Annotated in this window: 117 protein-coding genes, 2 rRNA genes and 1 pseudogene (1 of these 120 running past the window's edge); 61 read left to right on the top strand and 59 right to left on the bottom strand. The window is 53.0% G+C overall.

Going from position 1 to position 112,421, the window contains the following annotated elements; translation table 11 throughout:
- Positions 1-220 precede the first annotated feature (220 nt).
- Positions 221-1,525 (top strand): DUF3422 family protein, encoded by a 1,305-nt coding sequence (locus METLU_RS0119440; protein WP_027159687.1) that lies wholly within the window; start codon positions 221-223, stop codon positions 1,523-1,525.
- On the opposite strand, the gene METLU_RS0119435 is transcribed toward METLU_RS0119440, so the two are convergent.
- Positions 1,522-1,959 (bottom strand): FxsA family protein, encoded by a 438-nt coding sequence (locus tag METLU_RS0119435; protein ID WP_027159686.1) that lies wholly within the window; start codon positions 1,957-1,959, stop codon positions 1,522-1,524. The two genes, METLU_RS0119440 and METLU_RS0119435, sit on opposite strands and share 4 nt — an antisense overlap.
- A gap of 284 nt (positions 1,960-2,243) precedes the next feature.
- On the opposite strand from METLU_RS0119435, the gene cutA reads away from it, so the two are divergent.
- The 15 genes and pseudogenes from cutA to purD all read left to right on the top strand — a co-directional run bounded on the left by cutA (position 2,244) and on the right by purD (position 15,796).
- Positions 2,244-2,570, top strand: coding sequence for a divalent-cation tolerance protein CutA (gene cutA, locus METLU_RS0119425; protein ID WP_027159685.1), 327 nt, complete (start codon positions 2,244-2,246; stop codon positions 2,568-2,570).
- Positions 2,552-4,795 (top strand): protein-disulfide reductase DsbD, encoded by a 2,244-nt coding sequence (gene dsbD, locus METLU_RS0119420; RefSeq protein ID WP_027159684.1) that lies wholly within the window; start codon positions 2,552-2,554, stop codon positions 4,793-4,795. The genes cutA and dsbD overlap by 19 nt, the downstream gene beginning before the upstream one ends.
- Positions 4,795-5,319 (top strand): TlpA family protein disulfide reductase, encoded by a 525-nt coding sequence (locus tag METLU_RS0119415; RefSeq protein WP_027159683.1) that lies wholly within the window; start codon positions 4,795-4,797, stop codon positions 5,317-5,319. Before dsbD ends, METLU_RS0119415 begins: the two co-directional genes overlap by 1 nt.
- A 190-nt stretch (positions 5,320-5,509) precedes the next feature.
- Positions 5,510-5,956 (top strand): type II 3-dehydroquinate dehydratase, encoded by a 447-nt coding sequence (aroQ, locus tag METLU_RS0119410; protein WP_027159682.1) that lies wholly within the window; start codon positions 5,510-5,512, stop codon positions 5,954-5,956.
- Between the two features lie 4 nt (positions 5,957-5,960).
- Positions 5,961-6,402, top strand: a pseudogene (gene accB, locus METLU_RS25860) (acetyl-CoA carboxylase biotin carboxyl carrier protein).
- 19 nt (positions 6,403-6,421) lie between these two features.
- Positions 6,422-7,765: an acetyl-CoA carboxylase biotin carboxylase subunit gene (accC, locus tag METLU_RS0119400; RefSeq protein WP_027159681.1), complete on the top strand. Its 1,344-nt coding sequence runs from the start codon at positions 6,422-6,424 to the stop codon at positions 7,763-7,765.
- Positions 7,766-7,833: 68 nt separating this feature from the next.
- Positions 7,834-8,712 carry a 50S ribosomal protein L11 methyltransferase gene (prmA, locus tag METLU_RS0119395; RefSeq protein WP_027159680.1) on the top strand — a complete coding sequence of 293 codons (879 nt, stop codon included), beginning with the start codon at positions 7,834-7,836 and terminating at the stop codon, positions 8,710-8,712.
- A 5-nt stretch (positions 8,713-8,717) separates the two neighbouring features.
- Positions 8,718-9,374 carry a zinc-ribbon and DUF3426 domain-containing protein gene (locus METLU_RS0119390; protein WP_196806566.1) on the top strand — a complete coding sequence of 219 codons (657 nt, stop codon included), beginning with the start codon at positions 8,718-8,720 and terminating at the stop codon, positions 9,372-9,374.
- A gap of 3 nt (positions 9,375-9,377) precedes the next feature.
- Positions 9,378-10,571, top strand: coding sequence for a class I SAM-dependent rRNA methyltransferase (locus tag METLU_RS0119385; RefSeq protein ID WP_027159678.1), 1,194 nt, complete (start codon positions 9,378-9,380; stop codon positions 10,569-10,571).
- Between the two features lie 16 nt (positions 10,572-10,587).
- On the top strand, positions 10,588-10,788 hold the full coding sequence (locus tag METLU_RS0119380; protein ID WP_027159677.1) for a hypothetical protein: 201 nt from the start codon (positions 10,588-10,590) through the stop codon (positions 10,786-10,788).
- The gene (locus tag METLU_RS0119375) at positions 10,785-11,384 is read left to right on the top strand and encodes a hypothetical protein (RefSeq protein WP_027159676.1); all 600 of its coding nucleotides are present in this window, start codon (positions 10,785-10,787) and stop codon (positions 11,382-11,384) included. Before METLU_RS0119380 ends, METLU_RS0119375 begins: the two co-directional genes overlap by 4 nt.
- A gap of 162 nt (positions 11,385-11,546) precedes the next feature.
- Positions 11,547-12,530: a tRNA dihydrouridine synthase DusB gene (gene dusB / locus METLU_RS0119370; protein ID WP_027159675.1), complete on the top strand. Its 984-nt coding sequence runs from the start codon at positions 11,547-11,549 to the stop codon at positions 12,528-12,530.
- 1 nt (position 12,531) lies between these two features.
- On the top strand, positions 12,532-12,816 hold the full coding sequence (locus METLU_RS0119365) for a helix-turn-helix domain-containing protein (protein ID WP_027159674.1): 285 nt from the start codon (positions 12,532-12,534) through the stop codon (positions 12,814-12,816).
- A 58-nt stretch (positions 12,817-12,874) separates the two neighbouring features.
- Complete coding sequence (gene purH, locus METLU_RS0119360) at positions 12,875-14,434, top strand: bifunctional phosphoribosylaminoimidazolecarboxamide formyltransferase/IMP cyclohydrolase (RefSeq protein ID WP_027159673.1); 1,560 nt, start codon at positions 12,875-12,877, stop codon at positions 14,432-14,434.
- An 87-nt stretch (positions 14,435-14,521) separates the two neighbouring features.
- A complete protein-coding gene (gene purD, locus METLU_RS0119355; RefSeq protein ID WP_027159672.1) occupies positions 14,522-15,796 on the top strand; it encodes a phosphoribosylamine--glycine ligase in 1,275 nt (424 codons plus the stop codon).
- A gap of 93 nt (positions 15,797-15,889) precedes the next feature.
- Here the strand turns inward: purD and METLU_RS0119350 are convergent, their stop codons facing one another.
- Genes METLU_RS0119350 through METLU_RS0119335 form a run of 4 tightly spaced genes read right to left on the bottom strand, consistent with a single transcriptional unit; the run spans position 15,890 to position 18,726 of the window.
- Positions 15,890-16,519, bottom strand: a complete 630-nt coding sequence (locus METLU_RS0119350; protein WP_027159671.1) for an alpha-ketoglutarate-dependent dioxygenase AlkB family protein — start codon at positions 16,517-16,519, stop codon at positions 15,890-15,892.
- Between the two features lie 5 nt (positions 16,520-16,524).
- Positions 16,525-17,823, bottom strand: a complete 1,299-nt coding sequence (locus METLU_RS0119345) for a M18 family aminopeptidase (RefSeq protein WP_027159670.1) — start codon at positions 17,821-17,823, stop codon at positions 16,525-16,527.
- Positions 17,820-18,215 carry a peptide-methionine (R)-S-oxide reductase MsrB gene (gene msrB, locus METLU_RS0119340; RefSeq protein WP_027159669.1) on the bottom strand — a complete coding sequence of 132 codons (396 nt, stop codon included), beginning with the start codon at positions 18,213-18,215 and terminating at the stop codon, positions 17,820-17,822. The genes METLU_RS0119345 and msrB overlap by 4 nt, the downstream gene beginning before the upstream one ends.
- The gene (locus tag METLU_RS0119335; RefSeq protein ID WP_027159668.1) at positions 18,205-18,726 is read right to left on the bottom strand and encodes an O-acetyl-ADP-ribose deacetylase; all 522 of its coding nucleotides are present in this window, start codon (positions 18,724-18,726) and stop codon (positions 18,205-18,207) included. Before METLU_RS0119335 ends, msrB begins: the two co-directional genes overlap by 11 nt.
- Positions 18,727-18,899: 173 nt before the next feature.
- Between METLU_RS0119335 and oadA the strand changes: the two genes are divergently transcribed.
- Together oadA and METLU_RS0119325 are read left to right on the top strand one after the other, a co-directional pair.
- Positions 18,900-20,681, top strand: coding sequence for a sodium-extruding oxaloacetate decarboxylase subunit alpha (gene oadA, locus METLU_RS0119330; protein ID WP_027159667.1), 1,782 nt, complete (start codon positions 18,900-18,902; stop codon positions 20,679-20,681).
- Between the two features lie 56 nt (positions 20,682-20,737).
- The gene (locus tag METLU_RS0119325) at positions 20,738-21,865 is read left to right on the top strand and encodes a sodium ion-translocating decarboxylase subunit beta (protein ID WP_027156793.1); all 1,128 of its coding nucleotides are present in this window, start codon (positions 20,738-20,740) and stop codon (positions 21,863-21,865) included.
- An 85-nt stretch (positions 21,866-21,950) separates the two neighbouring features.
- On the opposite strand, the gene METLU_RS0119320 is transcribed toward METLU_RS0119325, so the two are convergent.
- The 9 genes from METLU_RS0119320 to METLU_RS0119280 form a co-directional block, all read right to left on the bottom strand.
- Positions 21,951-22,763 (bottom strand): hypothetical protein, encoded by an 813-nt coding sequence (locus METLU_RS0119320; protein ID WP_027159666.1) that lies wholly within the window; start codon positions 22,761-22,763, stop codon positions 21,951-21,953.
- Positions 22,764-22,938: 175 nt separating this feature from the next.
- Entirely contained in the window at positions 22,939-23,142 is a 204-nt protein-coding gene (locus METLU_RS28100; RefSeq protein ID WP_155920639.1) for a hypothetical protein, read from the bottom strand.
- Positions 23,126-24,550: an alanine/glycine:cation symporter family protein gene (locus tag METLU_RS0119310; protein WP_027159665.1), complete on the bottom strand. Its 1,425-nt coding sequence runs from the start codon at positions 24,548-24,550 to the stop codon at positions 23,126-23,128. The genes METLU_RS28100 and METLU_RS0119310 overlap by 17 nt, the downstream gene beginning before the upstream one ends.
- Positions 24,550-25,140 carry a DUF502 domain-containing protein gene (locus METLU_RS0119305; protein ID WP_027159664.1) on the bottom strand — a complete coding sequence of 197 codons (591 nt, stop codon included), beginning with the start codon at positions 25,138-25,140 and terminating at the stop codon, positions 24,550-24,552. The genes METLU_RS0119310 and METLU_RS0119305 overlap by 1 nt, the downstream gene beginning before the upstream one ends.
- Positions 25,141-25,153: 13 nt before the next feature.
- Positions 25,154-25,876 carry a TSUP family transporter gene (locus METLU_RS0119300; RefSeq protein WP_027159663.1) on the bottom strand — a complete coding sequence of 241 codons (723 nt, stop codon included), beginning with the start codon at positions 25,874-25,876 and terminating at the stop codon, positions 25,154-25,156.
- Between the two features lie 165 nt (positions 25,877-26,041).
- Positions 26,042-27,319: a phosphate regulon sensor histidine kinase PhoR gene (phoR, locus tag METLU_RS0119295; protein WP_027159662.1), complete on the bottom strand. Its 1,278-nt coding sequence runs from the start codon at positions 27,317-27,319 to the stop codon at positions 26,042-26,044.
- Positions 27,320-27,322: 3 nt separating this feature from the next.
- Positions 27,323-28,015 (bottom strand): phosphate regulon transcriptional regulator PhoB, encoded by a 693-nt coding sequence (gene phoB, locus METLU_RS0119290; protein WP_027159661.1) that lies wholly within the window; start codon positions 28,013-28,015, stop codon positions 27,323-27,325.
- Between the two features lie 79 nt (positions 28,016-28,094).
- Positions 28,095-28,559, bottom strand: a complete 465-nt coding sequence (locus tag METLU_RS25855) for a nucleoside deaminase (protein WP_036243298.1) — start codon at positions 28,557-28,559, stop codon at positions 28,095-28,097.
- Positions 28,560-28,654: 95 nt separating this feature from the next.
- Entirely contained in the window at positions 28,655-29,323 is a 669-nt protein-coding gene (locus METLU_RS0119280; RefSeq protein WP_027159660.1) for a glycine-rich domain-containing protein, read from the bottom strand.
- A 157-nt stretch (positions 29,324-29,480) separates the two neighbouring features.
- Between METLU_RS0119280 and METLU_RS0119275 the strand changes: the two genes are divergently transcribed.
- Entirely contained in the window at positions 29,481-30,845 is a 1,365-nt protein-coding gene (locus METLU_RS0119275) for an urease accessory protein UreH domain-containing protein (RefSeq protein WP_027159659.1), read from the top strand.
- Between the two features lie 104 nt (positions 30,846-30,949).
- Here the strand turns inward: METLU_RS0119275 and METLU_RS0119270 are convergent, their stop codons facing one another.
- From METLU_RS0119270 to METLU_RS0119245, 6 genes are all read right to left on the bottom strand, one after another.
- A complete protein-coding gene (locus METLU_RS0119270; RefSeq protein WP_027159658.1) occupies positions 30,950-31,822 on the bottom strand; it encodes a metallophosphoesterase in 873 nt (290 codons plus the stop codon).
- A gap of 72 nt (positions 31,823-31,894) precedes the next feature.
- The gene (locus METLU_RS0119265; RefSeq protein WP_027159657.1) at positions 31,895-32,701 is read right to left on the bottom strand and encodes a cyclase family protein; all 807 of its coding nucleotides are present in this window, start codon (positions 32,699-32,701) and stop codon (positions 31,895-31,897) included.
- Positions 32,702-32,913: 212 nt separating this feature from the next.
- Entirely contained in the window at positions 32,914-33,075 is a 162-nt protein-coding gene (locus METLU_RS28095) for a hypothetical protein (RefSeq protein ID WP_155920637.1), read from the bottom strand.
- 384 nt (positions 33,076-33,459) lie between these two features.
- Entirely contained in the window at positions 33,460-34,113 is a 654-nt protein-coding gene (locus tag METLU_RS0119255) for a hypothetical protein (RefSeq protein ID WP_027159656.1), read from the bottom strand.
- A 141-nt stretch (positions 34,114-34,254) separates the two neighbouring features.
- Positions 34,255-34,680 carry a secondary thiamine-phosphate synthase enzyme YjbQ gene (locus METLU_RS0119250; protein WP_027159655.1) on the bottom strand — a complete coding sequence of 142 codons (426 nt, stop codon included), beginning with the start codon at positions 34,678-34,680 and terminating at the stop codon, positions 34,255-34,257.
- A gap of 34 nt (positions 34,681-34,714) precedes the next feature.
- Positions 34,715-35,194: a nuclear transport factor 2 family protein gene (locus METLU_RS0119245; RefSeq protein WP_027159654.1), complete on the bottom strand. Its 480-nt coding sequence runs from the start codon at positions 35,192-35,194 to the stop codon at positions 34,715-34,717.
- A gap of 152 nt (positions 35,195-35,346) precedes the next feature.
- Between METLU_RS0119245 and mscL the strand changes: the two genes are divergently transcribed.
- Positions 35,347-35,745, top strand: coding sequence for a large-conductance mechanosensitive channel protein MscL (gene mscL / locus METLU_RS0119240; RefSeq protein ID WP_027159653.1), 399 nt, complete (start codon positions 35,347-35,349; stop codon positions 35,743-35,745).
- Between the two features lie 43 nt (positions 35,746-35,788).
- Here the strand turns inward: mscL and clpB are convergent, their stop codons facing one another.
- Complete coding sequence (clpB, locus tag METLU_RS0119235) at positions 35,789-38,365, bottom strand: ATP-dependent chaperone ClpB (protein ID WP_027159652.1); 2,577 nt, start codon at positions 38,363-38,365, stop codon at positions 35,789-35,791.
- A 182-nt stretch (positions 38,366-38,547) separates the two neighbouring features.
- Here clpB and METLU_RS0119230 point away from each other — a divergent pair, with 182 nt between their 5' ends.
- The 5 genes from METLU_RS0119230 to METLU_RS0119210 all read left to right on the top strand — a co-directional run bounded on the left by METLU_RS0119230 (position 38,548) and on the right by METLU_RS0119210 (position 41,173).
- Positions 38,548-39,282, top strand: coding sequence for a DUF1538 domain-containing protein (locus METLU_RS0119230; protein WP_036243295.1), 735 nt, complete (start codon positions 38,548-38,550; stop codon positions 39,280-39,282).
- The gene (locus METLU_RS0119225; protein WP_027159650.1) at positions 39,279-40,058 is read left to right on the top strand and encodes a DUF1538 domain-containing protein; all 780 of its coding nucleotides are present in this window, start codon (positions 39,279-39,281) and stop codon (positions 40,056-40,058) included. Before METLU_RS0119230 ends, METLU_RS0119225 begins: the two co-directional genes overlap by 4 nt.
- Positions 40,059-40,066: 8 nt before the next feature.
- The gene (locus METLU_RS0119220) at positions 40,067-40,417 is read left to right on the top strand and encodes a P-II family nitrogen regulator (RefSeq protein ID WP_027159649.1); all 351 of its coding nucleotides are present in this window, start codon (positions 40,067-40,069) and stop codon (positions 40,415-40,417) included.
- On the top strand, positions 40,414-40,824 hold the full coding sequence (locus tag METLU_RS0119215; protein ID WP_027159648.1) for a CBS domain-containing protein: 411 nt from the start codon (positions 40,414-40,416) through the stop codon (positions 40,822-40,824). The genes METLU_RS0119220 and METLU_RS0119215 overlap by 4 nt, the downstream gene beginning before the upstream one ends.
- A 145-nt stretch (positions 40,825-40,969) precedes the next feature.
- Positions 40,970-41,173, top strand: coding sequence for a cold-shock protein (locus METLU_RS0119210; RefSeq protein ID WP_020159073.1), 204 nt, complete (start codon positions 40,970-40,972; stop codon positions 41,171-41,173).
- A 70-nt stretch (positions 41,174-41,243) separates the two neighbouring features.
- On the opposite strand, the gene METLU_RS0119205 is transcribed toward METLU_RS0119210, so the two are convergent.
- The 6 genes from METLU_RS0119205 to METLU_RS0119180 all read right to left on the bottom strand — a co-directional run bounded on the left by METLU_RS0119205 (position 41,244) and on the right by METLU_RS0119180 (position 46,813).
- Entirely contained in the window at positions 41,244-41,657 is a 414-nt protein-coding gene (locus tag METLU_RS0119205; RefSeq protein ID WP_027159647.1) for a TM2 domain-containing protein, read from the bottom strand.
- Between the two features lie 67 nt (positions 41,658-41,724).
- On the bottom strand, positions 41,725-42,168 hold the full coding sequence (locus tag METLU_RS0119200; RefSeq protein WP_027159646.1) for a universal stress protein: 444 nt from the start codon (positions 42,166-42,168) through the stop codon (positions 41,725-41,727).
- A gap of 8 nt (positions 42,169-42,176) precedes the next feature.
- A complete protein-coding gene (locus METLU_RS0119195; protein WP_027159645.1) occupies positions 42,177-42,689 on the bottom strand; it encodes a hypothetical protein in 513 nt (170 codons plus the stop codon).
- Between the two features lie 243 nt (positions 42,690-42,932).
- Positions 42,933-44,819 (bottom strand): ATP-binding cassette domain-containing protein, encoded by a 1,887-nt coding sequence (locus METLU_RS0119190; protein ID WP_027159644.1) that lies wholly within the window; start codon positions 44,817-44,819, stop codon positions 42,933-42,935.
- A 126-nt stretch (positions 44,820-44,945) separates the two neighbouring features.
- The gene (locus METLU_RS0119185; protein ID WP_027159643.1) at positions 44,946-45,476 is read right to left on the bottom strand and encodes a YcxB family protein; all 531 of its coding nucleotides are present in this window, start codon (positions 45,474-45,476) and stop codon (positions 44,946-44,948) included.
- Between the two features lie 35 nt (positions 45,477-45,511).
- Positions 45,512-46,813 (bottom strand): NAD(P)/FAD-dependent oxidoreductase, encoded by a 1,302-nt coding sequence (locus METLU_RS0119180; RefSeq protein ID WP_027159642.1) that lies wholly within the window; start codon positions 46,811-46,813, stop codon positions 45,512-45,514.
- 223 nt (positions 46,814-47,036) lie between these two features.
- On the opposite strand from METLU_RS0119180, the gene METLU_RS0119175 reads away from it, so the two are divergent.
- Both METLU_RS0119175 and METLU_RS0119170 read left to right on the top strand, forming a co-directional pair.
- A complete protein-coding gene (locus METLU_RS0119175) occupies positions 47,037-47,372 on the top strand; it encodes a DUF2782 domain-containing protein (RefSeq protein WP_027159641.1) in 336 nt (111 codons plus the stop codon).
- 11 nt (positions 47,373-47,383) lie between these two features.
- Positions 47,384-48,424, top strand: coding sequence for a homoserine kinase (locus METLU_RS0119170; protein ID WP_027159640.1), 1,041 nt, complete (start codon positions 47,384-47,386; stop codon positions 48,422-48,424).
- On the opposite strand, the gene METLU_RS26910 is transcribed toward METLU_RS0119170, so the two are convergent.
- On the bottom strand, positions 48,309-49,190 hold the full coding sequence (locus METLU_RS26910) for a fructosamine kinase family protein (protein WP_027159639.1): 882 nt from the start codon (positions 49,188-49,190) through the stop codon (positions 48,309-48,311). The genes METLU_RS0119170 and METLU_RS26910 overlap by 116 nt on opposite strands.
- A gap of 30 nt (positions 49,191-49,220) precedes the next feature.
- A complete protein-coding gene (locus METLU_RS28090) occupies positions 49,221-49,361 on the bottom strand; it encodes a hypothetical protein (RefSeq protein ID WP_155920635.1) in 141 nt (46 codons plus the stop codon).
- Between the two features lie 564 nt (positions 49,362-49,925).
- On the opposite strand from METLU_RS28090, the gene lptM reads away from it, so the two are divergent.
- The 8 genes from lptM (at position 49,926) to dinB (ending at position 56,373) form a co-directional block, all read left to right on the top strand.
- On the top strand, positions 49,926-50,084 hold the full coding sequence (gene lptM, locus METLU_RS29220; protein ID WP_407939097.1) for an LPS translocon maturation chaperone LptM: 159 nt from the start codon (positions 49,926-49,928) through the stop codon (positions 50,082-50,084).
- 1 nt (position 50,085) lies between these two features.
- Positions 50,086-51,333: a diaminopimelate decarboxylase gene (gene lysA, locus METLU_RS0119150; RefSeq protein WP_027159638.1), complete on the top strand. Its 1,248-nt coding sequence runs from the start codon at positions 50,086-50,088 to the stop codon at positions 51,331-51,333.
- A 55-nt stretch (positions 51,334-51,388) separates the two neighbouring features.
- Complete coding sequence (gene dapF / locus METLU_RS0119145; RefSeq protein ID WP_027159637.1) at positions 51,389-52,216, top strand: diaminopimelate epimerase; 828 nt, start codon at positions 51,389-51,391, stop codon at positions 52,214-52,216.
- Positions 52,213-52,896: a DUF484 family protein gene (locus METLU_RS0119140; protein WP_027159636.1), complete on the top strand. Its 684-nt coding sequence runs from the start codon at positions 52,213-52,215 to the stop codon at positions 52,894-52,896. Before dapF ends, METLU_RS0119140 begins: the two co-directional genes overlap by 4 nt.
- 5 nt (positions 52,897-52,901) lie before the next feature.
- Positions 52,902-53,810: a tyrosine recombinase XerC gene (gene xerC / locus METLU_RS0119135; protein WP_027159635.1), complete on the top strand. Its 909-nt coding sequence runs from the start codon at positions 52,902-52,904 to the stop codon at positions 53,808-53,810.
- A gap of 113 nt (positions 53,811-53,923) precedes the next feature.
- The gene (locus METLU_RS0119130; protein WP_027159634.1) at positions 53,924-54,961 is read left to right on the top strand and encodes a DUF2333 family protein; all 1,038 of its coding nucleotides are present in this window, start codon (positions 53,924-53,926) and stop codon (positions 54,959-54,961) included.
- An 11-nt stretch (positions 54,962-54,972) separates the two neighbouring features.
- Positions 54,973-55,287 (top strand): DUF4389 domain-containing protein, encoded by a 315-nt coding sequence (locus METLU_RS0119125; protein WP_027159633.1) that lies wholly within the window; start codon positions 54,973-54,975, stop codon positions 55,285-55,287.
- Between the two features lie 6 nt (positions 55,288-55,293).
- Positions 55,294-56,373, top strand: a complete 1,080-nt coding sequence (dinB, locus tag METLU_RS0119120; RefSeq protein WP_027159632.1) for a DNA polymerase IV — start codon at positions 55,294-55,296, stop codon at positions 56,371-56,373.
- A gap of 4 nt (positions 56,374-56,377) precedes the next feature.
- Here the strand turns inward: dinB and yjgA are convergent, their stop codons facing one another.
- Genes yjgA through METLU_RS0119105 form a run of 3 tightly spaced genes read right to left on the bottom strand, consistent with a single transcriptional unit; the run spans position 56,378 to position 57,701 of the window.
- Positions 56,378-56,965, bottom strand: coding sequence for a ribosome biogenesis factor YjgA (gene yjgA, locus METLU_RS0119115; protein ID WP_027159631.1), 588 nt, complete (start codon positions 56,963-56,965; stop codon positions 56,378-56,380).
- A 5-nt stretch (positions 56,966-56,970) separates the two neighbouring features.
- Positions 56,971-57,159 (bottom strand): hypothetical protein, encoded by a 189-nt coding sequence (locus tag METLU_RS0119110; RefSeq protein WP_027159630.1) that lies wholly within the window; start codon positions 57,157-57,159, stop codon positions 56,971-56,973.
- A 26-nt stretch (positions 57,160-57,185) separates the two neighbouring features.
- Entirely contained in the window at positions 57,186-57,701 is a 516-nt protein-coding gene (locus tag METLU_RS0119105) for a DNA-deoxyinosine glycosylase (protein ID WP_027159629.1), read from the bottom strand.
- Between the two features lie 82 nt (positions 57,702-57,783).
- Between METLU_RS0119105 and rdgC the strand changes: the two genes are divergently transcribed.
- Both rdgC and METLU_RS0119095 read left to right on the top strand, forming a co-directional pair.
- Complete coding sequence (rdgC, locus tag METLU_RS0119100) at positions 57,784-58,692, top strand: recombination-associated protein RdgC (RefSeq protein WP_027159628.1); 909 nt, start codon at positions 57,784-57,786, stop codon at positions 58,690-58,692.
- A gap of 38 nt (positions 58,693-58,730) precedes the next feature.
- Positions 58,731-59,747: a L,D-transpeptidase family protein gene (locus tag METLU_RS0119095; RefSeq protein ID WP_036243292.1), complete on the top strand. Its 1,017-nt coding sequence runs from the start codon at positions 58,731-58,733 to the stop codon at positions 59,745-59,747.
- 58 nt (positions 59,748-59,805) lie between these two features.
- Here the strand turns inward: METLU_RS0119095 and METLU_RS0119090 are convergent, their stop codons facing one another.
- Entirely contained in the window at positions 59,806-60,084 is a 279-nt protein-coding gene (locus tag METLU_RS0119090) for an Lpp/OprI family alanine-zipper lipoprotein (RefSeq protein ID WP_027159626.1), read from the bottom strand.
- A 123-nt stretch (positions 60,085-60,207) separates the two neighbouring features.
- Positions 60,208-60,708: a L,D-transpeptidase family protein gene (locus METLU_RS0119085; RefSeq protein ID WP_407939096.1), complete on the bottom strand. Its 501-nt coding sequence runs from the start codon at positions 60,706-60,708 to the stop codon at positions 60,208-60,210.
- Between the two features lie 115 nt (positions 60,709-60,823).
- On the opposite strand from METLU_RS0119085, the gene METLU_RS0119080 reads away from it, so the two are divergent.
- Positions 60,824-62,458 carry an alpha-D-glucose phosphate-specific phosphoglucomutase gene (locus METLU_RS0119080; protein WP_027159624.1) on the top strand — a complete coding sequence of 545 codons (1,635 nt, stop codon included), beginning with the start codon at positions 60,824-60,826 and terminating at the stop codon, positions 62,456-62,458.
- 35 nt (positions 62,459-62,493) lie between these two features.
- Here METLU_RS0119080 and METLU_RS0119075 read toward each other — a convergent pair whose 3' ends face one another.
- From METLU_RS0119075 to rluD, 3 genes are read right to left on the bottom strand one after another with little or no spacing between them, the layout of a single operon-like run.
- Entirely contained in the window at positions 62,494-63,315 is an 822-nt protein-coding gene (locus tag METLU_RS0119075; protein WP_027159623.1) for a ZIP family metal transporter, read from the bottom strand.
- Between the two features lie 4 nt (positions 63,316-63,319).
- Complete coding sequence (gene pgeF, locus METLU_RS0119070; RefSeq protein WP_027159622.1) at positions 63,320-64,054, bottom strand: peptidoglycan editing factor PgeF; 735 nt, start codon at positions 64,052-64,054, stop codon at positions 63,320-63,322.
- Entirely contained in the window at positions 64,041-64,985 is a 945-nt protein-coding gene (gene rluD, locus METLU_RS0119065; protein WP_027159621.1) for a 23S rRNA pseudouridine(1911/1915/1917) synthase RluD, read from the bottom strand. The genes pgeF and rluD overlap by 14 nt, the downstream gene beginning before the upstream one ends.
- A gap of 118 nt (positions 64,986-65,103) precedes the next feature.
- Between rluD and METLU_RS0119060 the strand changes: the two genes are divergently transcribed.
- Positions 65,104-65,943: an outer membrane protein assembly factor BamD gene (locus METLU_RS0119060; protein WP_027159620.1), complete on the top strand. Its 840-nt coding sequence runs from the start codon at positions 65,104-65,106 to the stop codon at positions 65,941-65,943.
- A gap of 80 nt (positions 65,944-66,023) precedes the next feature.
- On the opposite strand, the gene phoU is transcribed toward METLU_RS0119060, so the two are convergent.
- From phoU to METLU_RS0119030, 6 genes are all read right to left on the bottom strand, one after another.
- Positions 66,024-66,740: a phosphate signaling complex protein PhoU gene (phoU, locus tag METLU_RS0119055; protein WP_027159619.1), complete on the bottom strand. Its 717-nt coding sequence runs from the start codon at positions 66,738-66,740 to the stop codon at positions 66,024-66,026.
- 14 nt (positions 66,741-66,754) lie between these two features.
- Positions 66,755-67,588 carry a phosphate ABC transporter ATP-binding protein PstB gene (gene pstB / locus METLU_RS0119050; RefSeq protein ID WP_027159618.1) on the bottom strand — a complete coding sequence of 278 codons (834 nt, stop codon included), beginning with the start codon at positions 67,586-67,588 and terminating at the stop codon, positions 66,755-66,757.
- 6 nt (positions 67,589-67,594) lie between these two features.
- Entirely contained in the window at positions 67,595-69,250 is a 1,656-nt protein-coding gene (pstA, locus tag METLU_RS0119045) for a phosphate ABC transporter permease PstA (protein ID WP_027159617.1), read from the bottom strand.
- On the bottom strand, positions 69,247-71,517 hold the full coding sequence (locus METLU_RS0119040) for an ABC transporter permease subunit (protein WP_036243920.1): 2,271 nt from the start codon (positions 71,515-71,517) through the stop codon (positions 69,247-69,249). The genes pstA and METLU_RS0119040 overlap by 4 nt, the downstream gene beginning before the upstream one ends.
- 271 nt (positions 71,518-71,788) lie before the next feature.
- Complete coding sequence (locus tag METLU_RS0119035) at positions 71,789-72,775, bottom strand: PstS family phosphate ABC transporter substrate-binding protein (protein ID WP_027159615.1); 987 nt, start codon at positions 72,773-72,775, stop codon at positions 71,789-71,791.
- A 95-nt stretch (positions 72,776-72,870) separates the two neighbouring features.
- Positions 72,871-73,386, bottom strand: a complete 516-nt coding sequence (locus METLU_RS0119030; RefSeq protein ID WP_027159614.1) for a SixA phosphatase family protein — start codon at positions 73,384-73,386, stop codon at positions 72,871-72,873.
- Between the two features lie 114 nt (positions 73,387-73,500).
- On the opposite strand from METLU_RS0119030, the gene METLU_RS0119025 reads away from it, so the two are divergent.
- A complete protein-coding gene (locus METLU_RS0119025; protein WP_027159613.1) occupies positions 73,501-75,036 on the top strand; it encodes a CHAD domain-containing protein in 1,536 nt (511 codons plus the stop codon).
- A 30-nt stretch (positions 75,037-75,066) separates the two neighbouring features.
- Here METLU_RS0119025 and METLU_RS0119020 read toward each other — a convergent pair whose 3' ends face one another.
- The 4 genes from METLU_RS0119020 to METLU_RS0119005 all read right to left on the bottom strand — a co-directional run bounded on the left by METLU_RS0119020 (position 75,067) and on the right by METLU_RS0119005 (position 79,312).
- A complete protein-coding gene (locus METLU_RS0119020) occupies positions 75,067-76,953 on the bottom strand; it encodes a cytochrome c peroxidase (RefSeq protein ID WP_027159612.1) in 1,887 nt (628 codons plus the stop codon).
- 62 nt (positions 76,954-77,015) lie between these two features.
- Complete coding sequence (gene mtoX / locus METLU_RS0119015; RefSeq protein WP_027159611.1) at positions 77,016-78,365, bottom strand: methanethiol oxidase; 1,350 nt, start codon at positions 78,363-78,365, stop codon at positions 77,016-77,018.
- An 8-nt stretch (positions 78,366-78,373) separates the two neighbouring features.
- The gene (locus METLU_RS0119010) at positions 78,374-78,652 is read right to left on the bottom strand and encodes a DUF4242 domain-containing protein (RefSeq protein ID WP_027159610.1); all 279 of its coding nucleotides are present in this window, start codon (positions 78,650-78,652) and stop codon (positions 78,374-78,376) included.
- A gap of 63 nt (positions 78,653-78,715) precedes the next feature.
- Entirely contained in the window at positions 78,716-79,312 is a 597-nt protein-coding gene (locus METLU_RS0119005; protein WP_027159609.1) for a TetR/AcrR family transcriptional regulator, read from the bottom strand.
- Between the two features lie 48 nt (positions 79,313-79,360).
- Here METLU_RS0119005 and METLU_RS0119000 point away from each other — a divergent pair, with 48 nt between their 5' ends.
- Together METLU_RS0119000 and METLU_RS0118995 are read left to right on the top strand one after the other, a co-directional pair.
- The gene (locus tag METLU_RS0119000) at positions 79,361-79,567 is read left to right on the top strand and encodes a hypothetical protein (RefSeq protein WP_027159608.1); all 207 of its coding nucleotides are present in this window, start codon (positions 79,361-79,363) and stop codon (positions 79,565-79,567) included.
- 107 nt (positions 79,568-79,674) lie between these two features.
- Complete coding sequence (locus METLU_RS0118995; RefSeq protein ID WP_027159607.1) at positions 79,675-80,337, top strand: hypothetical protein; 663 nt, start codon at positions 79,675-79,677, stop codon at positions 80,335-80,337.
- A gap of 17 nt (positions 80,338-80,354) precedes the next feature.
- Here the strand turns inward: METLU_RS0118995 and METLU_RS0118990 are convergent, their stop codons facing one another.
- Complete coding sequence (locus tag METLU_RS0118990) at positions 80,355-81,032, bottom strand: YggS family pyridoxal phosphate-dependent enzyme (RefSeq protein WP_027159606.1); 678 nt, start codon at positions 81,030-81,032, stop codon at positions 80,355-80,357.
- A gap of 114 nt (positions 81,033-81,146) precedes the next feature.
- Here METLU_RS0118990 and METLU_RS0118985 point away from each other — a divergent pair, with 114 nt between their 5' ends.
- Positions 81,147-82,184 carry a type IV pilus twitching motility protein PilT gene (locus tag METLU_RS0118985; RefSeq protein ID WP_027159605.1) on the top strand — a complete coding sequence of 346 codons (1,038 nt, stop codon included), beginning with the start codon at positions 81,147-81,149 and terminating at the stop codon, positions 82,182-82,184.
- Between the two features lie 9 nt (positions 82,185-82,193).
- A complete protein-coding gene (locus tag METLU_RS0118980) occupies positions 82,194-83,327 on the top strand; it encodes a PilT/PilU family type 4a pilus ATPase (protein WP_027159604.1) in 1,134 nt (377 codons plus the stop codon).
- A 51-nt stretch (positions 83,328-83,378) separates the two neighbouring features.
- Here METLU_RS0118980 and djlA read toward each other — a convergent pair whose 3' ends face one another.
- A complete protein-coding gene (gene djlA, locus METLU_RS0118975) occupies positions 83,379-84,185 on the bottom strand; it encodes a co-chaperone DjlA (protein WP_027159603.1) in 807 nt (268 codons plus the stop codon).
- 73 nt (positions 84,186-84,258) lie between these two features.
- On the opposite strand from djlA, the gene METLU_RS0118970 reads away from it, so the two are divergent.
- Entirely contained in the window at positions 84,259-85,152 is an 894-nt protein-coding gene (locus tag METLU_RS0118970) for a phosphoribosylaminoimidazolesuccinocarboxamide synthase (RefSeq protein ID WP_027159602.1), read from the top strand.
- A gap of 3 nt (positions 85,153-85,155) precedes the next feature.
- Here the strand turns inward: METLU_RS0118970 and radC are convergent, their stop codons facing one another.
- The gene (gene radC / locus METLU_RS0118965) at positions 85,156-85,830 is read right to left on the bottom strand and encodes a RadC family protein (protein WP_027159601.1); all 675 of its coding nucleotides are present in this window, start codon (positions 85,828-85,830) and stop codon (positions 85,156-85,158) included.
- Positions 85,831-85,923: 93 nt separating this feature from the next.
- Here radC and coaBC point away from each other — a divergent pair, with 93 nt between their 5' ends.
- Genes coaBC through argB form a run of 4 tightly spaced genes read left to right on the top strand, consistent with a single transcriptional unit; the run spans position 85,924 to position 90,980 of the window.
- Positions 85,924-87,120 (top strand): bifunctional phosphopantothenoylcysteine decarboxylase/phosphopantothenate--cysteine ligase CoaBC, encoded by a 1,197-nt coding sequence (gene coaBC / locus METLU_RS0118960; RefSeq protein WP_027159600.1) that lies wholly within the window; start codon positions 85,924-85,926, stop codon positions 87,118-87,120.
- A complete protein-coding gene (gene dut / locus METLU_RS0118955; protein ID WP_027159599.1) occupies positions 87,101-87,556 on the top strand; it encodes a dUTP diphosphatase in 456 nt (151 codons plus the stop codon). The genes coaBC and dut overlap by 20 nt, the downstream gene beginning before the upstream one ends.
- Positions 87,557-87,577: 21 nt before the next feature.
- Positions 87,578-90,070, top strand: coding sequence for a phosphomannomutase/phosphoglucomutase (locus tag METLU_RS28805; protein WP_027159598.1), 2,493 nt, complete (start codon positions 87,578-87,580; stop codon positions 90,068-90,070).
- A gap of 19 nt (positions 90,071-90,089) precedes the next feature.
- Positions 90,090-90,980 (top strand): acetylglutamate kinase, encoded by an 891-nt coding sequence (gene argB / locus METLU_RS0118945; RefSeq protein WP_027159597.1) that lies wholly within the window; start codon positions 90,090-90,092, stop codon positions 90,978-90,980.
- On the opposite strand, the gene METLU_RS0118940 is transcribed toward argB, so the two are convergent.
- The 4 genes from METLU_RS0118940 to proC form a co-directional block, all read right to left on the bottom strand.
- Positions 90,970-91,959 carry a DUF4124 domain-containing protein gene (locus METLU_RS0118940; RefSeq protein WP_155920746.1) on the bottom strand — a complete coding sequence of 330 codons (990 nt, stop codon included), beginning with the start codon at positions 91,957-91,959 and terminating at the stop codon, positions 90,970-90,972. The genes argB and METLU_RS0118940 overlap by 11 nt on opposite strands.
- Before the next feature lie 87 nt (positions 91,960-92,046).
- Complete coding sequence (locus METLU_RS0118935) at positions 92,047-92,349, bottom strand: DUF167 family protein (protein WP_027159595.1); 303 nt, start codon at positions 92,347-92,349, stop codon at positions 92,047-92,049.
- A complete protein-coding gene (locus tag METLU_RS0118930; protein ID WP_027159594.1) occupies positions 92,346-92,921 on the bottom strand; it encodes a YggT family protein in 576 nt (191 codons plus the stop codon). Before METLU_RS0118930 ends, METLU_RS0118935 begins: the two co-directional genes overlap by 4 nt.
- A gap of 3 nt (positions 92,922-92,924) precedes the next feature.
- Entirely contained in the window at positions 92,925-93,749 is an 825-nt protein-coding gene (gene proC, locus METLU_RS0118925; protein WP_027159593.1) for a pyrroline-5-carboxylate reductase, read from the bottom strand.
- A 126-nt stretch (positions 93,750-93,875) separates the two neighbouring features.
- Here proC and METLU_RS0118920 point away from each other — a divergent pair, with 126 nt between their 5' ends.
- From METLU_RS0118920 to METLU_RS0118880, 8 genes are all read left to right on the top strand, one after another.
- The gene (locus tag METLU_RS0118920) at positions 93,876-94,868 is read left to right on the top strand and encodes an SPL family radical SAM protein (RefSeq protein WP_027159592.1); all 993 of its coding nucleotides are present in this window, start codon (positions 93,876-93,878) and stop codon (positions 94,866-94,868) included.
- Complete coding sequence (locus METLU_RS0118915; RefSeq protein WP_027159591.1) at positions 94,856-95,569, top strand: SDR family oxidoreductase; 714 nt, start codon at positions 94,856-94,858, stop codon at positions 95,567-95,569. The genes METLU_RS0118920 and METLU_RS0118915 overlap by 13 nt, the downstream gene beginning before the upstream one ends.
- 70 nt (positions 95,570-95,639) lie before the next feature.
- On the top strand, positions 95,640-95,834 hold the full coding sequence (locus tag METLU_RS0118910) for a hypothetical protein (protein ID WP_027159590.1): 195 nt from the start codon (positions 95,640-95,642) through the stop codon (positions 95,832-95,834).
- The gene (locus METLU_RS0118905; RefSeq protein ID WP_027159589.1) at positions 95,822-96,328 is read left to right on the top strand and encodes a disulfide bond formation protein B; all 507 of its coding nucleotides are present in this window, start codon (positions 95,822-95,824) and stop codon (positions 96,326-96,328) included. Before METLU_RS0118910 ends, METLU_RS0118905 begins: the two co-directional genes overlap by 13 nt.
- A 142-nt stretch (positions 96,329-96,470) precedes the next feature.
- Positions 96,471-97,277, top strand: coding sequence for a class I SAM-dependent methyltransferase (locus METLU_RS0118900; RefSeq protein ID WP_027159588.1), 807 nt, complete (start codon positions 96,471-96,473; stop codon positions 97,275-97,277).
- Between the two features lie 473 nt (positions 97,278-97,750).
- Positions 97,751-99,976, top strand: a complete 2,226-nt coding sequence (locus METLU_RS0118890; RefSeq protein ID WP_027159587.1) for a primosomal protein N' — start codon at positions 97,751-97,753, stop codon at positions 99,974-99,976.
- Positions 99,977-100,052: 76 nt separating this feature from the next.
- Complete coding sequence (gene argS, locus METLU_RS0118885; RefSeq protein WP_027159586.1) at positions 100,053-101,813, top strand: arginine--tRNA ligase; 1,761 nt, start codon at positions 100,053-100,055, stop codon at positions 101,811-101,813.
- 3 nt (positions 101,814-101,816) lie between these two features.
- On the top strand, positions 101,817-102,476 hold the full coding sequence (locus METLU_RS0118880; protein WP_027159585.1) for an SPOR domain-containing protein: 660 nt from the start codon (positions 101,817-101,819) through the stop codon (positions 102,474-102,476).
- 43 nt (positions 102,477-102,519) lie between these two features.
- Here the strand turns inward: METLU_RS0118880 and METLU_RS0118875 are convergent, their stop codons facing one another.
- Positions 102,520-104,910, bottom strand: a complete 2,391-nt coding sequence (locus METLU_RS0118875) for a Lon protease family protein (protein ID WP_027159584.1) — start codon at positions 104,908-104,910, stop codon at positions 102,520-102,522.
- Positions 104,911-105,165: 255 nt separating this feature from the next.
- Here METLU_RS0118875 and lnt point away from each other — a divergent pair, with 255 nt between their 5' ends.
- From lnt to METLU_RS28085, 3 genes are all read left to right on the top strand, one after another.
- Positions 105,166-106,734: an apolipoprotein N-acyltransferase gene (lnt, locus tag METLU_RS0118870; protein WP_027159583.1), complete on the top strand. Its 1,569-nt coding sequence runs from the start codon at positions 105,166-105,168 to the stop codon at positions 106,732-106,734.
- Between the two features lie 331 nt (positions 106,735-107,065).
- Positions 107,066-108,166 (top strand): triose-phosphate isomerase family protein, encoded by a 1,101-nt coding sequence (locus METLU_RS29015; RefSeq protein ID WP_027159582.1) that lies wholly within the window; start codon positions 107,066-107,068, stop codon positions 108,164-108,166.
- Positions 108,167-108,348: 182 nt separating this feature from the next.
- Positions 108,349-108,519: a hypothetical protein gene (locus METLU_RS28085; RefSeq protein WP_155920633.1), complete on the top strand. Its 171-nt coding sequence runs from the start codon at positions 108,349-108,351 to the stop codon at positions 108,517-108,519.
- Positions 108,520-108,694: 175 nt separating this feature from the next.
- On the opposite strand, the gene METLU_RS25850 is transcribed toward METLU_RS28085, so the two are convergent.
- Positions 108,695-108,955: a transposase gene (locus tag METLU_RS25850; protein WP_196806564.1), complete on the bottom strand. Its 261-nt coding sequence runs from the start codon at positions 108,953-108,955 to the stop codon at positions 108,695-108,697.
- Between the two features lie 560 nt (positions 108,956-109,515).
- Complete coding sequence (locus METLU_RS28080; RefSeq protein ID WP_155920631.1) at positions 109,516-109,644, bottom strand: helix-turn-helix domain-containing protein; 129 nt, start codon at positions 109,642-109,644, stop codon at positions 109,516-109,518.
- Positions 109,645-109,892: 248 nt separating this feature from the next.
- On the opposite strand from METLU_RS28080, the gene METLU_RS0118840 reads away from it, so the two are divergent.
- On the top strand, positions 109,893-110,804 hold the full coding sequence (locus METLU_RS0118840; protein ID WP_027159580.1) for an SDR family oxidoreductase: 912 nt from the start codon (positions 109,893-109,895) through the stop codon (positions 110,802-110,804).
- 52 nt (positions 110,805-110,856) lie between these two features.
- On the opposite strand, the gene rrf is transcribed toward METLU_RS0118840, so the two are convergent.
- Both rrf and METLU_RS0118830 read right to left on the bottom strand, forming a co-directional pair.
- A 5S ribosomal RNA gene (gene rrf / locus METLU_RS0118835) occupies positions 110,857-110,972 on the bottom strand.
- Between the two features lie 97 nt (positions 110,973-111,069).
- A 23S ribosomal RNA gene (locus METLU_RS0118830) occupies positions 111,070-112,421 on the bottom strand (it continues 1,542 nt past the right edge of the window).

The following is a 112,421-nucleotide window of genomic DNA, read 5'->3' as shown; positions in this document are numbered from 1 at the left end:
GATGCTCTGATCGCCTGTCATCAGCCATAGTTCAAAAACAAACGCAATAATCACGCCATTATGACCGCCAAATCTATCGCGGTCCATAGGGTTATTCAGTTATTTTCGTATCGGCAAGCCCTAAGGCGGCCGGAGACGTCTCTAAAAATCATCAAAAAACCAATGCCCGCTCCATGTGTTGTTATCGTATGACCGGCACCTGATAAGAGAGTATAGACAAGTGGCTACCTTATTCCCTATTCCTGAAAATCATCCGCAACGCTTCGTCCTGCATAACGAAGTCCACGCCCGGGCCTCCCTGGTTCTGGATCTGCCGGTCAGGGCCAGTCATCTGGCGCTGCTGTTATCCACTGCCGAGAAAATACAGGAACGCAAACACTTGGCTACGCTGTGCGAGCGCTTTGGCGTCACGCCGCCGAAACAGGACGCCGACCATTTCAGTGCGGCGTTCGACACGTTCCAGATTCGCTGGGAGCAACACGGTGAATTCAGCACCTATACGTTTTATGTGCAGGACAGCCCCGAGGATCCGTTTTCAGAACCGGCCTTGACGAAAGTGCCGGTAGATTGGCTGGCCCTGCTGCCCGGCAAAGTCATGGTGGCGGCGCATGCGGCCATCATAGCCAAACCAAACGAAGAGGCCTATCTGGAACCCGATCTGCATACTGTGGCTTCATACTTTGACGGCAACCCTGTAGTCGGCTCCGAAGTCACGGGAGGTGCCGCTTTTGCGTTTACCGATTTTCGCATTCATGTGGACGGCTTCAGCCGTTTCCTGATCATCGATAACTACCTCAGAACCGAACAGGCCGGCCGCCTGCTGCAACGGTTGTTTGAAATTGAAGTGTATCGCGTGATGGCCTTATTGGCGTTTCCGATAGCGCGCAGACTGGCGCCGGAGCTGAAGAAAGCCGACCGGCAACTGTACACGATCACAAACGCCATGGCGCAGCCGGACAGCAATGACGCGGAACTGCTGGATGAATTGACGCGCTTGGCGGCCGAAGTCGAAAACCACATATCGAGCAGCCACTTCCGGTTCGGCGCGGCCAATGCCTATTATCAGCTTGTGGAACAGCGCCTCGATGATTTGCGCGAAATCAGAATCCAGGGCATCCAGACCCTGGGCGAGTTCATAAGACGGCGCATGGAGCCGGCCATCAAGACCTGCCAGTCGACCGCGAACCGCTTTACGTCAATATCGGAAAGGGTCAGCAATGCCGGGCAATTACTGCGCACGCGCGTGGACATCATAATTGAGCGACAGAACCAGGATTTGCTGGCTTCGATGGATCTGCGCGCAAAAATGCAATTGCGTATGCAGGAGACAGTCGAGGGCATTTCCGTCGTCGCCATTACCTATTACAGCGCCGGTCTGGTCGGCATGATCGCCAAAGCAATTTACGCCGCGGGCTGGCCGGTCAATCCCGAGCTTATTGTCGGCTTGTCCCTGCCGTTCATCATGGTCGCCGTTATCTTAGCCATCAGGCGCATCCATAGAATGATCAAGACCACGCCCCCTTAGTCTTCCTTGTGATATTCACCCTCCAGCGCGTCTTTCTCGGCAGGTCTGGCCCGCTGAAAAGGCCCGCCGGCCTGGATCAGGTGATGTTCAATCACATATTGGGCTATTTTCCGGCGCAGCTGCGGAATCAGGCAGGCAAAGCCCATGATGTCGGTAATAAAGCCCGGTGTCAGCAATAAGGCGCCGCCGACCAGCAGTATCGGGCCTTCGACCATTTCATAGGCCGGAAGCGTGCCTTGCGCCAGGCTGGCCTGAAACCGTTGCAGTGTCGCCAAGCCCTGCTGCTTTAGCAACCAGGCCCCCAATACGGCCGTCAGCACCACAAGAAAAATGGTTGGGACAGCGCCGATGATGCCGCCCACCTGCAACAGCAAATAAATTTCTACAAAAGGGACGACCAATAAAAACAGCAATGCAATTTGGAAAACTTTCATCTAAACACTCTTGAAATACTATCATTGACCTTACAATATAAGGGCAATGCCGCTTAATTTCTAGAATAATCTCGACACTTCAGCAACCAATGCCGCGCTTGGTGACCGGCGGAAACGGCGGCACAAAAGCGTCCGTTCCGCTGATTATTCAGATTAATAAGGACATGACCGATTTTATACCAACAAAATCCTCAGGATAGGTTTTCAGGATGAACTATGTATACAATACAAATACATTTCAGCTTTCAGACAATTTCCGGACTTAAGTAGAGTAACTCGCCAATATGTCGACTTGCCATCAAATCATTCTCTGCACGTGCCCTGATCAAGACACGGCCGAGAAAATCGCCCATCTGCTGGTAACAGGCCAACTCGCCGCTTGCGTGAACATTTTGCCCGGCCTTTTGTCTGTTTATATCTGGCAGGGACAGGTTGAGTCAGCACAGGAACATCTGCTGCTGATTAAATCGCGTAAAGACCGCTATCAGGCGCTTGAAGCGATGATACGCGACAACCACCCCTATGAAATCCCCGAAATCATAGCCGTTCCTGTCGAAGCCGGCTTACCTGAATACCTGAATTGGATTGACTCATGCTTATCTCCAAATTAATTTTTTTCTGCCTTTTATCGCTGATCAACCTGCCCGTTCTGGCGCTGGAGAGCGACGAGCTTTTGCCGCCCGAGCAGGCTTTCAAGATATCCGGCAAGGCAATCTCTGCCAGTCAGGTTGAAGTTTCGTGGCAGATCGCCGAAGGCTATTACCTGTATCGCGACAAGATGCGTTTCGAGTCCAGGACCGAAGCCATCCAGGCAACGCCGCCCGCTTTGCCGGACGGCGAAACCAAGCATGACGAATTTTTCGGCGAGATGGTTATTTACCGGCACGCCGTGAATATCCCGGTACCCTTGACAGTAGCCGACGGCGTCTCAAACCTTCAGCTACAGGTGCAGTATCAGGGCTGCGCTGATCAAGGCGTTTGCTATCCGCCGCAAAAAACCACGCTGGACATCGCGCTGCCTGCTGCAGCGCCCTCAACTTCGGCCAATCCGATAGAACAGCTGGTCAAAAGCAACCCCAACATCACACGAAATCTGTTTCAGGACGAGTTGCTGCCGCCGGAGCAGGCTTTCCAGTTTCTGGCCTCGGTAAAAGACGCCCAGACACTGCGTGTCGATTGGCGGATCGCGGACGGCTATTATCTTTACCGCGAAAAAATCCGGCTTGAGCTGATCGACGCAGCCGGCGCCCGACTGGGCACTTATGACATACCCAGGGGCACGCCTGAATACGATGAAGCTTTCGGCCAGGTGGAAACGTTCCATAGCGAACTCGGCTTTGACCTGCCCCTGATCCGCTCAAACCCGTCGGCGCACGGCATCACTCTGCAGGCGAAATTCCAGGGCTGCGCGGACCGCGGCGTTTGCTATCCGCCCATGAACCAGGAAATCAGCCTTGACCTGCCCGCGGCGCTGCAGAATGCCGAGCTCGTACAGAGCGCCCCGCCTGCCGATTACGCCGTAGCGCCCTCGGTGCTATCCGAACAGGACCGCATTGTCCAATCGCTGCGTCAGGATACCTTGTCGATGACGCTGCTGAGCTTTTTCGGCTTCGGCCTGCTGCTGGCGTTCACGCCTTGTGTGTTCCCGATGATACCGATACTGTCAGGCATCATCGTGGGTCACGGCAACCGCATCACGACCGGCCGGGCATTCCTGCTGTCGCTCAGTTACGTCGTTGCCTCGGCCGCGACGTATACAGTATTCGGCATCCTGGCGGCGCTGTTCGGCAGCAATCTGCAAACAACTTTTCAGCAGCCCTGGATCATCGCTTTGTTCAGCGCCGTGTTCGTGCTGCTGTCATTGTCGATGTTCGACTTTTACCACCTGGAACTGCCGAAGTCCCTACAGGTCAAGCTGCACAACTCCAGCGAGCGGCATCGAGACGGCTCACTCTGGGGAGCGGCCATCATGGGCTCGCTGTCATCGCTGGTTGTAGGCCCCTGCGTGGCCGCACCGCTGGCCGGCGCTTTAATCTATATCGGCCAGACCGGCGACGCCGTGCTGGGCGGCAGCGCCTTGTTCACCATGGGCCTGGGTATGGGCGTGCCGCTATTGCTGCTGGGCGCCTCGGCCGGCAAGCTGTTGCCGAAAGCCGGCAACTGGCTGAATTCCACGAAAGCCGTGTTCGGCGTCATCATGCTGGCGGTCGCGGTCTGGATGCTGGAGCGTATTTTGCCGGCGCCGGTCACCATGTTGCTCTGGGCCATGCTCCTGATCATCCCGGCCATTTATCTGAGCGCGATCGATCCGCTGCCCGAACAGGCGAGCGGCTGGCGCAAGCTGTGGAAAGGCGTCGGCCTGATCATGCTATCCTATGGCGTGCTAGTGCTGATAGGCTTCAGCATCGGCAATACCAATCCATTACAACCGCTGCACGGCCTGGGCATGAACACCTTGCAAGCCTCGAACCAGGGCATTGCCTTTGAGCGAGTGTCCTCGGTTACGGAACTGGAAACCAGAATCCGGCAGGCCCAGGCCCGCCACCAACCGGTCATGCTGGATTTTTACGCCGACTGGTGCACTTCGTGCAAGGAAATGGAGGCCTACACCTTCACCGATTCGAAAGTCAAACAGGCGCTGGCCGATTTTGTTCTGCTACAGGCCGATGTCACGAAAAATTCGGACGACGACAAGGCGCTGCTGGCGAAATTCAACCTGATCGGGCCGCCCGGCGTGCTGTTTTTCAGCGCTGACGGCCAGGAAGACCCATCCTTGCGCGTCATCGGTTATCAGGATGCAGACACTTTTCTTAAGACACTGGTACGGGTTAAATAATGAGACCAACCTTTATAATTATTATCGCCGCCGTTATCGCATTGGGTGGCGGCATCATCGCCCGGCATTTTCTGCTGTCGCCCGTCGTCCAGACCAGCCAGGCCACATCGCCTTCGCCTGATTTCAGTTTTCCCGATCCATCCGGCAAGGCGCGCCATAGCGCCGAATGGCAGGGCAAGATTCGGATCATCAATTTTTGGGCGACCTGGTGCCCGCCCTGCATCAAGGAAATCCCGGAATTCATCAATATGCAGCAGCAATATGGCGAGAAAGGCGTGCAGTTTGTAGGCATTGCCATAGAAGAGCGCGAACCGGTTGCCGAATACCTCAAATCGATCGCGATCAATTACCCGATATTGATTGGCGGCGATGATGCCGTCGCCCTTTCCCAGCAAATGGGCAACAGCATCAATGCGGTTCCGTTCACGGTAGTCGTCAACCGGGAAGGCCAGATTGTACACCGTCAGCCTGGCGCTTTCTCCGACGAACAGATGCTGAAAATTATTACACCGCTGTTGAATTAAATCAGACAACCCGCATTAATTTCCTTACCTGTTTTCGAGATGAAAATAGCCGATCATGAAAGTAACAGCGGCAAAATCTGCGTTTTTTGTCGCTAATTGTTCCGAAAAACAGAATGCCTAGACAAACCCCTGCAAATTGGGCAAAATTAGCGGTCTTAATGCCCCTTTAACCTGACTGAAAAATACCTTAATGGCGAACATCACCGTATTAAATGGCCCTAATTTGAACTTATTGGGCGTACGAGAACCCGGCCATTACGGAAACAAAACGCTCGCCGACATCCAGCATTCGCTTGAAGAAGCGGCAGCCGGCCTGGGGCATCAGCTCAATTTTCACCAGAGCAATGCCGAACACGAAATCGTGGAATTGATTCATCAAGCGTATGCTGACCATGTCGATTTCATCATTATCAATCCGGCAGCCTTCACGCATACCAGCGTCGCCATTCGCGATGCGCTGCTGGCGACCAAGATCCCGTTTATAGAAGTGCATCTATCCAACGTTCACGCACGGGAACCTTTTAGAAAACATTCCTATTTCTCAGACATAGCCAGGGGCGTGATCTGCGGACTGGGAGCAACAGGGTACGAATTGGCCTTAACGGCCGCTCATCAAATATTAGCCGAGAGACTATAAAGTAATGGATATTAGAAAAATAAAAAAACTTATCGAAATCATTGAAGAATCAGGAATCGCCGAACTGGAAATCAAAGAGGGCGAAGAATTTGTCCGTATCAGCCGTTATTCCGCAGCTCCCGCGCCGGTAGCTTACGCAACTCACGCCGTTGCGGCAGCGCCGGCTGCAGCTGCGGCTCCCCGCCGCAACGCCTGCTGAAGAAAAAATCACCGGCCATGCGGTCAAATCACCTATGGTCGGCACTTTCTATCGCTCGGCCTCGCCCGGCTCAAAACCCTTTACCGACGTCGGCCAATCCGTACAGGTTGGCGATACGCTCTGCATTATCGAGGCGATGAAAATCCTGAACCAGATCGAAGCCGATAAAAGCGGCATCGTCACTAAAGTCCTGGTTGAAAACGCCCAGCCTGTCGAATATGGCCAACCTTTATTCATCATTGAATAACACAAAAAGCGGGAAACTCATGTTCGATAAAATAGTGATCGCCAATCGCGGCGAAATTGCACTGCGCATTCTGCGCGCATGCAGAGAATTAGGCGTTAAGGTGGTGGCCGTCCATTCCGAGGCGGATCGCAACCTGAAACACGTGCGTCTGGCCGACGAATCCGTCTGCATCGGCCCCGCCGCTTCCGTGGACAGCTACCTGAATATCCCGGCAATCATCAGCGCCGCCGAAGTAACCGATGCTGAAGCTATCCATCCGGGCTATGGTTTTCTAGCCGAAAATGCCGATTTTTCTGAAAAAGTAAAGCAAAGCGGCTTTGTTTTCATCGGCCCTAACGCCGATACCATCCGCATGATGGGCGACAAGATTTCCGCCAAAAAAGCCATGCTGCAAGCCGGCATTCCATGCGTGCCCGGCAATGGCGAACCGTTGACCGATGACCCTAAAAAGAACCTGAAGCTGGCTCATGAAGTCGGTTATCCGGTCATTATCAAGGCGGCCGGCGGCGGCGGCGGTCGCGGCATGCGCACCGTACATACCGAAGCAGCCCTGTTGAACGCGATTGCCATGACCAAGGCCGAAGCCGCAACCGCCTTCGGCAACGCGACCGTGTACATGGAAAAATTCCTCGAGGATCCGCGTCACATCGAGTTTCAGGTCATGGCCGACTCGCATGGCAACGCCATTCACCTGGGCGAGCGCGACTGCTCCATGCAGCGCCGTCACCAGAAAGTCGTCGAAGAAGCGCCGGCGCCCGGCATTACCGAGGAACAGCGCAAGTTCATAGGCGAGCGTTGCGCGAAAGCCTGCGTCGATATCGGCTATCTGGGCGCCGGCACCTTCGAGTTCCTGTATGAGAAAGGCGAATTTTATTTCATCGAAATGAACACGCGCGTGCAGGTCGAGCATCCGGTCACTGAAATGGTCACGGGCTTCGACATCGTCAAGGAGCAACTGCGCATCGCCGCCGGCGAACCATTGTCGATCACGCAGGATCAGGTCAAGATCCAGGGTCACGCGATCGAATGCCGGCTGAATGCCGAAGATCCGAAAACCTTCATGCCCAGCCCCGGCACGATCGAGCAGTTCCACATGCCGGGCGGCCCCGGTATCCGCTGTGAAACGCATATTTACAATGGCTATAAAGTGCCGCCGTATTATGATTCCATGATCGGCAAGCTGATCGCGCACGGCGAAGACCGCAAAAGCGCGATCGCGCGCATGAATACGGCGTTAAGCGAGATCATTATTGAAGGCATCAAGACCAATATTCCGCTGCAGCACGATATCATGACTGACAGCGCTTTCGCGGCCGGCGGCCAGAACATCCATTATCTGGAAAAGAAACTGGGTATCTATTAAGCCCGGCTGAATGACAGGGCGGCTAGCTGCCCTGTGTTTTTTCTCGTTACATCAAGTCCGATTTTTTTATGGCCTGGCATCAAATCTCCGTTATCACGAACGAAAACACCGCACCCCGGCTCGCCGATTTCTTCAGCGATCTCGGCGCGGTTTCTGTCACTTACATGGATGCCGAAGACGAGCCGGTTTACGAACCAGGGATCGGTGAAACGAAAATATGGAGCCATACCCAGGTCATCGCGCTCTATGAACTCGATGCCGAGCCGGCGTTGATCAAAGACCAGGTCTGCAAGCAATTTCCGCCCGAACAACTCCATAACTGGCTTGTTGAAGAGATTGCCGACCAGGCATGGGAGCGTGCCTGGATGGAATATTACCATCCGATGAAATTTGCCGACAGACTCTGGGTTTGCCCGACCGGCCAGGAACAGCACGAGCCCGGCACGGTCTGCCTGACACTGGACCCGGGCCTGGCCTTCGGCACCGGCACGCACCCGACCACGGCGCTGTGCCTGGAATGGCTGGCCAGCCATGATTTGACCGGCAAAACCATTATCGATTACGGCTGCGGCTCGGGCATCCTGGCCGTTGCCGCAATCCTGCTGGGCGCCAGTGAGGCCCATGCCGTCGACATCGATCCGCAGGCCATCACGGCGACCCAGGACAACGCCTTGAAAAACAAGGTTCAGAATAAAGTCCACTGTTACCTGCCCGAACAGTTCGCGCCTTTTCAGGCCGATGTCGTTCTGGCGAATATCCTGGCCAAACCGCTCATCGACATGGCCGGCCAGATAGCCAGCCTGGTCAGGCCGGGCGGGCAACTAGTCCTGTCGGGCATCCTGCATGAGCAGGCCGAGTCGGTCATGCAGGCATACCAGCCCTATATCGACTTCGATCCCCCCCTGCAACAGGAGGACTGGATCCGGCTGCAAGGCGTCAAGCGTTGAAAACCATGTTTACCGTATGCCCCGATTGCCAAACAACCCATGCGCTGACGCTGGAGCAATTGCGCAGCGACCGGGGCGTGATGCGCTGCAACAATTGCTCGTCCCTGTTTGATGTGCTGGAATTTATCAGCGAATCGAAGCCGGTTGCTGTCAGCAAGGAAGAGAAGCCGCCGCAGCGCCTGCCCTGGGAACCGGTAAAAGCAGCCGGCCGCGCCTACTGGCAGGCTGGCCTGATCCTCGGCCTGTTCCTGCTGATCGCGCAAATCGTGTATTTTGAAGGCTATGCCCTCAGCCAGAACCCGGCCTTCCGCCCCTATCTGGAAAAAATCTGCGAGCGCCTGAGCTGCCCGCTGCCCGTTTATAAAAACCTCGACGACTTCAACGTGCTACAGGGCTCGTTTGTGCTGCTGCCGGATCGCAATTACGCCTTCCGCGCCGTCATTACCAATCAGGCCGATTTTGCGCAGGCCTATCCGACCATCAAGCTGACGCTTCTGGACTATAATGAAAAACCTTTCGCGCATAGGGTTTTTTATCCTCGGGACTATTTGCCCGAAACGAATGGCGCAACAGTAATGATCCCTGATAAGACGACGGAAATCAGCCTTACCATCGCCGCCCCCGCAACCAAAGTCGGCGGTTATACGTTCAAACTCATTTAAGCTATGTCTCACCCAGAAATTTATTTAAAGAAAAACGAAGACAAACGCCTACGCAAAGGGCATTTATGGGTTTTCAGCAACGAAGTCGACACGAAACGCTCGCCGCTCGAGCAGTTCGCGCCGGGTGATCTGGTACAGGTCAAAAGCGAGGACGGCAAAGCGCTGGGCACGGCCTATATCAATCCGCAAGCGCTGATCTGCGCGCGCCTGCTGTCCAGAAAATCCATCAAATGCGGTGCCAATTTCTTCAAGGAACGCTTGACTACGGCACTGGCCCTGCGCGAGAAGCTCTTCGACAAACCCTATTACCGGCTGGTGTTCGGCGAAAGCGACGGTCTGCCCGGCCTGGTGATCGACCGCTTCGGCGAGGTTCTGTCGGTCCAGATAACCACGGCCGGCATCGACCGGCGCAAAGAGTTTTTGTTTTCGGCGCTGATTGAACTGCTGAACCCTGAAGCGATTGTCCTGAAGAACGACAACAGCCAGCGGCAACTGGAAGGCTTGGACCTGGAATCGGAAATCGCCTACGGCAAGCTGCCTGAACGGCTGATCATCGAGGAAAACGGCGCGCAGTTTAAAGTCGATATTCTGGACGGCCAGAAAACCGGCTGGTTCTATGACCACCGCTGCAGTCGCGCCCTGTTGGCCGGCATGGCGAAAAGCCGGCGCGTGCTGGATCTGTTTTCCTATACCGGCGCCTGGGGCATTCCGGCCGCCGTGGCCGGCGCCAATGAGGTCACCTGCGTTGACGCCTCGGAAGGCGCGCTGACACTGGCCCAGGAAAATGCCCGGCTCAATCAGGTCGCCGAACGCATGCAATTCGTTCGCAGCGATGTGTTTGAATTCCTGAAGCAGGCCCGCCAGGACAACCAGCTTTACGACATCGTCGTGCTGGACCCACCGGCCCTGATCAAGCGCAAAAAAGACTTCAAGCAAGGCTACGAAGCCTACCGCCGACTGAACCATCTGGCCCTGCAGGTATTGAGCAAAAACGGCATCCTGATCTCGGCCTCCTGCTCGCATCATCTGAGCCGCGACAACCTGCAGGAGATCCTGCGCTCATCGGGCCGCCATATCGATCGCCACCTGGTCTTTATTGCCGGCGGCGGCCAGGGGCCTGATCATCCGATCGATCCGGCCGCACCTGAAACAGAGTATTTAAAAACATTCTTTTGTTCGGTATCCTCTAGTTTGTAATGACTGAGGCCTTTGTATGAGCCATCCAGAAGCTAAAGAGTACTGTCCCCTTTGCGGTCAACCGGTGGAAATTCCGGGTTACACAATCAATACGATAACAGGCAGGCTGCGCTTTTGTTGCGCGGGCTGCCTGAGCATTTACCAACTGGTCAATAAAGAAAAACTAAAGACCAACCCCACCACTAAACTTAATAATAATGAGGAGATAAAGAAATGAAAGCGTGCGAATCCTGTGCCGGCCGTGTTGAAATCGGCAAAAACCATAGAAAAATCCCCGTGCTACAGCGCGGCATCGGCATGATTTTAATCTACCTGCCTATTTTGACTTTTCCATTCGTCTTTATCAGTGCCTATCTGACTTACTATCATTTGCGCATGGTCGGTGGAAAAAACATCAAAACCTATTCCGACTTCATTCCCGACCGCGCCAGCCACCGTTACGACCTGAAAAGCCAGATCACGATGAAGCCCACTTTCAAGGTCAGCATGGCGCAATCCAAACTGTTCTGGATCCTGAACTGCACCTGGTATTGTCCTTACAGCGTGGCACTGTTCGAATGGCATGCCTATATGGTCAAGATCGTCGAAAACTGGTGGTGTCCGTTCACGCACGAGAAAAAAGAAAGCTATAAAAATGCCATGATCGATAAATCATTCTGGCATTTATATCCGGAAGACCTTGCCAATCTGGAAAAAGAAGACCGCGACAACCCGATCTGGAATGATGGGACCGATGCATCTCCCGAAGATCTGTCCCAGTCGGAAGATGAAGGCCTCGACAGCCCGATTGCGGCCAATTCCGCCATTAAGTAATTTGTTTACCCGAAGAGCACGAAGTATGGGATTTTCTTCGTGCTCTTCCTGTAAAACCAACTTTCCGACCATAGAATTTATTAAAAAAACTCATTGTCATACTCACCTGACCGGCTTTTTAGGTTATGATAGGCGCCCTTTTTTTGTACATGTGACACCCCCATGCAAATCGGCCCTTATCAACTTGCCAACAAACTGATACTTGCGCCCATGGCCGGCATCACTGATCGCCCGTTCAGGGAATTATGCCGCCGGCATGGCGCCGCGCTGACCGTATCGGAAATGGTCGCATCAAACCCGGCGTTAAGGTTGCACAAAAGAACCTTGCTGAAAACCGATCATAACGGCGATACGGGTATACGCTCGGTACAGATTTTGGGCACCGATCCCAAGCAAATGGCCGAGGCCGCGAAAATCAACGTCGAGCGCGGCGCCCAGATCATCGACATCAACATGGGCTGCCCGGCCAAAAAAGTCTGCTCAGTTGCCGCAGGTTCGGCGCTGCTGCGCGATGAGGCGCTGGTAAAAAGGATTCTGGACGCGGTGGTCAACGCGGTCGATGTACCGGTGACGCTAAAAATCCGTACAGGTTGGGATTTATTCAGCCGCAATGCGGTCGAAGTCGGAAAAATAGCGGAAAACGCCGGTGTTTCAGCTTTAACCGTTCACGGACGGACCCGGGCCTGTAAATTTAACGGACAGGCCGAATATGAAACCATCAAAAAAGTCAAGCAATCGGTCGGCATCCCGGTCATCGCCAACGGCGATATCGATACGCCCGAAAAAGCCGCCTGGGTGCTGCGCTCAACCGGCGCCGATGCCCTGATGATAGGCCGAGCCGCTCAAGGTAATCCATGGCTGTTCAACCAGATCAATTATTTTCTCGATCATGGTAAAAACCTTGAAAATCCGACGGTTACCGACGTACAAAACACATTGTTGAGCCATCTGGAACAACTGTACGACTTCTACGGAAATGTAAGCGGTGTTAGAATAGCGCGGAAACACATCGGTTGGTACTTCAAGCAGCTCGGAACGGTGCGCCCGTCCATACAAGACAAGATCAATCAAGCTCAAGTACCATCGCAACAATTAGCGCTGATTAATTCGGCTTTTAATCTTTTAACAATCGATCATGCTGCATAATATGAAAGCATCTCAAAAAAGCGCTGAAATCATTGATTTGGATAGCTCAAAAAATACCTCTATCCCTTTGTCCGCCTACGTCAAAAAAACAGTAGAGGTGTATTTATCGCAATTGAACGGTCATGACGCCGTCGGTCTGCACGCGATGGTCATCAGCGAAGTCGAAAGGCCTCTGCTGGAAGCGGCTCTCGAACATGCCGGCTACAACCAGACCAAAGCCGCCAAAGCATTGGGCTTGAGCCGCAGCACCCTGCGCAAAAAACTGGACCAGTACGGACTATCCTAAGGCCGCGCTCCTCGGCTAATCCTCATTTATCTAATTTACCCTTGCATCAGAGGTCTGCATGAACAAAAAAATCACCCGCGCTTTAATCAGTGTTTCGGATAAATCCGGCATCGTCGATTTTTGCCGGGAACTGAGCCAGCTGGGCATAGAAATCCTGTCCACCGGCGGCACGGCCAAAACCCTTGCCGACAACCAGATTCCCGTCACGGAAGTTTCTGATTACACGGGCTTTCCGGAAATGATGGACGGCCGCGTCAAAACCCTGCACCCGAAAGTGCACGGCGGCATTCTGGGCCGTCGCGGCGTGGACGATGCAATCATGGCCGAGAACGGCATCAAGCCGATCGATATGGTGGTCGTCAACCTGTACCCGTTCGAGCAGACCATCGCCAGACCGGACTGCGATTTTGAAACCGCGATCGAAAACATCGATATCGGCGGCCCGACCATGATCCGCGCGGCCGCCAAAAATCATGCCGACGTCGCGGTCGTCGTCAACCCGGCCGATTATGCCGACATCATTGCCGAACTGAAAAACAGCGACAGCAGCCTGTCCGCCAAGACCCGCTTCAATCTGGCCCTGAAAAGTTTCGAGCACACGGCTCGTTATGACACGGCCATTTCAGCCTATCTGGGCAATCTGGCCGGCACGCGTTTTCCAGAAACACTGAGCCTGCAGTTTTATAAAAGCCAGAGCATGCGTTACGGCGAAAATCCGCACCAGCAGGCCGCTTTCTACCGTGAAAAAGCGCCGGCCTCGGGCACGATCGCCGCAGCGAAGCAACTGCAGGGCAAGGAACTGTCCTATAACAACATTGCTGATGCCGATGCGGCGCTCGAATGCGTCAAGTCATTCACCGACAAGCCAGCCTGCGTGATCGTCAAGCATGCCAACCCCTGCGGCGTTGCCGAAGCCGACACGCTGCTGGCCGCTTATAAATTGGCCTACGCCACTGACCCAACCTCGGCCTTTGGCGGCATCATTGCGTTTAACCGCGAGCTCGATAAACAGACCGCGGCCGAAATCGTCGGTCGCCAGTTCGTCGAAGTCATTATCGCGCCATCCATCAGCGCCGATGCGAAGGCCGTGCTGGCTGCGAAACAAAACGTGCGCGCCATGGAATGCGGCACTTGGACCGACACAGACGAGACCGCACTGGATTTCAAACGCGTGGCCGGCGGCCTGCTGGTTCAGGACAAGGATTTCGGCAAAATCACTGCCGCCGATCTGAAAGTCGTGAGCAAGCGCGCACCGACGGAACAGGAACTGGCCGATCTGCTGTTCGCCTGGAAAGTCGCCAAATTCGTCAAATCCAATGCCATCGTCTACTGCAAGAACGGCCGCACGATCGGCGTTGGCGCAGGGCAAATGAGCCGCGTCTATTCGGCCCGAATCGCCGGCATCAAAGCCGCCGATGAAGGACTGGTCGTGCCCGGTTCGGTCATGGCCTCCGATGCCTACTTCCCGTTCCGGGACGGTATCGATGCGGCCGCCGAAGCCGGCATTACAGCCATCATCCACCCCGGCGGCTCGATTCGCGACGGGGAAGTCATCCAGGCGGCCGATGAAAACAACATCGCCATGGTCTTCACCGGCATGCGCCATTTCAGGCATTAATTAAGAGACATACTGTGGGGGCGGCTTCAGCCGCCCTTTAAAACACTGGCGACTGAAGTCGCCCCCACAAAACATACGAGAATCACCATGAAGATACTGATTGTCGGCAGCGGCGGCCGTGAACACGCGCTGGCCTGGAAAGCCAAACAGTCGACCAAAGTCGAAAAAGTTTTTGTCGCACCGGGCAACGCCGGCACGGCACTGGAACCGGGCATTGAAAACGTGGCGATTGCCGCCGACAATATTGACGCTCTGCTTGATTTCGCCCAAAAAGAAGCGATCGGACTGACCATTATCGGCCCTGAAGTGCCGCTCGTGGCCGGCATCGTCGACCGTTTTCAGGAAGCCGGCCTGAAATGCTTCGGCCCTAGCGCCAAAGCCGCGCAACTGGAAGGCTCCAAGTCTTTCTGCAAGGATTTCATGGCCCGCCATCACATCCCGACGGCCGAGTACCAGACCTTTACCGATAAATCACAGGCGCTGGTCTATATTCAGCAAAAAGGCGCGCCCATTGTCGTCAAGGCCGACGGTCTGGCCGCCGGCAAGGGCGTCATCGTCGCCCAGACGGTACAGGAAGCGAACGCGGCCGTTGAAGACATGCTGTCCGGCAATGTCTTCGGCGAAGCCGGCCACCGCGTTGTCATAGAAGAGTTTCTGGCCGGCGAGGAAGCCAGCTTCATCGTGATCGCCGACGGCCAACACGCGTTGCCAATGGCAACCTCACAGGACCACAAGGCCCGCGACAACGGCGACAAAGGCCCCAATACCGGCGGCATGGGCGCTTATTCGCCAGCCCCGGTCGTGACGCCCGAAATTCACGCGCGCGTCATGCGCGAAGTCATCGAGCCCACTCTAAAAGGCATGGCTGCGGACGGACATGCCTATACCGGCTTCCTGTATGCCGGCCTCATGATTGCCAATGACGGTTCCACTAAAGTGCTGGAATACAACTGCCGCTTCGGCGATCCTGAAACACAGCCGATCATGATGCGCCTGAAAAGCGACCTGGTGGAACTGTGCGAAGTCGCTCTGGCCGGTGAACTGGACAAAATGGATACGGACTGGGATGAGCGTGCGGCCCTTGGCGTCGTGCTGGCGGCCGGCGGTTATCCCGATGACTACCGCAAAGGCGATGTGATCTCGGGCCTGCCAGATCAGGAAAGCGAAGATCGCAAGGTATTTCATGCAGGCACGCAGCAGGCCGGCGACAAGATTGTCACGGCCGGCGGCCGCGTATTATGCGCCTGCGCCCTGGGCCGAGATATTCAGGAAGCGCAGAGCAAGGCCTATGAGTTAACGCGCGCCATCCATTGGGATGATGTCTACTACCGCACCGATATCGGTTTCAAGGCGATAAAATAGTTATCTCGAAGTGCTGTAGGGTACGCACTGCGTACCTTTGTGGCTGGTTCATCAAAGGAATTTGAAAATGGTACGCGATGCGTACCCTACCGCTTAACTTGGAAGAATCCTTCGGAACGTCAGATTGATTCTAGGCTTTTTCAATTGCTTCGTTTTCGGTAGCGCATGCAGCCAGTGATGCTGCATCGTACCCGCCATCAGCAGCAGATCACCATGGCCCAGCACAATATCCAGCGATGCCTTCTTGCGCTTTTTATGATGCAGCCTGAACAGGCGCTCATCGCCGAAGCTTAACGAGGCAATGACCGGATTAGGGCCCAGCTCCTTTTCATTGTCGGCATGACAGCCCATCGAATCACGGCCGTCGCGGTACAGATTGGCCAGCACGCTGTTGAAGCGGTACCGGCACTGCCGTTCCACCTTGTCCCTGATCGCCTGCAACTCGGCCGTCCAGGGCAACGGCGCATGGTCGACGCCCGAATAGCTATAATGCGCATCGGCATCGCCGTACCAGCACATCAGCCGCGGCACTTTGACCCAGCGGCCGAAAATGAAGATGTCCTCCTCTCGCCAGTCCAGTTCGGCCGTCAATATGGCCAATAACCGGTCGGACTCGGGCGGTCGGTAAAACTGCCGGACCAGATACAGCTCGCCATCGAACGGCAGCCGATTGTCACCGAAACCGGCGATATCATCGCGTAACGCATCGGCTTCGGTGTCCATCGGCCTCAGCTATCGAGGAAAAAGCGTTTCATGACGCGGATCATAGCGTCATGATCGAACACGCCGGCACTCTCCCTGATGCTGTGCATGGCCCACATCGGATTGCCGACATCGACCGTGCGAATGCCCAGCCGTGCTGACGTCATGGGGCCTATCGTGCTGCCGCAGGGCAGATCGGTCCGGTGCGAATATTTCTGATACGAAACGCCGACCTGCTCGCACCAGCCCGCAAACATCGCTTCCGAAACGCTCTCGGTGCTGTAGCGATGGTTGGCGTTGACCTTGATGACCGGCCCTTTGTTGACGATGACCTTATGGTCGGGATCGTAGGCATTGGGGAAATTGGGCTGATAGGCGTGCGCCATGTCGGCGCTGATCATGAAGCTGCGCGCCAGGGCCCGCTGATAATCGTCACGGTCCACGGCCGAGGCGATGCGCTGCAGCACATCCGGCAGGAAACTGCCGTCGGCGCCTTTGTGGCTTTCGCTGCCGATTTCCTCGTGATCGAAGAAAGCGCAGACCAGCGTGCTGTCGGCCTGCAACACGGCATCATCAAGCAGGGCCGATAAACCGGCATGGCATGAGGCCAGATTGTCGAGCTGACTGTCGGCGTAAAACTCCTGTTGCGCGCCCCAGAACACGCCTTTCTGCGTATCGTAGACATTCAGATCCCAGGACAGGATGCGCCCGACTTCTATGCCCGAGGCCTGCGCCAATATCGACAGGAAATACGGCTGCGGCAACTGCTCTTGCGCGATGGCGGACATGATGAGAGGCAATTCCAGCTGCTTGTGCAGTTTCAGACCTTCTTCGTTGACGCCGCGGTTCATATGAATCGCCAGATTAGGCAGGCGCAGCAATGCCTGATCGAACCGGACCAGCCGGCTCGCGATCCTGCCCTGCTCATCCTTATAACCGATGCGGCCGGCCAGGCTCAGGTCCCGGTCGGTGAAGGTCGCCAGTATCGGCCCGCCGTACACTTCGACGCCCAGTCTTAACAGACCATCGACATAGCCGGCCGCATTGGGCTTGATCCGCAGGCCCGGCGAATCGGTATGGGCGCCGATGATTTTAAACCCCGTTTCAACCAGCGGCTTCTGACCGTGCACAAACACGATAATGGACGAATCGCCGCGCACGACGTAATAGCGCCCGCCGGGCTTTAGCATCCATTTTTCGGTTTCATCGAGTTTCGAGAAGCCGGCCGCATCCAGTCTGCTGACCATGCTGTTGACGGCATGCCAGGGGCTGGGGCTGGCATCGATAAAAGCCAGTAAGTCTTGAACCTGTTGCTGCGCACTCATGATCGTTCTTTCAGGTCCAGGGCCGCGGAATTGATGCAGTAGCGCAAGCCGGTCGGCGGCGGGCCGTCTTCAAACACATGACCTAAGTGCGCGTCGCAGGCTTTGCAGGTTATTTCAACTCGGCTCATGCCGTGGCTGAAATCGGTATGGCGGGCCACGCTGTCATCGGAAATGACATCCCAGAAACTCGGCCAGCCCGAGCCTGAATTGTATTTGGTTTCGGAATCGAACAAAGGATTGCCGCAGCACACGCAATGATAAATGCCGTCTTTCTTGCAGTCGGTATATTTTCCGGTAAAAGGGGCTTCGGTGGCTTTATGGCGGCAAATATTGAATTGTTCGGGCGATAATTTTTCGCGCCATTGTTCGTCATTCATAATGTTATCCGTCATGCATCAATTGGTAAAATTGCTCATTGTACGCTTTCAAAACAGCATCGCCAAAGCAGACTAAATAGACTTTTTGCAAATAAGGATTGTCTTGTAGGCACTCGCTGATGGTCCTGATCGCGATTTGCGCCGCCAGCGTTACCGGAAAACCGTAAACGCCGCAGGAAATGGCCGGAAAGGCAATCGATTGCATTTTATAGGCCTTAGCCAGCGCCATGCATTCCCGGTAACAGGAAGCCAGCAGGGCCGGCTCGTCGTGCTCGCCATCGGACCAGATTGGCCCTACCGTATGGATTACATGGTGCGCGGGCAGATTATAGCCCTTGGTCATTTTGGCCTGCCCTGTCTCGCAGCCGCCCAGGGTTCTGCATTCGGCCAGCAATTCAGGGCCTGCCGCCCTGTGGATCGCGCCATCGACGCCGCCTCCGCCCAACAATGAGGGATTGGCGGCATTGACGATCGCATCGACCGCGAGCGCCGTGATATCAGACTCAATAATCTCAATTTTCGCCATAATCATGCCTTTTAACGTAGTTAGAACGCGATTAGTACCAATTAGGCCTATGATACAATGCCGAGTTTCAAAAATTTTAAAGTAGAGAGACGGAACTGGCATGCGCCCCGATTTCCATACAACCGCAAACCGACCCATAAGGTCCGCGAACTCCAACCCAAAAAGGTTATAGCATGGCTCAACATAACAACAAGCCCTTGGGCATCACCGAAGTCGTCCTGCGCGATGCCCATCAATCCCTGCTGGCCACGCGCCTGCGCATCGATGACATGCTGCCGATCTGCGACAAGCTCGACCGGATCGGCTACTGGTCGCTGGAGACCTGGGGTGGCGCCACCTTCGATGCCTGCATCCGCTACCTGGGCGAGGACCCCTGGCAGCGCCTGCGCCAGCTCAAGGCAGCCATGCCTCGTACCCGCCAGCAGATGCTGTTGCGCGGCCAGAACCTGCTCGGCTACCGCCATTACGCCGACGACGTGGTCGACACCTTCGTCGAGCGCTGCGCCGTCAACGGCATCGACGTGTTCCGCATCTTCGACGCCATGAACGACATGCGCAACATCCAGCGCGCCGTCCAGGCCGTGCTGCAGACCGACGCGCACGCGCAGGGCACGATCTCCTACACGACCAGCCCCGTGCACGCCCTGGACCTGTGGGTCGACCTGGGCAAGCAGATCGAGGACCTGGGCGCGCACTCGATCTGCATCAAGGACATGGCCGGCCTGCTCAAACCCTATGACGCCTTCGAGCTGGTCACGCGCCTGAAAGCCAGCGTCGCTATCCCGATCCACATGCAGTGCCACGCCACGACCGGGCTCAGCACCGGCGCGGTGCTGAAGGCCGCCGAGGCCGGCATCGACAACGTCGACACCGCCATCTCCTCCATGAGCATGACCTACGGCCATACGCCGACCGAAACCATCGTGGCCAGCCTCGCGGGCACCGACCGCGACACCGGCCTGGACCTGGCCAAACTGGAAGAGATCGCGGCCTATTTCCGCGACGTGCGCAAGAAATACGCGGCCTTCGAAGGCAGCCTGAAAGGCGTCGACGGCCGCATCCTGGTCTCGCAGGTGCCGGGCGGCATGCTCACCAACATGGAAAGCCAGCTCAAGGAGCAGGGCGCCGAGGACAAGTTCGACGCCGTGCTGGCCGAGATCCCGCGCGTGCGCGAGGACCTGGGCTTCATCCCCTTGGTCACGCCCACCTCGCAGATCGTCGGCACCCAGGCCGTCCTGAACGTCATCGCCGGCGAGCGCTACAAGACCATCACCAAGGAAACGGCCGGCGTGCTGAAGGGCGAATACGGCGCCACGCCGGCGCCGGTCAATGCCGAGCTGCAGGCGCGCGTGCTGGCCGGCGCCGAGCCGATCACGGGCCGGCCGGCCGACCTCTTGGCGCCGGAAATGGCCAGACTGATCGCCGAGGTGCAGGACAAGGCCCGCGCCGAGGGCGTCAAACTCAGCGAGCATGTCGAGGAGGACGCGCTGATCAACGGCCTGTTCGCGCAGGTCGGCTGGAAATTCCTGGCCAACCGCGGCAATCCGGCCGCCTTCGAGCCGGTGCCGGGCAGCGTGCCGGCCCCGGCCGTGTCGCCCGCGCCCACCCCGGCGCCGGCGGCCCAGGCCGTGGAAACCTACAGCGTCAACGTCGACGGCCGCCATTTCAACGTCGCGGTCGGCCCTGGCGGCAATGCCGTCAGCATCCAGCCGGTGGCCATCACGGCCCCGGCCGTAGCCGGCGACGGCGTCTCGGTCGAGGCGCCGATGGCCGGCACGATCCTGAAAGTGCTGGTGCAGGTCGGCAGCGCCGTAGCCGAGGGCGATGTGGTGGTGATCATGGAAGCCATGAAGATGGAAACGGAAGTGCGCTCGCGGGCCAGCGGCATCGTCAGCGCCGTGCATACCAAGGAAGGGGCCGCGGTCACGGTCGGCGACACCCTGATCAGCCTGTAATAGCACCGCCCCGCCCGAGGCGGGGCCTTCCCTGATTATCAGACGAGACTCATCCGATGGACAATCTGCTTTCACTCTGGCACAGCACCGGCCTGTACAATATGACCGGCGGCCAGGCGCTCATGATGCTGGTCGGCTTCCTGCTGCTGTTCCTGGCCATCAAGAAAGGCTTCGAGCCGCTCCTGCTGCTGCCGATCGGCTTCGGCGCGATCCTCAGCAACATCCCGGTCGCCGGCATCGCCGACGAGGGCGGCCTGCTCTATTACCTGTATTTCGGCATCAAGAGCGGGCTGTTTCCGCTGCTGATCTTCATGGGCGTCGGCGCCATGACCGATTTCGGGCCGCTGCTGGCCAACCCGAAGACCTTATTGCTCGGGGCGGCCGCGCAGTTCGGCATCTTCGCCTCCCTGCTCGGCGCCCTGGCGCTGAACATCGTGCCGGGCCTGGAATTCAGCCTGAAGGATGCGGCGGCCATCGCCATCATCGGCGGCGCCGACGGCCCGACCGCGATATACGTGGCCTCGCGCCTGGCGCCGGACCTGCTCGGCGCGATCGCGGTCGCGGCCTATTCGTACATGGCCCTGGTGCCCTTGATCCAGCCGCCGATCATGCGCGCTTTGACCACGGAAGCCGAGCGCCGCATCGAGATGCAGCAGATGCGCACGGTCGGCCGCACCGAGAAGATCGTCTTCCCGCTGCTCTTGATCGCCCTGACCGCGCTGCTGCTGCCGTCGGCCGCGCCGCTGGTCGGCATGTTCGCGCTGGGCAACCTGATGAACGCCTGCGGCGTGGTCGACCGGCTCAGCCAGACCGCCCAGAACGAGCTGATCAACATCGTGACCATCTTTTTGGGGCTGTCGGTCGGCTCCAAGCTCAGCGCCGAGGCGTTTTTGCAGATGGAGACCTTGGGGATTCTGGCCCTGGGCGCGGCGGCGTTCGCGATCGGCACGGCGGCCGGCGTGCTGATGGCCAAGCTGATGAACAAATTCAGCAAGACGCTGATCAACCCGCTGATCGGCGCGGCCGGCGTGTCGGCCGTGCCGATGGCGGCGCGCGTCGCCAACAAGCTGGGCCTGGAGAGCAATCCGCACAACTTCCTGCTCATGCACGCCATGGGCCCGAACGTGGCCGGCGTGATCGGCTCGGCGGTCGCCGCCGGTATTTTGCTGAGCCTGGTGAAATAACCGGCGATATCTTCGCCTAAACAAAAGCCCCGCCGGGATATCCCTGACAGGGCTTTTTATTTGCTTGCCAAACCAACTCCCCTGTTTAAGCCGCTTCTATTGGCTGGTTTCCATTCCAGAACGATGAGTTTCTAATGGCTTTTCCTATAGATTCAACTACGTGATCGATCAACGCTCTTAGTCGATCAATCGACTTCTTCAGCCATGCCAGGGCATTGGCATAAAATTTCTCGCCCAAAGCCGGCAACTCGGCCATTTGCTCTCTGGCCGGGTCAATCAGCCACACCTGAAGAATAATACGGCTTTGCGAAGGCAGCGCCAGGACGGCGACGACTGTTTCCTCATACAGGACTTTGCAGGGATAGAGGACTTTTTGCTCGACCAGATCCCGGATGGCTTTCAAATAGCTGTAGGCTAATGCTGTCCTCTCATGGATCAATAAGTTGACTGGCTCGACAAAACCTTGTTCAAAATACAGCCTGGCCTGTTCGGGCCACTGTTTGACCAGCGCGGAATGACTATGGATATTCTCGTGAATAACGGCTACTTTTTTGTTGATGAAATCCCTGGTTTCGTAGACCAATCGCTGCATGACCTCGATGCGCTGGCGAATTTTCGCTAACGCCGGGTTAATGATTTTTTCGTCCACACCATTTTTGATTTGATCCCTGCAACGGTCGATCCAGTTTACCGTTGTTTTCAATTGCGCGTTTTGCGCCGCAGTCAGTTTTGCTTCCAATTCATAAATTTGTGAATCGCGCTCGGTTAGCGTCAACTTTAATAGACTAATGGCGTCCTTACTTGATTCCAGTTCCCTGGAAAGCGTTGATACCTGTTCTTCCAGTTGGTTTAATTTAGTTAGCAAGCCGCCGGTAACGACAAGATTATCAGATTCCATAATGACCCTCCCCTCATGTAATTGTTTGTGTTTATTATATTTTTGTTACATTTTTGCTAGTACGCAGACTCATTCATAACAAGCCAAACGTTCAAAGTCAATCAAAAAATAAGAATCTACAAGCAGATTAAATGAGGGTCACAAGTCGGCCCTCATTCTGTATGAGGGCGCCGCTTTATTGCGCGCTTTGTTCGATTTGCTCCCGCTGTCTCGCGGCCGCATCCAGAACCGTTTGCTCGACTGCCCTGGCCTTTTCCAGTGCGTCTGTCTGGGTTTTAAAAACTTCACTGTCAACCGCCTTGGCCGGTTTGTCGTCGCCATTGCAACCGGCAATTGCCATTAATGACATCATGATCGTTATTCTAATTATTGATTTCATCTATCCTTACTCGCTCTGTTAATAATTCTGGTTGGGTGTCAAATAGCTCTGGTTGGCTATCGCTTTCCGCCGGTTTCACATACTCTCTCGTCAATTTAAAAAGAACCGGGCTTAGCAAACCTAAAGCCAGCAGATTCGGAATCGCCATAAGCCCGTTCATGACGTCGGCCAGCGTCCAGATGACGGTCAGTTTGCCCATCGCACCCAAAGGAATAGCGCCTATCCATAAAAGGCGGTAAGGCGTTATGATCCTGACGCCGAACAGGAACTCGGCGCAGCGCTCGCCGTAGTAGCTCCAGCCCAGAATCGTCGTGTACGCAAAAATGACCAGGCCAAACACAACGATATAGCCGCCCCAACCGGGCAACCCGGTATTGAACGCCAGTGTGGAGAGCGCCGCGCCATTTTCGCCGCTGCTCCAGGCGCCGGTCATAACGATGACCAAGGCGGTCATCGTGCAGACGACCAGCGTATCGATAAAAGTGCCCAGCATCGAAATCATGCCCTGCTGGACCGGATTCGTGGTTTTTGCCGCCGCCTGCGCAATCGGCGCGCTGCCCAGTCCCGCCTCATTCGAGAAGGCGCCGCGCGCCACGCCGTACCGGATCGCGGCCCAGACCACCGCGCCGGCAAAGCCGCCCGCCGCGGCCGTGCCGTTAAACGCACTGTCAATGATCAGTCCCAGAGCTGACGGCACTTTTTCGATGTCGGCGATGATAATGATCGATGCCCCGACAATATAGGAGATGGCCATGAACGGCACCAGCTTTGCCGCGACGTCGGCTATGCGGTTAATGCCGCCCAGAATGACAAAAGCGGTGAACACGGTCATGACCGCGCCGCTGATCCAGTCCGGGATGTGAAACATGGACTCGACCGCATCGGCAACCGAATGCGCCTGCACCATATTGCCGATACCGAACGAAGCCAGAGTGCCGAAGAGGGCGAATGCCGCAGCCAGCCATCGCCATTTCGCGCCCAGGCCGTTCTTGATGTAATACATCGGGCCGCCGACGTATTTGCCCAGTTCGTCAACTTCGCGGTATTGAACGGCCAACACCGCCTCGGCATATTTGGTCGCCATGCCGAATAATGCCGTCATCCACATCCAGAACACGGCGCCCGGACCGCCCAGAAAAATAGCTGTCGCGACACCGGCTATGTTGCCCGTGCCGATGGTGGCCGATAGTGCCGTCATCAAGGCTGCAAACGCGGTGATATCGCCTTCCTCCTCCGGCCCGGACTTGCGGCCGCGCCAGAGCAGCACAAAGGCGTGCGGCGTCTTGCGCCATGGCAAGGCCTTCAACCCTATCGTCAGATAAACGCCAACGCCCAGCAACAAGGCCAGCATCGCCGGCCCCCAAATCAGGCCGCTGGCCTGGCTTAACCAATCTTCGATGATGTTCATTAAGGTAATTGACTCACTTCTGTGCCTTTATTGAAATCGACGCCGACGCTGACGATAAAACTGGTGGCTTCCTCAATGTTCATGTTGGATTTTATGATTTTTGTCTTATCGACGATGATGGTAAATCCCGATGTCGGATTCGGCGAGGTAGGCACAAAAAGCACGTACTTGTCATCAAACCGGTTCGTGACATAAGCAGGCACCCAAATCCCGTCTTTCGGGTATTCCACGTAGACGACCTCCTTGGCGATGGCCTTGTCATGCGACGAGAACATGTTCACGACCTTCTTGACAACCCTGTAGACGGTATTTAAAAAAGGAATTCTGTCGATAACATGCTCAAAAGCGGCAATAAACCAGGGACGGCCCTGTTTGGCGATTTGGCGGCCTATGGATACGAGAATAATGAAGCTGACGGCAAAAATCAGCAGCGTATAAAGGTAGCTGACCGAATAACCGTAAACCAGCTGAAACAAATCGGCAACCCGGTCTTTTACGAACATGATGATCTGTAAAACCAGAACGATGGGAATAACCGCCAAAATCCCTATCAAAAGATAATTCAATAACTTCTTAATCAACGCACTCATTTTTTCTCCGCTACTATAGGGATTTAACCAATAGCAAGATGCCCGACGCCAACAAAAACCCGGCGAATAACATATTGTATTTTTTATTATCAATTTTGCTATATAGCATTTCCTCGGCCAACAGGAACGTCACAACCCCCACTTGAAGAAAGCCGATATTGTCCGCATAAGACACATCAAACCCGTGGCTGATAAAAAACAGCGTAGCCAATTGAAACAGGGCAAAGGTTGCGTAACAGCTTGCCACGGTCGCGCGTATTTGATCCTTCTGATACGGCTTGCCGTAAACGATGGCGGTTAATAATGAGCCGCCCAGGTTAGTCATGCCATGAATAACTCCCATCATCGCCAGATAGGTTCTTTCATAATTGAACAAGGGCCGCAGTGCCTTATCCACGGCCGGTGAAATAGCCTTTAACGCTACCAATATAAGCAATCCACCGACCAATGCGCTGATATTGATCTTGACGGAGGTAATGATCCATAGGAACAACACGACAAAAGGAATGCTGTAAATCAATACGTTTTTGTAGAATCCGATGTCGACATAGCGGTAATGTTTTAACAGCTGCAGGGAATTTATCGCGATGGAAATAGGCAGCAGGACGAGCAACGCATCGACAAAGTCGTGCCCCAACAGAAGCAGCACAGGCGTGCCGAACAGCAATACGCCCACGCCGAAAACGGATTGGATGAGAGTGGTCAGAATAACCGTAAGCAGAATGTCGACCGGCATTGAGTTCCCCCTTTATTATTTTTATTGGCCCGTCTCATTATAAGCGAATTTACGATCGCTGCCCGCCGAATTGAAATGTGACGGGCAGTTGACAAGGCTTTGAAGGAGGCTAACGGGAGGCGAGTTGCCGGCAGTGGTCGAGGCCGGCATAAATAAAAAGCGGTATCAGTTGCAAACCCGTGTCACAGGAAAACAGCAACGGAAGCGACTGCCCTTGCCCAACTCGCTAACGATGTTCAACTTGGCATCATGGCGCATCAGCACGTGCTTGACGATAGCCAGGCCCAGCCCGGTGCCGTTGACCTTTTTGCTGCGCTTGACTTCAACCCGGTAAAAACGTTCGGTAATGCGCGGGATTTCGGGCGCGGCAATGCCTTCGCCCTGGTCTTCGACATCCAGCATGATGGCGTTTTCGGACCGATGCCAGCGAATTGTTACTTTTGAATCGTCAGGTGAATACTTCAATGCATTGCCTAGCAGGTTGGTAAAAGCGCTGCGCAATTCCTGTTCTTCGCCGGTGATATGCGTATCGGTTTCGAGCAATAATTCGATGCGCCCGGCCGCCGTTTCCAGCGCGTCGCCTTCCTTGCAGATCTGGCTCAGCAAAGCCGGGATATCGACGCACTGTACTTTCTTTTGTTGCGTTTCCAGTCGCGTCAGCAGTAACAGGTCATCGACCAGATGCTGCATGCGCTCGGTCTGCCCCTGCATTTGCTGAACCGAATGCGTCAGTAACGGCGAATTGCCGTCATCCATATCCTGCATGGTTTCCAGATAGCCTTTCAACACCGTCAGCGGGGTTCTGAGCTCATGCGATACATTGGCGACAAAGTCCTTGCGCATTCTCTCCATTTTTTTCAGCTGCGTAACATCCTGAGCCAGCAGCAGCCGCAGCCCGGCGCCATATTTAACGATCCGCATGGCCAGTGTTATGCGGTGGTCCACCGGTGCGGGCAGGATGACTGCTTCATTGTAATTGCCGGATTTAAGGTAGCGGATAAACTCGGGAAAACGGACCAGATTGGGAATGCGCTGGCCTTTATCGGTCTGCTGGAGCCCCAGAACTTCTCTGGCCGCTTTATTGGCCCACTCTATTTCGTCATTCGGACCCAGAACGACGGCCGCATCAGGCAAGGCTTCCGTTGACTTGCGAAACTGATTCACCATTTTGCTCAGTTTCTTCTTGCGCTTTTTCTCGTTTTTTTTGATGCGGTAGACATGGTAATAAATATCTTCCCAGATGCCGGTCGCCTTAGGGTATTTGCCGCGCCCGCCCATGCTCAGCCATCTTTCAAAACGGCTGATCTGGAATAACTGACGGATCCAGAGCCCCAGCGTCAGCAGGAACACAAACAGCAGGACATGACCGGTCAGACTGCCGGCAATCAACGCAACCAGAAACAGCAGCAGCGCAATGCCGATCTCTTTTTGCCAGACGCTCATAAACTAATTCGTCAACGAGAATCTGTAGCCGAAGCCGCGCACAGTCTGAACCAGATCTTCTCTGCCGTATTCACCGAGGATTTTCCTGAGCCGACGGATATGCACGTCGACCGTGCGCTCTTCGATATAAACGCTACGCCCCCAGACCTGATCCAGCAATTGCGAGCGGTTATACACCTTGTCGGGGTGCGTCATGAAAAACAGCATCAAACGAAATTCGGTCGGGCTCACGTCCAGCTGCTTGTCGCCGATACTGAGACGGTGCTGTTCGGTATCGAGTACCAGATCACCCAGTTCTATTTGCGCCGAACCCTGGATTTTTCCGCTCCTGCGCAACACGGCGCGGACGCGCGCTACTAATTCCTTCGGTGAAAAAGGCTTGGTCATGTAATCGTCGGCGCCGATTTCCAGCCCTCTGACCTTGTCCTCCTCCTCGCCGCGCGCCGTCAACAGGATAATGGGCAACTCCCGATTCGTCTGATCTTTCTTCAGGCGCCTGGCCCATTCAACGCCGCTGATACCCGGCAGCATCCAGTCCAATAGAATCAAATCCGGCAAATTTTCATCGAGCATTTTCTGAGCTTCTTCAGCATCAGCGGCCGCAATCGACATAAAACCGGCCTGCTCCAATACCATCATTAACATGCCTCTGATAGCATCTTCATCTTCAACAACGAGAATCTTAAATCTGGACATAATTAATATAGAGATCAATAAATCTTTGTATTGTAGGAAGCCTATATTACGTTTTTATGACAAGAGGCCGTCAATTGCCCTATGTAACTTTATGAAACAGGCCTCTGGGCGCCTTATCGAACAGTTCATTGCATTCGGCTTCCAGTAATCCGCCGATGATGCGGCTGTTCCGGAACGGCGTTCTGGCAACGATTTCCTCGGCGCGAATATCTATTTGCCACCAGTTCCGGTTTTGTAGGTAAGGAATGGACGTGCCGTAATAAACCGTAGTGATACCCGCCCATTCGATCGCACTTTGACACATCGGGCACGGTTCCGCCGTCGTATACAGATCGAATTCGCTCCAGTCCGCCGAGGGGTGCGACTGCGCGCAATGGTTGATCGCGACCATCTCGCCGTGCCAGATCGGATTCAGCGCCGACTGATTAAAGCCCTCGGCGACGATCTCGCCGGTCGCCCGCCGCACGATGACCGCGCCGAACGGAAACTCGGGAACTTGCAAAGCCAGTTCGATGGCCCTGCGCATGTAATCTTCTTTATTCATCTGTTCAACCTGCCTGCTGGATGGTTGCCGGAATTTTTAACGTTCCGACTCATTATACTTAAACGCCACGCATTGAGAGATCCGGCGTTAACGTCTTAGTCACCGCCACCGCAGCCCCCGCCGCAACCGCCGTCGCCGCTGCAGCCGGGACTGTCGGAAGCATCCCCCGAATCCCCCGCGCAACCCGATGAGCAGCCTATATGGCTGGCGCAGTAAACGCCACTGCCAATACCGCTTGCATCCCGATCACAGTGCAATCGATAAGTAAAACCGCCGGGAATGTTCAACAGGCCGTCGATGGCAAAAATAAGAGGCAATTTGGCTGGTGTTTTCGGATTGATCTTTTCATGGATGCAGGCCAGGCGCCAGGCCCTTTTTATCCCTTCTTTAGCCTGGGTCGGCGTTGCCATCGCCTCGGCGGGCGTATGATGCAGAAAGCACCCGAATGCGCGCCGGCAAAAGTCGCCGTAGATTCGCGTCGATAGAATGAATTCATGCCAGGCATCGTCGACTACCTGGGATGGCATGGAAACCAGCCTCCGTTTGGCGCGCAAGCACATCAGGAAATAATCCCTCAAAGTTTGCATGACCAGCTCAATCTCTTGCTCTTTCAATTGGGGATGCTTTTGTGCTAGTTTGCCGACGATGCCCTTGTGGAAATAATAGCCGGCTATGTATTTTTCACGCCTGGCAAAAGCGGCCTGTCTGGCTGCAAAAAACACGGTTATTGTCACGACCGTTAAAATGATAAGGAATAAAGTCATAGGTATTAATTGTTTGAAATCCGTTACAGTGTATTCGAGCTTTCCCGTTTGTAAATATATTGCATGGCCTGTGCATTGAACCGTGACACCCGGACGCATTGGCAAACCAGATCCGGGCCTATACAATTCATTAAACCCTGATATTCTTAATCGCAATATGAAACCCAAGCATTACGACCTGCCTGTCACCGGCATGCAATGCGCAGAGTGCGAAAACCGTATTGTCGAGGCTGTTGCCGGACTCCCCGGCATTATCAATGCGCAGGCCAGCTTTACCGATGAAACACTGACGCTGGATCTGGACGACGACATCATATCGCTCAAAACGGTTTGCGCGGCAGTCAAATCGACTGGCTACGAATGCTCGAACCGCGCCCGGCATAAACCGACGGGCTTGGGCAGACGTCTTTTCCTGGTTGTCATTGCCATTACGGGCATTATTCTGCTGCTGCAGCTGAACAAATTTGTTCAGCTCGATTTGTCCCTCGAAGATGTCGGGAAAACAACCAATTACGGCCTGGTGTTTCTGGTCGGCGTTTTGACCAGCTTCCATTGCATCGGCATGTGCGGCGCGTTTGTCATCAGCTATACGGTAGCCGGCGCGAAATCGGGCAGACCCGGCTATTTCAGCCACCTGCTTTACGGCCTTGGAAAAACGCTGTCCTATTCCGGTTTCGGCGCGCTGTTCGGGCTGATCGGCGGTGCCATTACCTTCACGCTGGGCATGCGCAGCATGGTATCGGCCCTAGCGGGCGTGTTTCTGATCCTTTACGGATTGAGCATGCTGGATGCATTCAGCGGCTTAAGGCGTCTGCACATACGCCTGCCCTTCTTCGTTAACCGTTTATTGGTCAGGCGGCGCCAGCGCGCATCCAGTCCCTTCATGATCGGCTTGCTGAACGGCCTGATGATCGCCTGCGGCCCCTTGCAGGCCATGTACATCATGGCCGCAGGCACGGGCAGCGCCGTAGCGGGCGCAACCCTGCTGGCCGCCTTTGCGCTGGGCACGCTGCCTGTCATGCTGGCCTTCGGCTATTTTGCCGGCATGATTTCCAGCGGCGCCACGCGGCGGTTTATGAAAATATCCGCCATCATCATCCTGCTGCTCGGAGCGGCCATGCTCAATCGCAGCCTTCTGATTTCAGGCTCCGGCTATGATGTCAATTCGTTGCTGTCAAGGGCGTCGCAGGCATTGCAGGCGCGCTTCATGACCTGGCAGCATGACCATGCCGACGCAGGCTCCCATCTGCAGGACGGCTATCAGGTCATTTACATGGAAGCCGAGGCAATCGCCTACAAGCCGGACGAATTCACGCTGCGCTACGGCATTCCGGTTAAATGGGTCATTAACGTCAAGGAACTGTCCAGCTGCAACAAAAGAATCATTATTCCTTCGCTGGATATGACCATCGATCTGAAACCCGGCTTGCAAGTCGTCGAATTCACGCCGCAACAAATGGGCGCCATCAGTTGGAGCTGCTACATGGGCATGATACCGGGGACGTTTATTGTGAAGAAATGACGGAGACCGCCAAACGAGATCATTAATGAGCATGTGCAGGCTGGATTGTAGCCTTAGCGGAAACCCGGCCTGGCGGCTTCGAATGCCGGGTTTCCCAACTCAGCCTACACCCCTAAAACTTCACTCCACAGGACATCATCCCATTTATAGGACGCCGAAACCCAACGCGATTCCTGCACGTCAAACAATGTCAGACTGGAACTGTCGCCCTCTTCACCATAGGCATAAGGCCACCAGGACACAAAAGCGCCGGTATCCAGGCAAAGATGGGATAATACCTGGCGCGGTTTAGCTGCGTAGGTATGCCCGCAAAAGGTCAGAGAAAGACCGGGTTGCGTCCTGGCGAATTCCTGACTGGCCAACTGGCTCAACATCAGTGTTCGCCCCCAGTACAAGCGATTTTCAATTTCGGGTGGTATAAATTGTTGCTCAAGCCACTGGTCGACATCGCTATTCAGCCAGACGGCATGATCGGCGGTTTTATAATCCGGCCTGACCAGTTCTGCGTGAATGACATGAAAGCGATTGCCGTTTTCTCCCACTACCCATAGCAGCGGCATTTGTAACGCCAAAATCAGTCCATGATTAAACTCCTGCGTCATGCAGTTCCGGTCAGAGTCGAAATATTCGCTCACCCAGTCGCCGCCATATTCCAGAAATCCATTATCTTTAATGTCCTCGAATGGATCGAGTTTTCCGCTGGTCAGGTAGGATGAAAAGAAATCGAGCATCATCAGTTCGTGATTGCCCCGTACTGCGTAAAACCAGGGTTCCGCAAGTAATTGCAGGCAACGCAGGGAGTTTGGCCCTCGATCGATCAGATCGCCGACCGCAAACAGCCGGTCACGGGTTTTGTCGAAATCCACCTCATTCAACAATTGCTCCAGCAAATCATAGCAGCCGTGCAAGTCGCCCACGACATAGTCCTTGCCTAATGTATTAGCGGGGAGCTTTCGGATGGGAGCATTGCTTTTCATGGCAGGACCTATAGAGATGTTGATCGGATGTTAGCCATCCATACCGGGTTTCCGCTAAAGCGCCAACCCAGCTTACCGCGCCTCATCCGGTATGAAAGCTATTGCCCGTAGCGGGCTTCCGCTGCCTCCTTTGATCTTCATCGGAAGAGCGATAACCTGTGCTCCCGTAGTTGGCACTTTGTCCAGATTTGCAATATTCTCAAATACAGGCGTGCTCTTCCCCATCAGCATTACATGACTGCCAAATGCCTGCGATTGCCCGTAGTCAATGCTGGCTGTATCTATCCCTATTGCGTTAATTCTTCGGCTACTGACCAGCCACTTGGCCGCTTCAGGGTGCAAACCGGGGAAATGCAGCTCAGCTACGCCTTCAGCCCCGCGCTTATCAGTGCCCAAATACTTCACCCGGTCAGGCCAATAGCGCCCATACCCTGTTTGCAGCAACACTATGCTGCCATCCGGTATCTTCCCGTGCAAAGATTCCCAAGTATTGAAATCCTCTACATTGATCTGGTAATCACGATTTGCCATTGCTTTCTGTGAAACATCGATTTTGACTGCCGGAGCAATAAGCTGTGTCAGCGGGATCTGATCGACCGTTTTCCCACCGTATGAAAAATGGATTGGCGCATCAATATGGGTGCCGCCGTGTTCCGCGGCACAAAATTCATAGGCTGAGTAGTAATACCCTTTCTCCGTCATACCGGCAGAGACGGTATCCAGCTTGAACGGTTCGGCTGTCGGCCAATAGATGGTTTCCGAGGAATAATCATACGACAAGTCTATCCACTGTCCCGAAGGAAAACTGCCGTATTGAGTAGCGCAACCAGCAGTAAGGCAACACAGTGCGGCAAGCGAGACTATCTGGGTTAGCGACATTCCAATCTCCTGTGACTAATCATTCTGCTGTAGGGTTAACGACCGTGGACGAACACTTCAAGCCTGCTCTATCGGACACTACTCAAGGCGGCGAACTCAGCGTAATTCGCGTAGCGGCACAGCCAGGTTCGTAGGCGGGGTTGATAACCCCGGCATGGGCGACTACGAATTGCCGGGTTTATCAACCTAGCCTGCAGATAACGGATTCTGTCCTACGCACTGCCGCTATCTTTATTGTCATCATCGCCATTCTCGCTGCCGGGCAAGGTTTTATCGGCCTCATTTTCTTTTGCGGTTACCTTCATCACCATCACCATCCCGAGTACGACCGCTATCACCATTGCTATTTCCAGCACCATCCTCATCATTGTCATCACCCTTGGTTATGAAGTTGAGAGAGGCGGCGGAGCGCCATCATCGACCGCCATCCTGAAAACTTCTTCAGCTAACTTGTAGACTTCGCCCACGAACCTGTCAAACGTTTTTGCCACTCTGCGGGCATAAGGCCATAGGATGCGCCAACGACAGGAGATGCATCGTTCGCAATTGATGTGCTTCATACCTGGCGCATCCAACGAACCAGTCTCGACCATTAATGGTTCGGAAACTCGACATTGATGCTGCACGTGTAGGCTGGGTTGAAGCTTTAGCGGAAACCCGGCATTGGCGGCTTCGAGTGCTGGGTTTATCAACCCAGCCTAGCGATTGCTATTGTGATAGTAATGCAAAATTTTCTACTCATACACATAACAACTTTGTTATGCATTGGTGAAGCTGAAATTACCTGGTGCTTGTGCAAGGGCATAGGTAGGTTTTTCTCCATTATCACAAAGTGCGAATAAGACAGCGGTAGACTCTTTTTCATCCCAATGATTTACCAACACGATATGATTAAGAAACGTATTATTTAATTTTTCAATGATTGAGGGTAATTCATGATGGAAAGAGTCGATTTTATTTGATTCTTTCCAAGGATTAGCTACATGAAGAACACCACCGCATCTATCATACAATTTCGCCATACGCTTTAGTGTATAGCATTCTTTCTCAGGTTTTAGCTGAATTTGTTTTGTGCCATCATCTAAAATTAAGGGTTGCTTTTCTGATGCCCGAAAAAACATATCAGGATTTATCTTCAGAAGGTTTGTGATGATATCTCTACCATTCCAGTCCTTTGTATAATCTTGACCGACCTTTTTTCTAAACCCTTTATATTTGGTTTGATGAATAGCCATGAGAGAAAATGCCAGCAACTCAATCAGCTTTCTTATCTGCAATGCATGAGTTTCAATTACAAATCTATCTCGCTCTGGATTCGAGTAATTTGAGATAAATTCAAGCCTAGCTTTTACCTCTTCCATCTGCTCTAGATAGATCTTAAGATTTTTACTATTTCTAATATCTTCAATCATTCAAGCCATGATTGCATAACAAGTTAATATTTATGTCGGCATATCTTATACACCAACCCCAACTGTAGAAACAAAGATATATCGGAATTTTGTATTTCTAAGACACAACATCCACTTTATATCTAAAAAAGACAGGATTCATTATCTACTCTCCCCTTGAATAGTCACCACCAAACTGCGGCTGCCGCCATGGTTCCGGTGCTCGCACAGATAAATGCCCTGCCAGGTACCCAGATTCAGCCTGCCGTTGGTGATGGGAATGGTTAGCGTGGCGCCCAGGATGCTGCTTTTTAAATGCGCGGGCAGATCGTCGCTGCCTTCGTAATTGTGCAGATAGTAGTACTCGTTTTCCGGCACCGCTTTGTTGAAAAAATTTTCGAAGTCCTGGCGCACGGTTATGTCGGCGTTTTCATTCAGCGTCAGCGAGGCCGATGTATGCTTCAGCAGCACATGCAGCAGCCCGCATCGGATGGTTTCCAGCTCCGGTATGGCTTTCAGCACTTCATCGGTAACGAGATGAAATCCGCGAGGCCGCGCTTTCAGTTTAAATTCTTTCTGAATCCACATGGTAAAACCTTAAATAGGGCACTTTGAAAAGTGACTACAAACCGAGTTCACTGAGTTCCGGATGATTATCAGGCCGGCGTCCCTGGGGCCAGTGGAATTTGCGTTCCGATTCCTTGATGGGCATATCGTTGATGCTGACAAATCGTTTTTGCATCAAGCCGTTCGTATCGAATTCCCAGTTTTCGTTGCCGTAGGAGCGGAACCAGTTGCCGATGTAATCGTGCCATTCAGAGGCGAACCGGACTGCGATGCGATTGTTTTCATAGGCCCAGAGTTCCTTGATCATCCGGAATTCCTGTTCACGAACCCATTTGCGCGTCAAAAGCCGGATGATTTCCTCTCGGTCTTTCGGAAACTCGACCCGGCTGCGCCACTGGCTGTCGATCGTATAATCCGGAACGACCCGCTGCGGATCGCAGTTGTTCCATGCGTCTTCGGCCATGCGGACTTTCTGTATGGCCGTCTCTCGAGTGAAAGGCGGCACTGGGGGTCTGAACTCATCATTAGCATTCATGGTCATTCTCCTATAGATGGGCTGATCAAGGTTGCCGGTTCAAAAGAATCTCTATGGACAAGCTCATTCTATTTTAAGTCCAGATGCGTTCGCTGCTTTAAAAAAAGCCTGATGGCGCATATTTAAAACAATACCCATGAGGGGAGCCGATTATGAGCATATTACGTGAATTTAAGGAATTCGCCATCAAAGGCAACGCCATCGATATGGCCATCGGCATCATTATCGGAGCCGCCTTCGGCAAAATCATTTCATCGCTGGTGGACGATATCATCATGCCCCCGATTGGCGTACTGGTCGGAGGCGTCGACTTCACCAAACTTGCAGTAACGCTTAAGGAAGCCACTGCGGACGCACCTGCCGTAACGCTTAATTACGGCAATTTCATTCAGACTTTGGTTGATTTTACGATTATTGCCTTCGCCATTTTCATGCTGGTCAAGCTTATCAATCGTCTTAGGAGGAAACAGGAAGCGGCGCCGGAATCCATCCCTACCAAAGAAACGCTGTTGCTGGCTGAAATCCGCGATTTGCTTAAAGAAAGAAAATGAGGTGATCAGGGTGGGCAGCCTGGCGCTGCCCACCCGATATCGCTTAGCCTTTCAAAAATTTCAGCTCGTCATTTTGCACGTCTACTTTTATGACATCGCCCGCTTCAAACCTACCGGCCAGGATTTCCTGGGCCAGCGGGTTTTCCAGTTGATGCTGGATGGCCCGTTTCAGCGGCCGGGCGCCATAAACCGGATCGAAGCCCGCTTCGCCCAGTTTGTCGAGCGCGGCCTGGCTGATCTCGAAGCCGATCTCACGATCCTGCAGACGTCTGCGCAGATAGTCGATCTGGATTTTGGAAATGGCCCGGATATGGTCGCGTCCCAGTGGGTGAAAAACGACCGTTTCATCGACCCGGTTGATAAACTCGGGCCTGAAGTGCAGGCCGACGATCTCCATGACCGCCGCTTTCATCTCATTGTAATGCGCTTCGCCGGCCAGTTCCTGAATGCGGTCCGAGCCCAGGTTCGAGGTCATGACGATAACGGTGTTTCTGAAATCCACGGTCCGGCCCTGCCCATCGGTCAGGCGGCCGTCGTCCAGCACTTGCAGCAGCACGTTGAAAACATCCGGATGGGCTTTTTCGATTTCGTCCATCAGAATGACCGAGTACGGTTTGCGCCGGACCGCTTCAGTCAGATACCCGCCTTCCTCATAGCCGACATAGCCCGGAGGCGCGCCGATCAGTCGCGCGACGGAATGCTTTTCCATGAATTCGGACATGTCGATGCGCACCATTGCATCCGACGTATCGAACAGGAATTCGGCCAGCGCCTTGCACAGTTCGGTCTTGCCGACGCCGGTAGGCCCCAGGAACAGAAACGAGCCGTTCGGCCGGTTCGGATCCGACAAGCCGGCCCGTGACCTGCGGATGGCGTTGCTGACCGCTTTCAGCGCTTCTTCCTGGCCGACCACGCGCTTGCTAAGCGCGTCTTCCATGTGCAGCAGTTTTTCGCGTTCGCCTTCCATCATTTTGGAAACCGGTATGCCGGTCCATTTCGACACGACTTCGGCGATTTCCTCTTCGGTGACTTTGTTGCGCAGCAAGGTCATTTTATGGGGCTCTGTCGATGATGCCGTATTGAGCTGTTTTTCCAGCGCCGGAATAATGCCGTACTGCAATTCCGACATGCGCGCCAGATCGCCGGCGCGGCTCGCCGCTTCCAGTTCGATCCGGGACTGGTCCAGCTTTTCCTTGATCGATGCCGTGCCTTGCAGCGAAGCCTTTTCGGCTTTCCAGACTTCTTCCAGGTCGGAGTATTCCTTTTCCAGTTCGGCAATGTCTTCCTCAAGGATTTCCAGGCGTTTTTTGGAGGCCGGATCGGCTTCTTTCTTCAGCGCTTCGCGTTCTATTTTTAATTGAATCAGCCGCCGGTCCAGTCTGTCCATGGCTTCCGGCTTGGAATCGATTTCCATGCGGATGCGGCTGGCCGCCTCGTCGACCAAATCGATAGCCTTGTCGGGCAATTGCCGGTCCGAGATATAGCGGTAAGACAGGCTCGCGGCAGCCACGATGGCCGGGTCGGTGATGTCGACGCCGTGATGAACCTCGTATTTCTCTTTCAGTCCGCGCAGAATCGCGATCGTGTCCTCGACGGACGGTTCGTCGACCAGCACTTTCTGGAACCGGCGCTCCAGGGCCGCGTCTTTTTCGACGTATTTGCGGTACTCGTCGAGCGTGGTCGCGCCGACGCAGTGCAGTTCGCCGCGCGCCAGGGCCGGCTTCAGCATGTTGCCGGCATCCATGGCGCCCTCGGCCTTGCCGGCGCCGACCATGGTGTGCAGTTCGTCGATGAACAGAATGACCTGACCTTCCTGTTTGGCCAGATCGTTCAGGACGGCTTTCAGGCGTTCTTCAAACTCGCCGCGAAACTTGGCGCCGGCGATCAGGGCCGCCATGTCCAGCGCCAGCACTCGCTTGCCCTTGATGCCTTCCGGCACCTCGCCGTTGACGATACGCTGCGCCAGGCCTTCGACGATCGCGGTCTTGCCGACGCCGGGCTCGCCAATCAGGACCGGGTTGTTCTTGGTGCGGCGCTGCAGGACCTGAATCGTGCGGCGGATTTCATCGTCGCGGCCGATCACCGGATCCAGCTTGCCGGCTTCGGCGCGCTCGGTGATATCGATCGTATACTTTTTCAGGGCCTGTCGCTGATCCTCGGCATTCGGGTCATTGACCGCCTGACCGCCGCGCATGGCGTCGATGGCTTTTTCGACCGCTTCTCTGGTCATGCCGGCTTTTTTAAGCAGGTTCTGCAAGGTACCCCTTTCTTCCAGGGCGGCCAAGACGAACAGTTCGCTGGAGATAAAGGCGTCGTTGCGTTTCTGCGCCAGTTTATCGGTCAGGTTCAGCAACCGGTTCAATTCATTGGAAATCTGCACATCGCCGCCCGAACCGCTAACCGTGGCGATACGGTCAATCTCTTTGTTCAGCTCGACTCGCAGCGTATTGGTATTGACGCCAATCTGGGCCAATAGCGGCTTGACACTGCCGCCTTCCTGATCCAGCAAGGCAAGCATGACGTGCGCCGGCTCGATGAATTGATGGTCTCTTCCCAGAGCCAGACTTTGGGCATCGGCCAGCGCCATTTGAAACTTGCTGGTTAATTTATCCATGCGCATTTTGTTACCTCTAAAGATAATTTTTAAGTTACCGCTAAGATGGGGGGTAATCCGGCAGTTTTCAAGACAGGGTCGCTAACTTTGATGACAGGATTTATTCCACCCTCAAACCCGACTTGATTTTTAATGGGATTGTTGCTTAACTGAAAAAGACTAATGATGAAAATAAATTTATATTAAACATGCCCTTATTGAACAATCCTTTTATCAGGCAGCTATTCAGCAGCTTTCTGGATCTGGCGCCGATTCTTGCTGTCGTGATCATCTTTCAGGTTTTCGTTATCCAACAGCCTATTCCCGATGTGGCCGAATTAATCATCGGCACTTTTTTGGTCGTGCTCGGCCTCACCTTGTTCGTTCAGGGACTGGAACAAAGCCTGTTCCCGCTGGGTGAATCCATGGCCTACGCGTTCGCCCGTAAAGGCAGCCTGCTCTGGCTGTTGGCTTTTGCTTTCTGTCTGGGCTTTGGCGCGGCGATTGCCGAACCGGCGCTCATAGCCGTTGCCGACAAAGCCGCCAACATAGCCGCTACAGGGGGGCTTATTGAACAATCTGGCGTAGCCAAGGATAGTTACGCCTTGGGACTGCGCGTTACCGTTGCCCTGTCCATCGGCTTTGCAATTCTAGTCGGCGTATTCAGGATTATCCGGGGCTGGCCGGTCCATTACCCGGTTTTCGCAGGTTTTGGCTGCGTTGCCGTCATGACTCCCTTCGCGCCTGATGAGATCATTGGCATCGCTTATGATTCAGGTGCCATCGCCACATCGACCATTACTGTGCCGCTGGTGACCGCGCTCGGCGTCGGCCTGGCCACGGCCATCAAAGGCCGCAATCCGATGACGGACGGCTTTGGGCTCATCGTCTTCGCGGTATTGATGCCGATGATCTTCGTCATGGCCTATGGAATGATCATATGATTGAATGGTCAATACATTTATTAATGGAATTGTTGCAAACCTGCCGGGATATTCTGCCTATTGCGATAACTATCATTGGTTTTCAGTTATTGGTAATCCGCAGGCCCTTGGCCCATCCCAAGAGAACACTGATAGGTTTTTTCTATGTCCTGCTTGGCATTGTTGTCTTTCTGGAAGGACTGGATATGGCGTTGTTCCCGCTTGGGAGCTTGATGGCGTCCCAGTTGACCGCGCCTGAATTCCTGGGCATTAATCCTGTCAACCAGCCTGTATCCTGGTTCACCTATTCCTGGGTCTATGTTTTTGCTGCCAGCATCGGCTTCGCCACGGCTTTGGCCGAACCCGCCCTGCTGGCTGTCGCCATTAAGGTCGAGCAAATCTCGGGCGGAACTATTCCTGCCTGGGGACTGCGAATCTCGGTTGCCATAGGGGTCGCTTTGGGTCTGGCCTTGGGTACGTTCCGAATAGTCACAGGACTGGATCTCTCTTTTTTCATTATCGCGGGCTATGTCATCGTCACTATACAGACATATTTTGCCCCCAAAATGATTATCGGCCTGGCCTATGATTCAGGCGGGGTGACTACATCGATGGTTACCGTACCGCTGGTCACCGCATTGGGACTGGGACTGGCCGAGGCCATACCCGGCCGCAACCCGCTTTTGGATGGTTTTGGCCTGATCGCCTTTGCCAGCTTGTTTCCCATCATTGCCGTATTGGGTTATGCGCAAATTGCGCAATGGCTCAGCAGAAACAAAACTTCATCTAACCCCTGAGGAAAACTATGCATTTCAAATTAATTATCGTACTTGTCGAAGATGATAAAACCGATCTGGTGCTTGAAACGGCGCGTAAAAACGGCGCCAAGGGCGCAACCGTTGTCAATAATGCCCGAGGCGAAGGTCTTAAACGCTCAAAAACCTTTTTTGGCCTGACGCTTGAGACGCAACGCGATGTCCTGCTGTTACTGGTGGAAGAGCATCTGAGCCGGCATATTCTCGAAACCGTAGCCCAGGCAGCCCAGTTCGACAGCAGGCCCGGCACCGGCATCGCTTTCCAGATCGATGTCGAGGATGCCATTGGCGTCACGCATCAGGTTGAAGAATTAACCCATGAAATCGAGGATAAAATATGACAGGCAAGCTTCCAATAACCCGCGTCAGGGATATCATGAAAACCGAGGTCGGCAGCATCGACGGCATTGCGACCGTAGCCGACGCCCTGAAAAAAATGAAATCGCTTAAGACGTCCGTGCTGATCGTCAACAAACGCCATGATGACGATGAGTTCGGCATGATCACATCCGGCGACATCGCGCGCCATGTGCTGGCGAAAGACCGCGCGCCGGAACGCGTCAACGTCTATGAAATCATGATGAAACCGGTTATCAGCGTCGACCCGGACATGGACATCCGTTACTGTTCGAGGCTGTTTGCCCAATATGATCTGGTCAGGGCGCCGGTCGTTGAAAATCAGCAAGTCGTCGGCATGGTCAGTCCCAATGCGCTGGTGCTGGACGGACTCTACAAAATTTTTCAATAAATGGCATCCGGCCAAAAATAACAGTACAATAGCCCGCGATCAGACGGCAGATGTTGAGTTAGGGATTCCTAGGTTGTTAGGTTGTCCGGTTATCAATGTTTTAGTTCTGTGTTAACCGTAAGTTATTTTTTCAGGAGTTTTCAAAATGGCAACAGGCACTGTAAAGTGGTTTAATAACACAAAAGGTTTTGGTTTCATTGAGCCTTCAGAAGGTAGCGAAGATGTTTTCGTTCACCATTCGGTTATTCAGGGAGAAGGTTTTAAAACACTGTCCCCAGGCCAAACAGTCATCTTTGACATCGAATCTGGTCCAAAAGGCCTAACCGCCGCTAACGTGCAACCTAAATAAGGGATCGCATTCAGATTCTGAAAGGCCCTGATGAGGCATCATCAGGGCCTTTTTTATAGCTTTCGATAAATTATTTCAAAGGGCGGCCTTTGGCGTCCTTGTCTATCTGCCCGCCAAAAAGCAGTACCGCTTCGACAAATCCCCAGACCACGCCGAAACCGACCGTTAAAACGGTCAGCGCCAACTGGGCCAGGGCAATCCAGTAATATCCCAAGTACAGCCGATGCGCGCCGATGCCCCCTAAAACCAGCCCCAGCACAGCGGCCACATAACGGTATTTGACAGCCTCCGGTTTGGCCAGATACGCCCCCACCAGATTCACGTTGACCGCCGCATTGCCTTTGGCGTCAAAAGTGACGTCATCGCCTGTTTCCGGCTGCGCTTCCGCCACCCAGTCACCGGCATTAAATTCAAACAATGCCTCATCGCTTTTTATGACCCCGGTTTTGGCTTCAGGATCATAACTTTCAATATGTCCAATCATTTATATCTACCTTTAACAATACAAGAGCGCTTTATTAGTTGTAAGTCTGTGCGCCCAGTTAACACTCTCACTCGCTTTTCAAACGCACGGCCAACACATCGCAATGCGCATGGTGCAATACGCCGTTCGCAGTCGAACCGAGCAACAAAGCCAGTCCATGCCGGCCATGCGAGCCGACTACGATTAAATCCACCTGGTTTTCCTCGGCAACCCTGATTATTTCCAGCTTCGGACTGCCGACCGCTATGCACTGACGATCATCGGCGATACCCAGGCTTTCGGCCAGTTTGGCCAATCTGTCTTTTGCCGCCGTCATCAGCTCTTCGGTCAGGTCCAGATCAAACGGGATAACCGGCCCATACGCCGCATCGGTCAGCGGCAGATTGTCCACGACATGCACAACGCTCAGCCTTGCCTGGTATTTGTCAGCCAGATCCTTCGCCCTCCTGGCCACTTCCTCCCCGTGTGTGGAAAAGTCGGCCGCCAGTAATATATGTTTATAATCTCCCATGATTCCTCCTATTCAACGCCGGTAACTTCAGGAAACAACAAGACCATTACCTGATACGATACGAGCAGGTATAAAAACGCCAGACTCAAGCCAAACATCAATGTCTGGTCCAACGCATTGCGGATAATATGGCCGGTAATAGCCCAATGCCAGATCATCAGACCTATCATGACCGAAAATGCCAATAAAGTCATGCCTCCGATCGCCATTGAGGCCACCCCGGGCACGGCAAAAAAACTGATCAGAGCATCGGTGCCCAATAAAGCGCAGGTGGTTTGATAAAAACGCCCCGGCCTGTGCCCAAAATACAGCATGGTCCAGCTGAATCCGACAACGATCAGGATGCCGATGGCTACTATAAACAGCGCATAAAGCCAGCCGACACTGATATTGATCATCAAAAAGTTAACGATGGCATAGATGACTATCGTTATGCGCAGCAGCCATGGAGAATACGGCAAATGCTGAGGCCCTTTCCTGAACAGGCAGATATCAAATAATAGCTTTATGATTTCGAACATAATCTTCCTTCCTGATATGCGCTAAACTTCGGCAATATTTATTTTTATTATTCGTAAGCATCAACTTAAGCAGAAAGTCCGCCTATTCAATAGACAGCATGTAGACAGCATGTAGACAGATTACTGATTAACCGCGAAAAACACGAAGCTCTGTTAGGGTATGCTTTTTGCCTTATAGGATATTGCATACCTTTTCAAAATTTGCCGATTCCTGGCGCTCTGAAGAGGTACGCAGTGCGTACCCTACAACTTAGTCTCTTCAATCCTTTCCTCGGCCTCCATCCAGGCGGCTTCGGCTTCGTCCAGTGCCTTGTCGACCTGCGCCTTTCGTTCCATCAGCTTCTTTAAGCGCTCCTTTTCCGAATCGGCATAGATCGCGGGGTCAGCCAGTTGCTGTTCCAGCTGCCGCTGTTCGGCATGGTATTTTTCCACGGCCTGCTCGGCTTTTTTCAGCGCATCGAACAGCGGCTTGAATTTCTGCCGGCGTTCCGCCTCCAGCTTTCGCTGGTCTTTGCGTGAGACGGCCGGCGTTGCATCGGCCACGGTTTTCTCTTCGTTTTTTTTCTGTTCGGCCAGCCAGAGGCGGTAATCATCCAGATCGCCGTCGAACGGCTGCGCCTTGCCATCGGCCACCAGTAGCAATTGATCAGTCACCGAGCGCAATAAGTGCCTGTCATGGGATACGACGACGATAGCACCCTCATAGTCCTGCAATGCCACGCTCAAGGCATGGCGCATTTCCAGATCCAGATGGTTGGTCGGCTCATCGAGCAGCAGTAGATTAGGATTTTGATAAACCAGCATCGCCAGGACCAGGCGCGCCTTTTCGCCACCGGAAAAAGGCTTGACCGGCTCCAGGACCTTGTCGCCCTGGAAGTCGAATCCGCCCAGGAAATTGCGCAAATCCTTCTCGGTGGCCTGATTGTCCAATTTTTGCAGATGCCATAATGGACTCTCATCCACACGTAATTGTTCCAGCTGATGCTGGGCGAAGTAACCGATCCTCAGTGCGTCTGCTTCCAGCCGTGTTCCCGATAATGGCGGCATGGTGCCGGCCAGCACTTTGATCAGGCTGGATTTTCCGGCCCCGTTCGGGCCCAGCAGGCCGATGCGGTCGCCCGGCGATATCGACAGGCTCGCCTGTTCGATCACGCGCTTCTGACCATAGCCGATGTCGGCCTTATCCAGTCTCAATAAGGGATTGGGCATTCTGCCGGGCGTTGGAAAGCTGAAATCGAACGGCGAATCGACGTGCGCCTGGGCGATCAGCTCCATTCTTTCCAGAGCCTTGATCCGGCTCTGCGCCTGGCGCGCCTTTGTGGCTTTGGCCTTGAACCGGTCGACAAAGCTTTGCATATGGGCGATTTCCCGTTGCTGCTTCAGGTAAGCGGCTTGTTGCTGCGCCAGCTTTTCGGCGCGCATTGTTTCAAAAGCCGAATAATTCCCCGTATAGATTTCGGCCTTGTTCTGCTCGATATGGACGATATGGTCGGTGATGGCGTCGAGGAAATCGCGGTCATGCGAGATCAGCAGCAACGTGCCGGGGTACTTGCACAGCCAATCCTGCAGCCAGATCACGGCATCCAGGTCCAGGTGGTTGGTCGGCTCGTCGAGCAGCAAGACATCGGACCGGCACATCAGGGCCTGGGCCAGATTGAGCCGCATGCGCCAGCCGCCGGAGAACGAACTGACCGGGTTCTGCTCCTGATCGGCCGTAAAGCCCAGGCCGCTCATCAGCCGCGAAGCCCGCGCCTGGGCCGAATAGCCGCCGATCGTGTCCAGCATCGCGTGCAGTTGTGCCTGTTTTAAGCCGTCATCGGCTTGTTCGGCGGCGGTCAGTTGCTGTTGCAGACGCCTTAATTCGCGGTCGCCGTCAATGACGTAATCGATGGCCGAGCAGCCGACGGCAGGCGTTTCCTGCGCCACATGCGCGATTTCCAGCCCTGGCGGCATGGAGAAATCGCCCTCGTCCAGGTGCAGTTCGTTCCGAAGCAGCGCAAACAGGCTGGACTTGCCGACACCATTGGCGCCGGTAACCCCGACTTTCTGCCCCTTGTGGATGGTGAACGAGGCGTTGGCGAACAAAACCCGGGCACCCCGGCGCAACGATATATTTTTAAAATTCAGCATGAACGTACAGCATTAATATCGGCTCGGATAGCCGCATGAAAAACAAATTCCGCAAGCCTTCGCTCAGGCCGCGGAATAGATATATGAATAGAAGCGGCGGTTTTAGTTAGGAAACCAAACGGCTGTTTAAGCGGCCCTCTCAATCATTTTCTCGGCCTGCGCGGCGAACTGCTCCAGATTGCCTCTTTTGATCGTTTCCACGGGAATCACCAGGGCTGTCTTCAAATCGATATAGATGTAGACATAGCGTTTGCCGTATTCAACCCGCAGCAGATCCTCCCACGCCATTTTGTGCTTGCCGCTGGGCGATTTCTCCAGCAGATATTTCGGGTTGGCCGGATCGATGGTCAACGTATACGTGCCGAACATATTGACCTTTTCCTTGTTAGTGTAATTGGCCAATATCTGCCGGCGCAAATCCAGCATCATGATCTTGGGCGACAATAATGCCCACAACATGGCGATAATCATGACATACCCGGCCGACATCGCGTCCCGGTAGTACATGTAATAGAAAAAACCCACCAACGCCATGACGCCAGGTACGATCAGCCTGTTCTTCCGGATGTTGTTTTGTATCTCCTCGGACCTCGTAAACTGTAATTCATTAAAGTGGATCAGGTCTTCTTCGCGAAACTCGTATTCAATTTCTAGCATGATAATTTCTGGTAAATTTAAAAAATAAGGCGCTATCAGTGCATTTTGATTTTTGCATGCGCACTGCGTCTGAACAGATTGGAAAGCGTCAGCATCGCCGTTCTGAAATAGCCATGTATCGCCACCTGGTGCATTTTATACAAGGACAGGTAAACCACGCGGGCAATGAAGCCGCCGATGCTGACCGTGCCCATCAGGTTGCCCATCAGGTTGCCGACCGTGGTGTATTTGCCCAGTGACACGAGCGAACCGTAGTCACGATAGACATATTTGATCGGCGCGCGGCCGTTCAACCGGTTGATGATGGTTTTGTATAACGTCGACGCCTGCTGATGGGCCGCCTGCGCGCGGGGCGGGACATTTTCATTATGGTCTGGCCAGGGGCAGGCCGCGCAATCGCCCATCGCAAAAATATCGTCATCGCTGGTTTTCAGCGTTTGGTCAACCACCAGCTGATTGATGTGATTGGTTTCCAGGCCGTCCAACTGCGTCACCCAGTTCGGTGCCTTGATGCCCGCGGCCCAGACTTTAAGGTCGGCTTCGATCATTTCTCCGTCGTGCGTCTTGATGCCCTCCCTGGTTACCTCGACCACGCGGCGGCCCATTTTCAGATCGATGCCCAACTTGACCAACTGCTGTTGCGTGGCGGTCGCCAGTTTGCTCGGCAAGGCCGGCAGCAACTGGGTCGCGGCCTCGATAATGGTCAGCTTCACGTTGCTGGACTCATCCAGCCCGTAAACGGCCAGCAGATCGGTTACCTCATGCAGCTGGGCCGACAGCTCGACCCCGGTTGCCCCGGCGCCGACGATAGCGATCGACAGCGGCTTATCGGCGGTGTTGATGCTGGCATGATTCCTAATATAGGCTTCAACGAGTTGCTTCTGGAACTTGAATGCCTGTAAAGTCGTGTCCAGAAACATGCAGTGTTCAGCCACGCCTTTGATATTGAACGTATTGCTGACGCTGCCGACCGACATGACCAGCGTGTCGTAGCTGAAGGTGCGCCGTGGGATCAGCTCCTCGCCGTTATCGCCCAGGGTAGGACTGACGTAAATTTCCTTCTTCTTGCGGTCCAGCCCTTCCATCCGGCCCAGCCTGAAGCGAAAATGATTACGATGCGCCTGGTTCAAGTATTCGACTTCTTCGGTTTCGCCTAGCGTGCCGGCGGCTACCTCATGCAGCAGCGGCTTCCAGATGTGTGTCGATGATGCATCCAGCAGCATGACTTCCGCCGGGCCTCGTTTGCCTAATTTATTGCCCAGACTGGTAGCAAGCTCAAGACCGGCCGCTCCGCCCCCCACAATCACTATTTTATGTTTTTTATTATTGTCACCCATCACTATCCCCCAAAATTTCTGCCTGAGTCGGACAGATTAAAAATCAACCTTTTATTATGCCACGGTGCTCATCGAAACGTGCTACCTCTTCATTTTACGGCATTATAGCGAATCAACGCGTCGGTGATTGATTTTGCTCATCTCCAATCCTGCTTTTAATCAAGCAAACCGCCCCAAACTGTAATAAGATAACGCCAGTTTTTATTCCTGATGAGGCACGACCATGCGCCGTTTTATATTTCTTAGCCTTATTGCCTTCCCGGCATTCGCCGTTGATGAGCGACCGCCCCAGCTCGAGGCCGTGCCGGAAGTGCCGGAACCGCCCATGCCCGTGCAAAGCGGTGAAACGCTCGAACCCGATATCACCATTATCCGCAAAGGCAGGCAGACCATACAAGAATATCGCCGGGGCGGCAAACTATACATGATTAAAGTTATACCGGATGTCGGTCCGCCTTATTATTTCATTGATAAAAATAATGATGGCGTCATGGATGTGCGCCGTGATGACGCGAATCGGGAAAGCAACATCAACATGTGGAAAATACTGGAATGGTAAGAATATAACCGGTGTCCGTTTATACGCCTGTAAATAGCCTGCAACTCGAACAATTCTTCAGCACTTACAGCCTTGGCAAAGTCACCGATTTTGAAGGGATAAGAGACGGCATAGAAAACACCAACTATTTCGTCACAACCACTCGCGGCCGTTTCGTTCTGACCTTGTTCGAGTCATTGACGGCCGATGACCTGCCGCCTTTCATGGATTTAATGACGCATCTGGGCAAAAGCGAAATCGCTTGCCCCCGTCCCCTGCCCGACCGACAAGCGAATCCGTTGCGCATCCTGATCGACAAGCCGGCCGCACTATTCAACCGCCTGGCCGGCGCCGCCGTCACTTCACCGTCGATCGCGCATTGCCGGCAGATCGGCCTGCACCTGGCGCGTCTGCATAATTCTACGCAAGCCTACGTGTTCCCGATAAAGAACAGCCGAGGGCTGGACTGGTGCCAGCGCGTGTTCACGGAAATCGGCCCGGCCTTATGCCCGGCGGATCGGGCCTTGATTGGCGATGAGCTGCGTGTTCAGCGCCAAAACAGCACGAATCTTCTGCCGCGCGGCGTTATTCATGCCGATCTGTTCAGGGACAATGTCTTGTTCGTGGACGGGCGGCTCAGTGGCCTGCTGGATTTCTACAGCGCCTGTACCGATGCTTTGCTGCTCGATATCGCGATAACGGCCAATGACTGGTGTTGCGATAACGGCGCCGTAAATCCCGATAAATTCGCGGCCCTGTTATCGGCCTATGAAACGCTGCGCCCGCTGGAACCGATGGAAAGACAACGCTGGCCGCTCATGCTCAGAGCCGCGGCTTTGCGCTTCTGGCTATCACGGCTGCAACATCGGCTGCATCCGCGCCCCGGCGAAATCACCCAGCAGAAAGACCCGCTGGTTTTCCGGGAGCTGCTGGAACAGCACCGGGGGCAAGCATCCGTCATTTCACCTCGGCCTGCAACATGGCCATCATGCTTTCGGCCTGCCGCAGATAACCGCCGCCGAACAGATTCAGGTGATTCAGAATATGATACAGATTGTACAGTGTCTTCCTGACGCTATAGCCTTGGTCTAAAGGCCAGGCTTCCCGGTAGGTGGCATAGAAATCGCGCCCGAACCCGCCGAACAGTTCGGTCATGGCCAGATCGGCCTCGCGGTCGCCATAATAACAGGCAGGATCGAAGATAACGGGAAGCCCCTGCGTGTCCACGGCCGCATTGCCGGCCCATAAGTCGCCGTGAAGCAGGGAAGGCTCGGGCGCGTAGCTATCGAATAAAGCGGCCAGATCACCGAGAAGCCGCTCGCCGCTCGCTTGCAACCGTCCGCCGTAACCGTTCGATGCCGCCAGTTTCAGCTGAAAGCCCAGACGCTGCTCACGCCAGAAGCTCAGCCAGTCGATATATTGGCCGTTGGGTTGCCGCGTGCTGCCGATGGTGTTGTCGCGGTGCCAGCCGAAATACGGCTGTTTCACGGCATGCAGACGCGCAAGCTGCTGCCCCAGCAGACGCTCGGACGCCTTGCTCGATGCACCGAATTCAATATTTTCGAGCACCAGAAAGGCATGATCCGCCGTGCTGCCGGCAGCGATGGCCGCAGGCACACGCAGGGCTTGAGCCGATGCTATCTCCATCAGGCCGGCGAATTCGGCTTCAAACATCGCAGCCAAATCAGCGCGATTGAGCTTCACAAAATAGGTTTTATCATGTCCTTTCAGTCGGAAGGCGGAATTGATGTCACCGCCGCTTACGGCTTGTGACGAAACGACCGTAAAAGCCTGCCCCGTTGCCGCCCCAATATGTTCTGAAATAATCCGCCAATTCATAATTTACCTACCCTGTTTCCAAACTGTTGTTCAAAGACAGGCTTTCAGCAGCCATTGACGCCGTTTGGCCACATCAGGCGTCAATAACGTCTGGGCCGTCCTTTTTAAATGAGCGAAGATGGTCTGGCTTTCTTCGCCGGTGACAAAATTGATTTGTCCTGGCCGGATCATAGCGCACATGCGGGAAGCGTGCAGCGCTAACGATCATTATATGGCAAGGATGCAATAGATCCGCACCGCTTATTGAATCCGAAAGCCAGATCGGCTTTGCCTTGGCAAGCGATAAACGCGCCTCTGTCAGGCAAGGCATGAGCTTGTCTCATCGGTCACAATTCCAATTCTTTCTTGGGCTTACCTGAATCATCGCCGCCTCTACCGCGGCAGAGCCTTGTCGATCCCGGAAAAAATGAGCAAAGTCAGAGCGCCTGCTGTCCGCCGGCGGGATTGTTCAGGCACTGGTCTCCTATGAGGCGCTACGGGAATAGGATCTTGCCTTTGGCGACCTTGCCCGAATTCATTCCAAGCCCAATTCAGGGATTGTTTTTTAGGTAAAGAAAGTTCCACAGGCATAGGCTTTCAGTTAAAATCGGGGTTTCCAATAACTTCAACCGCCGCCCCACGCCCTGCCGGTATTTGCTATAGGCCACAATTGGACAAATCTATAAAGCTGTATGTCTTTTATTATAATTCGGCTTATTATGTGAGTTGTTTTTAACCATGCGTCCTTAGCATCACATGGTTGCCGACTATTTTTATCAATGCCTCATGAAAAACTATAAATTACTACTATTATTACTGCTAAGTTCAGTTGCCGCAGGCTGCGGGCAGCCGGGACCGCTTTACCTGCCAGGCCAACCTGCGCCTATTCACGTAGAACCGGATAAAGACGAATAAAATGGATTATTTTAATTATCGAAACGACGAACTGTTCGCCGAAGATGTGTCTGTACAGGACATCGTCTATAAATATGGCAGTCCTTGTTACATTTATTCCAGAGCCACACTGGAAAGGCACTGGCATGCCTTTGACCGAGCCTTTGGCGATCAGGCGCATCTGATCTGCTATGCCGTCAAAGCCAACTCCAGTATTGCCATTCTTAATTTGCTGGCACGCCTGGGATCAGGCTTTGACATTGTCTCACTGGGCGAAATGGAGCGCGTCCTTGCCGCTGGCGGCGATCCCCAAAAAATCGTGTTCTCGGGCGTCGGCAAACGCGAAGACGAAATTCTGGCCGCGCTGAAAATCGGCATACGCTGTTTTAATATTGAGGTCAGCGACGAGCTGGACCGGATTAACCGGCTGGCCGGACAACTGGGCGTTATTGCGCCGGTCTCTTTCCGGGTCAATCCCGACGTCGACGCCAAAACCCATCCTTATATCTCGACCGGTCTGAAAGAGAACAAATTCGGCATCGACATTGAGCAGGCCTTGAGCGAATACCGCCGTGCCGCCGCGCTGCCTCATATTAACGTGATCGGCATAGACTGCCATATTGGCTCGCAACTGATCGAAACCCGGCCTTTCCTTGATGCGCTGGATCGCGTGCTGAATCTGGTGTCAACCCTCAAGGCCGAAGGCATCGCTCTGCATCATCTGGATCTGGGCGGAGGGCTCGGCATCCGCTATAAAGACGAGCAACCTCCCGAGCCGGCCGATTATATCGGAGCCGTGCTGGAGCATCTGGGCGTCAGCGACTTTGAAATCCTGCTGGAACCAGGCCGCGCTATTGTCGGCAATGCGGGCATTCTGGTTACCCAGGTTGAATACCTCAAGCCGACGGCCCACAAGAATTTTGCCATTGTCGATGCGGCCATGAACGATCTGGTGCGTCCCTCTTTATACAGCGCCTGGCAGGACATCATTCCGGTCAAAAGGCAAAGCCAGGCGCCAGAGATGCGCTGGGATATCGTCGGTCCGGTCTGTGAAACGGGCGACTTCCTGGGAAAGGAGCGCATGCTCAAAATTGCCCAGGGCGATTTATTGGCCATACGGTCATCGGGCGCTTACGGCTTTTCCATGAGCTCAAATTACAATTCCAGGCCGCGTGTAGCCGAACTGATGGTCGACGGAAGCAATCTGCACTTGATCAGGGCAAGGGAAACGATTGCCCAGCTTTGGACCGGGGAGCAGTTGCTGCCTTGAGCCATCGGCGCCGGAAACCAACTCATTTTCACTCTATCCCTTGACAAGCACGTAAATGATCAACTTCACTAAAATGCACGGTCTCGGCAATGACTTTGTGGTCATTGACGCTATCAACCAACATGTCGCCTTAACCGCCGAGCAAATCAGACAACTGTCCGACCGGCATTTCGGCATCGGCTTCGACCAATTGCTTCTGGTCGAAAAACCGGTCAGCGACAATGCCGACTTCAAGTACCGGATTTTTAACGCCGACGGCAGCGAAGTCGCTCAGTGCGGCAACGGCGCACGCTGCTTTGCCCGTTTCGTCCGCGACAAACAGCTGACCGATAAGGACGAAATACGCGTCGACACCAATTCGGGGCAGTTGCTGCTGCATCTTGATGAAGATGACCTGGTGACGGTCAACATGGGTATACCTCGGCACGCGCCCGACGAGATCCCCATGCTTGCCGAGGAGGAGTCCAAGTATTACACCGTGGCGGTAAACGATACGGAGAGAGCGTTTGGCGCGGCCTCTATGGGCAATCCGCACGCCGTTCTGCAGGTCAATGACGTTAAAACCGCGCCGGTGGCAGAATTAGGCAGTGAACTGGAACGCCACCCTGTGTTTCCGGAACGCGCCAATATCGGTTTTATGCAGGTGGTTGACCGCCAGCATATCAGGCTGCGCGTTTTCGAGCGCGGCGCCGGCGAAACCCTGGCCTGCGGCAGCGGCGCCTGTGCCGCCGTGGTGATCGGCATCGAGCACAACCTGCTGGATCATGAGGTTTTTGTCGAACTGCCCGGCGGCGAGCTGAAAATAAGCTGGTCCGGTCGCGGCGAGCCGGTGTTCATGACAGGGCCGGCTGTCTCCGTTTTCGATGGAACGCTAGCGTTATGAGCTTACAGCAAACATCGGAACTGACTGCGGCGCAGGTTGAAGAATATCTGCAGCGACATCCGGAATTCTTTAGTGAACACCTGCATCTGCTGGAAAAAATGCGCATTCCGCACCCCTGCGGCAATGCCGTATCGCTGATTTCAAAGCAGCTGGAGCTATTCAGAAACAGGCATCAGGAACAGGAAAACCAGCTCACGGCGCTCATTGCGATCGCCAGGGACAACGATACGTCCATCAATCGCATGCACAAACTTACTCTGGCCTTGCTGGATGCGTCCACGCTGGAGGAAGCCATCGCCAATCTTGAGATGGTCTTATCCGACTACTTTCTGACCGATTTTGTCGCCATTCGCATTATCAAACACAATCCGGACGCGTCGATTGCCAATCTGTTCATCGCGCCGGGCAGCGCGGATCTGAAGCCATTCACAAAAGAACTGGCCGCCAGCCAGCCTAAATGCGGACGCCCGACATTGGCGCAGGCCAAAGTGCTGTTCGGCGATGCTGCGCTGGACGTCAAATCCTGCGCTATCATTCCCATGATCTTTACCGAACTCGAGGGTATTGTGGCCATTGGCAGCCGGGAAGAAGGCCGGTTTCATTACAGCATGGGGAATCTGTTTCTGACCCAAATGAGCGAAATCATCGGCACCCGGCTGATTTCGCTGCTTGCCGCCTGATGAGTATGCATGCCGATGCCGAGCATGCGTTAACGGCTTTTTTCGACCAGCTCAAAGTTGAGGTGCGAGCGTCCGAACACACGATAAAAAGTTATCAGCGGGATATCAGACACCTGATCCGCTATTGCACGGATAAAGCTATCGACCGCTGGATTGACCTCAAGCAAAGCGATATCCGTGCCCATATCGCCAGCCGGCACCGCCGGGGCATCAGCAGTAAAAGCCTGCAACGCGAACTGTCGGCAATCCGCAGCTTTTACAATTTCCTATTGAAAAACCGTCTGGCCGACAATAATCCGGCCCAATATGTCAAAGCCCCCAAACAAAGCAGAAAGCTGCCTAAAACACTGGACGTAGACCAGATTAGCGGCTTGCTGGAAGCGGGAACCAGTTCGATACTGGAGATGCGCGATGTGGCCATGTTTGAACTTTTCTATTCCTCCGGCCTGCGCCTGAGCGAAATGACGGCTCTGAACCTGACCGATATTGATTTGCCTGATCGCTCGCTGATTGTGCGTGCCGGTAAAGGCGGAAAATCGAGACTGCTGCCTATGGGCGGCAAGGCCGTGGACGCCTTGGAGAAATGGCTGACTCAGCGTCTAAAAATGACTGCCGCCGCCGAACCGGCCTTATTTGTTTCCAGCCGTGGCACGAGACTGGGCCAGCGTAGCGTTCAATTAAGACTGGAGCAGTGGTGCCAGAAAAAAGGCATCGCCGAACACTTGCATCCGCACATGCTCAGACATTCTTTCGCCAGCCATTTGCTCGAATCCAGCCAGGACCTCAGAGCTGTGCAGGAACTGCTCGGACACAGCAATATCAGTACGACACAGATCTATACGCATCTGGATTTCCAGCACCTCGCTGAAGTCTATGATAAAGCCCATCCAAGAGCCAAAAAAAAATCAGAGTAGACCGCTGCTTGGTCAGCAAAGATATAAAAAATCTGCTACCATGTGGGCTAATTTTAGTATACAAAGCGATCTGTTTTATTAGGCAGACACTCTTCTTTACGGGACACCTGAAAATGGCGGCAAGCGATACACTGCAAGATATAAAATCTAAAGGAATACTCTGGGGCTTTGGGGTTTTAGTCCTGGTCGTACTGGTTGTTCTTTTCATCCTGGGCGCCTGGTGGGGAAGTGAACCGGATCAGTTCAATGTACAAGAAGAGGCAATGATAAGGGCCAAGGAAACCAATACCACTGAAATGCCTCTGGGCTATACCTACGCCAATACGCTGGCCCATATCGCTGAAGTCCTGCTGCATAAGCCCGGCGGCTATATCACCAATGACGTTGCGCCTCCCGGCGTATTATTGGACAACATTTCCAGTTGGGAATTTGGCGCACTGGTCATGCTGCGCGATGCCTCATCGGCATTAAGAAACCATTTTGCCCGGGATCAGTCACAATCCGCCGAAGATGCGGATCTGGCCGTTGCAGAACCTTATTTTTACTACGAACACAACTCATGGGCTTTGCCGTCAACAGAGGCGGAATATGAAAAGGGTATCGAGGCGCTGCATAAATATATGTTACGCCTGCAAAAATACGGTGGTCCTGTGAAACGTGCGCAGTTTTATTCCAGAGCCGACAACCTGTGGCAATACGTGGAGGTTGTGATCAAACGCCTGGGCGGCTTGTCCACGCGCCTGAGCGCCAGCACGGCCGGCGCGGAAATCATACCCGGCATGGCAGTCCTTGAACCGGGCGCTACGCTCGAATCCCGTGAAGCCAAAACCGTGCCGATAATCGCCCAGACCCCATGGCTGGAGATCGATAACGTCTTCTACGAAGCTCGTGGCGCCAGCTGGGCCTTACTGCATATCCTCCGGGCCATCAAGCACGATTTCCATGATATTCTGCTGGATAAACGCGCCATGAACACGGTCGATATTATGATCAAGTCTTTGGAAAACGCACTGGCTCCGATTCTGAGCCCGATGGTTTTAAATGGCGGCGGCTATGGTCTGTTCGCGAATTACTCGTTGTCCATGGCGACCTATATCGCCCGGGCCAATGCAGCGGCGCTGGATTTGCGCGACATCATGAACCGGGGTTAAGAAGGTTGGCCATGCAAGAGCAAATCAATGAGAATCTGAAAAAGCTCGGCACCTGGAAACGGATTTTCTTTATGCTGATTTTTGCCGCCATCATCAGCCTGGTCCGAATGCTGCTGTGGGCGATTATTCTGCTGCAAGTTGCATCGATGCTGTTGACCGGAAAAGTCAACAGCAACGTCCTCAATTTCGGACGCAGCCTTTCGGCTTACACCTACCATATCCTGCTGTTTCTGACTTTCAATACCGATACGCTGCCTTTCCCTTTCTCGGACTGGCAAATGACTGAAGAGCTGAACCTGCCCGAGCCGAGGAACTCAAAAAAATAATCCGCCATGGATCCTGTCCGCAAAATCATTCATATAGATATGGATGCTTTCTTTGCGGCTATCGAGCAACGCGATTTTCCCAAATACCGCAACAAGCCGCTGATCGTCGGCGGCGCGCCTGACTCGCGAGGCGTCGTTGCAACGTGCAGTTATGAAGCCAGGCAGTATGGCATCCATTCGGCCATGCCATCATCGCAGGCTTACCGCTTATGCCCGCAGGCGATTTTCGTAAAACCCCGTTTCGAAGCCTACCGGGAAGCGTCTCAAACCATTCGCAAAATATTTACCGGATACACCGAACTGGTCGAACCGCTGTCGCTTGATGAAGCCTATCTGGACGTCAGCAATGTTCAATTGTACCAAGGTTCGGCTACGCGCATAGCCAAAGCCATCAAGGCCGCAATTAAACATGAAACCGAGCTGATTGCCTCGGCCGGTATTTCTTACAACAAATTCCTCGCCAAAATTGCTTCGGACATGGACAAACCGGATGGGCTTTATCTCATCATGCCGGAACAGGGCGCGCGCTTTGTCGAACAGCTCACTATCGATAAATTCCACGGCATAGGCAAAGCGACAGCGCAGAAAATGCAAGCTTTGGGCATACAAAACGGCAAGGATTTAAGAAATTTTTCTCTAGAGACTCTGCAGCAGCATTTCGGCAAATCGGCCCACCATTATTACAATATCTGCCGAGGCATTGATGACAGGCCCGTCAACAGCCATAGAATCAGCAAGTCGGTGGGCGTGGAGACAACGTTTCAGCGGGATATTAAAGCCAGGCAGGAGGTCATTGAGCAACTGCACAATCTGCTGGAAAAAGCCTTGGAAAAAGTCGCCGAGAAACGGCTGACCGCCTATACCTTAACCATCAAAATAAAATATCACGATTTTGTCCAGATTACGCGCAGCCGGACCCTGCCCCATGCGGTGACAACCACATCGAGCACGCTTGCAATCCTGGAAGATCTATTACGCAATACCGATGTTGGCGCGCGTAAAGTACGACTGCTCGGGGTTACGCTGTCATCGCTGGAAAACCAGTCCAGGCTGAAGCACTTCCAGCAGATGGACCTGTTTAACTGAGCCGCTATTCATCCGACTCCGGCTCATCATCAACCGATTCATCCTCTTCGAAATCAAACACTTCTTTGAGATAACGGTATAGCAAACGCGAAGACTTGGACGGCTTGCCCGCTGCCGCTTCCTTCTGGGCATTGCGGATCAATTGCCTTAACTGCTGCCGATCCGCCTGAGGCTGCTCATCGAGCAATTCGGTCAACGCCTCGTTGCCTTCCGTGATTAACCTGTCCCGCCAACGTTCAACGATATGATGCTCTCTGACAGCATGCGCGCTTTTGCTCTTGATGCGCGCCAGCTTTTCCTGAATAGGCTCTATATCGATTTTATGCAATTGGCCGGCGATAAATTTCAGCTGCCGTTTTCTCGCGCCCCTGGGCGGCATGCCAGCGACCTGGACGATGGCTTTATGGATATTTTCAGGCAGCTCAAAGGTTTTTAATTGCGTTTCAGACAAGCCCGACAGTTCTTCGCCCAAGGCGAAAAGAGCGGCCATATCGCGCTTTTGCTGCGTCTTATTGGGGCGGACCGCGTAATACTCCACCTCCTCGTCATCATCGCTGTATTCATCCTCGTATTCGTATTCTTCTTCGCTCATCTGATCTAAACCACTACCATTAAAAAAATCACAAACAGCACGACAAAACCCAAAGGCACCAGCACTGCCATCCAGTCCGGCGAAGCTTTTCTGCTTTGCTCGAGTGATGCCTTGATCCCGGGCCGCATCCAGAAAATAATCAGCAGCACCATGGCACCCAATAATAGACTTTCCCAGGTTGAAAATGCTTCCATATTTGTCTCGCCGTAATAAATGACGCCTACTTTACCACAGGCTGTCTAATCACTTTCCATGCTTCTATTTTTTGCGCTAAATTCAGCGAGGCATGGGCCGGACTTGTTGACGGCAAACGCTGATATTCAAGATAGGCAAAACGTTGATCCAAGCCTGGCAGAATATGTTTTTTATACACCTTTTCAGCCATGCCGCCATTGAAGAACACGCGTCTGATAAATTTATACTCGGCAAAGAAGCTGACAAAATCATTGGTTCTTATCGATGCCCACGCTATATTCGAATCCAGGCTGCCGTGCCGCTGGCAGCTTTGCAGCACATCCCAGACCGCTACCTTGTTCTCCAGCAGAACGGCCCTACGGCGTTCATAGCTAAGGTTAGGAAACGCGCCAAACAATGCGCCCATGATAGGCCAGAATGCGTTGCCGGGATGACCATAATACTGCTGCTTAAGCAATGAAACCTCGCTGGGCATGGAGCCCAGTATCAATACCTGCGCTTCCCCGGAAACAATCGGAGGGAATCCTTCAATGTCCGCCATACTCATTCTATAAATTTTAATTTTAGCTCTGCAATTTTGCGATAATACGCACTCGTTAATTTTATAGAGTATCAGTTACGCCATGTGGTTTAAAAATCTTAGCATTTTTCGTCTCACCGAAGATTTCACTTTATCTCCAGCTGAACTGGAGCAAAAACTTGAGCAAATGGCATTTCGCCCTTGCGGCAATCATGAGGAATTCACTTTCGGCTGGACCGCTCCTTTGGGCAATACGTCAGCACAACTGGTGCACAGTGCGAACGGTTTTATGATGTTGTGCGGGAAAAAAGAGGAAAAAGTGCTGCCGGCCGCCGTCATCAATGAAATGCTTCAGGAAAAGATCCTGGAAGCGGAAGACCAGCAGGGCCGAAAACTGTCCAAAAAGGAACGCACCGCTATTAAGGATGAGCTGATATTTGAGCTGTTGCCCAAGGCTTTCAGCTTTTCGCGCAAAACTTACGCCTATATCGATCCGAAAGGCAGCTGGCTGGTCGTTGATGCCGCTTCCGCAAAAAAAGCCGAGGATCTGCTCAGCAATCTGCGCAAATGCCTGGGTTCATTGCCGGCTGTGCCGCCCAATACGGTAGAAAAACCGGTTGTTACGATGACTCAATGGCTGATTAACCATCAAACACCGGCCGATATCACAATTGAAGATGAATGCGAACTGCGCTCGCCCGAAGAGGAAGGCGGCATCATCCGCTGCAAACGCCATGATCTGGCGTTGCCGGAAATCAAAAATCATCTCGATACCGGCAAGGAAGCTATTAAACTGGCCATCAGCTGGGATGATCGACTTTCCTTCATTATTGACGAGCATCTGGCCATTAAACGCCTGCGCTTTCTTGATTTGATCCAGGATCAGGTCGCCGATATCGAAACCCACGATGAAGCCGAACAATTCGATGTGGACTTTTCGATTATGTCATTGGAACTGGCGAACTTTTTACCCCGTCTCATGGAATTATTCGGCGGAGAAAATAAAACATGATCTATCTAACGACCAGCCTACTTCTAAAGAGACATGTTATGTTAACTTTTATCCGCAGACTGGTCGTATTGCTATTGCTGATATCCAACCTACCTGCTTCAGCCACAACTTATGAACTGCCTGACAACCCGGGCGACAGTTTGATCGGCGACCAGATGGCCAGTAAGCTTTACACCACAGCCAAGCATGAAGACACATTACTCGATATCGCCCGGAATTACGATGTGGGACAAATCGAAATCCTGCTGCTCAACCCGGGCGTGGACAGATGGCTGCCGGGCGAAGGCACTCGGGTCCGATTGTCCAATCTGCGCCTGCTGCCCGACACCCCCAGAAAAGGACTGACGCTGAACCTACCCGAATACCGTATGTATTATTTTCCCAGGCATGCGGAAGGCGAGAAGGGGATCGTTAAAACCTTTCCGCACAGCATTGGTCGGGTCGACTGGCGAACGCCATTAGGACGAACAACCATTGTCCGCAAAACTGAAAATCCGGTCTGGATACCACCCGCATCAATCAGAGCTGAACATGCAACCAACGGTGATATTCTGCCGCAGATCATTCCTGCCGGGCCCGACAATCCTCTCGGGCTGTTCGCGATGTACCTCGGCGTACCGGGTTATCTGATCCACGGCACCAACAAACCCTATGGTGTCGGCATGAGGGTCAGTCATGGCTGCATCCGCATGTATCCTGAAGATATTGAAGAATTATTTCCGGAAATAGAAATAGGTACGCCAGTCCATATTGTCAATCAGCCGGTTAAGGTCGGCTGGCATCAGGACACGCTGTATATAGAAGTTCATCCGGCCCTGGCCGAAACCGAAGCTGAAGACGAACATGGCACTATTCCCAAACAGACAGAAAAAAAATACCTGGCACGCCTGAAGATGGCGCTAAAACTGATTCAACACGCTAACAACCATCAAATGCCTGTCCTTGATGGTGAGGCATTGAAAGAGGCTTTGCAAATGCATAACGGCATTCCTGTCGCTATTTATAAACGCCCGGCCATGACTCAAGCCGACCCGGCAGTTCTTTCAATTCCATAAAAAAAGCCCGCTGGAATTATCCCAGTGGGCTCTTCTCTACGCATTAAAAAATGATGAATTATTTCATCATTGATTTTTTGAACATACGATCCAGTTTGCTGTTAGTGTCTTGAGCGTATTGAGCAGCACGGTTAGCAGCTTGTTCTGCATCAGCAGCTTTTGCAGCCGCATCAGCAGCCGCGCGTTGTGCGCTAGCAGCATCAGCTGAAGCTTGAGAAACCTTAGAATTCAAACCATCAATTTGTGATTGCAGGTTATCGATATCTGAAGTGCTGGCGCAACCAACAACCAGAGTAGCAGCCATAGCGATCATTGATAATTTTATTACTTTTTTCATATTATTTTTCCTTATTTCAAAGTTATTACTACATAAAGAGTACTTCCAGAATATAATTCTGCACTGTTTTTAAATTTCTTTCCAGTTTTATTTTATTCTGATTATTATTCCATTATCTATTGGTTATTTTATTCTGACGATTGTTCCCTTATCTATCCATTGACTTAAATGATCAATCTGACTATTGGTCAGAGCGATACAGCCATGCGTCCAATTCATCATTTTATGGATTTTTTCATCAGCCCGGCCTAAACCATGGATGCCTATTCGCCCACCTAATGGCGTATTCTGCGGAGGCACTTGATGGTGCTTGTGAGCGTATATAATACTGTCATAGGTGATACGGTTTATCAATCCTTGTTCTAGCGCTTTCTGAGCATCTTCCGAGGAAGGATAGGTTAAACCAAAAAATTTTTTAAAGGAGCTTTGCTCACCGACCCAGCCGATCCTGTAATCACCGAAAGGTGTAATATTATCTCCCCGATGGTGTTTGAATCCGGCCCCACCCTGACCGATAGCAATACCCTCTAAAATATCAAGCGTCTTCTCGCCTTTCTTTACTTCAATCTTTAGCGCGCTCGTATCTACCAGCAGCCATATATCCTCAGCAGCGGATACAGCCATAGCATAACAACTACAACATAGTAATAAATAAATTCGCCACATAAATAATCTACACTAGAATAAAGGTTTCACGTACTTTAGCTCATCAGGATAATTGTCGCATTAAGGCACAAATATGCAAATAGAAACGATCACCACCCATCCCTATAACGACCAGAATCCGGGTACATCCGGACTTCGAAAAAAAGTAAAAACATTTCAGCAACCTGGCTATCTGGAAAATTTTGTCCAGTCCATCTTTGATTCCCTGGATGGCTTTGCCGACAAAAAGCTCGTACTGGGTGGTGATGGCCGATATTTTAATCGAACTGCCCTACAAATCATCATTAAAATAGCGGCTGCCAATAGTTTTGGAGAGCTGATTATCGGCCAGGGCGGTTTATTGTCCACACCGGCGGCATCGCATCTGATCAGAAAAAACAGGGCCTTCGGCGGTCTGATCCTCTCAGCCAGCCATAACCCGGGTGGCCCTGATGAAGACTTCGGCATTAAATACAATGCCGACAATGGCGGGCCCGCGTCGGAAAAATACACGAGTGCATTTTATGAACGCAGCCGATCTATCGACAATTACAAAATCGCAGTCATGGCCGACGTAGACCTGGACAGCGTCGGCACGCAGCAGATCGGCGATATTAAAATCACGATTGTTGATCCGGTGACCGATTATGCCCAACTGATGCAGTCGATTTTCGATTTCCCGCTGCTGAAGCAGAGCATCAGTTCCGGCTATATCAGTTTGTGCTTCGATGCCATGCATGCCATTACCGGCCCGTATGCCAAAAGAATACTGGAAGACATGCTGGGCGCGCAGCCAGGTTCAGTCATTAATGCCGAACCGCTCGAGGACTTCGGCGGCCATCATCCTGATCCTAACCTGGCCCACGCGCAGGAACTGGCCGCGCAAATGTTCAGCCCTGCCGCACCAACTTTTGGCGCGGCTTCCGATGGCGATGGCGACCGCAATATGATCATGGGCGACCATATCTTCGTTACGCCCAGCGACAGCCTCGCCATTATGGCGGCCAATGCACATTTGATCCCGGCCTATGCCAAAGGCTTGAGCGGCGTCGCACGCTCGATGCCGACCAGCCAGGCCGTCGACCGCGTCGCGGCCAAATATAACATTCCGTGCTATGAAACACCGACCGGCTGGAAATTTTTCGGCAACCTGCTCGATGCAGACAAAATCACGATCTGCGGCGAAGAAAGTTTCGGCACCGGCTCCAATCATGTTCGCGAAAAAGACGGATTATGGGCCGTGCTGTTCTGGCTGAACCTGATCGCCAGGAAACGTCAACCGGTTGCCGATATTGTGCATGATCACTGGCAGAAATTTGGCCGCGATATCTACAGCCGCCACGACTACGAAGCCGTGGCGAGCAATATAGCCAGCGGCATTATCGAACACCTCAGATCCCAACTGCCGACACTGGCAGGTCAATCATTCGGCGAATACGTCGTCAAATTTGCCGATGAATTCAGCTATCAGGATCCGATAGACGACAGCATCAGCAGCAACCAGGGCATACGCATCGGCTTTGAGAACGGCTCGAGGATTGTGTTCCGCCTGTCGGGCACCGGCACGGTCGGCGCCACGCTGAGAATCTACCTGGAACGGTTCGAGATCAATGCCGACAAGCACGATCAGGATGCGCAAGTTGCGCTGGCCGATCTGATCGATCTCGCCGAACAATTGTGCGAAGTTAAAAAGCGTACCGGTCGAACCGAACCGACTGTCATTACCTGACAGCAAGCTCAAGGTGCAGGGCTTGATCCCTGCGCCTATACCTCAACACCATGGGCGATACCGTGCATGAGGCAAACCAGCAGCACACCCGCCAGAATCAGGGCAATCTGTTGCAAGGACGCTTTCATGTCGGTTTTCTTGTGCAGCGACGGTATCAAGTCGGCGACGGCAATATAGATAAAGCTTGAAGCCGCCAGCGCCAGAAAATACGGCAGACTGTCATGTAAATCTTCCAGACTGAAATAAGCCAGCACGCCGCCCACGACCGTTGTCAAACTGGCCAGAATGTTATAGAACAGCGCCTTGCCTTTACTATAGCCGCTCTGCAATAAAATCGCGAAATCGCCGACTTCCTGCGGAATCTCGTGCGCGGCGACCGCCAGACTGGTTACGATGCCCAGTTTTACGTCGGTTAAAAACGCAGCCGCGATCAGGACGCCGTCAACAAAATTGTGGATGCTGTCGCCCAGAATGATCAATGCCCCGGCAGACTTGCCGTGACCATGACTGTGCGCATGCACATGATCGTGCGCCTCTTCATCGCCGTGCGCTTCACAGCCGCCGCCGTAATGGCAATGGCGCCAGATCAGCAGTTTCTCCAGAACGAAAAAACCGAGCACGCCGGCCAGAATAGTCCCGGACAAGGGCTGGATCTGCTCCGGCCTGACATTTTCGAACGCATGAGGAATCAAACCCCAGAAGGCGACGGCTAACAGCGCGCCAGTGGCAAAGCTGATCCCGTGCGGCAGAACCGCTTCCCTGCGCTTATCCGGCATTAATAGAAAGACTGCGGCAGCCATAACGCTTAAAAGACCACCTATGGCGGTAAAAATAACAATAAATACCAATAAACTCACTACTTCAGTCTCTCCAGATTAATGTCGCCATGCGTCCTGTCTCTTTATCCCGGCGATAAGAATAAAAACGGTCATGGTCTGTGACGGTACAGAAATGACCGCCATAAATTCGGTCTATGCCAAGAGAGGCCAAATCCACGCGCGCCAGCTGATAAATATCGGCCAGCCATTTGCCGTTGCCGCACTCTTTAAAAGCCGTTGCGAACTCTGCTGATTTTTCAATGAAAGCCTCTCGCACTTCGGCGCCGACCTCAAAACACGCGGGCCCGATCGCAGGCCCCAGCCAGACCAGCAGATCCTGATTGCCCATTGCCGCCACCGTGTTGCCGATCACGCCGGACAGCAGGCCCCGCCAGCCGGCATGAATGGCCGCGATCCGGTTGCCTCCCGTATTGCAGACCAGCAGCGGCAAACAGTCGGCCGTCAGCACCGCGCAGACAACCCCCGGCTTATCGGCATAGCTTGCATCGGCCTGCTCCAGCGATTGTGATTTCGCCGCATCGATGGCTTTGTTGCTGTGGATTTGCTCCAGCCAGACAGGCTCGGCAGGCAGTCCCAGCATGGCTTTGATAATCTGCCGATTCTGCCTGACCGCTTCGACATTATCGCCGACATGCGTGGCCGGATTTAAACTGGCAAAACCGCCGCTACTGACGCCGCCGGTGCGCAAAGTCGTCGCCGCATGCACGTGGCCGGGCGCGGGCCAGTCCGGTTCAAGCCAATGTTTATTGCTGTTCATTTTCAGCCAACGCTTCAAGCAAACTGACCATGTCTTCGGGCAAGGGTTGCTCCCATTCCAGATATTCATCGGTAACCGGATGACGCAATCCCAATTTTGCCGCATGCAGCGCCTGGCGCTTGAAGTTGCGCAATTCCTGTTCCAGGCGCTCGCTGCAGTGAGGCGGCATTTGGAAGCGCCCGCCGTAAACCTGATCGCCGACCAGCGGGTAGCGGATATGCGCCATGTGCACGCGAATCTGATGCGTACGGCCGGTTTCGAGCTTGACCCGAATCAGTGTGTGGCCGGTAAATCGCTGAATGACGCGGTAATGAGTCACGGCAAACTTGCCGGAGTCCTTGACCGCATAGCGCTTGCGATCGGTTGGATGCCTGCCGATCGGCTCATCGACCGTGCCGCCCGCCGTCATGCGGCCGCGCGCAATAGCCAGATACTCGCGCGTAATTTCGCGCTCCTGCAGTTGCTGAGCCAGACTATTATGCGCCTGCAGCGTCTTGGCGATCATCAGCAGTCCGCTGGTTTCCTTGTCGATGCGATGGATGATGCCGGCTCGCGGCAAGGTCTCCAGATTCGGTTCATGATGCAGCAAGGCATTCAGCAAGGTACCGTTCCAGTTCCCGACAGCCGGATGTACAACCAGTCCGGCCGGCTTATTGACGATCAGCAAGCTTTCGTCTTCGTAAATGATATCCAAAGGAATTTCTTCGGGCTCACAGGTAATAACCACTTCCGGCTCGGCATCCAGCGTTATTTCCTCACCGCCTTCCAGCTTGTCTTTCGGCTTAAGTGTTAAGCCGTTGACCTGTACGCGACCCGATTTGATCCAGGTTTGCAATTTGCTGCGCGAATAATCGGCAAACAATTCCGCAAGCACCTGATCCAAACGCATACCGGCTAATTCTAAAGGCACTTCTGCCGTTAATCTTGTCATAACAAATTCTTCTGATTAACTCGATGTTAAGTTATACTCGCCGGTTATATGGCCATTTCAAGCGCTGCGGCTATATCCTGCGAGAAAACTTCTAATATTACAACGTGTCGTTAGCACTATGCGATTAATTTTAATAAAATTTTTATTCATCTGCTGTTTAAGCCTGTCTATTGGCGGCTGCGAGACGCTTAAAGAATTCACGTCTGGCGACTCCGATACAACAGACGAATACGCGGACTGGAATGCCGAGAAGTTTCGCACGGAAGCTAAAGCAGCTGTAGACAACGGCAATTATGAAAAGGCGATCAAACTCTATGAAGCGCTGGAGTCACGCTATCCGTTTGGAGAAGAGGCTGCGCAAACCCAATTGGATCTGGCTTATGCTTATTTCAAAGGTGATGATCCTGAAGCAGCAATCGCCGCCGCCGACCGGTTTATCAAAACCAACCCCAGGAGTCCCGGCGTTGATTATGCGTATTATTTAAAAGGCCTGGTTAATTACAATCGCGGCATTGGCTTTATTGATCGTTTCCTGCCGACCGATACATCACAGCGCGATACAAGCAGTGCTCGCGATGCCTATGATAATTTCGCCGAACTGCTGCGCAGATTCCCGGAAAGCAAATACGTGCCTGATGCCAAACAGCGCATGATTGCGCTTAACAACAACCTGGCCATGCATGAAGTCCATGTTGCGCGCTTTTACATGAAGCGCAAGGCTTACATTGCCGCCGTCAACAGAGCGACTTATGTTGTGGAGAAGTACCAGCGCACGCCTGCCGTTCCCTATGCGCTACAAATTTTGCAGGAAGCCTATGCGGCCCTTCAGATGACAGATCTTGCCGCGGATGCGGACAGAATTTACGAATTGAACTACCCGGATGGCCCGCCTGTGCCCGAGCATAAAAGCTCTACCTTATCGCACAAAATCTGGGATTTTATCGGTTTGGAAGAGTAACGCCAAAACTGGCATCCGATGCGTCAACCGGCTGTTCTAAAAAAGGCGGGTATCCAACGATATCCCGCCTTTTTTAACACCTAACCTTTTATCTTCTTCTCAAGCTCGGCCTGGGTCATATGCCGCACGTCCTCGCCTTTGACCATATAGATGACGTTCTCGCAGATGTTGACCGAATGATCGCCGATTCTTTCAAGCGCTCTGGCTGTCCACAGCACATCCAGCGTGCGCGTGATATTTCTCGGGTCTTCCATCATGCGCGTGATCAGTTGCCGGATAATGCTGCCATATTCACGGTCGACATCTTCATCGCGTCCGGTAATGGCCGTCACATTCTCTATGCTCATCCTGGCGAATGCATCCAAAGCGCCATGCAGCATGTCCCTGACCAGATCGGCCATATGCTGCAGTTCATAATATTGCTCATGCTTGTTGCCGTCAGTATCAGATAAACGTATCGCCATTTCAGCAATTCGCTCGGCCATGTCGCCGACTCTTTCAAGCTCGTTAATGGTTTTAATGACGGTGATCAGCAACCGTAGATCGAATGCGGCCGGCTGCCTCAGCGCCAGAATCTGCATGCATTCCTGATCAATGAGCATTTCCAGCGCGTCGACCTGATTATCCTGTTTGATAACCAGTTCGGCCATTTCCATATCGCCGGTCATGAAAGCTTCAACCGCCTTCTCTATCTGCTGCTCAACCAGTCCGCCCATCGTTAATACATTATTGCGGATGTCTTCCAGTTCCTTGTTGAACTGTCCCGAAATATGCTGCCCAATTTTGCTGTTATCCATGGTTCTCTCCCGGTTTAACCATACCGTCCGGTAATGTAATCTTCTGTCTGTTTCTTTTTGGGATTGGTAAATAACTCACTGGTATGTCCCATCTCGATCAGTTCGCCCATGTACATGAAAGCCGTATAGTCTGAAACGCGCGCCGCCTGTTGCATATTGTGCGTCACAATGACAATGGTGTATTTTTCCTTCAGCTCATTGATCAACTCTTCAATTTTCAAAGTTGAAATGGGATCCAGGGCCGATGCGGGCTCATCCAGCAACAACACTTCAGGCTCAATGGCAATGGCCCGGGCAATAACCAGTCGTTGCTGCTGTCCGCCCGACAATCCCAAGGCATTATCATTCAGGCGGTCTTTTACCTCATCCCAGATGGCCGCGCCGCGCAAGGCATTCTCGACCGTTTCATCCAGGGTGCGCTTGTCGTTGATGCCCTGAATTCTGAGCCCATACGCGACATTTTCAAAGATGGACTTGGGGAAAGGATTGGGTTTTTGAAACACCATGCCCACGCGTCTGCGCAAAGCGGCCACATTCACCGATTTATTATAGATGTCTTCATTTTCGAGCAGGATTTTGCCTTCGATTCGGACATTGTCGACCAGATCGTTCATGCGGTTAATGCAGCGCAGCAGCGTTGATTTACCGCAACCGCTGGGCCCGATATAAGCGGTGACCCTTTTCCTGGGCATTTCCATATTGATGCCGTGCAGAGCCTGTTTATCGCCATAGAACAGCTTCAAGTTCTCTATTTTGATACAGGTTTCCTGCTGGCTTCGCGGTTTTGCCTGACCTCGTAAAATGGAATCCATATCGATTGCATGCGTTCTTACGTTTTCTGTTGCCATTCTTTATTAACCTTCTAATGCTCGGTATTTTTCGCGCAGATGATTTCTGATTCTAACCGCCGCCAAATTAAGCCCGACTATGACTATGACCAGCAGCAATGATGTGGCGTAAACCAGAGGCCTTGCCGCCTCCACGTTCGGGCTTTGGAAGCCGACATCATAAATATGAAATCCCAAATGCATAAATTTTCTGTCCAAATGCAAAAACGGGAAATTGCCGTCCAGTGGCAATGACGGCGCCAGCTTGACGACTCCGACCAGCATCAGCGGAGCCACTTCCCCAGCCGCCCGCGCGACCGCCAGGATCAGGCCGGTCATCATAGCCGGACTCGCCATCGGCAATACCGTGCGCCATAGTGTTTCCACTTTGGTAGCGCCCAATGCCAGACTGCCTTCGCGTATCGACTTGGGGATACGCGCCAGTCCTTCTTCGGTAGAAACGATTACCACCGGCAGCGTCAGCAAGGCCAGCGTGATCGAGGCCCACAGCAGTCCCGGCGTGCCGAAAACCGGCGCGGGCGCTGCTTCAGGATAAAACAGCCGGTCGATATTGCCGCCTAAGATATAGACAAAAAAGCCCAAACCGAATACGCCATAAACCACCGAAGGCACGCCAGCCAGATTGTTTACAGCGATTCTGATCAGCCGTGTCGTAAAGCCCTGCTTGGCGTATTCGCGTAAATACACAGCGGCAATCACGCCAAATGGCGTCACGATAATCGACATAATGATCACCATCATGATCGTCCCGAAAATCGCCGGAAAAATACCACCTTCAGTATTAGCTTCGCGCGGGCTGTCCGTTAAAAACTCGATGAGCTTGCGTCCATAGTGAACTATTTTATCGCCTATACTCATAGCGTTAGGCTGATACAGCCTAACTATTTTAGCCAACGGTATCTCAAGCTCGTTGCCGCTTGCAATCTTTGCCACCAGACTGTCGCGCCTGATTTGCCGATACAGCTCAGCCAATTGATCCTGATAGCGTTTGTAGTCGGCATCATATTCGGCTTTTTCAGCCGCTATCTGCTGTTCCGCCTCCTGATTCCATTGTCCATCCAGTTGGAGACGTTTCTGTTTAAGCCTTAAACGCTCCAGACCATAGTTGACCGCGCCGATTTCTTTTTTCTCAATCCGTGTTATCTCGTCAAAGATAGCCGAAGCCGCATCTATTCTTTCCAATGCAGCAGGCAGGGCCTGCTCGCCCACAGCTATCGTATTGCCGCTCTCTTTAACGGCGACCAGATAACCATAAAAATTGCCCCACTCCCGGCGTTCCAAAACCATAATATCAACTGGAAACTGCTGGCTCTGGATATTGCGTTCCTGTATCCAGCGAAAATCGGCGCCGAGCACATCCCGGTTTCCAATTTTGATCAGATATTGCACCAGCGTGTCTTCATTATCGGCCATCTCATAGCCGGCCGCTTTTGCCATGGCGGCCCCGGTGATGCTGGTATTGGCTATCTCGCCAACCACAGTCTCGGGCTGCCCACCCTCTTCCTGATAAACGATTTCGGCGACATCGGACGGCCAGAAATGCCCGGCCCCTTTCAAAGTCACCAAAGCCAGTAAGCCGACGACAAAGATAAGACAGATACTGACCGCCGCCGCGTTGAGCCATACCCACGGCGAACCGCTTTTAAACCATTGTTTGATCATAATGAACTGTATTTTTCGCGTAGGCGCTGACGGATGACTTCGGCCAGCGTGTTAACAATAAAGGTGAACAGAAATAATACCAGTGCTGCCAAAAACAGCACCCGATAGTGCGTACTTTCAACTTCGGCTTCCGGCATTTCAACGGCAATATTGGCCGATAAGGTGCGCATGCCTTGAAAGACGCTTAAATCCATAACCGGCGTATTGCCCGTCGCCATCAATACAATCATCGTCTCGCCGACGGCCCGGCCCAGCCCGATCATGATTGCCGAGAAAATCCCCGGGCTGGCTGTCAACAGCACGACTTTAGTCATGGTCTGCCAGGGCGTGGCACCCAATGCCAGCGAGCCGACCGTTAAATGTTTCGGGACACTGAAAATAGCGTCCTCAGCAATCGAATAAATCGTCGGGATCACGGCAAAGCCCATCGCTACACCGACCACCAGGGCGTTGCGCTGATCATAGCCAATACCCAGCTCGGCTTTAAACCAATCGCGCAGACTACCATTGAACAACGCTGATTCCAGCGGAACGCTGACCGCAAAAGCAAACCAGGCGCTTAGTAAAATGATCGGTATCAACAATGCCGCATCCCAGCCTTCCGGCACTTTGTGCCGCACGTCTTCAGGCAGGTTTTGCCAGAGAAAGGCAAATAGCATCACGGCCAGAGGCACGATCATGAACAATGAAAACAAACCGGCCAGATGCGTTTCAATAAACGGCGCCAGCCAGAGGCCGGCCAGAAAGCCCAGAATAACGGTCGGCAGCGCGCCCATCATTTCGATGCTCGGTTTTACATAGCGGCGCATGCCCGGCGCCATAAAGTAGGCCGTATAGATGGCCCCCATCAGCGACAAAGGCACGGCAAACAGCATCGAATAAAATGCCGCCTTCAAGGTGCCGAACACCAGGGGCACCAGGCTGTATTTAGGCTCGAAATCATTGCTTGCCGAAGAAGACTGCCAGATATAGCTGGGCTTCGGATAACTTTCGTACCAGACTTCCTGCCAAAGCACCTTCATCGAAACTTCAGGATGCTCGTTTTCAACACGCCAGAAATGCAGCGTGTTATCGCCGGATTGCACTAAGAACGCATTGGCTTTAGGCGATAATGTTGCCGCGACAGAGCCCGGCTCACCGACTGGCTCTTTAATCAGCTCTCTTTCAGCGGTTGAATGATAGATACCGACGACACCGTCGGCATCCAGTGTCATAAAACCTTTACGGCGCTGCTCGGCGTGGATGTCAATGACAGGGCTGTCGGAAACCTTGAATGATCTGATCTTCCGCAGGGCTGGCCGATTCAACTCGTCCCTGACCTGACTCCATTGCGACACCAGTCCGCTGGAATCGCCAACCAGCAGCGACAGATCGCCGTTTAGAAAGGCGATACTGGTAATTTTTTCGCCCGCCGCCACCACATTCTGATGTTGGCGGATAACCGGGGCGCTTTTATTGCTGATATCAAAAAAACTCAAGCGGCCGTCGCTGCTGACCAGATACAGATTGCGTTGTTCCTTATCGATAATAATGTCGGTCAGGTTAAATGCCGGCATGTCCAGAACGGCATCGGTACGCTCCAGTCCTGCCTCTTCATCAAATAAGGACTCCTTTTTCTCAAAGCTGACCAGGCGGACCTTGTCCGCAGTTTTGGCCACAATCGTGTTTGTGCCATCGGTTTTAACAGCGATTTTTTCCAGAGCCGCGCCAGTGTCGTCCACCACCAGTGGCGCTTCGCCCAATGGATAGGTCAGGGATGGCGTAATGACCCGCTTGTCATTCGTATAAGACGCCTGGTATTGGGATTTTACGACGATCGCGCGACCATCGGACAAGCCATAAATGACCACGCCCTCGGCCGGACTGCCCTGTGCAAAACTGCTGATATGCGCGCCTGCCGGTATCAGGACCGTTTTTACGTCTACCGTTCTGCCTGTCGCTGCTTCAAAAAATACAACCTGTCCACTATCGGTGAATCGGGCAGCCATTTCATTTTGCTCTTCCATCGCCAGCAGCACGGTGCTGCCCAGTTTTTTTTCGGGCGCGTCATAGTGTGCAACTGATTCCGCTGTCGCGGGCACAAATAAAGGAAAAACCGAATACAGCAAAAAGAAGAAAATCAATACGATAGCGACGATGACGCCCAGACCGCCTATCATGACGCCATAACGGGCCAGATGGTCTTTTATCAGTCGCAATTGAGGGTAATATCTGCCGGCATCGTTTTTTATACCCGCAGACTGACTGCCGATATTATTTGTATCCATAGATTGACTGCCGGTATTATTTTTTGTATCCGCAGATTGATAAGTTAAATTGGTTTCAAACATGCCAATATTTTGTAAATTATTAAGACAATGAGATACAAACAAAAAAAGGCCGAGATTCATTTAGAAAATCTCAGCCGCTTTTTTGTCCGGATTAACCTCTATTATCATGAGGAGGAGAAGCAAGCATTAATCCAGCTTAACATCCTTGTTTATGCATCCCTGCACAACAATTAAAGCCCTTTTCACAACTACTCCATAATCTGTACCGTTACTTAATGGAAGCCAGCGCTTTTTCAACCGCTTTGGCGGGCAACGGGATATAGCCGTCTTTCACGACAGCCTGCTGACCTTCTTTCGATAATACCATCTTAAGAAACTCGTTCTCTAATGGCGCCAGCGGCTGGTTGGGTTTTTTATTGACGTAAACATACAGGTAACGCGCTAAAGGATATTTGCCAGACAGTGTATTTTCCGGTGTCGCGTCAATAAAAGGCTGGTTTACTGCTTTTGCCAGCGGCACTGTTCTGACGCCTGATGTGCTATAACCCATACCGGAATAGCCGATGCCGTTCACTGATGTCGTCACTGCCTGAACCACTGAAGCGGAACCGGGTTGTTCATTGACGTTGTCCTTGAAGTCGCCTTTGCACAAAGTTTCTTCTTTAAAAAAGCCGTAAGTACCGGAAACCGAGTTACGTCCGTATAACTGAATGCTTTTACCCTGCCAGGCGCCGGTAAGTCCCGCTTCGCCCCAGGTAGTAATGTCTTTTTCGTAACCGCATTTGCGCGTTGCCGAAAAAATCGCATCGGCCTGGGCCAGCGTCAGTCCTTTAATCGGGTTGTCCTTATTGACAAAAATTGCCAAGGCATCGATAGCCACAGGCACAGCGGTAGGCTTGTAGCCGAATTTGCTTTCAAACGCATCGATCTCGTCATCCTTCATTTTACGGCTCATGGGGCCGATATTTGACGTGCCTTCAGTTAAGGCAGGAGGCGCGGTGGAAGAACCTGCCGCCTGAATCTGAATGTTGACATTCGGATAATTGCGGTTGAATTCCTCGGCCCACAGCGTCATCAGATTTGCCAGCGTATCGGAGCCGACGCTGGACAGATTACCGGAAATACCGCTGGCTTTTTGATAGCCGGGAATCGCCGCATCAACAGTCTGTGCAGCAAACACATGACTGCCGGCCAGTGAGGCGGAAACGAACCCCATGGCTGTAACTAATCGCTTTGCATTTAAGAATAATTTCATAACCTGCCTTTACTGAAGTAACTAACTTGAGACTATTATGCAAGCCATAGATGACAGCAATATGACAACACTCATTTTTCTCTACTTTACTGCGATTAACAAGCGTCGTGTAAATTCCTGGCATAAGTAATAGACAGCAGTTCCGCGCATCCGGCCTTCAGGCTATTCCACTCACAAAATATAATCAACCTCGCCAAAGCTGCTGTCGGCAATAGCTTATCTTTATCAGGCATCGCTACATTGCCTGCCAAGTCAATCAATAACGCTTCCAGCGCCGGGTTATGGCCGATCAGCAGAATCCGCTCTGCCTGAACCGGACATTCGGCCAGCGCGGCTTTCAAACCGGCCAGACCTTGCTCATACAAACGCTTGTCCCGATGAATGACCTGAGTCGCCAAGCCTAATGCCGCACAGATCATTTCCGCCGTCTCACAAGCCCTTGACGCAGGCGAACTGACTACAAAATCAGGCACCAGCTGATGCTGCTTCATCCAGACACCCATCTGCCGGGCTGCGCGTTTTCCTCTTCTGTTTAACGGTCGCTCAAAATCATCGACATTGAGATGCCAGTCCGATTTTGCATGCCGAAGCAGCCATAATTCTCTGTTCATACCCAACCTGTTGTTGCAGCTGAATGGCGGTCTGTCATTAAATGTTAATACTGTGCTGTTAGGCTTGATAGTGTTGTACCAGACACTCTTGATCCTATTACTATCCAGGCAAATATGTTCCTAGATTTTGAATTCCCCATAAATTTAACAACGGAAAAATTTATTGCTCAACTAAGCGACAAAGTAGATTTGCAACAGGTTAGCCGGCAATATACTCTCAAGACCTATTACGACAGCTTTGACTGGCGGCTCTATAGCCGCGGCATCACTTGCGAGCTTAATCAGTCGCGCTCTTCATCCACACTGATATTAAGACATCTTGAAACAGGATTAATCATCGCCGAAGAGGAGCTTGATAGCGTTCCGGCTTTCAGCAAACAATTCAAACCGGGCGAGATACGCGGCCTGATCGAGCCAGTGCTGGAGATGCGTGCCTTACTGTCTGTTTGTAAACTGGATTATCTGCGTTACCGGCTCAACATCATCAATGAACGGGAAGAAACCACGCTTCGTCTCTTTATTGAAGAACATGACCTGTACAATAACCGGGCTTCATTGCAGCCGATAAAAAGCCATGATCGTGCCGCTTTGGAAATCAGCGACTTGCTGACTACAAAGCTTAACCTGAAGCCTTCAGACGAACCGCTGCTGCTGACAGCGCTAAAACTGCAAGGCCTCAAGCCTAAAGCCTACACCTCAAAGCCGGCTATCAACCTGGACCCGGCCATGCGCTCCGATATTGCCGGCAAATTCATCTACAGCCACCTGCTGAAAACCATCAAAGACAATGAGCAGGGAACCATTGCCAGTACAGACAGCGAATTTCTGCATGATTTTCGAATCGCGATCCGCAAAACCCGGACAGGTCTTAACCAGATCAAAGGCATTCTGCCCGAGCCTTTCACTTCCTACTACGTCGAATTCTTCACCTGGCTCGGACAGATTACCAGCCAGCCTCGCAATCTGGACGTTTGCCTGTTGAATTTCGAGCACTATAAAGAAAGCCTGCCGATTTCCATGCAGGAAGACCTGAATCCCCTGCATACAGTGCTCCAGGCCAGACAACAAAAAGCTCAGAAAGAACTGGCTAGAAAACTGAAATCCGAAAAATACGTCGTCACGTTGTCCGAATGGGAGCAGTACCTGAAAGAACCGGCGTTAAAGAATCCGTTGGAACCGAATGCCAAGCGCCCCATTAAAGAATCGGCTGATCGCAGGCTATGGAAGCTATATCATCGCATTATGCAGAAAGGCGAAGCCATTAACGAACAATCTTCGGCCGAAGCCCTGCATGAAGCAAGAAAGACCTGCAAGAAACTGCACTATTTATTGGAATTTTTTCAATCCCTTTATCCTGAAAACCGGATCAAGCCTCTTATTAAATCCCTGAAAACACTCCAGACACTATTGGGCGAATTCCAGGACAGCGAAGTACAGATTCACACATTACAACTGCTCTACGAGGAAATCCCGGATAGTGCCATGCCGCCCAATACTGCCTTAGCGATTGACCGTTTGATTCAGGATCTGGACGCGCGCCGGCGCCAGGCCCGCCATAATTTCATTGAACAGTTCAGCGCTTTTAACCGGCCGGAAAATCACTCTGCGTTTAAATCGCTGTTTGTTCCTCAAAGCTTAAAAAACCTATAGCCTTGATGCTTGGCGCAACCGGAATTTGCCTTATTCAGCCTCGCCGACCGGCGCGGCAAAGGCATCCGAAACCAGCTCCCGGACATTATCGCCGGTCAGCGTGCTCAGGAAAGCTTCCAGATCATCCATTTCCTGAGCCGTCAGATTCAACGGCCTGATCAAAGGATCCAGGTTTTCATTGGCTATGCCGCCTTTGTTATAGAACTCAATGACCTGGCGCAGCGTCCCGAAAGAGCCGTTGTGCATATACGGTGCGGTAAGGCTGACATTGCGCAACGATGGGGTCTTGTATTTCCAGCGGTCATCAGGATTTTGGGTCACTTCATAACGGCCGAGGTCGTTGGGTTTGGCTTCGGAGACCGAAGCGATCAACTGTGCCGCTACATCGACATAGACGCCCGGCGCGACCTGTACGCGTTGATTCTGCTCTGTCTTGCCCATCGCGGCGGCATAGCCGATGCCGGTATTATGCAGACTGTTATCAGTAAACAAGGCATGCTCCGAACTGACGGCATGACAGCTCGAACAGTTGGCCTTGCCAGTGAACAGCTTGAAGCCGCGCTGTGCCTTGGCATCGAGCGCCTGCGGATCCTTGCCGTAATACCAGCGATCGAAAGGTGAATTGGCCGAGTTCAATGTCCGTTCATAGCTGGCGATCGCCATGCCGAGGCTTTCCATATCCGGCTCCTTGCCAAAGACTTTCTTAAACAGTCCGTCGTAGTCGGCGCTGTTTTTGATCTTGTCGATGACATAACCGATGGACGGGTTGCCCATTTCATTATCTGCCAGCAGCGGCAGCCAGACCTGCTGCTCCAGCGCATTCTCGCGGCCGTCATGAAACAACTTCCGCGCATAAGCCGCATTGTAAATCGTCGGCGCATTACGCCTGACCGTGCGCCCTTCCACGCCGACGGCCGTGGCCATCTCGTTACTGGTGAAACCTTGCTCCGGGACATGGCACATAGCGCAGGAAAAAGTGTTGTTGAGCGACAGACGGCGGTCATAGAACAGCTTGCGGCCCAGACTGACTTTGTCCGCGGTCAGCGGATTATTGTCCGGCACCGGCACGGCAGGCAGGCCCAGCGGCGGTTGTCTGACGGTTTTAAGCAAATCAACCGGCTGACCGGTGCGATCGGTTAGGGCCATGGAATGCGTTTCATAATCGCTGCGTTCGTAATGGCTTTTATTGTCGCCGGCGGCATACAGCGCTGCCGTATCGGTCTTGGCGGCTTGAATTTCGGATTTTTTTTCCGCCAGCAGTACGGTCTTGATATCGTTGATCAAGGTCTCCGGCTGTAGAAACGAGACGCTGTAAATATTACGCAGCCGTTTGTCGCTATCGATCAGGTAAACGCGCAGAATGTGCGAAAACGTGCCGGTAAAACGGCCTTGATCGTCATAGACTTTTTCAAGGGTTTGCTTGTAGCTGTCCAGTATCGGCTCTAACTGCCGCTCCGAGCGCGTGGTCAGAAATTGCCATTCGACGCCCGGCTCCTGAAACGCCTGGCCGTACTGCTTCATCCTGGGCGGCGTGTCGTGCTCGGGATTGAAGCTTAGAGTCAAAAGCCGCAATTGCCCGGCCAGTTCAGGCTCTTTTTTCAGGCGGTTTTTTATCTTGTGCAATACCGAGGTCGCCAGCGGACAGCCGTTGACGTCGCTGCAGGTGGCATAAATAAAGCTCAGCAGAACGACTTTGTCGCCCATCAAGCCATGCAGCGTCGCATCATTGCCCTCGGCATCCAGCACGGTGCCGTCGGCGGCTGATCCCAGGACGGGCAGCCGATAAGTGCCCGGTTCCGGAGCGACAAATTCGAGGCGTTCATACGGTGACGCCGCTAATGGAGCCGGATCGGCATGGCCATTGGTCACGGCCAGGCAGAGCAGCAGAAATACTTGAGTTAACAGGGAGCCGTTCATGGAGAGACTTACTCCGGTAAAACTGGTAAAAAGGGCGGCCTGCCGGCCGCCCCTGATAGGAATCACTTCGACGAAGCGTTTTTATAAAGCGAATAAGCGCCGAACTTCATCTGGTGGGCACGGCCCAGTTTTTCCTTGATGAAATCGATCGCGAACTGCTCTTTCAACTGCTTGCCGTCCCAGTGATAGGCTTTGAAGAACTGTTCGTTATCGGCGCCTTTCTTGTCCCAGTTGGCCAGCAGCGAGGACGTGTAATACAGGCGCTTGCCGTCCCAGCTCGAGGACACCATGTTGACCTGGGCGCCGATTTTTTTCTCATACACCTGTTTCGGTTTGAACGGATCGCTTATATCGAACAGGCGGGTTTTGCCATCCATGAAGGTATTGACCCAGAGCCTTTTATCATCGCTGGAGATCGAGATATCAACCGGCAACGGGACTTTGGACGGATCGCCGATATCGGCGACTTCCTTGGCCTGCCATTCGCCGACTTTGTCTTCGTGAACCAGCCAGATTTTCGAAGTCAGCGCGGTGGTGCTGAAGCAGTAATTGTGAGTCGGCTCCCAGGCGCAACGGATTTCCAGCGGCGCGCCCGGCACATCGAAGACCTTCTTCGGCTGCCGCGCATGCAGATCCCATTGCACGATCGTGTTGCCGAAACGTTTCATGGCTTCCTTGTCGCCGAGCATCTTGCCGAAATCCATCATGTAATTCGACCAGCCCGTAAACGAGGACGTCAGCATCAGATTGCGCCGCGGCAGCGCGCGCACGTCGTAGTTGTAGCCGTCGGCGTATTTGCCGCTTTTGATGGCGCCCTGCAGATTGCTGTCGGTCGGCAGCCAATAGGTCGCGACATAATCGCCTTCATTGGTGTATTCAACCAGCGCCGTGCGGCCGCCGTGATCCTTGTTGTTGGAAAGACCCGTGATGATCATGCGGCCCGGCAGCGCGTAAGTCGAATGAGGACCGACTACGCCGCCGCTTTTGGCGACGAAATCGGTAATGGTCTTGACCAGTTTGGGCTTGGCCGGATCGCTGTGCACGTCGAAAACAAAAATTTTATTGGTATCGAGGGAGCCGGCCCATAAATAGCGACGGTCGTCGGTAAAGTCGGAATGATGCGCCTCATTGCGGCCGCCCACGGAAACGCTGTGGATGATCTTGCCGTAAGTCTTCGACTTGGGATTGACATCGACGGTCACCATCTTGTCCTGCTCATCGCCCACGCCCGGCATGCCCAGAGTCCAGACATAGACCATATCCTCCTGACCGGTGATCTTGGCCATGTAAGGCGATTGGCAGGTCTCATCGGCCTGGGCGGCAGTCATGCCGATACCGGCCAAGCCGAGCGTGGACGTGGTAAGGGCGCACGCTGTCATGAAGCGGTTCAGCCGCTGTTTGTTCGATTTCATAATTACTCCTATTGGTTCTCGGCCGTTGTTGGGTCGATCACGGTTTTAACCCGGGCAATACGATTGGCTGGGAATCCGCCTTTTTCAGCATGGGCCTTGAGCGTCGCTTCATCGGGCGCGATATAAACGCAATAGACTTTATCGTCGGTCACATAGCTTTCGAGCCACTGTATCTGGGGGCCCATGTCGCGCAAAATGCCGCACGATTTTTGCGAGATGCCTTGCAGTTCCTGGGGACTTAACGCGCCGGCACCGGGTATCTCCCGTTCGATAATGTATTTGGGCATACAGCTTCTCCTGTTGGATTAATATATAGATGACTGGTCGTCTCTATTTTGGTGACAAAAAAATCAGGCCTTGAAAAAATCGCCTAACAACGCCTGACAACATTGCTTCAGCGGCGCCGAAGACTTTTCGATTTTCATCCTTAACAAAGCGCCTTGCCAGGCATTGACCAGCAAATCGGCCATGTCCACAGCCGATTTATCGGTTCTGACCGTGCCTTGCCGCTGCGCTTGCTCCAATCCTGTCTGCAATAAATTCCGATACCGGCCGACGGCGCTTTGGAGCGAAGCCCGGCAGATTTCGCTGGTATCGCCGATTTCTCCCATCAGGTTGCCGAGCAGGCACCCGCCTTTGAATTCCGCTTTTTCAAGTTCGCTGACCAATTCATCAAAATAACGCTGTAGCGCGGTTAAGGCATCCATATCCGGGTTGTTCAGATGCGCGCTTAACTGATCGATAAACGGGTTGATATAGTGCTGAATGACGGCCGCGCCGAACGCTTCCTTGCTACCGAAATAATTGTAGAAAGAGCCCTTGGGGATCTGCACGGCATCGAGAATTTCCTTCAATCCGGTGCCATGATAGCCCTGCTCCATCAGCAGCGTGACGCCCTGGCTGAGCAGGTTCTCCCGATTGATCTGTTTTTGCGTGATTTTTGACATGACTTAATAATACGACCGGTTGTCTCAATTCGTCAAACTATATTTTCTATGCCCATAAATGTGCGATATGCCCCGTTCGCGTGCGCGATATGCCGCATAAAAAGCCTGAATGCGCACGAGCAACTGACGCAAGCCTTGATTATCAGCGACTTGGCGTCGGGCAAAACCAATAACTACAGCATGATATATGCCAAGCTGAGCGGCATATTGTCGCGCGGCAATATGCCACACGACAAGGCTGTTTTAAGCCGTTAGACTTTGGTCAACTCTTCCCTGAACTCAACAGGAGAGTTACTTATCCTTCCTCACAATAATGCGGGCAGCCAGGATCGTCCGCATTTTTTTTAAAAACGGAGGTCATTATGAAACGCAGCGGGTTTTCTCACGCTACTGACCAAGTCAATTATCAGGAACTGATCCGTCAAACGGCCATCCATGAAGCAGGTCATGCCGTAGCGATCCATTTAGGCAATCAGCAAAAATTGTTGCCACCGGTTTTTTTTCAGATTGTCGTTAAAAAGCTGGACGCTGATTTTCCTCGATATTTATCAGAACCTTGTCCTCACTGCACAGCCAAAGTTGAAGGCGGTCGTCTGATCCATACGCTTCCGTCATCGATTGAAGAGGCGACAGACGATTTTTGTCCGGCGCAAAAGCAAGCCTATCAACAGGCTTTCGAAGCCGATATTGTCAATCTGCTGGTCGGCCCGCTGGCTGAAGCCCGATACATCGCCTCGCGCGATGATGAAGTGATTAACGCCTATTTGGTGAATCTGAATGCGCTGCGTTATTACGGCGGCACATCCGACCTGGAACTGGCCGGCGAATATCTCGAGTGCTTTATCGCGGACCAGGCGCAGCGTGAAAAAAAGATCGGCGAACTTTTCATGGCCGCCTTCGCCTTTGTCCATCATGCGCCCAACTGGCGAGCTATCATGGCTTTGGCGGACTATATTCTAGCCAGCCCGAAAGCGGTCATCGACTGCGAGGAAGTCATGGCTTTGCTGAATGGATATCTTATCTGAGACCGCCATTCCATACCCTAGGCGTAGTCCCGCGCCCCGAATAACGCCGTACCGATCCTGACGATTGTGGCACCTTCCGCAATCGCGGCTTCCAGATCACCGGTCATACCGAATGAGAACGTATCCAGATCAGGCTTGCCAAGTGCTGCCACGGTCCGATAAAGCGCATTATAGGGCTGGCGCTGCCGCCCAAAATCCTCCTCGGGCGCAGGAATGGCCATGACGCCGCGCAGCTTTAAATGCGGCAATTGCGCCACTTGCTCGCACATATCAGGCAGTTCGGCCAGGGTGAGGCCTGACTTGCTAGCCTCGCCGCTGATGTTGACCTGCAGGCAAATATTGAGCGGCGGCAGTTGGGCCGGGCGCTGCTCGTTTAACCGTTGCGCAATTTTCAACTTGTCGACGCTATGGACCCAGTCAAAGTGCGTGGCGATGGCTTTGGTTTTATTGGACTGAATAGGTCCGATGAAATGCCAGGTGATGTCAAAAGCGCCGAGTTCCTGTTGTTTCTTCAGCGCTTCCTGGAGATAACTTTCGCCGAAATGGCGCTGTCCGGCCCTGTAGGCGCTAGCAATATCGCTGGCCGGCTTGGTCTTGCTGACCGCCAATAATAAAACCGATCCCGGTTTGCGGTTATAGGCCTGTTCAGCCTGACTGATCTGTGCCCGTATCTGTTTGAGTCGCTCGGCTATCATAATCCGTGAAATATTTAAGATGCATTGCCGATTATTAAACAATACGCCTTCAAAAAAGCAAAGACTTGAACTATGGTATAGAGATGATTTTTTTAAATGCTTCAAGAGGATATTATGGATATTGCCGAGTTATTGGCCTTTTCAGTTAAAAACAACGCGTCGGATTTGCATTTGTCGGCTGGCCTGCCGCCCATGATCAGGGTCGATGGCGATATTCGCCGCATCAATATTCCCGCGCTGGAGCATAAGGAAGTGCATGCGCTGATGTATGACATCATGAACGACAAGCAGCGCCGCGATTATGAGGAATTCCTGGAAACCGATTTCTCTTTTGAATTGCCCGGCATTGCCCGTTTTCGTGTCAACGCATTCAATCAGGAGCGGGGCGCGGCCGGCGTTTTCAGAACGATTCCGTCCAAGGTGTTGAGCCTCGAAGAACTGAAGGCGCCCAAATATTTTGAGGAACTGACGCGCAAGCCGCGCGGCCTGATTCTGGTGACGGGACCGACCGGCTCGGGCAAATCGACGACGCTGGCGGCCATGATCAACCATATCAATACCAATGATTACGCGCATATCCTGACCGTTGAAGACCCGATCGAATTCGTGCACGACAGCCAGAAATGCCTGATCAACCAGCGCGAGGTACACCGCGACACCCACGGCTTCAACGAAGCGCTGCGCTCGGCCCTGCGTGAAGACCCGGACGTGATCCTGGTCGGCGAGATGCGGGACCTCGAAACGATCCGACTGGCCCTGACCGCGGCCGAAACGGGCCACCTGGTATTCGGTACGTTGCACACCTCCTCGGCCGCCAAAACCATCGACCGTATTATCGATGTCTTTCCGGCCGCTGAAAAAGACATGATCCGCTCGATGCTGTCCGAATCGCTGCAGGCGGTTATTTCGCAGACCTTGCTCAAGAAAATAGGCGGCGGCCGTGTTGCCGCGCATGAAATCATGGTCGGCACGCCCGCGATCAGAAACCTGATCCGCGAAGCCAAAGTCGCGCAAATGTATTCAGCCATACAGACGGGCCGAAAAGACGGCATGCAGACGCTTGATCAGAACCTGAAGGAGATGGTCGACAAGGGCCTGATCACGTCCAAGACCGCGATGGTCAAAGCCGTCAATAAAGATATGTTCCGGTAAGAGGTCAGCATGGATTTTAAAGCGCTACTTGCACTGATGGTGCAAAAAAAAGCATCCGATTTGTTTATCACGGCAGGCCGGGCGCCGACCATGAAAGTCGACGGCTCGCTTGTGGAAGTGTCCAAATCGGCGCTGACGGAAGAGCAGGCGTTAAGGATCGTCCTCGGCATCATGAATCAGAAACAGAAGGACGAGTTTGAAAACACCAAGGAATGCCAGTTCGCGATCAGCGTGCCGGGGCTGGCCCGGTTCAGGGTCAGCGCCTTCACGCAGCGCGACGCGGCCGGCATGGTGCTTCGGCGCATTGAGAATGAAATACCGGATGCCGAAAGCCTGCATTTGCCGCCCGTATTGAAAGACCTGATCATGGAAAAACGCGGCCTGGTCATTTTCGTCGGCGCGACCGGCACCGGTAAATCCACCTCGCTGGCGTCACTGATCAAATACCGCAACCAGAACAGCAGCGGCCACATCATCACGATCGAAGACCCGATGGAGTACGAGCATCCGCACCTGGGCTGCATCGTCACGCAGCGCGAAGTCGGCGTCGACACCGAATCCTATGAAGTCGCGTTAAAAAATACCTTGCGCCAGGCGCCCGATGTCATTCTGATTGGTGAGATCAGAACGCGCGAAACCATGCAGAATGCGATCACCTTTGCCGAAACCGGGCATTTATGCCTGTCCACGCTGCATGCCAACAATGCCAACCAGGCGCTGGACCGGATTCTGCATTTCTTCCCCGAAGAAATGCATGATCAGTTGTTCATGGACTTGTCGCTGAACCTGCGCGGCGTCGTAGCCCAGCAGTTGATCAAACGCGCGGACGGCAAGGGCCGCTATCCGGCCGTCGAAATTTTGATCAACACGCCGCTGGCCAAGGACTACATCCGCAAAGGCGAGATCAACAAGCTCAAGGAACTCATGAAAGACTCGCGCGAGCAAGGCATGCAGACGTTTGACCAGGCGCTGTATGACCTGTATGTTTCAGGCAAGATCAGCTACGAAGACGCCCTTAATTCGGCCGATTCCAGAAACGAAGTCCGCCTGATGATCAAACTGGGCGCCGACAGCTCCGGCACTTTCGATGATAACCAAATGATGTTGTCGGAAACCGATGATGACAAGGGCATGATTTATTAAGCCCGCGTTTTGGGCAGGGAGCGACTTGTCAGGCTGCTCCCTGCCGTATCTTCAAAGCTTTCTGCCTGATTTCTGAATCGTCTCGTAAGCCTTTCTGATCTGTTGGGTTTTTTCCTTGGCGATGGTCATCATTGCTTCCGGCAGCCCTTTGGCGACCAGTTTGTCCGGATGATGCTGACTGATCAAGCGCCGGTAGGCTCTTTTGACCTCGGCATCGCTGGCCACAGACGACAAGCCCAGCACCTCATAAGCATCCTCCAGACTGGATTGCCGCCTGGCCTTTTGATACTGCCGGCCCTGGCCGAAGAAACGGTACTCGGCCTTTAGTTGTATTTTCAGACGCTCATAGTCAAAGCGTGAAACCCTCAGCTGCGTACAGATATGCAGGAGCACCCGCTCTTCGTAGTCATTGAGCGCGCCATCGGCAAAAGCCGCTTGCAACTGGATTTCCACAAACATGCGTATGAGATCGAAGCGCCAATGGCATTCCCTGCGAAATTGCGCCAGCACCTCATCGAGCGGAAAATCAGCCTGCTTGCCCTGCTGAAACAGATTGATCGCGGTTGTGCGCATGGCGCTCGAAATCGCCATTTGATCCATGATGCGATTGGCCAGGGCTATTTCCTCCGGCGTAACGCGGCCATCAACCTTGGCAATATGCCCCATGACCGAAAAAGTCGTGGTAAAAAACGCCATCTGCACGCGTTGCTGATCGCTGGAACCGAATGCCGCGCCACTTTCGGCGCCGGCGATGCCCTCATCAAACTGATGGCCGACGGAAGCGCCCAAGATTGCGCCTAAAGGCCCGCCCAACAGGAAACCGAACGCACCACCTAGAAATTTGCCTAACCAGCCCATTTATATCAATCCTGTTTAACGGAAAACAATGATAAAATTATCACATTTCCATTTAAACGTTTAGCGAGGTCTTATGAATGCTCCGGCAGCTCTTTACGAATCATCACTGTCTTCTTTAAGACTGCGTGCGCGCGGCAAGGTCCGCGATATTTACGACATTGATGACAAGCACATGCTGATCGTAACGACAGACCGACTATCCGCATTCGATGTGATCCTGCCCGATCCGATCCCTGGCAAAGGCCGCGTCCTGACACGCGTTTCCAATTTCTGGTTTGCCAAATTAAGCCATATCCTGCCGAACCATCTGGCCGACATCCCGCTGGAACAGGTCATTGCCGATCCGGCCGAGCGCGCGCAAATTGAAGGCCGCGCGGTTGTCGTCAAAAAAATGCAGCCGCTGCCGGTCGAAGCCATCGTGCGCGGTTATCTGATCGGCTCCGGCTGGAAGGATTACCAGAAAACCGGCGCGGTCTGCGGCATCCGGCTGCCGGAAGGCTTAAAACAGGCCCAGCAGTTGCCTGAAGCCATCTATACGCCATCGACCAAAGCCGGCGTTCACGAACATGACGAGAACATCTCGTTTGAAAAAACCGTGGAACTGATGGGCCAGGACCTGGCCGGGCAAGTGCGCGACGCCAGCTTGCGGCTGTACACGGAAGCGGCCGCCTATGCCAAGGAACGCGGCATCATTATCGCCGACACCAAATTCGAATTCGGCCTCGACGATAACGGCGTCCTGCATCTGATCGATGAAGCCCTGACGCCGGATTCATCACGTTTTTGGCCTGCCGATGAATATCAGGTGGGCATCAGCCCGCCCAGTTTCGACAAGCAATACGTGCGCGATTACCTCGAGACGCTGGACTGGGATAAAACAGCGCCGGGCCCATCCCTGCCTGCCGAAGTGGCCGAATTCTGCGCGGCCAAGTATCGCGAGGCGGAAGTCCGGTTAACGCAAGGTTAATCCCTACAGCAGCCCGTGTTCGGCAAACGAGTACGGCTGCCCGTCCCCGATAATAAAATGGTCCAGCACGCGGATATCGAACAAGGCTAAAGCCTGCTTGAGTTTTTCGGTGATCTGTTTATCGGCGTGGCTGGGTTCGGAAATGCCGGAAGGGTGATTATGAGCGAAGATGACCGCGGCGGCATTATACTGCAGGGCCTGCCTGGCCACTTCCCTGGGATAAACGCTGGCGCTGTCTATGGTGCCTCTGAACAACTCATCGAGCTGTATGACCCGATGCTGATTGTCCAGAAACAGACAGGCGAAGACTTCATAGCTGTATCCGCGCAAGTGCGCGCTCAGATAGGCCCGGGTGATGTCCGGGCTGGTCAGCGCATTGCCGCGCCGCAGAATTTCCTTAAAATGCCGCCGGGCCATCTCCAGCACGGCCTGGAGTTGTGCATATTTTGCGCTGCCCAGACCATTGGCCTGGCAAAAGCGCGATAAATCGGCATCGAGCAGAGCTTGCAGCGAGCCGAAATCAGCCAATAAATCCCGGGCCAGATCAACGGCCGATTTGCCGGGAGTGCCGGTGCGCAAAAAAATGGCCAACAGCTCTGCATCGGTTAAAGCTGTAGAGCCGCGTTGCAGCAGTTTTTCCCGGGGCCGCTCTTCGGCGGGCCAATCCTTGATAGCCATGCTTATCTCCTTATGCTGATGAGAATTTAAGCATAGAAGAATTTTTCCAGACTTGCCATAATAACGCGTTCATTAATTTTCCAGGTATTCCCCATTAACACGCATATTTTATTGGCGGTCAGCGGTGGCATTGCCGCTTATAAATCAGCCGAACTGGTCAGGTTGCTGCGCAAAAAAGGCGCCGATGTGCGCGTGGTCATGACGCGGTCCGCCCTGCAGTTTATCAGCCCTTTGACATTCCAGGCGTTGTCCGGCAACCCCGTGCATACCGAACTGCTCGATGCCGAAGCGGAAAATGCCATGGGCCATATCAATCTGGCGCGCTGGGCCGACAAGATCGTTATCGCTCCGGCCACGGCGGATACGATCGCCAAGTTAAGCCACGGCCTGGCCGACGACCTGTTATCGACGCTTTGCCTTGCCGCCACCTGTCCCGTTTATGTCGCGCCGGCCATGAACCAGGCCATGTGGCATAAGCCCGTCACGCAGGACAACGTCAAAAGACTCATCGCCTATGGCATAACGATGATAGGCCCTGGCCAGGGCGAACAGGCCTGCGGCGAGACCGGCTATGGCCGCATGTCCGAGCCGGCTGAAATCTGTGAGCGTTTATGGGCCGAGCCTGCGGCGCCGTACCTGCACGGCAGGAAAGTCCTGATCAGCGCGGGCCCCACGCGCGAGCCGCTCGATCCGGTGCGTTACATCACCAATCGCAGCTCCGGCAAAATGGGCTACGCGCTGGCCCGTGCCGCGCTCAAAGCCGGCGCCCGGGTGACGTTGGTCAGCGGCCCGGTAGCACTGGCCCCGCCAGCCAATGCCGATGTGATCAGGGTGGAAACGGCGGCGCAAATGCACGAGGCCGTCATCTCCAGAGCCGAAGCGCATGATATTTATATCGGCGCTGCGGCCGTTGCCGATTACACGCCGGTAGCGGTCCAGCCTGAAAAGATCAAGAAACAGGACGAGCAGACCACGATAACACTGCAAAAGACCCGCGACATTCTGGCCGAAGTCGCGCAACTGGCTCGACGCCCGTTTACGGTGGGCTTTGCAGCCGAAACCCATGATCTTGAAACCTATGCGCTAGGCAAGCTGACAACCAAAAAACTCGACATGATCGCGGCCAACTGGGTGGGCCGCGATCATGTCGGCTTTGACAGCGAACAGAACGCCTTGCAGGTTTTCTGGGCTGATGGCCGGCAAACCCTGTCCATGACCGGTAAACTCCATCTGGCAGAACAATTAATCAGTTTAATCGCGAAGAGATATGATGAAAAAAATACAGCTTAAAATTCTGGATGATCGCTTGGGCAACGAAATCCCCTTGCCGGACTACGCAACGCCGGGATCGGCCGGCCTGGATTTGCGCGCCTGCCTGGATGGACCTGTCGAATTGAAGCCCGGAGAAACCGTTTTGATTCCGACCGGACTGGCTATCCATATCGATGACCATCAACTGGCGGCGGTCTTATTGCCGCGATCGGGCCTGGGGCATAAGCACGGCATTGTGCTGGGAAATCTGGTCGGGCTGATCGATTCGGATTATCAGGGCCAGGTCTTCGTATCATGCTGGAACCGGGGTGACACGACCTTCACCATCAACATCGGCGAGCGCATTGCGCAAATGGTTTTTGTTCCGGTCGCACAGGTGACGTTCGAGCAGGTCGCTGAATTTGACGAGAGCTTCCGAGGCGCCGGCGGATTTGGCCATACCGGTCGTCATTAATAGTTTTTAGCAGAGATTAAAATGGAACGCATCTTCGCGTGGCTATCGGCTGTGACAATCTTCATCATTCTGACCGCCGGCGCCGGCATCCACTGGATGTCCGCGTGGCAGGTCGCGCAGGCAAAACAGAACGCAGCAGCCGCTCAGGCACAAGGCGTCGCTTTGGCGCTATCCGAACAAATCGCGATGCGGCAACGCATCCTCGATAAAGCAGCGCAAGACCCGGCGGTGCTGGCTGCCGTTTCCAGCGCCGATCCTGCCCTGCTGAGCGCAATGGCCTCGAAACTGGAACAGCAAGTCCCTGACGTTTTGAAAATCCGGCTGTTATTGCCCAACACCAGCGAACTCGATGAAAAAAGCGTGCCGCGTATGGGTTATGCCGATCTGGATATGGTGCGTGAAACCTTCACTAAAAGCCAGCCGGCCGCGATACAGGGCGAACCGGGCCATGACCGGCATCTGGCCATGACAAGCAAAATCATGCGTGATGATCAGGCCGTTGGCGTTATGCTTGCCAGTCTGAGTTATGCTTTTATCGATAAAAGCCTGCAGGCCATGCCGGCCAAACACGGTTATCTGGAATTAAGACAGGCCGATCTGGTGCTGGGCGCTTCTGGCGAACAAGCCATCGGCGAGCTCGATGCCAACGAGAAAATCGATGTCGCGCATGCGGACTGGCAGCTTCATTATGGGTATCCAACCGGCGCGGATATCAGCGAAATAGCGATGATGGCCGGCCTTGTCATTATCCTTGCGCTATTTGCCGCGCTGGCATTTTTTATCGGCTATCGGAAACTCTCGCAATTGCTGGAGCAGGATATCAGCATCATACTGAAAGCCCTCAAGGACATAGTCACGCATAAGTCTCTCGGCAATTATCCGGTTTATTTGAATCAAATGCAGGGCGTTATCTCAACGCTGGCGCAATACAAACGGGTTGTAGACGGTCATGACGATCAAACCCTTACCCTAGATCATGATGAAGCATTCAAACCCAGTGATATTTTTGATGACCCGATGGACTTCGGCCTGCTCGAACCGATCATTGAAGAAGCCTCGCTTAATAAGCAGTCCGTCCAGCCAACTATCGTAACAACCAAAACAATCGAGAAAAATATGCCGAATTCAATTGAAGTGTCCGACACCATGGCTGCCATTTTCAGGGCGTACGATATCCGCGGTATCGTTAACAAAACGCTGACCAGGGAAGTGGTTTTCGATATTGGCCGCGCACTGGGAACAGAAGCCCGGCAGCACGGATGCCGGACGATTGTCGTAGGACGGGATGGCCGGACATCAAGCCCTTATCTGGCCGAGGCGCTGGCCGACGGCATTCTCGCTACAGGTCAAAACGTGCTGGATATCGGCATGGTCCCGACGCCCGCGCTTTATTTCGTTGCCCGGCATACCGAAGGCCAGTGCGGCGTCATGATCACGGGCAGCCATAACCCGGCCGATTATAACGGCCTGAAAATGGTCATCAACGGCGAAACGCTGGCCGGCGACAGAATACAGCAGCTTAAGCAGTGCATCATCGACCAGGCTTACGCCACGGGTGAAGGCAGGATAGAGCGCAACACACTGCTCGCCAATGAGTACCTCGGCGCGATTGCCGAAGACATCCACATCGCCAGGCCGATGCGAGTAGTGCTGGACTGCGGCAACGGCGTCGCCGGCGAATTAGGTCCCGTACTGTTAAGAACTATCGGCTGCGAAGTCATCGAACTGTTCTGCGATGTCGACGGCACATTCCCTAACCATCATCCAGACCCCAGCAAACCGGACAATCTGGCCGATCTGATCGCATCGGTCAAGCATTACCAGGCGGATCTGGGCATCGCTTTTGACGGCGATGGCGATCGGTTGGGCGTGGTCGATTCAGACGGCAAGATCATCTGGCCGGATCGGCAGATGATGTTGTTCGCCAGGGACGTGCTGGCCTCGAAACCGGGCGCTGAAATTATTTACGACGTCAAATGCTCGCGGCATCTGGCGACACAGATCGTAAAACACGGCGGCAGGCCCGTGATGTGGAAAACGGGGCATTCGTTCATGAAGGCGAAGCTGAAGGAAACCGGCGCGAAGCTGGCCGGCGAGATGAGCGGCCATATCTTCTTCAATGACCGCTGGTTCGGTTTCGATGACGCCCTGTACTCGGCCGCGCGATTGATAGAAATACTGTCGGCCGATACGCGCACCAGCGCCGACGTGTTCGCCGACTTCCCGGACAGCGTCAATACGCCGGAACTGAATATCGAGCTGACGGAAGGCGAAAACTTCAGGTTCATCGACAGCATGTTCTCGGCGGCCAACTTTACCGGCGGCAAAATTACCAACATTGACGGCATGCGCGTGGACTTTACCAACGGTTGGGGACTGGTGCGGGCCTCCAACACGACGCCGTCACTGGTCATCCGTTTCGAGGCCGATACCCAAGCTGCTTTGCGCAATATACAAGCGCAGTTCAGACAACTCATGCAGTCAATCAAACCGGATATTGCTTTACCTTTTTAATAGTGGAAAATCGGAAAATATGCAGAAAAAAACAGCTCACCAAATAGCGGATGTCCTGATTGAGGCATTGCCCTATATTCAGCGCTTCAAAGGCAAAACCGTCGTGGTCAAATTCGGCGGCAATGCTATGGTCGATGAAGCGCTAAAACACAGCTTCGCCCGCGATATCGTCCTGATGAAACTGGTCGGCATCAATCCCATCGTCGTTCATGGCGGCGGTCCGCAAATCGGACGCTTGCTGGAAAAACTCGGCAAAACCACAGACTTTATCGACGGCATGCGCGTGACCGACAGCGAGACGATGGATGTGGTGGAGATGGTGCTGGGCGGGCTGGTCAACAAGGAGATTGTCAATCTGATCAATATGCACGGCGGCAAGGCCGTCGGCCTGACCGGCAAGGACGGCAATTTTATCCGCGCCAAAAAAATCACGCTGAAAAAATCGGCGCCGGAAGTTCACGCACCGGAAATCATCGATCTCGGCCATGTCGGCGAAGTCAGCAGCATTGATCCGGGCGTCGTCGATATGCTCGGCAACAGCAATTTCATTCCTGTCATTGCGCCGATTGGCGTCGGCGAAGATGGCTATTCCTATAACATCAATGCCGATCTGGTGGCCGGAAAAGTCGCCGAAGTTCTGAAGGCCGAGAAACTGATCCTGTTGACCAATACGGCCGGCATTCTCGACAAGCAGGGCGAACTGTTGACCGGCTTATCGATAAAAGACATAGACGACCTGATTGCCGACGGCACTATTTCCGGCGGCATGATCCCGAAAACCCGCTGTGCCACCGATGCCCTGGCAGGCGGCGTGACCAGCGTGCATATCATCGATGGCCGTGTCGACCACGCCGTGCTGCTGGAGCTGTTTACCGATCAGGGTGTCGGCACATTACTGATCAGTCACTAGCCAATGCCGCTTCGATATAAGGTCTGAAAGCAGACCTTATATCGCGCACCTTCTGGCTGGCGCACAGTTCCGCGCCCAGCGATGACTCACGGCAGCGAATATCCAGAAAAAGCTGTTGCCTGCCGTTGCCATCGCCTATTCTTGAAATAGACAGGCTCAGATCGCTGTCCTTGGCTGGCGCCTTGCTCATGATCAGTTTGTCGGTATCGATATCGGCGCCGGTTGAGGCATGGGTATTGATAAAGCTACGGGCAATGGTCCAGGCTTTGGCGCATTGCGCCTCGCTGTCGCAGTTGAACAGGCCCAGTTCCGGCATCTTGTTTTGCGCCGTTTCGGCCTTTGCTGTTGGCGCGTCGCTGTCTGATTGGGTCAGGAACTTATAACGCTCAATATCCGCCGCATTTGCCGCTTTGGCCTGCAGTATTTTTTCGGACTGCTTGCCTATTTCCGTCTGCGTGAGCTGAATTTGCCCCTCGGTGGACTTGATGCGTTCCAGCAAGGCTTTCGGAGATCTCTTGCCATTGCGCTCATCCGCCGCCGCTTGCTTTTGCTGCGCCGCCAGCTGGCTTTCAAAGCGTTTCAGATTGCTCTGCAATACGCTTTTCTGGATCTCCAGCGTTTTTATATTGTTTTCGAGCATCGTCCGCATATCATCGATGTTGCGGAAAGTGCTCAGCAAAACCTGGTCGTGCGATTGTTGCTTGGCGATAATTTGTTCCTGGGCTTTTCTGAGCGCCTTCAGCTGTCTATCCTGCTCCAGCTGCTCTTTTGTTCTGGCCTGTGGCGTAACTTCAACCACTCTGCCCTTTTCATTGAGCGACTCGCGGCGATACCCGACATGTTCCGGCGGCACCTGATCAGAAAAGAACATATTGCCGTGCTCATCCACCCATCGGTACATTTTTTTGGCCAACGCGGCCTGACTGCTGAACAAGCAAATCAGGCCAATTAAACAAAGGCTTGCTGTAGAAATGCGCATTGACATAGATTTATCGACGATCTTTTACGGGGTTTGAAACATACAGTAAAGATAGCAGATATCCATGGCTTTGCCCGAACAGAGCGCTTATAACGAAATATCAAACCGCAGCGACTCGGGCAAGTCAGGCAATTTGCGCGGCGCGGTAATGGCGACGCGCTTTTCCCGGCCCGATTCTCCCGATACCAGAATGCAGGAGGATTTACTGACGCCAAATTCGCCGGCTATGAATTTAAGCAGGTGTTGATTGGCCCTGCCGTCAATCGGCGGGGCCTTGATTCTCAGCTTTAATCGGTCGCCGTGCAGCCCCGCCCATTCGTCTTTGCTGGCTTTGGGTTGAACATGGAGATTCAGGGTCAAAACGCCCTGTTCATAGAGATACCAGCTCATCCGATCAAACTGGCCAATTCCTGCAACGGCGGCAAAATGAGCATTTTCGCCAATTGCAGCAACAGCAGCGCGACCAGCGGTGACAAATCGATGCCGCCCAGGTCGGGGATAAAGCGGCGGCAGACATTGAGCAAAGGCTCGGTCAGGCTGTACAGAATGGAAGAAGCCGCGTTAAACGTGCCCGGATTCAGCCAGCTGAGCAGGGCTCTGCCGAAGACGGCGAATATGAATATATTGATCAGCAACGAGACCAGTTGCGTAATCGACAATATCGTCAACGCCCCGATACCGATCGATACGCCTTTCAGCATCAATATGGAGAAATCGGCCAGCATCTGCAAGGCCAGCACCAACACCAGCGAAGAAGTATCGATTTTGCCGATAGGCGGCACGAAGCGGCGCAGTATCCTCAGCGGCGGATGCGTGGCCTTGACCAGAAACTGGGAGATCGGGTTGTAAAACTCGGCGCCGCTCCACTGCAGCAGAAAACGCAGCATGACCGCCAGGATATACAGGGAAAACAGCGTGTCGATTATGAAAATGGCCGGGTTGGTCATATAGGTAGAGTCCATCAACTATTTCTCCGTTGGTTTAGACATTTCGATAGAGCGATCCCTTGCGGCATGCATGGCTTTTGAAACCAGCCCGGTGAATCCGCCTTGCTCAAACGTTTCTATGGCGCGTTGCGTGGTGCCGCCCGGCGATGTCACGCGCTTGCGCAACTGTTCGGGCGACTCGGACGATTCCAGGGCTATTTTAGCAGCACCCAATGCCGTTTGCTGAACCAGCAGGCGCGCGGTGTGTTCATCCAGCCCCAGCTCCCGGGCGGCTTTTTCCATGGCCTCCATGAGCAGGAAATAATAGGCGGGACCGCTGCCTGAAACGGCGGTCACGGCATCAAGCTCGCTTTCGTCGTCAACCCATAATGATATGCCGACCGAACGCATGATGCTTTCAGCCAGATCCCGCTGCGCCTCGGTGACATTAAGGTTGGCATGCAGGCCCGTAGCGCCGGTCAATACCAGGGCCGGCGTATTGGGCATGCAACGGACGATGGCCGTATCCGCGCCCAGCCATGCGCTGAGGCTGGCCTGAGTGATGCCGGCCGCAATGGACACGACCAGCGGTTTCTTTTGCTGGATCAAGGCGGCCACGCTTTCGGCCACCTGGCGCAGCACCTGTGGCTTGACGGCCAGCACCACGACTTCCGCTTCCTGAATGACGGCCTCGTTGCTGGACGCAATATTAACCTGCAGGTTGGCCGCCAGAGACGCCAGGATATCCTTGTTGATGTCCGATACCCAAAGCTGCTGCGGGGAATGGCCGCTGGCGATCAGTCCGCTCATCAGACTCGATGCCATATTGCCGCCGCCGATAAAACCTATTTTTTGTGTTTTCATGTGTACAGTATATTTGGTTAGGATTAAAAGTATTTTAACCTATATAGGGTCTGTGCAATCAATCACAAGTCTTTTAATATATGCGCCGCTGTGCTGCCTTAAGCGCTCACCATCACACCAGAGCCCATGATTGAAACCATTTATATCGAAGAAAACATCCGCAAGCACGCCCGCGTTATCGACATTACCGCCCGTTTTCCGCACGCCCGGATCATCACCTGCGAGCGTTACGCCCAGGTTTTCAATCCCAAGGCCCAGAATTTCCGGCTGCAAAAACAGAAACCGGCCCTGATACTGGCCGAGAAATACAAAAACTTCGTACTCGAGGCGCCCACCGGATACGGCGTCGGAGCGACAAGAAACTATTATTTCTCGCACATGCTGAACTGCTTGTATGATTGCCGTTACTGTTTCCTGCAAGGCATGTATCAATCGGCCAATTATGTGCTGTTCGTCAATTACGAGGATTTCCAGCAGGCAATCAGACAATTGTGCGATGCCACGCCGGCCGATCAAATTCATTTTTTCTCAGGCTATGATTGCGACAGCCTGGCGCTGGAGCCGGTCACGCGCTTTGCAGAGCAGTTTCTGCCGGTTTTCGAGGCCATTCCAAATGCCTGGCTGGAGTTACGGACCAAAAGCACGCAGGTCAGAAACCTGCTGGCCCGCGAACCGGTGCCGCGCTGCATCGTCGCCTTCAGTCTGTCGCCTGATGAGATCGCGGCCAAAGTCGAGGCCAAAGCGCCATCGGTACAGCGCCGTATCGAGGCCCTGTGCCGATTGCAGACCCAAGGCTGGCAGGTGGGCCTGCGTTTCGATCCTTTGATTTACCAGACAGGCTACCGGCAGCAGTACCGGCAACTGTTTGAACGGGTCTTCGCCGGCATTGATTTAAACCGGCTGCATTCGGTCAGCCTGGGCGTTTTCCGGCTGCCTGAGAGTTATTTTAAAAAAGTGCACAGGCTCTATCCCGAAGAGAAACTGTTCTCGGGTCCGATGGCCGCTCAGCAAGGCATGGTTTCTTATCGCCCGGATCTGGAGCAGGAAATGATGCAGTACTGTACGGAACAATTATTGACTTATATCCCTCAAAGCAAGTTTTTCCCATGCACACTGTAAAACGTACGGTGCTGGTTACAGGCGCCAGTTCGGGCATAGGCCGCGCCATCGCCCGGAACCTGCTGAATCAGGGCCATCATGTGATCGGCTTGTCGCGCGACCGCACGCGCTTTACCCGGCCCATGGCCGGCTTCAGCCCCGTCCAGCTGGATTTAAGCCAGTTGCGTGAACTGCCGCAAAAGCTGCGCGAATTGGCGCAGACTTTCCCTGATATTGATGCCGTGGTCTTTTCCGCCGGCCGCGGACAATTCGGCTCGGTCGAGGAATTCTCTTACGAGCAGATCGAAGCGCTCATGACCATCAATTTCACCAGCCTGGCTTTTCTGACGCGCGCCCTGCTGCCTTCCCTGAAACGCAAAGCGCGCAGTGATCTGATTTTTATAGGTTCCGAGGCGGCTCTGAAAGGCAGCCGCAAGGGCGCGGTCTATTGCGCCAGCAAGTTCGCCGTGCGCGGCTTTACCCAGGCCCTGCGCGAAGAGTGCGGCAGAAGCAATGTACGCGTCTGCCTGATCAATCCGGGCATGGTTAAAACGGAATTCTTTGAACAGCTGTCCTTTGAACCGGGCGATGAGGCCAGCAATTATCTGTTGCCCGAGGATATCGCGGAAACGGTCGCCTACGTGCTTAACTCCCGCACCCAGATTGTCATCGATGAGATCAATCTGAATCCTTTGAATAAAGTCGTCAAATTTAAAAAATGAACAGATAGTGGCCGGCATGATTAAAATATGGCACGGTTAAAAATCCGACGTCTATCTGGAACCTATCCCGATGGGTGCGTTAAAGTTAAATGAAAGACATAATTTATTTCTTATCAGCATCATCAATAAGGAATTAGACGAAGCATTGCATTTTGCAATCGGGGAGAAAGAGCATAGTCTGAATGCGGGCGATGTTCTGGTAGTCATGGGCCCGACACGGGAAATTCGATTATTTAAAGAAGAAGTTGAAGCATGCACAAATTGATAAATTTTAATTCGAGAATCTGGTTTTTATTGGGTTTCCTCGGTTGCGCCGCGTTGTTGGCGATAGGCGCTTACCTGCAGTTTATTGAAGAGCAGGAACCCTGCCCGCTGTGTATTTCGCAGCGCATCGCCATTCTTTTGACCGGCATCGTATTTTTGATCGCGGCGGTACACAACCCTGGCCGGACTGGCATAAAGACTTACTCGATTTTAGGCGCCCTGGTCGCGCTGGCCGGTGCGTCCATCTCAACGCGCCATGTCTGGCTGCAGCATTTGCCGCCTGAAGAAGTGCCGGAATGTGGCCCCGGGCTCGAGTATGTTTTCGAAAATTTCCCCTTGGCTGAAACCATCAGGTTAATGCTAAGCGGCACCGGCGATTGTGCCGAAGTGTCGTGGACATTGCTGAGCTTAAGCATTCCCGAGTGGACATTGATCGCCTTTTTGATGCTGGCGTTGTTGAGTCTGCTGCAAATCTGGAATCCTGAGAATAGATAGCCCGGAACAAACAATCTGTGGGCATAAGCAAGCCGCGGAAGCGCTTCGGTAGCGATGTGTATTGCCAAACTCCCGCTACAATATGTTCAATAACTACATCAAAATTTATTGTTGGCCATTGCCAATAAGCGAGATCAAAATAATGAAAAAAATTTTACTGGCATTGCTGCTGGCCGGCAGTTTCTCACCTTCACAAGCTGGCGATGAGATCAGTACATTGCCCCAGATCATTGCCGACGCTCACCGCTCCGCCGAGCACAAAGCCCGGGATAAATACCGGCATCCGCAGCAGACCCTGGAATTCTTTGAAGTTAAAGACGATATGGCCGTCGTTGAAATCTGGCCCGGAAGCGGCTGGTATACGGAAATCCTGGCGCCCTATTTGAAAAAGCACGGCAAACTGTATGCCGCGCATTTTTCAGCCGATGCCGAGGAGCCTTATTTCAAAAAAAGCCTGAAAGAGTACAAGGCTAAACTGAAGGAGCGGCCGGATCTGTACGGCAAAGTCGAGCTGACAGAGCTACAACCGCCTGAAAAGCAGAAAATAGCGCCGGATGGCTCGGCCGATCGGGTTTTGACGTTCCGCAATATCCATAACTGGATGAAGAACGGCCAGGCGCCGGCGGTATTCAATGCCATGTATAAAGCCCTGAAGCCCGGCGGCATCCTGGGCATCGTTGAGCATAGGAACTCCCCTAAAAAACCGCAGGACCCGACCGCCGCATCGGGTTATGTCAGCGAGGACTATGTCATTGCGCTGGCCAGAAAAGCGGGGTTTGAGTTCTTGGGAAAATCCGAAATCAACGCCAACAGCAAAGATACCAAAAATTATCCCGAAGGCGTCTGGACCTTGCCGCCGTCTTTGAAACTCAAGCAGCAGGACCGCAAAAAGTATCTGGAGATAGGCGAAAGCGACAGGATGACGATTAAATTCATCAAGCCGAGATAATATTGACAGACGACTGAATACTAATTCAACCGATCAAAATTTGATAAGTTGTGCCATGATTTCTGTTAATTACACACATCAAGCCGGCATCAAATAAATTCAGCAAGTTCAGCCTGGCAATCGCCCTATTTGATTTGTTTTTAATCGGCAAGTATTTGAAATATAAAAGATATAATTTTCGGCTTAAAATCAAGCAAGCTAAAAAACTCTATAAAAAACGGCCATTAAGCTGAATTAGAAACTGGTTACCCACAGAGTTATCCACAGCTTTTGTGGATAACTAATCTGCTGAACCATATAAATTAAGACTGATTACAGCAGAAACCGGAAATAATGCAGTCATCGATGACTGCAGGGAGGCAGGAAATAGGTAAAAAAACGGCTCCTGCATTTTCGATATGCGCCACATCCATGTGGCTTAGCAGCGCAGGGAGCAGTTGCCGAACAATAACTATAAAACCCATTTAACCACTATGCCTAAGTCGCACCGTGGGAGCGAACTGATTTTCAGAGTCGCCATTCCCGCGCCTTTTTATCGATTGTTTGATTATCTGGCCCCCGCTCAAACCGGCCCTGGTCCCATATTGCCTGGGGTGCGCCTGGAGGTACCCTTCGGTAAGGGCAGCAAAGTCGCTTTTCTGATTGCAATAACGCAACACAGCGAATTCGATAACAGCAAATTAAAACGGGTCACACGCATTCTGGACGAAGAACCGTTACTATCAACCAAAGACTTGCGCCTGCTGCACTGGGCCAGCAGCTATTATCATCATCCTTTGGGCGAAGTCTTCAGCGCCGCCTTTCCGGTCTCGCTACGCCAGGGCAAACCGGCCGAATTGCATGCACAGAAACGCTATGCCCTGACAGAGCAAGGCAAAGCGATCGACAACAATCGGTTGAGCCGCTCGCCCAAACAGAAAAGCGTCCTGGAAAAATTTCAATGTCATACCGGCAGCCTGTCTGAAACCGAACTGTCATTATGGAATGAAAACTGGCGGCCGGCGGTGAAAGCCTTAATCGATAAGCAACTGCTAGAGATCAGTCAGCCCGAAGCCACACCCAACGCCGGCTCACTGGTTCGCGACAGCGCACTGCAATGCAATCCGCAGCAGCAGGCGGCTATTGACGCCGTCTGCGAGTCTCTTGGGCAGTTCGGTGTTTTTTTACTCGAAGGCGTGACCGGCAGCGGCAAGACGGAAGTGTACATGCAGATTATCCGGCGCGTGCTCGAACGCGGCCAGCAGGTGCTGGTCCTGCTGCCGGAGATTACGCTCACGCCGCAGGTTGAAGAACGATTCCGGCAGCGCTTTGCCGTCACCATTGCCGTATCGCATTCCAAGCTGACGGACGGGCAGCGGCAAAACGCCTGGCTCCAGATGCAGAAAGGCGTCTGTTCGATCCTGCTGGGCACCCGCTCGGCATTATTCACGCCGCTGAAAAATCCCGGCCTGATCATTCTGGATGAAGAACATGATGCCTCGTTCAAGCAGCAGGAGGGCTTTCGTTTTTCGGCGCGCGATGTCGCGGTCGTGCGCGGCAAGCTGCTGAATGTTCCCGTTTTGCTCGGCTCCGCGACGCCGTCGCTGGCCAGCCTGCACAATGTCGACCAGCGCCGTTACCGCTTGCTGCATCTGCCGGAGAGAGCCGGCAACGCCACGGCGCCGGTCCTGCAATTGCTCGATATCCGCAACAAACGCATTCAGGAAGGCTTGTCCGAGGCACTGATTGAGGACATCCGAAAAACCCTGGCTCGAAATGAACAAATACTGCTGTTCCTGAACCGTCGCGGTTATGCGCCAACCTTGATCTGTCATGGTTGCGGCTGGGTTGCACGCTGCCGGCGTTGCGATGCCAATCTGGTCATCCATTACGATGAAAGTTTGCTGCGCTGTCATCATTGCGGCCAGGAACAGCCATTGATCCATCGATGCATGGCCTGCGAGACCGGCGAACTGACGCCGCTGGGTCTTGGCACCGAACGCGTCGAAAAAATACTGGCCATGCTGTTTCCCGATCGAACCATCGTGCGCCTGGACCGCGATTCGACTCAGCGCAAGGGCTCGCTGGAAAACTATCTGCAGCAGATCAATCAGGGCCGCGTGGATATCATTCTGGGCACGCAGATGCTGGCTAAAGGCCATCATTTTCCGAATGTGACGCTGGTGGCGATCCTTGATGTCGACAGCGGCCTGTTCAGCATCGATTTTCATGCGGCCGAAAAACTGGCGCAGATGATCGTTCAGGTTTCAGGCCGGGCCGGACGCGCTGAAAAGCCCGGCCGAGTGATCATGCAGACCCGCAAGCCCGATCATCCTTTGCTGACGACATTGATCAGGCAAGGCTATAGCGATTTTGCCAGAACGGCATTGGCAGAGCGCAAAGAGGCTTCATTACCGCCTTTCAGTTATCAGGCCCTGCTGAGGGCGCAGGCCCTGGACAGCCAGATGCCGCCTTTGTTTCTGGAGGCGGTCGGCAAACTGGCTCGGCAATACAGTCAGGGACATATCCATATTTTGGGCCCGGTCGCGGCGCCCATGACCAAGCGCGCCGGCCTTTACCGTTATCAATTGCTGTTTCAGAGCGCAAGACGCCAAGACTTGCATGTCTTGCTCGACGGTTTGATGCCGGAAATTGAAAAACTCAAGCAGGCCAAAAAAGTGCGCTGGTCGCTGGATATCGATCCGGTAGACTTGTATTGATGTTGTTTGAATGGATAATGAGGTGATTTTCATGGATAATGTGCCCCTCATGTGACTTACTTACCGCAATGAAGCAATGAAACAAAAGATAGAGGCACTTATCCTGCAAGCCGTTGAAACACTGAAAAATCAAGGTGTTCTGAGTCAGGAAATTACCCCGCGCATTAATATTGAACGTAGCCGCGATCCGCAACATGGCGACTTTGCCTCAAATCTGGCATTAACCCTGGCAAAGCCTGCAAAATCAAATCCCAGACAACTGGCCGAACAAATCATGGCCGCGCTGCCTCAGCATGAAGCTATTACCAAGATTGAACTGGCCGGCCCCGGATTCATCAATTTTTTTGTCAATGCCAACGCCCAGTATCAGATTATCAGACAAATTCATGACGAAGGTCCCGGTTTCGGATTGAGTCATATCGGCGCCGGTAAAAAGGTTCAGGTTGAGTTCGTTTCCGCCAATCCGACAGGACCGCTGCATGTGGGCCATGGCCGTGGCGCCGCTTATGGCTCGGTCGTTGCCGATCTGCTGCAGGCGGTTGGCTTTGACGTGCACCGCGAATATTATGTCAACGATGCTGGTCGCCAGATGGATATTCTTGCTACCAGTATCTGGCTCAGATATCTGGAAGAGTGCGGCGAGGTCGTCAATTTCCCAAGCAACGGCTACCGCGGCGAGTATGTGCGCGATATTGCCTGGGATATTCATAAAAACGCCGGCAATGAATACCGCAGACCGGCAGAACTGGTGTTAGAAAACATACCGGCCGACGAGCCGCACGGCGGCGATAAGGAAGAACATATCGATGCGCTGATCGCCAGAGCCAAAACCCTGCTCGGACCGTCGCTGTACCGGGACCTCTTCCAGGTCGGCCTGAACAATATTCTGGAAGACATCAAGCTTGATCTGCAGGAATTCGGTGTCGAGTATCAGGAATGGTTCTCGGAACGTCAGTTAATGGATGACGGTTCAGTGGAGCAAGCGCTGGAACGCCTGCGTGCCGGCGGTCATCTGTATGAACAGGACGGCGCGACCTGGTTTGCATCGGCCAAGCTGGGCGATGAAAAAGACCGGGTGGTGGTCAGGGAAAACGGCCAGACCACCTATTTCGCTTCCGATATCGCTTACCACATGAATAAGCTGGACCGGGGCTTCGACCACATCATCAATATCTGGGGCGCCGATCACCACGGTTATATTCCCCGGGTCAGGGCGGCCATGACCGCACTGGGCGCCGATGAATCCAAACTGAACGTGTTGCTGGTGCAGTTCGCGGTGCTGTATCGCGGCGAGGAAAAAGTCCAGATGTCCACGCGTTCCGGCGAATTCGTCACGTTGCGGCAGTTGCGCAGTGAAGTCGGCAAGGATGCGGCGCGTTTCTTTTATGTCATGCGCCGGTCGGAACAGCATATGGACTTCGACCTGAAACTGGCGACTTCGCGGTCCAATGAAAACCCGGTGTTTTACGTGCAGTATGCTTATGCCAGGGTGTGCAGCGTCTTGCGGCAGCTTGATGAGAAAGACTGGGACAGAAATCTGCTGCTGGGCATGGAGAATCTGGATCAATTGACCGAAGAGCACGAAATCGATCTGGTGGGCACACTGGCGCGCTATCCTGAAGTGCTGGAACGCGCGGCGCTTCAGCATGAGCCGCACCAACTGATCCAGTATCTGCGCGAACTGGCGACCGAGTTTCATACTTACTACAATGCCCATCAATTCCTCGTTGAGGATGCCCGGCTGCGCAACGCCAGATTGAATTTGATCAGCGCCGTGCGGCAGGTCCTGGCGAACGGCTTGGGACTGCTGAAAATCAATGCTCCTGAAGCAATGTGATATATGGCCATAGATTACAAACATAGAGCAGCCCAGGGAAGAACAGCCCCGCGCGGGCAAAAACCAAACCGCCATGAAAGCGTCGGGGTTTTCAAATGGATGCTGATTACGGCGCTGATCATTGCTTTTGTAGTCTTTCTGGTTTATCTGCGTAGCACAGGCTCCAAGCAAAACGATATTCCGCAAGTCGCGCTATCGGCGGCAAAATCTGTCAAAACCGAGCCGGTAAAAAAAGAACAAGTCCAGCAAAAGAAAGCGCCCGAACCCGTGCATCAACCGCCGCGGTTTGATTTCTATACCATCCTGCCTCAAAAGGAAGTGGTCGTGCCTGATTATGAAATCAAGACGCGCGCCCGTGAAGAGCTCATCGGCAAGGTCAATAAACCTCTGGTTCCAGCAACTCAAGATATGACGAGCCAGGCTAAAGGTGCTCAATATATGGTGCAGGCGGGCTCTTTCAGGGAATTTCAGGAAGCCGATAAACTAAGGGCCAAGCTGGCTTTGATGGGTATCGAATCGCGCGTCGAGAAAGCTAAAGTCGGCAATACAGTCTGGCATCGCGTAAAAATGGGGCCTTATGCCCAAATGACCAGCGTTAGCACAATCAGGACCCGCTTGAGACAGAACGGCATCGATGTCATCGTAACCGAGTCCGGCCGCTAACCTGTGGCGCGGCTACTGGGCACGGTAGCCACGCCTGCCAAAGTCATGCCCCTCCTTCTTCTTTATCCTCATCAAGCGCCATATCAGAGATCTCCTTCAATCTGAAGATGGCCTTGTAATTAATGCTGTTTTCAGGGTAGTTGCCTTCGCTGTCTGGCGTCCCGGCCGGCTGATCGGTCAGTAACTCCAGGGTTTCATTGACATTGGACACTGCGTAAACGGCAAACAGACCCTGGGCAACCGCATCCACGACTTCCTGCTTCAGCATCAGGTTGCGTTTATTGGCGGCCGGAATAATCACGGCATGCTGGCCATTGAGGCCGCGCGCCTGGCAAAGCCGGAAGAACCCTTCTATTTTTTCATTGACGCCGCCTACAGCCTGGACTTCGCCGTACTGATTGATCGAACCGGTCACGGCAAACGTTTGCTTGATCGGCGTGCGGGTCAGCGCCGAAATAAGGCAGCAAAGTTCAGCCAGTGCCGCGCTGTCGCCGTCGATATAGCCATAGGACTGCTCGATGGCGATGCTGGCCGAGATGGCCAATGGAAATTGCTGGGCGTAACAGTGGCCCAGATACCCGGTCAGGATCATCACGCCTTTCGAGTGTATGGACTGGCCCAACTCGGCTTCGCGCTCGATGTCGACGATGCCTCGCGATCCCGGATAAACGGTCGTGGTAATGCGCGCGGGAGCGCCAAAGCTGCTGCCGCCCACTTCCAGTACCGTCAGACCGTTGATCTTGCCGATCGCCGAGCCTTCTGTATCGATCAATATCGTACCGACGAGCATTTCTTCGAGGACATCCTGGGAGAGTTTGCCGTTACGCTGCTCTCTTGCCGCTAAAGCCTGTTCGACATGCACTCTGTCAATCTGGTCGGCCTGGGCTTTACGACAGAACAGGTTGGCTTCGCCGATGATGTCCAGGGAATCATTGATGCGTGCGGAAAAATGATACTGATTTTCGGAAAGCCGGCAGCTATGCTCGATCAGGCCTTCAATAGCGGCGCGTGTGAGCGGTTTTGCGCCCGAGTCCGCAGCGTGTTGGGTCATCAGGACGGCAAAGCGCTGTATGGATTCATCGGTCAGCTGGATATAGCCGTCAAAATCGGCCAGCACTCTGAACATCTCGTTAAATTCGCTATCCAGTTCTTCCAGCAGGTAATAAATTTCGGGAGAGCCGACCAGGATGACTTTGACATTTAACGGAATCACCTCAGGTTTCAAAGTGATCGTGTTAATGCCCAATTCCGAATAAGGGGACTCGATTTCAATACGGTCCGCTTGCAAGGCGCGTTTCAGCCCTTCCCAGACAAACGGATAAGTCAGCAGTTTTTCGGCATCCAGAATCAGATAACCGCCATTGGCCCGATGGAGGGAGCCGGCACAAATCCTGCGGTAATTGGTGACCAGCGTGCCTTGATCACTGACGTATTCGATACGCCCGAACAGGTTCTGATAAATCGGATGCGATTCAAAAATAACGGGGGCTCCATTGTCCAGCTTGTAATCAACCAGGATATTAGGCGCATACAGCTCGGTCAGCATGAGCCGCTTGGTGGAAATGTCTTTCTGTTCCAATGAACGGCCCGGCATCAGATAATCGGTGATCGTGACGGCCAGATTTTTTTTGATTTCATCTAAAAACGTAACAGCGTCGTCAATATTCTGGTATTTATCGTCCAGCTCCGAAAACAGCGGCTCTATCGCCAAACTGATTGTATCGTTATCGAGTTGCTTGATTTTTTCCATCATTGACCGCCGCCACTGGGGCAGCTCGAGCAATACATCGCCCAGATATTCTTCCAGCTCTTCCACGTGTTTATGAAAAACTTCGCGCTCCGATTGCGGCAGTTGCGTAAACTGCTCTTCATCTAGTGCTTTATCGTCCTTGATAGGCGCAAAAGTAATCGAATCACTCTCTCTGAACAGGGCAATATTTAGGGACTGTGCCTTTTTGTCGACCAGATCAATGGTACTGTTATAGCGCTGGTTAAAGTGGCGTTCAATCGCGCTCTTTTTCTGCTGATAGGCAGGGCTTTCAAAGGCCGCCGGAAAAGTAACCAGCAGATTATCGATCAATCTTTCGATATCCCTGCAAAGCTCCTGTCCATGCCCGGGCGGTAATTCAACCTTGACCGGCTCCCTGGGGTTCTCGAAATTTTCCACATACGCATAGGAGGGCGGCGCGGGCAGCGTTTGCGCAATCGTATCAAGATGATTGGTAATCATGGTCAGCCGTCCGCTCCCATGTTCTCCCATCACAAAAATGTTGTAACCGGGATTGCGCATCGCGACGCCGAATTCCAGCGCCGACTGGGCGCGGGCCTGCCCTAAAATAGTAATTTGCTGCCTGGGAGCTTCCGGCAAATCGATATGCGTCAAATCGATATTTAATTTCAGCGATTCAAGTGGAAGCTTTAACGTAGTTGACATGGATAAAAATAACGTCCGAAGAGTTGCAAGGGAATCGGCGATTTTACCATGTTGTACAGCAATTCCGACAAGCCTGAAACAGGTATGTCTGCAAGGCATCCTGAAAAATCCCTAAAGCGAATAATTTGCCGACACATTTAATAATATTGCATAAAAATTCATAGATAATAGGCTATTTGGCAGGATAATTCCCGCCCATCGACAACGTCTGCTTTATGCACTTACATACAATAAGACTTCTCACTAAAAATTAATATGATTGATATTTCAGCAAACAAAATCCGCTTATGGTTTCTACCGATCCTGTCCGGTATTTTTATAGGCACCAGTTATATTCCTTTTCCGCCTTGGGCCTCTTTATTCTGTTTTGTGCCGTTGTGGATTTTCTGGAACCGGCAAAACAGCCTGAAAGGCGTTTTCCTAGGAGGATTGCTTACCTCTTTCATTTTTACGCTAATTGGTTTTAATTGGGTCACTTATCTTTTGCATGAATTTGCGCATCTGGACTGGCCCATAGCCGTTCTTGGCATGTTGCTCTATGCTGTGATCGCGCACTTGTTTGTCCCTGTGGCGGGCGTGTTGTGGTTTTTGGGGCAGCGCAAGTTCGCCTGGTCGGAACAACTTTCGCTGGTATTGATGGCATTGATTACTATTTTATGCGAAGCCTACTCGCTGACCTTGTTTGACTGGAATTTCGGCTATTCCTGGTACGGTGCCGGCGTACCCGTTTACCAATGGGCTGAAATGATAGGCTTCAGCGGCCTCAGTGCACTTACGTTATTTTGCAACCTGCCGCTTTATATTGCTTGGCAAAAGCGCAGGCAGGCCGCCGGTAAAAGAATTTTGATGACCGTAGTCTGGGGGTTTGTCTTGTTGAATGCCGGCGGTTTTTGGCTTAAAAACAGGCTCCCTGAGCCGGACGCCTCTTTTAAAGCGTTATTGGTTCAAGCCAATATCGGCAACTCCGAAAAGCTCGCCGCCGAACTGGGCAAAGGCTATAGCCAGGAAATACTCAGACGCTATACCGATCTGACTGATCAGGCACTCAAAACAACAGAAACAAAAATCGATTTTGTACTATGGCCTGAAACAGCCTTTCCGGCACTGTTGGGAGAGGACTTCAAATTCGATGCGCATCCTGCTCAACTAAGCAAGTTTATTCATGAGCGTGAGCTGCCGCTGATTACCGGGGCCTATAGCGTTGACAGAGCCTCACGGTTGATTACGAATTCGCTGTTCGTGCTGGATAAAACCGGAGAAATAGTACCGCCTCATTACAGCAAATCCATCTTGCTGGCTTTCGGCGAATATATTCCCGGTGAGCAATTTTTCCCACAGATTCGCGATTGGCTGCCGCCGACCGGGCATTTTGCACGCGGTCAGGGCCCTACTACCTTATTGCACTGGAATGGCTATAAGATGGGGCCGCAAATATGCTATGAAAGTCTTTTCCCCGCATTCTCGCGCTCGTTGGCTGAACTGGGCGCTCAGTTCATCGTCAACGTTACCAATGACGCCTGGTACGGAACCTGGCAGGAACCTTATCAACATATGTATATGACGCTGGCGCGAGGCGTCGAATTTCGAAGGCCCGTACTCAGGGCGACCAATACAGGCATTTCGACCGTATCGTTGGCGTCCGGCGACATTCTGCAGCGCTCTCCGCTACACCAAGCTTGGGCCGGTGTTTACGAAGTCCCTTATCTGACAAATCCTCCAGCAACTTTCTATCAACAATGGTTCTGGCTAGTGCCTCTCCTGCTTTGGACGGCACTGCTTGTACTAATCGGCATAGGCATCCGTGACTGTTATAAAAAACAATGAGGTTTGCTCAGTCTGTTCAACTATTTCTTGCTCTACAGGAACGGTAAGGTGTAATGTTCGGGATGGTGAGAAAACACCCGATACTTAATAATTAGCATTAATGAAAGAAAAGTCAGAGACACTCTATTACAGAATAAGAAACAAAATGAGGTTCTTCGTGCCGCTATATATACCGGCTGAGAATTTTTCCGGACGGCCTTAAAACAGGCGGATTTTCACAGCTGGAGAAATGCCGTATCGCAACTTTACTGATAGCACAAGGCGCTTTATTAATAGGGTAAGGGGCTACCTCATACGGAAATTAATATTGGACTAAAAGGTACAAAAAATCATGAAGAAAACGGCAGATCCAAACCCAAAGGTATATAGGAATTATTTTCGCCAAAGAACAGCAAATCAATGGCATAAAATCGAAGCAGAAGTCGGTATTCCCGGAGCGATCAGGCCGTTTCTGGCCGGTAATTGGAAAATGAATATGATTCCCCTGTCAGGCGTCGCCCTTACGGCAAGAATCTTGGATATTTGCCGCGGAATAAGAGACGTTGATATAGGCCTTGCGCCTCCTCACACAGGGCTTTCCACTCTCGCCGATTATATTAAACCGGATTTTCTCCGAACAGAATATGGTTTAGGCAGAAACGTATTTCTGCTGGCACAAGATACGTTTTTTGAATCTAAAGGGGCATTTACCGGCGAAATTTCGCCCGAGATGCTGGGAGCCATCGGTGTCGATCGCGTCATAATTGGTCATTCGGATCGCAGAGCCAACCTTGGAAAATATTATGGATTTGCCTCCAGTGTTGCCAGGCGGCTGACAGACGGCTTTCTTTCCGACAAATTGAAAAAACTGAAAGCAAAAGACGGTGCCGATGCTCAAGTTATAGCGGCTTTGGAGTATCTGGCCGCCAAAGAGAATCATGACCTCCTGACCGGGCTAACCCGGTTTTTAGAAGAAGAATTAAGAGAGCGAGCCGGAGAAAGCGATCAATCCATTCAGCTAAAAATCCAGGCCGCACTGGGCCAAGGGCTACAGGTCATCCTTTGCTGTGGTGAGAACAGAGAAGCCAGACTTGCAAATGAAACTTTCAGCTTGTTGGATCGGCAATTACGAATGGCGTTTGAAGTCGTCTCGCCCAGGGCCGTCAGCGAAGTAATTATCGCTTACGAACCGGTATGGGCTATCGGTGAAGGAGCAAAGCCTGCCACATTAGAACAGATAAAAGAAGTACATGACTTCATTAGAAATCTGATCATGGACCTGTATGGCGAACAAATCGCTTCAAACATCAGAATCCTTTACGGCGGCAACGTGAAACCCGACAATATTGCCGACATCATGAATATTGCCGGCGTCGATGGCGCTCTGGTAGGAGGGGCGAGTTTAAAAGCCAATGATTTTGCTTCAATAATAAGATTTGGCTTAAATACTTAACATCATTAACATAGCAAAAAAGTGAGGGCTTATGCTCTAAGTCTCACTATTCCGGGTATTTTTTCTTAAATGCTCTCTTTGCTGACACATGAAAGAGAATGTTTTCTCATGGCCAACTAATAGGAATATGATAAGTTCTCCGGAGTCCGAATTTTATAGCGTTGAGTTTCCGGAGAAGTGCCATGTCTCACATCGCCTTAAAGGTATCGGATCGGCTAACTGCTGATGGACGGCATAACACCGCACGGCCCGAATCCGAAGACCGGGTGCGCTGCCGCATTCTGGCCATACGCCAGTTGGCGCTTGGCCATTCAGAGGCGCTTTGGCAGCAGGCCAGCAACAGCCGGCTCTGAGCCGATACTGACAGTCGACCATGCGTCCCGCGGCAAACCGAATACGACTTTGCCTACCTGTTCGAGGCAGTATGTCCCTCTATCTGATCTCAGCGGCGCTTGAGCAACCACGTCTATGCCGACATCGAGATGCTTGACGATGTCGCTGCAACTGCTTGGCTAGAACATTTATTCATTACGTAGAAACATAGCCTGAATGCCTGAAGAGATTGAGGCATTCATCAGCCTGAAACTTATCCAACAGTTTACCAATGAGTTGCCAGAGCTTATCGTGAGTGCGCTCAGCTGCTTGGCGCAGGAGCACCTTCAGTTTGGCAAAGACCTGCTCGATCGGGTTCAGGTCAGGACTGTAAGGCGGCAGGTATTGGATCGTCGCTCCGTGTGCTTCAACAATGTCCCGGACTTCCGCTACTTTGTGAGGTAAGCGGATTGTCACAGATGACGATATCGCCGGGTTTCAAGGTCGGTCCCAGTTGCGAACGCAGGTATTACTTGAAGGCTTCGCTCGTCATGGCCTGATCCAGGCACCACGGGGCCGTGAGCCGGTCGGCACGCAAGCCCAATGAAGATCAGCGTTTGCCAGAGGCCAGCAGTGCCGCATCCCGAAACAGGGCACCGCCCAACGCACGATCATAACGACGGGACGGATCATGTCCGTGGATACGCCCGTTTCAACCGGAATCACCCGTCGGAAAAACCACAACTTTTTTGCCAGGCTTGCCATTGCTCACGGGCCATCGCGACAGCCTCGCGCTGCTGTTCACTGGCGACGAGCGTTTTTTTATAGCGATAACCCAGTTTGTGCCGGATAAACTTATCGATAGCCGAAATCGAAACGCTCAGAGCCTGTTCGTGTTCCAGCCAGCTCTGCAGTTCCTTCAGTGGGATCGACGGGCTGTTCGCTAGCTGGGCTCTAATGGCGGCTTCATACGGTTCCAGCCGGGAGCATTTGTAACCGCCAAAGGATTTGCCTTGAACGTTGTCGGCCTTTTGCCATCACTGATGCACTTTGGAGACAAAGGCCGGGCTGACTTGATAGATCGCGCTGACTTCGCGCGTCGTTTTGCCGCTTTCAACCGCCTTCGCGACGCGCAGGCGCAAATCTTCTGAATGAAGGCAGGACATCTTTGGGCATGTCTGTTATCGACAAACTCAATCTTAACAACATCATTTTATTTCAAGTAATAGATAATTCTCTAGCTGATAAAGGCTCTTGTTTTTATGACATTCAGACTAATCAATAAAAATAAATGATTGAACAATTGGTATAGAAGTATCTCAAAAAAGATCAAGAATCATAACTTAGAATTGGATTTATGCTTTCTTAATATGCGCGAAGAGATTGTAAATATTTTTAAACCAGGAGAGAACTTATGCCAATAGAAAGTAAATCAAATTCCACGGATAAACAAACTCCAAATGAAAAATATCCGAAGAGCCCAATGCCCGCTCAGCACCAGGAACGTCCCGGTGTTGAAGCAGAAATGACGCCAAGGCCAAAATATCTTGCACCAAATTATAAAGGTGCAGGCAAATTAAAAAATAAAGTTGCTTTGATTACCGGAGGGGATTCTGGTATCGGTCGCGCCGTCGCCGTACTTTTCGCTCGCGAAGACGCGGATTCTGCGATTACTTTTCTTCCATCGGAGCAGATTGATGCAGAAGAAACTCAACAGCAAGTCGAAAAAGAAGGTCGCCGGTGCTTGCTAATTCCTGGTGATGTAACCAGTCCGGAATTTTGCCAAAGTGCTGTTGAAAAAACAGTTCAAGAATTCGGCCAATTGAACATTTTAGTCAACAATGCAGCTTATCAGCACAACCAAGAATCAATCGAAGAGATTTCTGATGAGCAATTTGATACAACTTTTAAAACTAATATCTATGGTTATTTTCGCATGGCGAAGGCGGCGCTCAAACACTTACAAGATGGTGATGCGATTATTAATTGCGGGTCAATTACCGGTCTGGAAGGGAATAAACACCTGATTGATTATGCTTCCACTAAAGGCGCCATTCATGCATTTACTAAATCATTGGCGCTCAATCTGGTCGAGAAAGGAATTCGCGTCAATTGCGTTGCTCCAGGACCGGTCTGGACGCCACTTAATGTCGCCGATAAACCCGCCGAACAAGTGGCTAAACATGGTGCAAATACACCGATGAAACGCCCCGCACAACCAGAAGAAGTTGCGCCGGCATTTGTCTTTTTTGCCTCGCCGAGCGACTCCAGCTACATCACCGGCGAGATTCTGACGCTGCTGGGCGGCGAGACGCGGGCGGCCTGAGCGGGGGCAAAAAAAAACCCGGGCCTTGGCGGGTCCGGGTTTTGGGATTGGCGCTTGGCAATGCCCTACTTTCGCATGGCAAACTGCCACACTATCATCGGCGCTAAGCGGTTTCACTTCCGAGTTCGGGATGGGATCGGGTGGTTCACGCTCGCTATGGTCACCAAGCAAACTGGTTTGGCAGGCGCTGTCGCCCTGCCGCATGGAAATCCGTAATACTCGCTTCAAAAGCGGTCAGTTGTTACCCAAACTGATTGGGTGTTATATGGTCAAGCCTCACGGGCAATTAGTACACGTTAGCTGCACGCATTACTGCGCTTCCACACCGTGCCTATCAACCTGATCGTCTCTCAGGGCCCTTCAGGGGACTCATGGTCCCAGTGAGATCTCATCTTGGGAGGGGCTTCCCGCTTAGATGCTTTCAGCGGTTATCCTGTCCGAACATAGCTACCCGGCCATGCCACTGGCGTGACAACCGGAACACCAGAGGTTCGTCCACTCCGGTCCTCTCGTACTAGGAGCAGCTTCCCTCAAATCTCAAACGCCCACGGCAGATAGGGACCGAACTGTCTCACGACGTTCTGAACCCAGCTCGCGTACCACTTTAAATGGCGAACAGCCATACCCTTGGGACCTGCTTCAGCCCCAGGATGTGATGAGCCGACATCGAGGTGCCAAACACCGCCGTCGATATGAACTCTTGGGCGGTATCAGCCTGTTATCCCCGGAGTACCTTTTATCCGTTGAGCGATGGCCCTTCCATACAGAACCACCGGATCACTATGACCTACTTTCGTACCTGCTCGACCTGTCCGTCTCGCAGTCAAGCACCCTTATGCCATTGCACTCATTGCCTGATTTCCGACCAGGCTGAGGGTACCTTCGTGCTCCTCCGTTACTCTTTAGGAGGAGACCGCCCCAGTCAAACTACCCACCAGACACTGTCCCTAACCCGGATGACGGGTCGAGGTTAGAACTTCAAACATACCAGGGTGGTATTTCAAGGTTGGCTCCACACCAACTAGCGTTGGTGCTTCACAGCCTCCCACCTATCCTACACAAGTAGGTTCAAAGTCCAGTGTCAAGCTATAGTAAAGGTTCACGGGGTCTTTCCGTCTAGCCGCGGGTATACGGCATCTTCACCGCAATTTCAATTTCACTGAGTCTCGGGTGGAGACAGTGTGGCCATCGTTACGCCATTCGTGCAGGTCGGAACTTACCCGACAAGGAATTTCGCTACCTTAGGACCGTTATAGTTACGGCCGCCGTTTACCGGGGCTTCGATCAAGAGCTTCTCCGAAGATAACCCCATCAATTAACCTTCCGGCACCGGGCAGGCGTCACACCCTATACGTCCACTTTCGTGTTTGCAGAGTGCTATGTTTTTGCTAAACAGTCGCAGCCACCAATTTATTGCAACCTTCGTCGGCTTCGCCCGCGAGGGACTACACCTACCAAAGGCATACCTTCTCCCGAAGTTACGGTATCATTTTGCCTAGTTCCTTCACCCGAGTTCTCTCAAGCGCCTTAGAATTCTCATCCCACCCACCTGTGTCGGTTTAGGGTACGGCCACTGATAACCTGAAGCTTAGAGGTTTTTCTTGGAAGCATGGCATC

Origin of the sequence: Methylobacter luteus IMV-B-3098 (genome assembly GCF_000427625.1) — a bacterium.
Classification (GTDB): Bacteria; Pseudomonadota; Gammaproteobacteria; order Methylococcales; family Methylomonadaceae; genus Methylobacter; species Methylobacter luteus.
The sequence above is the reverse complement of the archived record's forward strand: the minus strand, read 5'-3'. Positions and strand labels throughout refer to the sequence as shown.

Excerpts from the sequence above, each read along its gene's own strand:
- METLU_RS0119090 (WP_027159626.1), bottom strand. The coding sequence starts at position 60,084 with ATGAAAAAAGTAATAAAATTATCAATGATCGCTATGGCTGCTACTCTG.
- METLU_RS0118995 (WP_027159607.1), top strand. The coding sequence starts at position 79,675 with ATGAAACGCAGCGGGTTTTCTCACGCTACTGACCAAGTCAATTATCAG.
- clpB (WP_027159652.1), bottom strand. The coding sequence starts at position 38,365 with ATGCGCATGGATAAATTAACCAGCAAGTTTCAAATGGCGCTGGCCGAT.
- METLU_RS0119190 (WP_027159644.1), bottom strand. The coding sequence starts at position 44,819 with ATGCTGAATTTTAAAAATATATCGTTGCGCCGGGGTGCCCGGGTTTTG.
- djlA (WP_027159603.1), bottom strand. The coding sequence starts at position 84,185 with ATGGGCTGGTTAGGCAAATTTCTAGGTGGTGCGTTCGGTTTCCTGTTG.
- METLU_RS0118905 (WP_027159589.1), top strand. The coding sequence starts at position 95,822 with ATGCACAAATTGATAAATTTTAATTCGAGAATCTGGTTTTTATTGGGT.
- dinB (WP_027159632.1), top strand. The coding sequence starts at position 55,294 with ATGGATCCTGTCCGCAAAATCATTCATATAGATATGGATGCTTTCTTT.
- METLU_RS28095 (WP_155920637.1), bottom strand. The coding sequence starts at position 33,075 with ATGACAATGATGAGGATGGTGCTGGAAATAGCAATGGTGATAGCGGTC.
- METLU_RS0119300 (WP_027159663.1), bottom strand. The coding sequence starts at position 25,876 with ATGCCGGTCGACATTCTGCTTACGGTTATTCTGACCACTCTCATCCAA.
- METLU_RS0119265 (WP_027159657.1), bottom strand. The coding sequence starts at position 32,701 with ATGTCGCTAACCCAGATAGTCTCGCTTGCCGCACTGTGTTGCCTTACT.
- phoB (WP_027159661.1), bottom strand. The coding sequence starts at position 28,015 with ATGTCCAGATTTAAGATTCTCGTTGTTGAAGATGAAGATGCTATCAGA.
- METLU_RS28085 (WP_155920633.1), top strand. The coding sequence starts at position 108,349 with ATGTCTCACATCGCCTTAAAGGTATCGGATCGGCTAACTGCTGATGGA.
- METLU_RS28080 (WP_155920631.1), bottom strand. The coding sequence starts at position 109,644 with ATGTCCTGCCTTCATTCAGAAGATTTGCGCCTGCGCGTCGCGAAGGCG.
- METLU_RS0119245 (WP_027159654.1), bottom strand. The coding sequence starts at position 35,194 with ATGAATGCTAATGATGAGTTCAGACCCCCAGTGCCGCCTTTCACTCGA.
- METLU_RS28805 (WP_027159598.1), top strand. The coding sequence starts at position 87,578 with ATGGAACGCATCTTCGCGTGGCTATCGGCTGTGACAATCTTCATCATT.
- METLU_RS0119205 (WP_027159647.1), bottom strand. The coding sequence starts at position 41,657 with ATGATTGGACATATTGAAAGTTATGATCCTGAAGCCAAAACCGGGGTC.
- yjgA (WP_027159631.1), bottom strand. The coding sequence starts at position 56,965 with ATGAGCGAAGAAGAATACGAATACGAGGATGAATACAGCGATGATGAC.
- lptM (WP_407939097.1), top strand. The coding sequence starts at position 49,926 with ATGGTTGCCGACTATTTTTATCAATGCCTCATGAAAAACTATAAATTA.
- cutA (WP_027159685.1), top strand. The coding sequence starts at position 2,244 with ATGTCGACTTGCCATCAAATCATTCTCTGCACGTGCCCTGATCAAGAC.
- accC (WP_027159681.1), top strand. The coding sequence starts at position 6,422 with ATGTTCGATAAAATAGTGATCGCCAATCGCGGCGAAATTGCACTGCGC.
- lnt (WP_027159583.1), top strand. The coding sequence starts at position 105,166 with ATGATTGATATTTCAGCAAACAAAATCCGCTTATGGTTTCTACCGATC.
- radC (WP_027159601.1), bottom strand. The coding sequence starts at position 85,830 with ATGGCTATCAAGGATTGGCCCGCCGAAGAGCGGCCCCGGGAAAAACTG.
- METLU_RS0119270 (WP_027159658.1), bottom strand. The coding sequence starts at position 31,822 with ATGAAAAGCAATGCTCCCATCCGAAAGCTCCCCGCTAATACATTAGGC.
- METLU_RS0119310 (WP_027159665.1), bottom strand. The coding sequence starts at position 24,550 with ATGAACATCATCGAAGATTGGTTAAGCCAGGCCAGCGGCCTGATTTGG.
- METLU_RS0118920 (WP_027159592.1), top strand. The coding sequence starts at position 93,876 with ATGATTGAAACCATTTATATCGAAGAAAACATCCGCAAGCACGCCCGC.
- METLU_RS0118940 (WP_155920746.1), bottom strand. The coding sequence starts at position 91,959 with ATGCGCATTTCTACAGCAAGCCTTTGTTTAATTGGCCTGATTTGCTTG.
- METLU_RS25855 (WP_036243298.1), bottom strand. The coding sequence starts at position 28,559 with ATGAATAAAGAAGATTACATGCGCAGGGCCATCGAACTGGCTTTGCAA.
- METLU_RS0118980 (WP_027159604.1), top strand. The coding sequence starts at position 82,194 with ATGGATTTTAAAGCGCTACTTGCACTGATGGTGCAAAAAAAAGCATCC.
- METLU_RS0119005 (WP_027159609.1), bottom strand. The coding sequence starts at position 79,312 with ATGTCAAAAATCACGCAAAAACAGATCAATCGGGAGAACCTGCTCAGC.
- METLU_RS0119275 (WP_027159659.1), top strand. The coding sequence starts at position 29,481 with ATGAAACCCAAGCATTACGACCTGCCTGTCACCGGCATGCAATGCGCA.
- METLU_RS0119220 (WP_027159649.1), top strand. The coding sequence starts at position 40,067 with ATGCATTTCAAATTAATTATCGTACTTGTCGAAGATGATAAAACCGAT.
- msrB (WP_027159669.1), bottom strand. The coding sequence starts at position 18,215 with ATGACGGATAACATTATGAATGACGAACAATGGCGCGAAAAATTATCG.
- rluD (WP_027159621.1), bottom strand. The coding sequence starts at position 64,985 with ATGACAAGATTAACGGCAGAAGTGCCTTTAGAATTAGCCGGTATGCGT.
- METLU_RS0119095 (WP_036243292.1), top strand. The coding sequence starts at position 58,731 with ATGTTAACTTTTATCCGCAGACTGGTCGTATTGCTATTGCTGATATCC.
- METLU_RS0119335 (WP_027159668.1), bottom strand. The coding sequence starts at position 18,726 with ATGGCGAAAATTGAGATTATTGAGTCTGATATCACGGCGCTCGCGGTC.
- METLU_RS0118990 (WP_027159606.1), bottom strand. The coding sequence starts at position 81,032 with ATGATAGCCGAGCGACTCAAACAGATACGGGCACAGATCAGTCAGGCT.
- METLU_RS0119105 (WP_027159629.1), bottom strand. The coding sequence starts at position 57,701 with ATGGCGGACATTGAAGGATTCCCTCCGATTGTTTCCGGGGAAGCGCAG.
- METLU_RS0119280 (WP_027159660.1), bottom strand. The coding sequence starts at position 29,323 with ATGACTTTATTCCTTATCATTTTAACGGTCGTGACAATAACCGTGTTT.
- METLU_RS0119060 (WP_027159620.1), top strand. The coding sequence starts at position 65,104 with ATGCGATTAATTTTAATAAAATTTTTATTCATCTGCTGTTTAAGCCTG.
- METLU_RS28090 (WP_155920635.1), bottom strand. The coding sequence starts at position 49,361 with ATGATCCGGCCAGGACAAATCAATTTTGTCACCGGCGAAGAAAGCCAG.
- dusB (WP_027159675.1), top strand. The coding sequence starts at position 11,547 with ATGCAAATCGGCCCTTATCAACTTGCCAACAAACTGATACTTGCGCCC.
- METLU_RS0119230 (WP_036243295.1), top strand. The coding sequence starts at position 38,548 with ATGCCCTTATTGAACAATCCTTTTATCAGGCAGCTATTCAGCAGCTTT.
- METLU_RS0119435 (WP_027159686.1), bottom strand. The coding sequence starts at position 1,959 with ATGAAAGTTTTCCAAATTGCATTGCTGTTTTTATTGGTCGTCCCTTTT.
- METLU_RS0118880 (WP_027159585.1), top strand. The coding sequence starts at position 101,817 with ATGGCCATAGATTACAAACATAGAGCAGCCCAGGGAAGAACAGCCCCG.
- METLU_RS0119365 (WP_027159674.1), top strand. The coding sequence starts at position 12,532 with ATGAAAGCATCTCAAAAAAGCGCTGAAATCATTGATTTGGATAGCTCA.
- METLU_RS0119380 (WP_027159677.1), top strand. The coding sequence starts at position 10,588 with ATGAGCCATCCAGAAGCTAAAGAGTACTGTCCCCTTTGCGGTCAACCG.
- pgeF (WP_027159622.1), bottom strand. The coding sequence starts at position 64,054 with ATGAACAGCAATAAACATTGGCTTGAACCGGACTGGCCCGCGCCCGGC.
- METLU_RS0119175 (WP_027159641.1), top strand. The coding sequence starts at position 47,037 with ATGCGCCGTTTTATATTTCTTAGCCTTATTGCCTTCCCGGCATTCGCC.
- METLU_RS0119110 (WP_027159630.1), bottom strand. The coding sequence starts at position 57,159 with ATGGAAGCATTTTCAACCTGGGAAAGTCTATTATTGGGTGCCATGGTG.
- METLU_RS0119390 (WP_196806566.1), top strand. The coding sequence starts at position 8,718 with ATGTTTACCGTATGCCCCGATTGCCAAACAACCCATGCGCTGACGCTG.
- METLU_RS0119200 (WP_027159646.1), bottom strand. The coding sequence starts at position 42,168 with ATGGGAGATTATAAACATATATTACTGGCGGCCGACTTTTCCACACAC.
- dapF (WP_027159637.1), top strand. The coding sequence starts at position 51,389 with ATGATCAACTTCACTAAAATGCACGGTCTCGGCAATGACTTTGTGGTC.
- METLU_RS0118840 (WP_027159580.1), top strand. The coding sequence starts at position 109,893 with ATGCCAATAGAAAGTAAATCAAATTCCACGGATAAACAAACTCCAAAT.
- proC (WP_027159593.1), bottom strand. The coding sequence starts at position 93,749 with ATGAAAACACAAAAAATAGGTTTTATCGGCGGCGGCAATATGGCATCG.
- METLU_RS0119040 (WP_036243920.1), bottom strand. The coding sequence starts at position 71,517 with ATGGATACAAATAATATCGGCAGTCAGTCTGCGGGTATAAAAAACGAT.
- METLU_RS0118890 (WP_027159587.1), top strand. The coding sequence starts at position 97,751 with ATGCCTAAGTCGCACCGTGGGAGCGAACTGATTTTCAGAGTCGCCATT.
- METLU_RS0119140 (WP_027159636.1), top strand. The coding sequence starts at position 52,213 with ATGAGCTTACAGCAAACATCGGAACTGACTGCGGCGCAGGTTGAAGAA.
- METLU_RS26910 (WP_027159639.1), bottom strand. The coding sequence starts at position 49,190 with ATGAATTGGCGGATTATTTCAGAACATATTGGGGCGGCAACGGGGCAG.
- METLU_RS29015 (WP_027159582.1), top strand. The coding sequence starts at position 107,066 with ATGAAGAAAACGGCAGATCCAAACCCAAAGGTATATAGGAATTATTTT.
- METLU_RS0119185 (WP_027159643.1), bottom strand. The coding sequence starts at position 45,476 with ATGCTAGAAATTGAATACGAGTTTCGCGAAGAAGACCTGATCCACTTT.
- lysA (WP_027159638.1), top strand. The coding sequence starts at position 50,086 with ATGGATTATTTTAATTATCGAAACGACGAACTGTTCGCCGAAGATGTG.
- dsbD (WP_027159684.1), top strand. The coding sequence starts at position 2,552 with ATGCTTATCTCCAAATTAATTTTTTTCTGCCTTTTATCGCTGATCAAC.
- METLU_RS0119375 (WP_027159676.1), top strand. The coding sequence starts at position 10,785 with ATGAAAGCGTGCGAATCCTGTGCCGGCCGTGTTGAAATCGGCAAAAAC.
- METLU_RS0119305 (WP_027159664.1), bottom strand. The coding sequence starts at position 25,140 with ATGAGTGCGTTGATTAAGAAGTTATTGAATTATCTTTTGATAGGGATT.
- METLU_RS0118915 (WP_027159591.1), top strand. The coding sequence starts at position 94,856 with ATGCACACTGTAAAACGTACGGTGCTGGTTACAGGCGCCAGTTCGGGC.
- METLU_RS0118900 (WP_027159588.1), top strand. The coding sequence starts at position 96,471 with ATGAAAAAAATTTTACTGGCATTGCTGCTGGCCGGCAGTTTCTCACCT.
- pstB (WP_027159618.1), bottom strand. The coding sequence starts at position 67,588 with ATGGCAACAGAAAACGTAAGAACGCATGCAATCGATATGGATTCCATT.
- METLU_RS0119180 (WP_027159642.1), bottom strand. The coding sequence starts at position 46,813 with ATGGGTGACAATAATAAAAAACATAAAATAGTGATTGTGGGGGGCGGA.
- rdgC (WP_027159628.1), top strand. The coding sequence starts at position 57,784 with ATGTGGTTTAAAAATCTTAGCATTTTTCGTCTCACCGAAGATTTCACT.
- METLU_RS0119225 (WP_027159650.1), top strand. The coding sequence starts at position 39,279 with ATGATTGAATGGTCAATACATTTATTAATGGAATTGTTGCAAACCTGC.
- METLU_RS0118970 (WP_027159602.1), top strand. The coding sequence starts at position 84,259 with ATGAATGCTCCGGCAGCTCTTTACGAATCATCACTGTCTTCTTTAAGA.
- METLU_RS0119385 (WP_027159678.1), top strand. The coding sequence starts at position 9,378 with ATGTCTCACCCAGAAATTTATTTAAAGAAAAACGAAGACAAACGCCTA.
- prmA (WP_027159680.1), top strand. The coding sequence starts at position 7,834 with ATGGCCTGGCATCAAATCTCCGTTATCACGAACGAAAACACCGCACCC.
- METLU_RS0119215 (WP_027159648.1), top strand. The coding sequence starts at position 40,414 with ATGACAGGCAAGCTTCCAATAACCCGCGTCAGGGATATCATGAAAACC.
- dut (WP_027159599.1), top strand. The coding sequence starts at position 87,101 with ATGAAAAAAATACAGCTTAAAATTCTGGATGATCGCTTGGGCAACGAA.
- argB (WP_027159597.1), top strand. The coding sequence starts at position 90,090 with ATGCAGAAAAAAACAGCTCACCAAATAGCGGATGTCCTGATTGAGGCA.
- pstA (WP_027159617.1), bottom strand. The coding sequence starts at position 69,250 with ATGATCAAACAATGGTTTAAAAGCGGTTCGCCGTGGGTATGGCTCAAC.
- METLU_RS0119325 (WP_027156793.1), top strand. The coding sequence starts at position 20,738 with ATGGACAATCTGCTTTCACTCTGGCACAGCACCGGCCTGTACAATATG.
- METLU_RS0119025 (WP_027159613.1), top strand. The coding sequence starts at position 73,501 with ATGTTCCTAGATTTTGAATTCCCCATAAATTTAACAACGGAAAAATTT.
- mtoX (WP_027159611.1), bottom strand. The coding sequence starts at position 78,365 with ATGAAATCGAACAAACAGCGGCTGAACCGCTTCATGACAGCGTGCGCC.
- METLU_RS0119255 (WP_027159656.1), bottom strand. The coding sequence starts at position 34,113 with ATGATTGAAGATATTAGAAATAGTAAAAATCTTAAGATCTATCTAGAG.
- xerC (WP_027159635.1), top strand. The coding sequence starts at position 52,902 with ATGCATGCCGATGCCGAGCATGCGTTAACGGCTTTTTTCGACCAGCTC.
- METLU_RS0119350 (WP_027159671.1), bottom strand. The coding sequence starts at position 16,519 with ATGGACACCGAAGCCGATGCGTTACGCGATGATATCGCCGGTTTCGGT.
- phoU (WP_027159619.1), bottom strand. The coding sequence starts at position 66,740 with ATGGATAACAGCAAAATTGGGCAGCATATTTCGGGACAGTTCAACAAG.
- METLU_RS0119085 (WP_407939096.1), bottom strand. The coding sequence starts at position 60,708 with ATGGCTGTATCCGCTGCTGAGGATATATGGCTGCTGGTAGATACGAGC.
- METLU_RS0118935 (WP_027159595.1), bottom strand. The coding sequence starts at position 92,349 with ATGAGCTGGTATCTCTATGAACAGGGCGTTTTGACCCTGAATCTCCAT.
- METLU_RS0119415 (WP_027159683.1), top strand. The coding sequence starts at position 4,795 with ATGAGACCAACCTTTATAATTATTATCGCCGCCGTTATCGCATTGGGT.
- METLU_RS0119080 (WP_027159624.1), top strand. The coding sequence starts at position 60,824 with ATGCAAATAGAAACGATCACCACCCATCCCTATAACGACCAGAATCCG.
- purD (WP_027159672.1), top strand. The coding sequence starts at position 14,522 with ATGAAGATACTGATTGTCGGCAGCGGCGGCCGTGAACACGCGCTGGCC.
- METLU_RS28100 (WP_155920639.1), bottom strand. The coding sequence starts at position 23,142 with ATGAAATCAATAATTAGAATAACGATCATGATGTCATTAATGGCAATT.
- METLU_RS0119010 (WP_027159610.1), bottom strand. The coding sequence starts at position 78,652 with ATGCCCAAATACATTATCGAACGGGAGATACCCGGTGCCGGCGCGTTA.
- METLU_RS0119030 (WP_027159614.1), bottom strand. The coding sequence starts at position 73,386 with ATGAACAGAGAATTATGGCTGCTTCGGCATGCAAAATCGGACTGGCAT.
- METLU_RS0118985 (WP_027159605.1), top strand. The coding sequence starts at position 81,147 with ATGGATATTGCCGAGTTATTGGCCTTTTCAGTTAAAAACAACGCGTCG.
- METLU_RS0119320 (WP_027159666.1), bottom strand. The coding sequence starts at position 22,763 with ATGGAATCTGATAATCTTGTCGTTACCGGCGGCTTGCTAACTAAATTA.
- METLU_RS0119000 (WP_027159608.1), top strand. The coding sequence starts at position 79,361 with ATGCCCATAAATGTGCGATATGCCCCGTTCGCGTGCGCGATATGCCGC.
- METLU_RS0118910 (WP_027159590.1), top strand. The coding sequence starts at position 95,640 with ATGGGTGCGTTAAAGTTAAATGAAAGACATAATTTATTTCTTATCAGC.
- mscL (WP_027159653.1), top strand. The coding sequence starts at position 35,347 with ATGAGCATATTACGTGAATTTAAGGAATTCGCCATCAAAGGCAACGCC.
- METLU_RS0119035 (WP_027159615.1), bottom strand. The coding sequence starts at position 72,775 with ATGAAATTATTCTTAAATGCAAAGCGATTAGTTACAGCCATGGGGTTC.
- purH (WP_027159673.1), top strand. The coding sequence starts at position 12,875 with ATGAACAAAAAAATCACCCGCGCTTTAATCAGTGTTTCGGATAAATCC.
- aroQ (WP_027159682.1), top strand. The coding sequence starts at position 5,510 with ATGGCGAACATCACCGTATTAAATGGCCCTAATTTGAACTTATTGGGC.
- METLU_RS0118930 (WP_027159594.1), bottom strand. The coding sequence starts at position 92,921 with ATGGACTCTACCTATATGACCAACCCGGCCATTTTCATAATCGACACG.
- METLU_RS0119125 (WP_027159633.1), top strand. The coding sequence starts at position 54,973 with ATGCAAGAGCAAATCAATGAGAATCTGAAAAAGCTCGGCACCTGGAAA.
- METLU_RS0119195 (WP_027159645.1), bottom strand. The coding sequence starts at position 42,689 with ATGTTCGAAATCATAAAGCTATTATTTGATATCTGCCTGTTCAGGAAA.
- phoR (WP_027159662.1), bottom strand. The coding sequence starts at position 27,319 with ATGAGCGTCTGGCAAAAAGAGATCGGCATTGCGCTGCTGCTGTTTCTG.
- oadA (WP_027159667.1), top strand. The coding sequence starts at position 18,900 with ATGGCTCAACATAACAACAAGCCCTTGGGCATCACCGAAGTCGTCCTG.
- METLU_RS0119345 (WP_027159670.1), bottom strand. The coding sequence starts at position 17,823 with ATGAGTGCGCAGCAACAGGTTCAAGACTTACTGGCTTTTATCGATGCC.
- argS (WP_027159586.1), top strand. The coding sequence starts at position 100,053 with ATGAAACAAAAGATAGAGGCACTTATCCTGCAAGCCGTTGAAACACTG.
- METLU_RS0119020 (WP_027159612.1), bottom strand. The coding sequence starts at position 76,953 with ATGAACGGCTCCCTGTTAACTCAAGTATTTCTGCTGCTCTGCCTGGCC.
- METLU_RS0119130 (WP_027159634.1), top strand. The coding sequence starts at position 53,924 with ATGGCGGCAAGCGATACACTGCAAGATATAAAATCTAAAGGAATACTC.
- METLU_RS0119210 (WP_020159073.1), top strand. The coding sequence starts at position 40,970 with ATGGCAACAGGCACTGTAAAGTGGTTTAATAACACAAAAGGTTTTGGT.
- METLU_RS0118875 (WP_027159584.1), bottom strand. The coding sequence starts at position 104,910 with ATGTCAACTACGTTAAAGCTTCCACTTGAATCGCTGAAATTAAATATC.
- METLU_RS0119250 (WP_027159655.1), bottom strand. The coding sequence starts at position 34,680 with ATGTGGATTCAGAAAGAATTTAAACTGAAAGCGCGGCCTCGCGGATTT.